The organism is Micromonospora musae, assembly GCF_003626545.1.
Taxonomy (GTDB): Bacteria; Actinomycetota; Actinomycetes; order Mycobacteriales; family Micromonosporaceae; genus Micromonospora; species Micromonospora musae.
The window spans coordinates 1-113,105 of sequence record NZ_RAZS01000013.1; the positions used below are offsets into that span (position 1 = coordinate 1).

Here is a 113,105-nt window from a genome sequence, read left to right on the forward strand (position 1 = left end):
GCCGGCGTATCCGTAGCTGAAAAAGGTCGGGGGGACACCGCCCCCGGTGTCCCCCCGACGTGAAGCCGGCAGCTACCCCCTAGCCGCCGACTCCGACGGGAGACGCCGCCTGCGGCGTGAGCGCGCGGCCGTCCCCCTCCCAGGTGAAGATCAGTGTCGCGGTGATCGTGGCGAAGAGCTCGAAGAGCTCCTCCGCCTCCGCGAGGTTCGGACTCGAACCGGTGACCAGCAGGACGTTCGCCGAGCCCGGCAGCGGTACGACCGTGTGCATCACGGCACAGCGCATGGTGGCGCCGTCCTGGGTGACGTTCTGGATGCCGTGCACCCGGCCGACCGTGCCGATCGTGGGAATCTGGGCGGTGCTCACCCGACGCCAGGTCCCGTCGGGTCGGGCCGGCTGCCCGACCGCGGTCAGCGCGCCGAGGATGTCACCGGTCGCCGGCGGGGTGACCACCGAGACCAGCACGGTCGCGGTGAGCGGACCGTCCTCGTAGACCTGGAACGTGCCGGCGGCGTGCACCGCTCCGGCGGCGCGGGCCTGCCGCACCGAGCGGCGTAGCTGCTCGGCGTACTGCCCGGCCTGGTCCTCGGTGAACCCGCCGTCGCGGGCCCGCGTCCACACCTCGTTCGCCATCCGGTTCTCGCTCGCCTCGTCGGCGACCGAGTAGTCCACCCAGTCGTCCGGGGTTCGCAGCTCGAAGCCGGTCGGGGTCGGGGACGTGGTTGTCGCGCCGGTCACTGTGCTGGCTCCCTCGTTCGTCAACTCGTCGCCTCGTCCGGGCTCGTGAGGGCGTTGACCGTCTGCTCGTCCGTCTCGCGGAACGCGTCGGCCACCGCCTTCGAGGCGTCGCGTACGCCTTCCAGGTCCTTCGCCACGACGTGCCGGCCGTCGCCCCACCGCTTCTCGAACTCGTGGGCGGCCTTCTCCAACTCCCGCTGCCCGAGGGTGTCGACGACGGACCCCATCGACCTGATCGGCGCGCTGTCCATCAGGTCCTTGGTGCGCTGCAACAGGTCGTGCACCCGCTCCAACTCCACACCGGGTACGTCGATCACGCTCATTCCGACGCTCCCACGCCGCGCCCGCTCATGGCGGCACCCCCGCTCCGCTTCCTGCCGTGACGAGGCAGCAGCACACCGAGCCTGACCATCCGCTCGCTCATCTCCGCCCTTCCTCCGGGAGCCGTGAACGGCTCTGCGCGGTACACGGACGGTCGGCCGGAGCGGTTCAGACCGCCTGAACCGATCTCCTGCCCGCTACGTGTGCGAGCCGGCTCCCGGCATTCGACCTGATGCCGGATGCCCAGACAGTGCGATGGGGAGGTTGGTCATGGCACGTCCAGGAACGGCCGAGTGGTCGGTGTTGGAACTCGACTCGGATCCGGTGCCGGGTGATCCGGAGTCCTTCGAGGAGATCACCCGCGCCTACCAGGAGTTGGCCCGAACCACCCAGGAGGCACACGACCTGCTCGCCTCGGGCGGCCAGATCGACGTCGGCCAGGGCAAAGCCATGGAGGCCTTCAAGGACCTGATCGGCAAGCTGCCGCCCCGCCTCGACCGCATGGCCCACTCCTACGCCTCGGCCGCCGAGGCCTACCTGCGCTACCTGCCGTCTCTGGAAGAGGCGCAGACCATGTCACTGCGCGCCCTCGAACAGGCTCGACAGGCCTCCGGCGACCAGGGTGCCGCGCAGGCCGCGCTCTCCTCGGCGCAGGCCGCGCTCACCGCCCTCACCGGGGACACCGACGCCGCCAAAGACGCCAAGGACAGGGCCGACGACGACCTCGCCGCCGCCCAGCGCCGAACCGACGACGCCCGACAAGCCCTCGACCAGGCGAAGTCCCTCCTCGGTCAGGCGACCGCCCTCCGCGACCAGGCCGCCCGCACCGCCGCCGAGACCCTGCGGCAGCTCGCCAAGGACGCACCCCAGCGATCCCTCTGGGAGAAGATCGCCGAAGCGTTCCGCGCCTTCATCGAATTCCTCCGCAGCACCGTCATCGAGTGGATCACCACCGTCCTCGACGTGCTCTCCACCATCGCGTTCTTCATCTTTCCCCCGCTCGGCGAAGCGATCGGGCTCCTCTCCGGCGCAATCGAACTCGGCGCCGCCATCCTCACCGGAAACCCCGCCGAGATCGGACTCGCCGCCGGTGGACTCGCGCTCGGACTCGTACCCGGCGGCCGGCTCGTCGGCAAGGTCATGAAATTCGCCCTCAAAGGCACCATCAAAGACGGCATCAAGACCGGCACCAAACAACTGACCAACGTCAGAACCCCACCCAACGCCGGCGCGAAGAGCCTGGACACGGGCGCGGTGAGCTACGGCCCCGGCAAGACGATCAAGGGAGCGTTCACCTCCGCCGGAAAGAACCTGGGCGATCTGGCGGCACGGTTCAAATCCCGACCCCCGGCGAACGAGAACACCATCGTCGGCAGGAACCGCTTCGGCATGAAGACGCGTTTCGACATCGGCGACGTCCGGGCCGAACCGGTGCTCAACGGTGACGGCAAGCAGATCGGCGTGAGTTTCCCGTTGAGCGCCAGCGACACCAAGAGCCGCGCCGAGTGGGCGAGCGTGGACACCAACCTCTCCACCGGCAAGTACCGGGGCCCGGATCTGGCCCCCGACGGGCGAGCGGTCTTCAAGAGCGTGCCCGGCGAGCGGCCGACCGAGGCGGTAGGTGGAAAGCTCGGTCAGCCGCGGCCGGACTTCGAGTTCGACCAGCTCCGCCGCGCGCCCTGGGCCGGGGAGGCCAACGACCCGATGTTCGTCATGGCGCACAGCAGCGCGAAGGACGTCGGCCTGCAGTTGAAGAACGGCAAGGTGGTGAACGTCTCCGGTGGGGAGTTCGCCAAGGTCCTGCACCACAACTCGGTGTTCAAGGACGCCGCCGGAGCGAACCCCGACAGCTCCATCACCATGATCGCCTGCAGTTTCGGGGCGAAGGACGGCAAGGTCGCCCCGCAGTTCAGCCAGGTGATGCAGGACCTCGGCAACGGCCGGCAGATCTACGCGGCGACCGACACCGTGTGGACCACCCGGCCGAAGGACTTCCAAGGCAAGGTCAACGTCCCCGGCGGAGACTTCGCCACCATCGCGGTCTCCAACAAGGGCGAGTTCCGCCCGCTGGTCTCGCCCGGAGCCGGCCACCCGTCACCTCCGCCGGCAGCTGCTCCCCCGGCAACCACTCCGCCGCAGCTTCCCCCCTTGGACTTCGGCGACCCGTTGCCCGACTTCAGCAGGTAGGCGTCCCGATGTACGGCCGGAGACCGGCGAACAGGAGCAGCCGGCGAACCGTTCGCCGGACCCGGGCGGCGAAAGAGCGCCACCGGAGCCCGCGCCGCCCAGGGGCACCTGGCCACCCGGGTGGCCAGATCGAGGTCGGGAGCACGGGCAAGTTCGTCGAATCGAATACCAGTAAGGGAGTGGGCAAGTGAGCGAACAGGACGACACCGGTCTTGACCGTAACTGGATGCTGCTGCTCGACAGCGACTGGTCGCCGCCCCCGGAGGCCGACGACCAGTCCGGTGCGGTACCGCCGGTGGAGTCGATCGTCGGCGGCTGGCTCGTCGACGACGACGGAACGGTCGGCGCGTTCGAGCCGAATCCGCTCTACCTGCCCAGCGGCCAGGACGCGCCGACCGGACCGGTCGACGCGGCGGCGAAGTTGGTCGTGGCAGGGCGTGCCGAACCGGGCCTGGTGCTGCTCGCGCTGCGGGACAGTCTGACCGAGGTCGCGGTCGACGACGAGGATCGCGTCATCGTGGCACCGGCCCCCGACGGGGCACCGTGCGTGCTGGTCGTCACGGGTGCGGCGGACCGGCTTCGGGTGCGAGCAGCGGGCTGGCGGCAGGTCAGTAGCGCCGAGCTGGTGGAGCTGCTACCCGAGGGCGTCGACGTGCTGCTCAATCCGGGCGGTCCCGCCTCGATGCGGCTCTTCGCCGACGTGCTGCGTGAGGCCGTCACCGAAACCGAGTGACTCCGGCGGATCGACCTGCGGGAACGGGGCCCAGGAGCCCGCCACCGATCCGAGCCCGCGATGAACCCGTTCGGTCCTGAGTACGTGTTCGGGTCGGCCGACGTCCACGCGTCCGGCTCACCCGCAGGAGCGGGCGGCGGAAAGCCGAGACGGTGCGATAGGGGAGGTTGGTCATGACGCGTCCAGGTGACGCCGAGTGGTCGGTGTTGCAGCTCGACTCCGACCCGGTGCCGGGTGATCCGGAGTCCTTTGAGGAGATCACCCGGGCCTACCAGGAGTTGGCCCGATCGACTCAGGAGGCGCACGACCTGCTCGCTTCCGGCAGCCAGATCGACGTCGGCCAGGGCAAGGCGATGGAGGCCTTCCGTGACCTGATCGGCAAGCTGCCCGGGCGGCTGGACGGGATGGCGCACTCGTACGCGGCGGCGGCCGACGCGTACCTGCGCTACCTGCCGTCGCTCGAAGAGGCGCAGAAGATGTCGGTGCAGGCCCTGGAGCAGGCCCGGCAGGCCTCCGGGGACCAGGGTGCCGCGCAGGCGGCGGTCTCGGCGGCGCAGGCCGCGATCACCGCGCTGGGTGGCGACCCGGAGGCCGCCCAGGCCGCGAAGGACAAGGCCACCGACGACGCCACCGCCGCCCAGAACCGCGCCGACGAGGCCCGGCAGGCGCTCGACCAGGCGAAGGCGCTGATCGGTCAGGCGACCGCGCTGCGCGAACAGGCCGCCCGTACGGCAGCCGGGACGCTTCGACAGTTGGCGAAGGACGCGCCACAGCGGTCGCTCTGGGACAAGATCGTCGAGGCGTTCGAGGCGTTCATCGAATTCCTGCGCAGCACGGTGATCCAGTGGATCACCACCGTCCTGGACGTGATCTCGGTGATCGCGTCGTTCATCTTCCCGCCGCTCGGCGAGGCGATCGGCCTGCTCTCCGGCGCGATCGACCTCGCGTCGGCCGTGCTCGGCGGAGACCCCGCCGAGATCGGATTGGCCGCCGGCGGGCTGGCCCTCGGCCTGATCCCGGGCGGCCGGGCCGGCGCGCTGGTCATGAAGTTCGCCGCCAAGGGCGGCAAGGCCCTCGGCCTGGCCGGCGACGGCGTCAAGGGAGCCACCCGCGGCCTGAACGGTGGCGGCGGAAAGACGATCGGGGGTGCGCTGCCCGGCAAGGGCGCGGGCGCCAACCGGCCCCCCGTCCCGAAGGACACCTCCCTGTCGATCGACGTACGCAAGTGCGTCACCGACCCGATCGACGTCGCCACCGGCGAGATGGTGCTCTCCCAGATCGACCTGGAGCTGCCCGCGCCCTTCCTGGTGCCGCTGGAGCGGACCCACCTCTCGTCGTACCGGGCGGGCGGTTGGTTCGGACCGAGCTGGGCCTCCACCCTCGACCAGCGGCTCGAATTCGACGCGCAGGGCGTCTGCTACTTCGCCCCCGACGGCACGATCCTGGTCTACCCGCCGGGAACCCCGGGCGAGCCGGTCCTCCCCGTCGAGGGGCCGCGATGGCCACTCACGGTGCACGCGGACGGCACCGCCGTGGTGACCGACCCGGTAGCCGGCCGGTCCAGCCTCTTCCTGCTCTCCGGCGCGGTCAGCCGGCTCGCGGCGGTCGTCGACGGTGACGGCAACCGGCTGGAGGTGGCGCGGGACGCGCGGCAGGCGCCGGTCGCGTTGCGGCACGCGGACGGGCAGTGGATCGCCGTCAGCACCTCGGGCAACCGGGTCACCGCCCTGCACCGGACGGATCCGGGCGGGCGGCCCACCGAGCTGATCGCCCGCTACCGCTACGACGAGCAGGGCCGGCTCGTGGAGGTCGACAACACCTCCGGCCGACCGATGCGCTTCGGGTACGACGAGGCCGGCCGGATCACCGGCTGGCACGACCGCAACGGGGTCGAGTACCGGTACACGTACGACGCGAGCGGCCGCTGCGTACGTACCGAGGGCGCGGACGGATTCCTGAACGGCACCCTCGCCTACGACCCCACCGAGCGGACCACGACGTACACCGACTCGCTCGGCAACGTCACCGTCTACCGGCTGGACGACCTGCGGCACGTGGCGAGCGAGACCGACCCGCTGGGCAACACCACCCGGTACGAGTGGGGCCGCTACAACCAGCTGCTGGCCCGGATCGACCCGCTGGGCCGGACCACCCGTTACGAGTACGACGCCGACGGCCGGCTGAGCACGCTGATCCGTCCGGACGGCACCGAGGCGCAGGTCACCAGCGGCGGCGACGCCGCGGCCAGCACCGTCGCGGTGCAGGTCGGCGAGCGGCTGCTCACCCGCAGCTACGACACCGCACCGGACCCCGACGGCGGGCAGGTCGGGGTGGCCGAGCCGTTCGACTACGACCGGCTGCGCGCGGACGACCCGGTCCGGGACGCGGCGCTCGCCGGGCGCCGGGCCCACCGGCTCGACGCACGCGGCCGGCTCGAACGGGTGCGCTACGACGACGAGGGCAACCCGATCGAGCGGACCGACGCCGCGGGCCACGTGACCCGCACCGAGTACGGACCGTTCGACCTGGTGCTCGCCACCGTCGACGCCACCGGCGCCCGGACCGGCTACGAGTACGACGCCGAGCTGCGGCTGACCCGGGTCACCGATCCCCGTGGCCTGCAGTGGAGCTACACCTACGACCCGGCGGGCCGGCTGGTCGAGGAGGTCGACTTCAACGGCCGGGTACGGCGGTACGACTACGACGCGGCCGGTCAGCTGGTCCGGTCGACGAACGGGCTGGGTGAGGTCACCGAGTACGAGCACGACCTGCTCGGCAACGTGGTCGAGCGGCGAACCGGGTCCGGCACCACCCGGTACCGCTACGACGCGGTCGGCCGGCTGGTGGCGGCCGAGAACGCCGACGCCGAGGTGGTGATCGAGCGCGACGAGGCCGGGCGGGTGGTGGCGCACACCACGAACGGCCGGACCCTCTCCTTCCGCTACGACGACCGGACCGGCGCCCGGCACCGCCGCACCCCCCACGGGTCGGAGAGCGTCTGGGCGTACGACCCGTTCGGAAATCTCGACTCGTTGGTCACCGCGGGGCACACGCTCGGCTTCCGGCACGACTGGCAGGGCCGGGAGCTGCGGCGCAGCCTCGACGGTCAGGTGGTGCTCGAGCAGACCTTCGGCGCCGACCGGCAGCTCGCCGCACAGGTGCTGCCCGGCCTGCGGCAGCGCCGGTTCGACTACCGGGCCGACGGCCTGCTCGCCGGCATCGACGAGGACGTGACGGGCCGGGTCGACTTCACCCTGGACGAGGCGGGCCGGGTGCTCGCCGTCCGGGGCGCGGGCCGGGTCGAGGACTACCGGTACGACGCGACCGGCAATCTGACGTCGGCCCGGGTGTCCGGCCTGCCGTACGCCGGGGAGCTGCGCTACGACGGCAACCTGGTCACCGAGGCGGGCGGGGTCCGCTACCGGTACGACGCGCAGGGCCGGATGGTCAGCCGGACGTTGACCGACCCGGCCGGTGGGGACCGTACGTGGCACTTCGAGTGGGACGCCCACGATCGGCTGGTCGGGGTGCGGACGCCGGAGGGCGACCGCTGGCGTTACCGCTACGACCCGCTGGGTCGCCGGATCGGCAAGCAGCGGTTCGTCGGCGACGACCCGGCCCCGGTCGAGAAGGTGGACTTCGTCTGGGACGGATCGCTCCTGGTCGAGCAGGCGCAGACCGACGAGCGCGGCCGGACCCGGGTGACCAGCTGGGAGTACCACCCGCAGGAGCAGCGCCCGGTGGCGCAGACCGTCCGGGACGAGCGGGACGAGCTCGGCGAGCGCTTCTACGCGATCGTCACCGACCTGGTCGGCACACCCACCGACCTCGTCGACGCCGACGGCGCGCTGGTGTGGCGCAACGACGCAAGCCTGTGGGGTGCGGCACCCGGCGCCGACGCCTCGGGCATGATCCCGCTGCGCTTCCCCGGGCAGTACCTGGACCCGGAGACCGGTCTGCACTACAACGTCTACCGCTACTACGACCCGATCAGCGGCCGGTACGTCAGCCAGGATCCGCTCGGCCTCGCGCCGGCACCGGATCCGGCCGGCTACGTGCCGAATCCGTACGCGGCGGCCGATCCGCTCGGCCTGGCCTGCACCGCCGGCTCGTCGAGCAGTACCCCGGGCTCTCCGGGCGGGGGCACCGACGCTCGGAGCCTGCCCGACACCGCTGGTTCGTCGGGCGGGAACCGCCCGACTCGGCCGGACGACCTGGGGGCCGACGACGCCGACCTCGGCGACATCGGTCTGCAGAAGCCGAACGGCGTCGTCGTGCAGGACCATCTCGGTTTCTTCCGGGCACCGAACCCGCCCAAGCCGAAGTTCGTGTACCACGGCTCCAGCCTCGGTCCGGACGTCATCTTCAAGGACGGGTTGAAGTCCAACGCCGTGCTCGACGGCACGTCACCGCATTACAACCTCGCGAAGCACCAGCACAACCCCGGGGGTAGCGGCTTCATCTCCACCACCGGCAATCCGGACGTGGCGCTGAGCTTCATCCGGCACCAGACGGATCCCAAGATCGGGATCATCGGCAAGACCGGCTCGGACGGGGAGTTGTACCGCAAGCGCGAGGGGTGGCTCTACACCATCGACCCGCGGGATCCGATGCTGCACGCGCCGACGCAGAACCCGAACCTCCAGTTGATGAAGTTCCAGGACGAGTGGTCGGCCTACGACCGCATCCCGTCGGATCGGATCGTCTCGGCCATCCGCATCGACGGCCACTACAACACTCCGGGCGCGCAGGTGCCGGATCCTCTCGACCCGACCAAGACGGTGCCCGGCCTCAAGATCAAGGTCCCGCAGGATCCGAACCTCGCCAAGTACCTGCATGAAGAGGTGCCCAACCCGAAGTACCGGCCAGGAACATGACGCGGACGAAGGTCGACGACAGCGCCGTCCCGAACGAGCCCGAACCGGCCGGGCGAGCCCCGGGCGGCGGGTATCAGCAGAGCGAGCAGGACCAGGGCGAGGAGATGACAGCAATGGTGACGACAGTGCCACCGCCGACGGTGACCGACGAGCTGCGCCGGCGGGCGAAGCAGACCCCGGAGAGCTGGATCTACGCGATCGATCCGGCCTTCGAGGGGGCCGAGGACGTGCCCGGCTGGGCGGTCGTCGGCGCGTTCCGGGTGGACGAGCGGGGCGAGATCGGCGACGAGTTCCGGCGGAACCCGAACTACCGGCCCACCCCGGTCGCGCTCGGGTTCCCCGTTCCGGCGAACGAGCTGGAGAACGCGTTGCAGTTGGCGGTCACCGGCCTGGGCGGGGACGAGGAGGTCCGCAACGCGCTGCGCGAGGCGACGGTTCTCGTACCCCACGTGCCGGAGGTCGGCGTCGCCGACCTGGACGCCGGCCTCGACCGGCCGGTGGTGCACGCGTTCACCTCGGACCAGTACCTGCCCGACCCGGCGCAGTGGCAGTACTGGGAGCGGTGGCCGGCCCGGGAGCTCGCCGCGTCCATGGGTGACCGATACCTGGTGCTCAACCCGGGCAGCGCGCTGGAGCTGCGGCTTCCCGCGTCCGACCTCGCCTGACCGCCCGCGGCCCGGCCCGCCCGGCCCGCGTTCCCTCGGATCCCGCTCGGTGTCACCACGCCGTCACACCGAGCGGGCCGGGGAGGCGGACCGATCCACGCCCGGCACTGAACCTGTTCGGGCCCCGCTTACGTGTACGCGTCGGTAGCCACCGTCTCCGAGTCGCGGGCGACCCGTACATGTCACGACAAAGGTGTGAGTGAGGTAGTTCATGCGCAGGCTGCTCCGCGCCGCGTTACGCCGGTCGTCCCGGCCGGCGAAGGGCCGGTTGCTCGCCACCGGCGCCGCACTGGTGTTCCTGCTGCTGCCGCTGACCCCGGGCACGGCGAGCGCCGTGGAGCCCTCGGTGCCGTACTGGGTGGTGCCGGGGCAACCGGGCACGGAGAGCGACCTGACCCTGCCGGGGGTCGCCGACCGGGTGCTCGGCGACAGCCGGCGCTGGCCGGAGATCTTCGAGCTCAACCGGGGGCGGACGCAGCCGGACGGTCTCGTGCTGACCGAACCGGCGCAGTCGATCCGCGCCGGCTGGGTCTTCGTCCTCCCCGAGGGCGCGACCTCCGGCGAGATCCGGATCGGCGCACCGCCGACGGCCACGCCGCCGGCGGGTCAGCAGCCCGCCGGCCAGCAGCCGGAGGCGCCACCCGCCGACCGGCCCCAGCCGGCCGCGGTGCAGCCGGCGCCACCCGTCGACGGCGAGGAGACCCTGATCCTGGGCCTCCGGCCGATCACCGCGGCGCTGCTCGGCGTGGGCACGCTCCTGGTGCTGGCCGTCGTCGTACTGGTGCCGATCCTGCTGGGACAGCGCCGCCGCCCGGCGGAGTCCGCACACCCGGCGCCGGCGTCGGGCTCCCGGGCGGTCCTGGACCGCGCGTTGCGGCAGCTCGCCACGCAGGCCGGCCAGGCGCAGGTGTACGCGGCACTGATCGGCCCGGACCGGGTCTCGCTGCGACTCGCCCCCGCGCTGCCGGAGGCCCCACCACCGTGGCAGGCGCGGCAGCAGGGTGCGATCTGGGAGGCGCCCAGCTGGCAGCTCGACCAGAACCTCGACGACAGCGGTGAACTGCCGCTGCTCGCCACCGTCGGCACGGTCGGGGGCGAGCTGGCCGTGGTCAACCTGGGCCGCGCCCCGGGCATCGTCGCGCTCACCGGGGATCCCGCGGCCGCGATGCGCGTGGCGGTTTCCTTCCTCGACGAGATCGCCCGGCATCCGGCGGCGGCGTCCGTGGTGATCAGCGTGGTCGGCACGCTGCCCGCCGCGTCGACGGCTCCGGAACGGGTCCGGGTCATTGCCGACGCGGAGTACCTGCTGACGCCGTCCGGCGACGGTGGCGAGGTGCTGCGCGACCACCTGGTGGTGGTGACCGCCCCGATCCCACCGGCCGAGTTGGAGCGCCTCGGCGCGCTGGCGGCGGTCTCGGAGGGTACGGCCGCCGTGCTCGTCGTCGGTGACGCCCCGAACGCGGCCTGGCGGTTCGCGGCCGACGCCGACGGGTCCCTCGACGTCGGAGTGCTCGGGCTTCACCTGGACCGTCCGACGCCGCGCGGCCGGCTCGTCCCCGGCCGCCGCGGTTGACCGGCCCGCTCCTGTCCGAACCCGTCGATCGATTGGTGTGGCGATGAAAGCTCGCATCCCCCGTACGCTGCTCGGCTCGGTGACGCTCTCCGTGGCGCTGCTCGCGACCGGGTGCACCACCACGGTGACCGACCCGGTCGCCCTGCCCCAGCCGGACTCCGGCAACAGCACGTCCCGGCCGGACTCCGGCAGCAGCGAGTCCCAGCCGGACTCCGGTGCCGCGCAGCAGCCGGCCGGAGCCGGTCCGCAGGACGATCTGGGCAAACGCAGCCGCGACGGCGGCTACTGGCCGGCGTCGGTACAGCTCGGCGAGAACCCGGAGCTCGGTCCGGTGATCCTCGACGGACAGGGCTTCACCCTCTACCGGTTCGACAAGGACGACTCCTCGCCGTCCCGGTCGAACTGCACCGAGGGCTGCCTCCTGCAGTGGCTTCCCGTACTGGTCAGCGAGAAGATCAAGTTCGAGAACCTCGATCCCGCCGGACTCGGCGCGACGGCCCGCCCGGACGGCACCCAGCAGGTGACCGTGGGCGGCTGGCCGGTCTACCGCTACGCGGAGGACAAGGTGCCGGGCCGGGTCTCCGGGCAGGGCGTCGACGGGCTCTGGTTCGTGGTGGGCCCGGACGGCAACAAGGCCGCCGCGCCGGCCGGGCAATAGTTGACGGCGCAACGACGTGAGCAGAAATACACATTCGCCCGCGATCTCCAGTAAACGGGAACGCAGCAGGCATCCTGGTGGCCTGTGGGCACCGGTGGGGACCGGCGTCGTGAGGCCAATAAAGGGTGGTACGTATGGCGGGGTTGAGGCCCGTTCGTCAGCAGGCAGTAGCAGACGAGGCCTTGGTCCGATCCCTCTACGAGGAGCACGGCCGCGCGATGCTCGCTTATGCGACGCAGCTGACCCGCGACCGCGCCGCCGCGGAGGACGTCGTCCAGGAAGCCCTCGTGCGGGCCTGGCGTCACCCGGACAGTCTGGTCAACGGCAAGGGTTCGGTTCGGGGGTGGCTGCTTACCGTGGTACGCAACATCGTCACTGACACGGTACGTGCCCGGAAGGCGCGACCGGCCGAGGTTCCGGAGAGTCCGACAGACGTCGCTGTCGAGCGCGACCACGCCGATCAGGTGGTCAATTCGATGGTCGTGATGGACGCTCTCAACCATCTCTCTCGCGAGCACCGCGAGGTGCTTGAACAGGTATACCTACTCGGGAGTACAGTCGCGGAAGCCGCGAAGGCGCTGGGTATCCCGCCGGGCACGGTCAAGTCACGCTCCTACTACGCACTCCGGGCGCTCCGCGACATCGCGGGACGCCCAGCCGGGGTGGAACGGTCTGCCTCATGAAATCCGACAGCTCGATGCCGACCAGTGACCACGTGGACATTGGCGGCTATCTGATGGGCGCGCTCGACGAGGAGCAGGTCCGGCAGGTAGAGGAACACCTGGCGGGCTGCGCGGAGTGCCGGACAGAGGTCGAGTCGCTGCAGGAATGGACGATGGCGCTCCAAGCGGTGCCGGACGCGATGCTGCTCGACGGCCCGCCGGAGGGCGGGGACCTGCTGCTGCAGCGCACCCTGCGGCAGGTGCGGAGCGAGTCGTCCGGCCGGCGTCAGCGCCGGGGCGTGATCTTCAGCGCCGCCGCGGCGGTGGTCATCGCCGCCGCCGTCTCGGGCGGCGTCGTCCTCGGCCGCACGACCGCCGACGCTCCGCAGATCGAGGCCCAGCCCGGGCCGTCCGCCTCGGTGACCGCCGCCGGTCCGGGAGTCCGGAACGTCAGCGCGTCCGACCCGCAGACCGGCGCCCGGCTGACCGTGGCCATGACCCCGGCACCCGGTTGGGTGCGGATCAACGCCGCGATCACCGGGATCCCCCGGGGAGAGCGCTGCCGCCTCCTGGTGGTCGGCAAGGACGGCAGCACCGTGCTGGCCGGCAGTTGGCTGGTGTCCGAGAAGGGCCAGGCCGACGGCACCACGCTCGACGGCAGCGCCCTGATCGACCCGGAACAGGTCGACAGCATCCGGGTGGAGACGGTCGAGGGCAAACCCTACGTCGGCGTGAAGCTGTGACCCGAAGGGCCCGCCCCGGCCGATGACTCGGCCGGGGCGGGCCCTCGTGGTTCTGCTGACGACCGCGGAAGCCGCCCTACCGGTACTTCTCCAGACAGGGCACGATCGCCCCGGCGGTGAAGCCGTCGCGGAACGCCTCGACCCGGGCGAAGCCGGACGGGATGCCGGCGCCGTTGGCGTCCGCGGCGATCAGGCTCCGGGGGGCGAGCATCTCGGCCACCGCCTCGTCCAGGTCGCCCGGGGACAGCTGCAGGACCGCGCCCCGGCCCACCACGATCGTCGCCGCCCAGACCCCGGTCATGCAGGCCGTACGCTGCGCCGTGGCCAGCCCGGTGAGCGGATAGCCCTCCGCCTGCTGCCTCGCCAGCGCGTACCGGGAGGCGACCTCGGCGAAGGCGGCGAAGTCCCCCAGACCACCCTCACCCTGCTCCGGGGCGGTACCGAGGCGACCCAGCTCGCCCAGGTCCAGCCCGACGGTGTTGGTGGCCGGGCAGTACGAGGCGGGCGTCGTCGCGGTCGCACCGGGGCACGGCCCCCCGGAGCGGCTGATCGCCGGCCACTGGGCACCCGGTCGACCGAAGGCGGCCCGCAGCGTCTCCTGCAGGGCGAGCAGCGAGTCCTGGTCGTCCACCGGCAGGTTCCCGGCCGTCTCGCCGGCGGGCGACGCCTGGCCGCTGGCCGGCTGGGTGATCCGCCGCCGCACCTCCGCCTCGTCGATGCGGGCGCACCGCTCGGGGCCGTCGCCGAAGCCGAACTGGAACGCCGAGACCCGGTCGAACGCGTTGCCGTGCGCCCCCTCGGCGTCGAATCCCGTTTCGACGCCGTCGCGGATGAAGAAGAGCGTGGCGAGGATCTGGTTGAGGCCGGGCCCGGTGGAGAGCCGGAAGTGTGGGGAGTTGCCCTCCGCCACCCACCGGAAGAAGTTCCCCGCGTAGCAGTCGGCCTGCTGCTCCTTGACGATGGAGCTGGTCCGCCCGCCGGCCGAGCCGAGCCGGAACTGCACGGCGTGCCCCAGCTCGTGTGCGAGGACGGCCACCACCGCCATCGGCCCGAACGAGTCGTCGAGGGTGGGAAGCAACTGCCCCCGGTCCCAGGCGACCGAGTCGTCGAGCGAGCAGTAGAACGCGTTCACCGCACCGGCCGTGCTGCTGTTGCAGACGGTGACGGCCGGGCCCGTCGAGTCGTACGAGATGAGCCGACTGACGGGGTCGAAGCCGCGGTCGAAGGCGGCGGGCAGCTGCTCCCCCCAGTACTTCTGCAGGTCGTCGACGGCGTTGCGGGCGAGCCGATCCAGCTCGCCGCCGTCGCTCCCCTCGGCGGTCAGGCGGGTGTCGGGCACCCCGGGCCGGGGCCCGCTCTCACCTGTGGTGATCTCCAGACCGGCGACCTTGGTGGCGCTCCACCGCTCGGCCGCGCCGGTACCGTCCACGGTCCGGGTGCAGCCGGCGAGCAGGGCCGCCATCCCGAGGGTCACCCCGCCGAGTGCGAGCGCCCGCCTTCTACTCACCGCCCGTACGTTGCGATGCGTCATCTTCCAGCACCTTCTTGATGTCGCGGCGCCGCCGTGGCACCGCTGTCGGGGGAGGCCGGCCGGGAGCGCGTCGGGAGGCCACCGGCGCGGCGCGGGTACGAAAACGGGTGTGCCGGCCCGGCGAAGAGCCGGACCGGCACACCCGCTGTGTGTGGTCGGACGATCAGCTGAAGCGGATCGAGGCGACGGCGTCGTCGAACTTGAGGGCCGCCAGGTTGGTGACGTCACCGTTGATGATCTGGGACTTGCCGGTGCAGTCCGGGCCGGTCCAGATCTTCAGCGAGCCGTTGGTCGCGATGGAGGAGGCCACGCGGGGACGGGGCACGTTCTGGCAGCCGGGGCCGGCGACACCCTGGGAGGCGCCGCTGTCGCTGAAGTTGGCGTCGTCGAAGAGGACGGCGCTGGTGGCGGGCGGAGCGGTCGCCCCACCGTTGTCCGGAGTGTTCTGACCACCGTCGTTACCACCGTTGTCGACGCCGGCCTTGCCGCCGGTCGGGGTCACGCCGAACCAGGTGCCACCGACGCCCTGGCCGAGGGTGTCACCGCGCTTGGTGTCCTTGGCGAACCGGTAGACCGGCCAGCCGTTGATGGTGACCTGCCGGGTGCCGTCGGAGCGCCGGACCGTGCCGACGGCCGACTTCTTGATCCCGGCGATGAAGATCTTGCCGCCCGGCGCGACGGTCACCGGCGGCCAGGTCTGCGCGCACTCGCCCTCGCAGTTCGAGGCGGGCGGGTTGTTGCTGTCCTTGTCGAACCGGTAGAGCGTCAGCCCGGAGCCGTTCACCACCACCGGGTCGAGGTCGCCGGCCTTGCTCGCGGTGAGCTGGACCCACTTCTGCGCGTTCCGCAGGGTCTCGCCGCCCGCGACGCCGCCGTTCGGCACGGCCCAGTCGCCCATGCCCGGCGCGGAGTTGTTGGACTTCGCGGTGCCCGGGAGCAGCGAGAGGTCACCGGCGCCCGCGCCGTCGGCCGGCGGAGCGGCTTGGCTGCTGACCGGAGCCGAGGCCTGGGCCGGCGCCGGCGCCTCCGGGGTCGAGCTGCACGCGGTCAGCGCCGCCAGGCCGGCCGCCAGCACGGCGACGAGGGGCACCAGGTGCTTGCGCATCATGTGGAATCTCCAGGTTCTAGCCGGCTCCAGCGCGTTCCGGAGGCCGTTCGGCATCCACACGGAGCCCACCGGGAAACGGTTCAGCCCACTTCTGATCACCCGTCGTCACGCATGACAAGATCAGACATGCCCGTGACCAACCCCTGGCTGGCCGGCCCGTCGCCCACCCGACGGCTCGACCGGCACCGCCTCGAGGAGCGCATCCTCAACCTGCTGTCGGCGCAGAACATGTGCGTCCTCGCCACCTCCGGGCCGGACGGCCCGCTGGCGACGCCGGTGCGCTACTTCCACCTCGACTTCGCGCTGATGTTCACCGCCGCCGCCGCGTCCCCGAAGATGCGGAACATCGCCGCGGACCCACGAATCTCGGTCGGCGTCTTCGCGCCGCTCGTCGGCCAGGCGAGCAGCCGGGGAGCCCAGCTCTTCGGCCGCGCCCGGGTGCTGGCGGCCGGCGACCCCGAGCGGGAGCGGTACTGGCCGGCCGTGCGCTGGCAGTCCGATCACGTCGAACGCTCCCGGGCCCTCGACGAACCGCCGACGGACCCACTCGTGGTGGTCGACGCGGAGCGCATCGTCTACACGGAACACTGGCTGCGCCGGGACGGGTACGCACCACGGCAGTTCTGGCGGCGCGAGCCGAGCTGACGACTGTCGGTTCGGCCGCGGTGGTCCCGGCATGGGAGTGGCCGGGGACCGTCCGGGTACGACAGCGGGATGACGGATCGACCTCGACTGGTCCTGACCAGCACGGTGCTGGACTCTCCCGATGCCCAGGAGCTCGCCGCGTTCTACGAGCGTCTGCTCGGTTGGTCGCGGGACGAGGACGAGCCCGACTGGGTGACCCTGCGCGCGCCCGGGGGTGGGGCCGGGCTGGCCTTCCAGAGTGAGCCGGCGTACGTCCGGCCGGTCTGGCCGGCCGATCCCGGCCGGCCGCAGATGATGGCGCACCTCGACATCAGGGTCGAGGACCTCGAGGCTGCCTCGGCCCACGCGCTCGCCGCAGGTGCCACCCGGGCGGACTTCCAACCGCAGGAGCATGTTCGGGTGCACTTCGACCCCGCCGGTCACCCCTTCTGCCTGTACCTCTGAAACCCGGCGTCCGGCCGGTCTAAGCGCGGACCGACTGGGCGCGTGCGCCGGCGGCGCTCGAACGCGCCCAGTCGCCGTCGTCCGGAGGGTCAGGCCTTACGCAGGGACGCGATCACCGCCGCGGAGTGGGCGCGCATGGCGGGAACGCCGGCCTGGGCGGGTGCGGGCAGCGCGGAGAGGATGAGCGCGACCTCTTCCGGCGTGCCGACCTCGTCGAAGAAGCCGACGAGCAGGCTGGCGCCGACCGGCGGGGTGGTGGTGATCACCCTGAGCGCGAAGGCCTCCCACGTCTCGGGCGACACGTGCTCCTGCAGGGCGGGGAAGAGCAGGGGCTCCTCGTGCGAGAGGTGCGTGTGGACGAGGTCCCGCAGGGCGGCCGCGGCGGTGGCCAGCTCCCGCCGGTCGCCCTCGGTCGGCACCGGCATTTCCTCCAGCGCGTCCAGGGCGGCGTCGAGGGCGTCGTGCTCGTCGCTGAGGGCCTTGAGGGGCTCGGAGGCGCCGGGCGAGACGGCCTCGATCATCGGCCAGAGGTCGTGGTCCTCGCTCTCGTGGTGGTGGCGCAGCGTCGCCACCAGGAAGTCGCGGAGTTCGGTGAGGTGGGCGACGTCGGCTTCCCGGCGCGCTGCGGCCTCGGCCAGCAGGGTCGTCGCCTGGCGGTGCATGTCGTGGGTGAGCCGGGTCTCGATGACGGAGCGGGGCTCCTGTGCCGTGGTCATGCGAGCCAGAGTAGTTCGCTATAGGGCAATATGCTGAATAAAGCGTCCTCGGTGTGGCCTGAACTACACGGGGCGGCATCATCACACGCCGGGCCACCCAGGAATAGCGCCCGTGACGAATCCGGTTCGTTCGACACACCCGAGAGTTCACCGCATCGGCACACGTACCCCAGTCGGTTCCGGTTCATCATTCGAGCAAATTACCTGGTCAGCCGCCATCGGTCGGCGGAGACGCGATTAGCACGAAGACTCGGACGAGCCTCATCGGTGAGCGTCGGCGTATTACGCCCGTCACGTTGCTCAATTGTGCGGAAGTCGTTAGCTTTTTTCTGCTGCTCGGATGCCGCCCGTCCGAAGGGGACGGACGCACCACTCGGCGCCAGCCCGATCTGACGCAATCCTGATCGCTCTCCGCAACGGCTTTCATCCGAATCGGAAGGTGAAGTGTGGTGGCTACGAAGTGCCACCCGAGCATTCAGCGAATGGAGTTCTCCGCATGACTCGATCTGTCAGGCGACGCGCGCACGGACCTGGTTCCCTGCTGGGGGCCGCGCTGGTCGCGCTGCTCGGCGCGTCCGTCGCCGCACCGGCGGCACAGGCCGCTTCAGAATCCGCCTCCGGCAAGCCGGCCCCGAACTGCGCTCCTGGAGCCAGAGCTGTGGGGTTCAGCGACGCCCTGGACAAGGTCACCGTCAAGGGTGTGCAGGTCGGCGGTCTGTCCGCCATCACCTACGACGAGCGCAGTCACGGTTACGTCTCAGTGGTCGACCGCAGCGGCACGCTCCCTGCCCAGCTGTGGTTCTTCCGGGATCCCGGCCACCCACGCGTCACCGGGTCAACCCTGCTGACCAAGGCGGACGGCACCCCGTACGACGGCACGAACTTCGACGCCGAAGGGCTCGCCGTCCTGCCTGACGGCCGGTTCCTCGTCAGCTCCGAGTCCGAGCCCTCGATCCGGATCTTCGGACGTGACGGGGTTGAGCGCGGCGAGCTGCCGGTGCCGGCACGTTTCCGGGTCTCCCCCGCAGGGGAGGCCACCGACAACGGCACCCTCGAGGGGCTCGGCATCTCCCCCGACGGTCAGTACGTCTACGCCGCCATGGAGGACACCCTCAGCGGTGACGTCTCGCCGACGGGCGAGGCGGTCTGGCGGCGGATCCTCGTCTACCGGGCCGATCGGCACCACGACTACCGGCTGGTCCGACAGATCGGGTACAAGGTCGACCAGGGACTTCGGATCGCGGAGATCGCCCCGTACGGCGACGGCCGGTTCGTGGTGCTCGAAGCCGCCTTCACCGCCAACGTCGGCAACACGGTCCGGCTGTACGCGGTGACCGGCGCGGACCGGGCCGGCGACGTCACCTCGATCCGGAATCTCTCCGCCGCCCCCGGCCGGGACGTGATCGGCAAGCGGCTGGTCGCGGACCTGGTCAACTGCCCGACGCTGGGTGCCACCAGCCCCGAGCCGCAGATCAACCCGCTGCTCGACAACTACGAGGCACTGACGGTCGATCGTGGGCGTGGCGACGGGAAGGCCGAGATCCACCTGATCAGCGACGACAACTTCAACCCGATCCAGGTGACCCGGGTGCTGACCCTGCAGGCGCGGCTGCCCTGACCCTCGCTGCCGCCGGTGATTGACTAAGGGATCAGGGGAGTCGGGGGTCCGGCCGACCTGGATGCCCCGACTTCAAGGACGTTGAGTCGATCACCGGCGGCCGCGGCGACGCACCCCGGGATCACTGCAACGGGAAGTCGTGACCCGCGCCTCGCTCGTCCTCCTGCCGTGGCCCGAAGTAGCGCCGATCGGCCGCACTGATCGGCACGTCGTTGATGCTGGCCTCGCGACGGCGCATCAGCCCGTTCTCGTCGAACTCCCACAGCTCGTTGCCGTAGCTGCGCCACCACCGATCCTCGCGGTCGCGACACTCGTACTGGAAACGGACGGCGATCCGGTTCTCCCGAAAAGACCACAGGCCTTTCCGCAGCACGTAGTCGAGTTCGCGCTCCCACTTGGCGGTGAGGAACTCGACGATCGCCCGACGACCGGTGATGAACTGGTCGCGGTTACGCCAGACGGAGTCCTCCGTATAGGCGAGGCTCACCCGCTGCGGGTCGCGACTGTTCCACGCGTCCTCGGCGGCCTGCACCTTGGCCAGCGCGCTGTCGAGGTCGAACGGCGGAAACGGTGGGCGCGCCTCGCTCATGGTCCTGTCCCCTTCCGCGGTCCCCAGGACGGGCTGCGGCATTCCCGGCGGGAGCAGGGCCGAAACGTGGCCCCCTCCCGCCGGCTGGGCCGGGCCCGCAGCGGGTTCAGCGGGTCTGATCGGTCGGTCGGATCAGGATCTCGTTGACGGCGACGTGCTCGGGCTGGGTGAGCGCGTACAGGACGGCGCTCGCGATGTCCTCGGGCTGGAGGGTCCGCATCGACTCGGCCATGCTCTTCGCCATGGCCTGGATGGCCGGATCGCTGATGTGGCTGGCCAGCTCGGTGTCGACGAATCCGGGTTCGATGACGATCACCCGTACGCCCTCCGCGGTGACCTCCTGCCGCAGCGCCTCGGAGAAGGCGGTGATGCCGAACTTCGTGGCCCCGTAGACGGCGCTCGCGGCGGAGGCCGTACGCCCCGAGGTCGAGGAGATCTGCACCACGGCGCCCTTGGCGGCGAGCAGGTGCGGCAGGGCGGCGTGCACCGCGTACATCGAACCGAGCAGGTTGGTCTCGACCATCCGCGTCCACTCGGTGAGGTCCGCGCCCAGGATCGGGCCGCTGAGCATGACGCCCGCGTTGTTCACCAGCACGTCGAGGGAGCCGAATCGGTCGACGGTCGCCGTGACGGCGTTCTGCACGGACTGGCGATCGGTGACGTCCAGGTCGAGGGCGAGAATCTCGCCGGGGGCGTCCTGGGTGAGGGACTTCAGCCGGTCGGCCCGGCGGGCTCCGACCGCGACCCGGGCGCCCGCCTTCGACAGGGCGAGCGCCGTGCCCTGACCGATGCCCGAGGACGCGCCGGTGACGAGGACGACCTTTCCGTCCAGTGCGTTGCTCATTGTCCTACCTCCGGGGTGGGTTCGGAATGACTGCTCCGCCGGCCGAAGGGCCGGGCGGTGACCGGCGGAACAGAAAATGACCACCTGGTCATGTTGACCGTAGCAGAGAAAATGACCGACCGGTCATGTTGGTGGTAGGGTCGACCCCGGGAGGGGGTACGCGTGACCGAGACGACAGCCACTCCGGGCCAGCGGGCGGACATGGTGCGCAACCGGCGCCTGCTGCTCGACGCGGCGACCGCGGCGTTCGCCGAGTGCGGGGTCGACGTGTCGATGGGGGAGATCGCCCAGCGCGCCGGGCTCGCCAAGGGCACGGTGTTCCGGCACTTCGCCTCGAAGGAAGACCTGCTCGCGGCGATCATGCTTCAGCTGCTCGACCGACTCACCAGCACGGCGGACCGCCTGGTCGACGCCGACGACGCGGCCGCCGCGCTGCACGAGTTCATGACCGCCGGCGTCGAGGTGCTCGCCGCCGACCGTGCGTTCTGCGAGGTGATCGGGCGCCCGTCGCTGCAACTCGCCCAGGTGCGGTCCGCGATCGAGCGCCTCGGCCAGACCGCCGAGACGCTCACCGCCCGGGCCCGCGAACAGGGCACGATCCGCGACGACGTCACCGGCATGGACATCGTGTTGCTGCTCGGCGGCATCCATCAGACGGCGGCGCCCCTGCTGGACGCGCAGCCGCAGGTTTGGCGCCGCTACCTCGAACTGACCTTCGACGGGCTCCGCGCCACGAACGCCCGGAGCCTGCCGCACCCGCCGTCGCGCCGGCTCCCCACCGCCGAGTCCGACTGACCTCACCGGGCCCGCGCCGCTCGTCGTGCGCGAGCGACTCGGCCGCCCGTCGGGGGCGGCGGAGAAACGCCCGACGGCCCCGAAACGAGGACCGCCTCCGGAGGCCGCGCTGGGGTCCGGGGGCGGTCGACGGTACGACCCGATCAGATAATGATCTTGTACATGTTGAGGTCGCCGATCGCGACGACGTGCTGCCGAACGGCTGATTCAACGCCAGGTCTGCCACACCCCGGGCTGGGGACTCCGCTCACTTGACGACCGCTCGAATTTAGTCATAGTTTTGGACGGTCAAGAATTTGGACTAACTCCGGTGAGGGAGACCCGACATGCGCGCAGCCTGGTACGAGAAGCAGGGTCCGGCGGCCGAGGTGCTGCGGCTCGGGGAGATGCCCGACCCGCAGCCCGGCCCCGGCGAGGTCCGGGTACGCATCACCGCATCCGGCATCCACGTCGGCGACATCGGCAAGCGCCGCGGCTACTGGGGCTCGACGATGTCGTACCCCCGGGTGATCCCGCACGGCGACGGCAGTGGCGTCATCGACGTGGTAGGCGAAGGCGTCGACCCGGCCCGGATCGGTGAGCGCGTCTGGGTCTACCTCGCACAGTCGTACCGCCCGTTCGGCACGGCCGCCGAGTACACGGTCGTGCCGGCCGCCCATGCCGTCCCGCTGCCGTCGGCGGTCCCCGACGAGCAGGCGGCCGGCCTCGGCATCCCTGGCATCACCGCGCATCGCGCGATCTTCGCTGACGGCCCGGTGACCGGGCAGCGCGTACTGGTGACGGGTGCGCTGGGCGCTGTCGGACGGGCCGCGGTGGCGGTGGCCCGGCGGGGCGGGGCCACGGTCGTCGCGACGGTGCGGCACCCCGAGCAGATCCCGGCGGCCCTCGCGGCCGGCGCCCACCACGTCGTCGACGTGTCGAGCGGTGACGCGGCCGAACGGATCCTGGCGGCGACCGGCGGGGAACCCGTCGACCGGGTGGCCGAGCTGGCCTTTGACGCCAACCTCGAACTCAACGAGAAGATCCTCGCCTACAACGGCGTGATAGCCACGTACGCGACGGGCGACAGCTCGCCGCGCATCCCGTACTGGCCATACGCCTTCAAGAACATCACGGTGCGCTTCCTCAGCAACGACGACTTCCCCGAGGAGGCGAACGAGGCGGCCGCCCGGGCCCTGACCGAGGCCCTGGTCGCCGGCGACCTGGTCTATCCGATCGCCGCGGAGCTGCCACTGTCGGAGATCGTCCGGGCCCACGAACTGGTCGAGGAGCCGACCACCGTCGGCCGCGTCGTCCTCAAGCTCTGACGACGGGCCGGGCGGCCCGGCCGGTCAGACGGCGGTTCCCTCCTCGGCGCTGATCAACGCGCCGATCGCGTCGAAGAACGCCGCGATTCCGGGGAGGTTGGCCCCCTTGGCCCGGGACGCGGCGAAGTCCTCGGGGGTCTCCCAGAGCACGATGTCCAGCCACTCGTCGTTCGGAAGGCGCACCAGGCGCGCCTCGATGAAGCCCGAGCGGTCCGCCTGGAAGTCGGCGAGCATCTGCGGCCGGGCCTGCAACAGGTCGTTCTCGCGGGCCGGGTCGACCCGGAAGCGAGTGAGTTCCACGGTGGGCATGAGTTCCTCCGGTTGGTTCGGTAGCACGATCGTATAGTCCAATTTATGGACTATCCATTCCCCGGCCTGTAACGGGGATTACACGAGACGGAGCAGCCGCGCTGTGGATCTCGGCATGCTCGCCACCCGACTCCTGTTCGGGCTGCAGTCCGAGCTGTTCCGGCGCAGCGCCGAGGAGGGCTTCGACGACCTCCGCCCCCGGCACGGAGCGGTGTTGGCCCACCTGGACGAGGACGGCCTGCGGCAGACCGACCTCACCCGGCTGGCCGGCCGGCCGGCCGGAACAAGCAGACCATCGGTGAGCCCAGGGGCTCGTGAAGGTGGTCACAGATATTGACTGTCCAGTCTTTGGACTGTCAAGATTTTGGACGTTACCGAAACACCTCCACCGCCGTCCCGCTGCCTCGAAGCTGAGACGGGCTGGATTCGCGGAGCCCCGGCGGCACCCGCGAAGCATCGTCCCGCCCGCTACGTGAGCGGCACCGACCAACGGAGCGACCATGACCTGGACAGCCGGTTTCCGTACCGCCGTGATCAACCCGCACGACCAGCTCCAGCTCAGCGAACCCCGTGGCTTCGCCGACCAGACCGTACGACAGGTGCTGCACCTGGCCGGCGGTGGAGAAGCCTTCCGCGTACGCCTGACGAACCGCTACGGCCGGGCCCCGTTGACCATCGCGGCGGCTACGTACTCGGTCGGCCGACGGCAGGGCGCTCTCACCTTCGACGGCATCGGGCAGTGCGTCATTCCGGCGGGCGAGGAGATCGTCTCCGACCCGGTCGAGCTTCAGGTCGCCGCCGGCACGGACCTGGTCGTCGACCTGTACCTCCCGGAGCGGACCGGTTTGGCCACCTACTCCCACCGGCCGGCGGAGGTCGCGCGAGTCGTCGACGGAAACCATGTCGGGTCGCCCACGTTCGCTCGGGCCGCGCAGGTGGAGGCCCGGTTCTACCTCTCCGGGGTCGACGTGCTCGCCGGGGCGGGGACCGCGATCGCGGTGGCCTTCGGCGACTCCTGGTTCGAGGGCGTCGGCACCACGACCAGCGCGAACCGCCGCTCCGTCGACTACCTCAACCGGCGACTCGATCGAGGGTGGGTCGTCAACCAGGGCATCGCCGGAAATCGCCTGCTGCGCGACGGGGTCGGCGAACACGCGCTGACCCGCTTCGACCGCGACGTCCTCCCGGTACCCGGAGTCACCCACGTCCTGCTGCACTTCGGTATCAACGATCTCGTTCTCCCCACCATGCTGGGCGAGCCGCTCCCCACCGCCGCCGCCCTCGTCGAGGGCTTCACCAACCTGGCCGACCGCGCCCACGCCGCCGGCCTGAAGGTCATCGGAGGAACCATCGGCGCCTTCGGAGGCGCTCCGATCAGCACGCCGGAGGGCCTCGCCGTCCGGCGCCAGGTGAACGACTGGATCCGTACGACCGACGCCTTCGACGGTGTCTTCGACGTGGCCCGGGCCGTGGCGAACCCGCAGGCCCCCGACCACATCCACCCCGCGCTGGACAGCGGCGACGGCATGCACCTCAACGACCGGGGCGCCAAGGCCATGGCCGACGCCGTCGACCTGGCCGACCTCACGCTCCAGCCGTAAAGACCATGAGCAGTGCCGGAACCATCCGACCGACCACAAGAGACAGCGCCACCGGGGCCCCAATCTGCCATATCGGCAGGTCGGGGTTCCTTGTGATCTTAGAAGTCCAGAGGCATTCGAACCCGTAACCTGCTGATCCGCAGCGGCGAGCGAGGCGGTCTTGTACGACTGTCGACGCGGCGTTGAAGCGCCTGGGCGAGCGGATGAGCGGCACCGAGGCGGATTAGGACGTTGCTGTACTTCGCTGCTGTACGAGACGGAAAAGGGGCCGTCTCGGTTTCCCGAAACGGCCCCTGACCTGCTGTGCGCCCGAAGGGACTCGAACCCCTAACCTTCTGATCCGTAGTCAGATGCTCTATCCATTGAGCTACGGGCGCTGGTGCTCAGCCAGCCTACACGACCGACTTTCGCGCGGAGACTCCGGGATTCGAACCCGGGAGGGGCTTTAAGACCCCAACCGCATTAGCAGTGCGGCGCCATAGACCAGACTAGGCGAAGTCTCCTCGGTGACCCGCAAGTCACCGCGCCCGAGGATACAGGGCCGCACCCATCGGGGGCAAAGCGACCTCCTCGGCGACTCCGTCCGGTCTCCGCCTCGCTGTACTTCCACGCTGTGCGGCGGCGTGTTCACGGCTACGCTCCATCGATATGCACGAGCAGCCCCCGAGCGAGCCGACCCGCCGCGAGCCTGCTGACGGGGCCCGGCGGCGTTTCCCCGAGGCGACCTTCACTCCGCCCGACGACCCGCCCGCCGCTTCTGACCCGGCGCCGCCCTCGGCGAAGCCGACAAGATCCCGCCGCGCGAAGGCGGCACCGGCCGTGCTGTTCCAGCCGCCCGAGCCCGACGACCCGGCGCCTCCCCCGGTGCCCCGGCGCGCGACCGCCGGGAAGTCCAGACCACCCGCGACCATTGCCGCACCGGCGACCGAGGCGGACCGGTCGGCGGGGACCGGGGCAGCAGCAGCGCGGCCGGAGGCGGTATCCGCTCGGGAGACGCCTGCGGAGACCGGAGAGCCGGCAGCGGACACTCCGAAGGCCGTTGAGCCGGCAGCGGGAATCGCGAAGCGGGCAGCCGGCACCAAGAAGGCCGCCGGAACCGCGAAGCGGGCGATAGGCAACACAAAGGCCGCGGACACCGCGAAGGCCGTTGGGCCAGCAGCGGACACCCCGAAGCAGGCGACGGCCCCGAAGGAGACGACACCCGCGAGGAAGGCGACCGCGGCGAAGAAGGAGACGGTCGGGAAGCGCGCCCCGGCGAAGACGGCCGCCAAGAAGGTGCCCGCCCCGCGTGGGAACACGCCGGAGGAGGCCGTCCCGCCACGACCCGCGCTGGTGGCGACCGCCGAAGCGCGACCCCAGCGGCAGGCGGCCGTACCGGCGCCGACGACCGAGCTGTCAGCTCTCCGGAGGACGACCGCCCGGGTGCTCGATCATCCCGGTTTCGCCCCGGAGCTGCTGGCGCTGGCCGCGGTGGAGGCGCTCGGCCCGAATGCGCGGGAGTGGGCGGAGCGGTTGCGGTCGGCGTACCCCGAGGCGTCGCCGGAGGCGCTGGCCCGGCTCGCCACCCGGCGCTTCGTCCGGCTGGCGGGCGCGGGCGGGGCCGCTTCGGCGCTCGCCGGCGCCCTCGCCCCGTTGGCCGAGCTCACCTCGGTGCTCTGGACCCAGGCCAACCTGGTGCTGCACCTCGCCGCGGCGTACGACCGCGATCCGGTCCATCCGGATCGGGCCGTCGAGCTGCTGGTACTGACCCAGGTGCACCCGGACGCGGAGAGCGCGCGTACCGCACTGGACGCGGCGCGGGCGTTGGACGGGCCGGGGGAGGCGCCGTGGCCCCGCGCTCTGGAGGCGGCGTGGCGGCTGGCGATGCCGCTCGCCGCTCAGGCCGCCGGTTGGCTGGTGCTTCGACTGGCGTCCCGGCTGCTTCCGGGCGCGGCGGTGCTCGCGGCGGCGGCCGGGGACGCGGCGGCTGCCGAGCGCCTCGCCGCCCGCGCCGTCACGGCCTACCGATCGGGGCAGATCTTGGCACGATAGCGCCCCCGGAGGGGCCACTCGGTTCCAAGATCCACAAGTCCAGGGTCAGAGCCAGTCGAACCACGAGTCGGGCAGCAGCGCGTACCCCACGAAGGCGACCACGTCGAGCAGGGTGTGCGCGACGATCAGCGGCATCACCCGGCGGGTACGCAGGTAGAAGAGGCTGAACACGACACCCATCACGACGTTGCCGAGGAACGCGCCGAAGCCCTGGTAGAGGTGGTAGCTGCCGCGCAGCACGGCGCTCGCCGCGATGACCGCGCCGATCCGCCACTGGAGTTGGCGCAGGCGGGTGACCAGGTAGCCGACCACGATCACCTCCTCCAGCACGGCGTTCTGCGCGGCGGCGAGGATGAGCACCGGCACGGCCCACCAGGCCTCGGGCAGCGCCGCCGGCACGAGGGTCGCGTTGATGCCGAGCTGCGCCGCCACCCAGAACAGCGCTAAGCCCGGCAGCCCGATCAGCGCGGCCAGACCGGCGCCGCGCGCCAGGTCGGCACCGGGCCGCCGGGCGTCCAGGCCGAGCGTCCGCGCCGGGTCACCGGGATCCCGGCTCAGCAGGTGTACGGCGAGCAGCACCGGCAGCAGCGCGAAGACGATGCCGAGCAGCTGGTACGTCAGGTCCAGGTACGGCCGGGAGGACGCCGAGGTGTTCAGCGCGGCGGTCTGCTTGGCGAGGCCGCCCTCCGCGGTCAGTTTCGCGATGATCGAGACGACCGCGTAGACGGCGGACTGGCCGAGGGAGAGGCCGAGGACCAGCAGCGTCTCGGTCCCCAGCATCCGGCGGGAGACCGGGCGGGTGAGCTCAAGAGTCACCGCACCACTCTGCCCGACGGAAGCGGCTACCGACCGCCCGAGGACCCCTTGTGAGCTGATCGCACATTCTGTGCGACCGGTCAACACGCTCCGTGGACATTCTGTGCTCGCCCCATTCGCCGTCAGGAGAGGGAGCGACCGGCATGGAGAACTTCGCGCGACTGCTGAAGGAGAGCTGGACCCTGGTCGAGGAGCACCGGGAGCGGCTCAGCGAGCACTTCTACGCGCGGCTGTTCCTGCTCGACCCGGAGCTGCGGCAGCTCTTCCCGGTGCAGATGACCGGGCAGGGTGACCGGCTGCTGGAAGCGATCATCACGGCGATCCACACCGTCGGCGATCCGGAGAGCTTCGACGAGTTCCTCCGCGCGCTCGGCCGCGACCACCGCAAGTACCACGTGGCGGCGGAGAACTACGCGACGATGGGGGTCGCCCTCATGGACGCGCTCCGCAGCACCGCCGGCGACGGCTGGAACCTGGAGTACGACCAGGCGTGGCGGGACGCGTACGCGGCGATCTCGGAGAAGATGCTGGCCGGCGCGGCGGCCGACGAGAACCCGCCGTTCTGGCACGCGGAGGTGCTGACCCACGAGCGGCACGGGGCGGACACGGCGGTGCTGACCGTACGCGCGCTCCAGCACCCGATGGCCTGGAAGGCCGGCCAGTACGTGAGCCTGGAGGTTCCGCGTTACCACCCGAGGGTGTGGCGGACGTACTCGGTGGCGAACGCCCCGAACGAGGAGAACGTGCTGGAGTTCCACGTCCGCTCCTCCGGCGCCGGCTGGGTCTCCGGGGCGCTGGTTCGCCGGGTGAAGCCGGGGGACCTGCTCCGACTCGCCGCTCCGATGGGCTCGATGACCCTGGATCGGACCTCCGAGCGGGACCTCCTCTGTGTGGCCGGTGGGGTCGGGCTCGCTCCGATCAAGGCGCTGGTTGAGGAGCTGGTCACCTACAACCGCACCCGCTGGGTGCACGTCTTCTACGGCGCCCGGCAGGAGGCGGATCTCTACGGTCTGGCCGGGCTCCGCGAGCTGGTCGCCGCGCACCCGTGGCTGTCGGTCACTCCGGCGTGCAGCGAGGACCCGGACTTCGACGGTGAGCTGGGCGAGATCGCGGATGTGCTCGGCCGGTACGGCCCGTGGACGGGGCACGACTGCTACGTCTCCGGGTCGGCGCCCATGGTCCGGTCGACGCTGCGAGTGCTCGCGGCGGACGACGTACCGCCGCCGCACATCCGGTACGACACGTTCGGCGAGCTCTGAGACTTTCCTCCCCCCATCCGGGGTGCGTGCCCCTGCCCCCTGGGGCACGCACCCCGGCCCCCGCCCCCGCCCCGGCTCGCCACCGGGCGCGGAAGTCAGTACCGCCAGGGACGGCCGGTCTCGCGGTACTCCTCCACCGGGACCAGCGGCACGCCCGGCGTCATCCGGTCGACGTAGAGCCGCCCCTCCAGGTGGTCGATCTCGTGTGCGACGAGCCGAGCCATCCCGTACTCGAACGAGGTGATGATCCGGCTGCCGTCCCACTGGTCGTGCTCCACGTCGATCCGCAGCGGCCTCGGCACGAGACCGCGGTGGTCGAAGAAGGAGAGGCAGCCCTCGTACTGCTCGTCCGTGTCGGGCGACACCTCGACCACCCGGGGGTTGAGCAGTACCACCGGTTCGGCGTTCCGGTCCGGGGGCCGGACCACGGCCACCGCCCGGGCGACGCCGAGCTGCGGAGCGGCGATCCCGACCCCCTTGCTGAACGGATGCAGTTCGTCGAGGCGGACGAGGGTGGCGCTGAGCCGGTCGACGATGCCCCGGGCGGCGGGCTCCTCGGCGGGCAGGTCGAGCGGGCGGGCCGGTTGCCGCAGCTGGTCGTCGCCGCGCTGCACCACCCCCAGGGCACGCATCCGGTCGCTCGGGCGGATCCGGCCGTCCAGCGGGCTGTCGTGCTCCGGCTCCGGCCGGGCCCGGAACCGCCACTGCATCCGGTAGCGGGCGTTCAGCGGCGGGTCCTCGGTCTCCCACTCGAAGATCGCGCGGTGGCCCTCGTCGTGCCGCTGCACGGGGGTTCGCAGCGGGCCCTCCTCCGCCGAGAGCGAGGTCTCCGCGCCCCAGACCTGCGGGTCGAGGGCCGCCGGAAGATCGAGGCGTACGGCGAGGTGCCGGGTGGGTAGCCGGACCGCCCGCTGGAACCAGGGTCCCCACTTCTCCGCCCCGACGCGGTAGGCGTACTCGATGGTGGCGCGGTCGCCCGGGTAGAGCGGGAAGCGGCGTTCGCCGTTGTCGAAGAGGAGCCAGACCTCCTTGAACGCGTCCCGGTCGTGCTTGGCCCGCCAGTGCATCGGCTCGCGCTCGCCGCCGTCGTCCCGGTACGCGCGCAGTTGAAGCTCCGCGAAGGTGAGCGGATGTTCCCGGTGGTGCCGATTGGAGCGCCCGGGGTCGTTCGGGTAGCGGTCGACTGCCACCCGCACGAGGTAGCGGGTGACGGGCTCGGTGCCGGCGTTGTAGAGCTCCCGCCGGATCACGCACCGGTAGCCCTCGTCGCTGTGGCTGAGGGTGGCGGATTCACGCTCGACGATCAGGCCGGTGCCGGGGGGAAGCCACTGACCGGGCAGGGGCAGGTCCCGGTGCGCGTGTCCGTTACGGGCCTGCCGCGCGTCGTCGTACTCACGGAAGCGCTGCCAGATCGCGCCGCCGGCCTCCAGGACGGCCTCGGCCCGCCGGGCGAAGTCCTCGGTCGGGCGGTGTCGCCGCCCCTCGACGTGGCTGACGTACGAGGGGTCGAAGCCCATCAGCACGGCCAGCTGTTTCTTGGACAGCCCCCGTCCGGTTCGGTGCCGCGCGAGTTCGGCGGCGAAGGAGTCGACAGCACGATCGAGGGGTGAGGTGGTCATCGGCTTCCTCGTGGCCGGGAGTATCAGTTTCACGTTCCGTGGCCGAACAAACACGAAACTGCCACCTTGCCGACAATGCGCTTGACAATGCACCGACAACCGTCGATGCTTCGGCGCCGACCGGCGGGCACCGTGCGTTTTTCCGGTACCGGCGGGGGTAGTAACGGCGGGCACGAACGCCGCGACCTGCGCGTACAGGGATTCGCCGAGGTGACCAAGACCTCTGGATCCGCCGGAATCCGACCTTCCCGGGAGCGGCGAGCTGTGGTTAGGCTAGCCTTAGCTCAACTGATGACCACGGGGGACGGGGATGATCGAGTGACAGCGGTGATGCCGAGCCGCGATCTCGCAGCCGCCCCGCTGGCTCCGGTCACGGCGGCGCTGCGCGCCATGTTCGGCACCGGCGAGATCCCCGGCCTCGCGCCCGGCCTCACGGTCGCCGACGAGCTCGGCTGGATTCCCGCCACCACTCTCATCGACGGTTCCCGGCTGCCGGATTTCCTGCACTCGGCCGCCCAGCGCTGGAACGGCACCCCGCACGCCTGCGCCGCGCTGGCCTGGAAGTCCTACAGCTACTGGTGCAGTCTGCCGGCAGCGCTCGGCTGGGCCTCGGCCCGGCGGGTGCCGCTGCTGGACCCGTCCACCGTCCTGGTCCACTTCGACGATCCCAGCGCGCTGCTCACCTTCGGCCTGCGCCACTCGACCACCGTGGCGGTGCTCCCCGGCGACCCGCTCGCGCTGACCGGCGGCCCCCGGGTGCGGGTGGTGGCCGACGAGACCGAGCTGCTCGACGTGCTCCGCGCCTCGCTGCTCGACGCCCACCTGCTGCCGATGATCAGGGCGATCCAGGCGGAAGTGCGGATCGGCACCCGTACGCTCCTCGGCTCGGTGGCCTCCGGCATCTCGGCCGGGATCCTGCGCGCTGCGGACGGGCTGCCCGGCCCGTCGGCGGAGACGATCTCGACCCTGCTCGACGCCCTCGGCGTGCAGGACCTGGTCGAGCTGGTCCCCGGGCCCGGCGGCGAGCCGACCGTGCAGCGCCGCACCTGTTGCCTCGCCTTCACCCTGCCCCAGCCGAAGGTCTGCCGGGGCTGCTGCGTCCGCGACGCCTGACCGCGCTCAGTCGGTCAGCGGGCGGACGTCCCAGAGCCAGACGCCCCTGGTGAAGACTGGCTGGATCCCGGTCAGTTCGGTCATTCCCCGGCGGAGCGCGTCGGCGTTGCGGTGCCGCCCGAGGATCACCACGCCGGCCCGCCAGTACCGCAAGTCGTCCACCGCGTTCACCCGGCTCTGCGGGGTTATGGGCGGCACTGCCCCGGTTTGCCGGATCACCGTAAAGAAGCTGCTGGTGGGGCGCGGCGGCGCGGTGAAGAGGGCCGCGCCGCGCTCCTGCGCGTGCGGCCGGTCGTCCGGCCCGAGGAAGTAGCCCCGCGCCAGGGGCATCTCCAGTCGGGTGACGGCCGACCAGCGCAGCGGCTCGGCGTAGTTGGTGTCCGGCAGCGGCAGCGTGACCACGCTGCGGCCGCCCGCCACGTACGGGCGCCAGGCGCCGGAGGTGACGAAGGTGGGGACCGGGTCGCGGTGGGTCGCCGGCAGCGGGGTCGGCAGCAGCGGCAGCAGCGCCATGGCGAGCACCGTCACCGTCCAGAAGCGGATCCGGGGTCGCGCCCGCGAATGTCGTACGGCCAGCTGCCGGGCGCGCTCGGCACCGAGCGCGAGCAGCAGCCCGATGATCGGGGTGAGCGCCAACGCCCACCGGGTCGGCACCACCGAGTGCAGGATCGGCAGGTCCTCGAGGAGGGCCCAGAGGCTCGGCACACCGGTCTCCCGGCCGTCGAAGATCACCTCGCGGCCGAGGGAGAGCACCGCGAAGAGCAGTCCGAGCACGGTCAGGGCGAGCGCCAGCACGTTGCGCCGTAGCCACCAGACCAGGGCGATCACCAGCACCACGAGCGCCCAGCCGAAGAAGCTGTTCTCCTCGGTCGGGTTCTTCGCCAGCCCCTCGGCTGTGCGCGGGCTGCCGGCGAGCGACTCGCGGGAGTAGGCGACGAATGACGCGAGGTCGCTCGAGTAGCCGCGGATCAGCCGGGACAGCCCCTGGTACGACCCCGGCCCGAAGAACTGCACGTAGAGCGGGTACGCGAGCGCGACCGCGGCGAATCCGGCGGCGACACCGAGGCCGGCGAGGAAGGGGCGGGCGCGGTGTCGTAGGTCCCGCCGGCGGAGGGCGAACAGCGCCACCACCACGCCCAGCCCGATCGCGGTCATCAGCAGGATCTCGAGGTTGAGGAACGCCTGCCAGACGATCACCAGTGCGAGCAGTACCCCGTTGCGCAGCCAGCGACCCGGCTCGGCGAGGCGCAGGGTGCGCCAGATGATCAGGGGGACCACGAACTGCGACACGATGTTCGGGTGCGAGTTCGCGTGGGAGATCATCGCCGGCGCGAACGCGCAGAAGGCGGCACCGAGCCAGGCCGGGCCACGCGACCCGATCAGTACCCGGGAGAAGAGGAAATACCAGGCTATTCCGGTCGCGATCATTCCGAGGGTGAGGAAGAGCAGAAACGAGGCGCGGGGCCCGAAGAGCAGGGTGACCGGCGTCAGCGGCAACGAAACGGATAATACGGACGTGTTGGCCATCAAATTGACGCCGTCCGGCACATTCATCCGATCCGAGTGGAACGGATATGCGAATTGCGTGATGACCCGCGCACCGTGCGCCATCATCCACTCGAACTGCGCCTGATCCGACCGGTTGTCCCGAATGCCATTTCGCGGGTCGAGCCAGAGCCGCGCGGTCACCCAGAAGCCCAACGCCACGAAGCTCAGCGCGGCGAGAAGGTCGATCCGACGCCCCCGCCCCGAGCGCTCCCCCCGGTCGACGCCCGCTGACGCACCGGCCACGGTGTCGCCTTCGGGCTCGCCCCGATCAGGAGTAGTCATAACAATTCGGAGCGTAGTCAGCGTAAGACGTGCACGTGGCACGTTTCGGGGTACTGCCGTACTATGTGCCGGGTTCGCCGACCGCCGATCACGCGCCACCCCCGACCGCAATTCGGCCATCAGGTTCCCCCGATTCTTCTGCCGTCCGCGCGGATGATTCACTCTGTCGGTCCGGGCGCGGGTCGAGTTCATACCGTGAGGAATCGACGCATGGCAGAAATCACTGGTGATCAGCGCGTCCAGTCCGAGGTGCTGGAGGGTCTCGCGACCGCGGTCAATCACCGCCGCTGGTTCGTCGAGCTGGCCGTGCCGTACCTCGGCGACGATCCGATCGAGATCGGCAGCGGGCTGGGCGACTACGCGCTGGAGTGGGCCGAGCACGCGCCCCGGTTCACCGCCACCGAGGCGGACCCGGACCGCCTGGTCCGGCTGAAGGAGCGCCTCTCCGACCAGCCGAACATCGACGTTCGGGAGATGCTGCTGCCGCACTCGGAGCGGGGCACCTACAGCGCGGCGGTCTCGTACAACGTGCTCGAGCACATCGAGGACCACGTGCTCGCGCTGAGCAGCATGCGTGAGCTGGTCCGGCCCGGCGGCGCGGTCATCATCATCGTGCCGGCCTTCCAGTTCGCCATGAGCCCCGCGGACATCGCCACGGGCCACGTCCGCCGGTACACGAAGAAGACGCTCGCGGCGGCGATGACCGAGGCCGGGCTGACCGTCGAGAAGATGCACTACGCGAACGCGCTCGGCCTGCTCGGCTACTTCATGGCCACCAAGGTCTTCCGGCTGATGCCGAAGGAGGGCCCGATGGTCAAGATCTACGACACGCTCGTGCTCCCGGCGACGAAGGCCGCCGAGCAGCTGGCCCGTCCGCCGTTCGGGCAGTCCGTCTTCGCCGTGGCGCGCGTACCGGCCTGACTCCGCCCGCTCGGCGCTCCCTCCCCGTGCTCCCGGGTCCGCGGTCCCGCGTCGCGGGGCCACGACGGGAGCACGGGGAGGGCCGGCTCAGCTCACTTGCTCTGGTACGTCGGGCGGATCACCGCTCGGGCCAGGGTGTGGAAGGCCAGGTTGAAGCCGACGTACGCGGGGGTGGCGTCCGGGGTCAGGTCCAGGCGGTCCACGTCCAGGGCGTGCACCGCGAAGACGTACCGGTGCGGCCGGTCGCCACTCGGCGGGGCGGCGCCGCCGTAGCCCTGCTCGCCGTAGTCGTTGCGGACCGAGAAGGCCCCGCCGAGATCGGCACCCGTGCCGCCACCCGCGCCCCGCGGCAGCTGGGTGACCCCGGCCGGCACGTTGACCAGCACCCAGTGCCAGAAACCGCTGCCCGTCGGGGCGTCGGGGTCGTAGCAGGTCACCGTGAAGCTCTTGGTCTCGGCCGGGAAGTCCGACCAGGTGAGCTGCGGGGAGAGGTTTTCACCGCCCATGCTCGGGTGCGTGTGCCGTACGTCCATCGGCTCGCCGTTCTGCACGTCGTCGCTGGTCAGCGTGAACGACGGCACGGTCGGCAGCAGTTCGTACGGGTCCGGGGCGATCGGTCGTTCCAAGGTCATCGAGACGCGTCCTTCCGGTGTGCGCGCGAACGTCCTGTGATCTTCTTACCCTGCCCCGTCGCGGCAATCGAGCGGAAGCGGCAGGTGCGGATGCGACGTTCGGCTCACTACCGTTGGTTGTAGGCAAACCTCCCAGGAGAAAACTCTTGACCAGCATGTGGCGTGACTTCTTCGCAGCGGTCGTGACCGCCCTCCGGCACCGGCCGGACGAGCGGGCGATCGCCGAGGAGCGCCGCCGCGCCGTCCAGCGACTGGCCGAGGAGAAAATCCGTGAGCAGCGTCGCGAGACCGAGGCGCAGGAGTGACCCCGCGCGTCCGCGAACCCCGCATTCCACGCCGCTGACCTCGGTAAAGTCTGGTTTCGCGGTCGCCTCCTCGTGCGCGGCGACCCGGACCGGGTGGTCGAGCGCGCGGCCGGCGAATGCGATGGACACCGAAGATGACTCGGGCAGGTGGGTCGGAAGATCCTGGCGCGGCACAGCGGCACCCCGGCCCGCACCTGCCCGCCCAGCCCTCGGGTAGCCAGCCGACCCTCGGCCTGGCCGGGCTGACCTTCGTCGTACCGTTCTTCTTCCTGCTCGCCAACGCGCTCGGCGCCGTGGAGGCGACGCTGCTGGTGCTCGGGCCCCTGACGACCTTCGCGCTGCCGATGATCGCGACGGTCGCGTTCTGGTGGCAGGACTGGCCGGGCAGCCGGCTCCGGCCGGGCTGGTCCGGGATCACCGACACCGTCCTCATCGCCGTCGGCGCGGTGCTGGCGACCATCCTCGGGCAGGCCGTGACCAGCCGGGTCGACCTGCGCGGCATCTTCTACCCCGACCCCGGCCCGGGACATCCGCCGACCTTCCCGGTGACGCTCGCGCTGGGCGCGGCAGCGTTCACGATCATCCTGCACCTGACACTGGTCTGCGAGGGCTGGCCGATCCGCAGGCTCGGCTGGTTCCGGGGCGGCGTCGTCGCGCTGGTCGTGTCGCTGGTGATCGCGGTGGTCGCGTACCTGCTCCTGGTGAACCTGGACGACGTACCTGCCGCGGTGCGGCACGCCCAGCGGCTGCGAAATCCGGGCGGGCCGGTGCCGGTCGCGGCGTACAGCGCGGTGCTGCTCGTCCTCGGCGTCTGGCAGGTGCTGCTCTTCGTGGCCCTGCGCGGCTGGCCCTTCACCCGGATGCGGCGACCGGGGCTGCGGCTCGCAGCCCGTAACGCAGCGGTCGTGATCGGTACCGCGGTCAGCTTCGCCCTGCTCTGGTGGGCGACCGGTGGCGACGTGGACCTGATCAACGCCATCGCCGGCACGGTGATCGCCGGGGCGCTGCTGGTCTCCATGCTCTTCGACGGCTGGCCGGCGGCGCGACCGGGCACCGGCGTCCGGCAGCTCACCGTCCTGCCGGTGGTGGCTCTCGTCGCCGCGGCGCTGTACCTGGCGCTGTCGGCGTACGCCCGGGGGATCGACTGGACCCGGACCACCGCCGACGGGTGGGTGGCGCTCGCCGCGCTGAACTACCTCGCCCTCGGGGTGGTCGTGCACGTCGCCGTCTGGCGGCGCTGGCCGGTCGTGGTCACCACCGCCCGGTAGCGCGCTCCGACCCCTCGTGGGGCTTGTGGGGCGAAGCAACGACAAATACTGTCCCGATGTATCGGCTTGATATATCGGGACGACACCCTCGTCGCCCGGTCGACGCTGGAGGTGCGATGAGGTCGATCGACTACGACACCGAGCAGTACCAGGACTACGCGCGTGGCCGGGCGCTGACCGCCCAGCAGACGCAGGTATGGATCGACGCCTTCGCGGCGGTGCTCCCCGAGCGGCGTCCCCTGGCGGGGCTGGACGTCGGCTCCGGGACCGGAAGGTTCACCCCCGCGCTGGCGGAAGCGTTCGGGCCGGTCACCGGCATCGAACCGGCGACCCGCATGCGCGAGATCGCACAGGCGCACTCCGCGCACCCCGACGTGCGTTATCTGGCCGGCGCCGCCGAGGAGCTGCCCGTGCCGTCCGGCAGCGCCGACTACGCGCTCATGTTCCTGTCCTGGCACCACGTGAAGGACAAGCCGCAGGCAGCCCGGGAGCTGACCCGGGTGCTCAAACCCGGCGGGCGGCTGCTGCTGCGCGGCAACTTCCGCGACCACCACCCCCGGCCCTGGTGGCTGGAGCACTTCCCCCGCGGTTACGAGGTGGACGCCGCGCTCTTCCAGCCGCTGCACGAGGTCATCGCGATGTTCACGTCGATCGGCTGGCGCGTCACCGGCTTCGGCACGGTCACCGAGCCCTCCGTGGGCAGCTACGGCGACATGCTCGCGCGGCTGCGTCTGCGTACCCTCTCGTTCTTCGGGCAGCTCGGCCCCGACGACCTGGCAGCCGGCTTCCGCCGGCTGGAGCAGGTCGTCGCCGCGGACCCCGACACGCCGGCGCCCGTCTTCGCCGAGCCGCTGCTCACACTCGAACGGCGCTGAGCGCCCCCGCCTCCTGACCGGCGTTCGCGCTGGTCAGGAGGCGTTCGTACTGCTCACAGGGCGGAGTGTGGGATTCGAACCCACGAAGCCCCCCGCTGCTCGGCACGAGGAGGGCTATTACGGCGAGACCTAGCCGAGCGCGGCGGGCAAGCCAGCGCGTGGCGACATGTTGTGACTGCGATTGCACGCAGGGTGCGCGCTAGGACGACACATTGGTCGTAGTCTCGCCTCGTGCTGCTCACGTACGTCGACGAATCCTTCACCGCGCGGGTCTACTGGATTGGTGCGCTGATGGTGCCCGACGCTGCGGCTATCCCGCTTAGCGAGGCCCTCGACGCCGTGGTGGCCGACGCCGTGAAGACGTTCGGCGTGCCGGTCGACGTTGAGTTGCACGGCTACGACATCTTCCACGGTCGCAAGGGATGGACGGGTGTTCCGCCCCGCGCGCGAATCGCGGTCTACAAGGCCGCGATGGCGGCGATCGGCGCGCAGGAGGATGTCGCGATCATCCTGCGCGGGGTGAAACGGGAGCAGCTGGTCAAGCGGTACGCCTATCCGAGGCCGGCGCACGAGGTGGTGCTGTCGCACGTGCTGGAGCGCGTCGACGGGTACGCCGCCTCCCGGGAGGAGTACGCGCTAGTGATCGCCGATTAGGTGCACGACCAGGCCGGCCATCGGGCTGACCTCGACCGTTACCGGGTGTCGGGCACCGGCGGGTACCGGTCGCGGAAGCTGACCCGGATCGTCGACACGCTTCACTTCGCGCCGTCTCACGCGAGCCGGCTGGTTCAGGCCGTCGACCTGGTGACGTTCCTGTTCCAACGGCTCGACATCCCGGGCACCGACCCGCGGGCCGCCGTGATCAACGAGCAGCTGTGGGCGCTCGTCGAGCCTCGGCGCTACCACTCGCACTGTTGGAATCCGATGGCCAACCAACGCTGACCCTGGATGCACGAGAGGCCCGCGTGAGCGGGCCTCAAGGCGGGCGCGGGAGCCCGAAGGCATCCTGCGGTGTTCAGGCTAGCAGGATTTCGTGGGTGACACCCGAACTCCCGCAAGTCATGCGCGCCCCTGACCGGCGCTGCGCTGCCGCTGGTCAGAGGGCGGTTTCGCTGCTCGGGTTGGCGGAGGGTGTGGGATTCGAACCCACGAAGAGGTTGCCCCCTTACCGGTTTTCAAGACCAGCGCCATCGGCCACTAGGCGAACCCTCCTGAGCCGCGAACCAGAGGCGCGCGGCCGTGCCTAGTCTGCCATGACGACCGTCCGGAACGACTGAGGGCCGCAGCGCCGCCGGCGTACCGGAAATGCTGCCGTCCACCCTGCGGCGGCTGCCTTCCGATCCCGGCGCGCAAACGGTGCGAGGGCCGAGACTTCCGGCCGGCGCGTGGAGGGCGGGACGGATCGGGTAAGACTGGGCCATGCACGCGATCACCATTTCGGAACCTGGCGGCCCCGAAGCACTGGTCTGGGCCGAGGTGCCCGATCCCGAGCCCGGCCCCCGCGAGGTGGTGGTCGACGTACGGGCCAGCGCGGTGAACCGGGCCGACCTGCTGCAACGGCAGGGGCACTATCCTCCGCCGCCGGGCGCGCCCGCGTACCCCGGGTTGGAGTGCTCCGGCGTGATCAGCGCCATCGGGTCCGACGTGACCGACTGGGAGGTCGGCCAGGAGGTCTGCGCGCTGCTGGCCGGCGGCGGGTACGCCGAGCGGGTGGCCGTGCCCTCCGGTCAGCTGCTGCCGGTGCCGGTCGGCGTCGATCTCGTCGACGCCGCCGCGCTGCCCGAGGTGGCCTGCACGGTCTGGTCGAACATGGTGCAGCTCGCGGAGCTGCGCTCCGGCGAGACGCTGCTCGTGCACGGCGGCGGCAGCGGGATCGGCACCTTCGCGATCCAGCTCGGCGCGGCCCTCGACGCCACCGTGCTGGTGACCGCGCGGGCCGCGAAGCACGACCGGCTGCGGGAGTTGGGCGCCGCGCACGCCATCGACTACCCCGAGCAGGACTTCGTCGAGGAGGTTCGGCACTTCACCGACGGTCGGGGTGCCGACGTCATCCTCGACATCATGGGCGCCGGCTACCTGGCGCGGAACGTCGCGGCGCTCGCCACCGGCGGTCGGCTCGCGGTGATCGGTCTCCAGGGCGGGCGCAAGGCCGAGCTGGACCTCGGCGCGCTGATGACCAAGCGGGCCACGATCACGGCGACGACCCTGCGGTCGCGGCCGGTGGCGGAGAAGGCGACGATCGCCTGGGGCGTACGGGACGAGGTGTGGCCACTGGTCGAGGCGGGCCGGATCCGACCGATCGTCGAGCGCCGCCTGCCGATGACGGCCGCCGCCGAGGCGCACCGGCTGGTCGAGGGCGATCACTTCGGCAAGATCGTGCTCACGACGCCCTGACGTCGACCTCCGGCTCTCCTTCGGTGCGCGGCAGCACCAGTCGGGCACCCGGCCCCTCACCGCCCAGGCTGTCGCCCGGGTTGTAGAGGGCGCAGCGCTGCAACGACAGGCAACCGCAGCCGATGCAGCTGTCCAGGTCGTCGCGGAGCTTGGTCATCAGCCGGATCCGCTCGTTGAGCCGCTCGCGCCAGACGCTGGAGAGCCGCGCCCAGTCCGAGGCCGTCGGGGTACGCGAGGCGGGCAGCGAGTCGAGCGCCGCGCGGATCTCGTCGAGCGAGATGCCGACCTGCTGGGAGATCCGGATGAACGCCACCCGCCGCAGCTCGGAGCGGGCGTAGCGGCGTTGGTTGCCGCCGGTCCGCTGGGCGTGGATCAGGCCGAGCCGTTCGTAGAAGCGCAGCGCGGACGGTGCCACGCCGCTGCGGGCGGAGAGCTGACCGATGGTCAGGGACTCGTGCATGTCGTCGCCTTGAGTTGAAGTTCACTTCAACTCAAAGCTACCGGCACGACGACGAGCACCGCCACCATGCCCTGTATGGAGGTGGTGGTCGACGAAGCTTCTCAGGTCAGCGGGACGCCGCGGAGGAGCGGCGGCGGGTGCGCTCGCGGCCGAGGATCCAGATGGCCTCGACGCCGTCCTTCCAGGTGATCTTCTTGCCCTCTTCCCGCCCACGAGCCCGGTAGCTGATCGGCACCTCGTACGGGCGGATGCGGCGGCGCAGCAGCTTGCCGGTCACCTCGGCCTCCATCCCGAAGCCACGGGAGCGGACGTCGAGCGAGCGGTAGAGCGACACCGGCATCAGCTTGAAGCAGGTCTCCAGGTCGCCGATGTAGGAGTTGAAGAGCAGGTTGGCCGCCATGGTGACGCCCTTGTTGCCCATCACGTACCAGAAGCTGTAGGCGCTGTGGCTGCCGAAGGTGCGGTTGCCGTAGACCACCGTGGCCCGGCCGTCGAGCACCGGGTCGAGCAGCTTGGGGATGTCCTGCGGGTCGTACTCCAGATCGGCGTCGAGGATGACCATGTATTCACCCTCGGCGTTGTCGACGGCCGTCTTGATGGCCGCGCCCTTGCCGGCGTTGCGCTGGTGGGTGATGACCCGGACCCGCTGGTCGTCGGCGCGGTCGAGCACCTCCGCGGTGCCGTCACGGCTGCCGTCGTCGACCACGACCAGCTCGATCTCGCACGGGTAGTCGACCGCGAGCGCCTGCTTGAGGGCATCCGCGATGCGATCTTCCTCGTTGTATACGGGCATGAGGATCGAGAGCTTCACGGAAATCTCCACGGTGGGGACGGCCTGTCGGGCCTAGCGTAGCCTGGCTGGTCAGCGCAGTGGTGGCCCGTACCGTAGGGCGTCCGGCGTGGCGTGGCCGTCCGGATGGTGTTTACTTCCGCCATGTCGGCAGCTGGCTCCCTGCTCACGGTGGCGCCCGTCGCCGCGCTGCTCCTGCTCGTCCACGCCCTCAGACCGCGCGAAGCCGTGACCGCGCCCCTACGGCTCGCTGTCGTGCGGGCGGCGCTGGTGACCGGAAGCTTCGCGGTGCTCACAGTCGAGGGGCTCGGTGCGCTGCACGCGTTGACACCCACCGCGTTCGCCGTCACCTGGCTGCTCTTCCTCGCCGTCACCGCGCTGGCCGCCGGCTGGCGGCACCGGCGGGACGCCGCGCGCAGCGGCGACGCGCACGCCGCCACCCCGGCTCAGGCGCTGGTCGGCGCATCCACCGCGCCCACCGCTCTCGACGTCACCTCCCCGGGCGCTCCGCCACCGGCGGCCGACGACCCCGAACCCGGCCCGGAACGGGAGGGCCGGTGGACGCGGCTCACCCGGCCCTGGCGTACGGCGAGCCGGGGCGAACGGATTCTCGCCGCCACTGTGGGCGGGCTGCTCCTGGTCGAGCTGGTCGTCGCGCTCCTCGCCGAACCGAACAACTTCGACTCGCAGACGTACCACCTGCCGAAGGTCGAGCACTGGGTGCTCCAGGGTGGCCTCGAGTTCTGGCCGACCGCGATCCACCGGCAGGTGACCATTCCGCCCGGCGCGGAGTACCTGCTGCTGCATCTGCGCCTGCTCACCGACGGCGACCGGCTCTACAACCTGGTGCAGTGGGGGGCCGGGGTGCTCTGCCTGCTGGTGGCCGCCCGGATCACCGCGCAGCTGGGCGGCGGGCGGCGCGCCCAACTCCTCACCGCCTTCGTGTTGGCCACCACGCCGATGGTGGTGCTGCAGGCGACCAGCACCCAGACCGACCTGGTGGTCGCCGCCTGGGTCGCCTGCGCGGCGACCCTCGCGCTGGACGGGCTGCAGCGGCGTACCGGGCTCGGCACGCTGCTCGGGCTCGGGGCCGCCACCGGCCTGACCGCGGTGACGAAGACGAGCGGCCTGATCGGGGTGGGCCCGCTGCTGGTGCTCTGGGGGCTGGCCCAGCTCCGGCTGGCCCGGCGTCCGCAGACCCCGCAGTCCACGCCCACCGGTGCGGCGGGCACCGCCGCCGCCCGTCGGGTCCCGGCCGTTCGGACCGTCGGCGCCTCGCTGCTGATCCTGCTGGTCGCGGCCACAGTGGTCGGGCCGTTCCTGGCCCGGGTCACTGTGGAGTTCGGGCACCCGCTCGGGCCGCCCCGGCTGCGCGAGTCGATCCCGATGGAGCGACACGATCCCGCCTCGATCCTGGTCAACGTGCTGCGGATCGGGCATACCGCGTTCGACACGCCGCTCGCGCCGCTGCGCCACGCCGCCGCCACCGCGATCGTCGAGGGGGCCGAGGCGATCGGCGTCGACCCGCAGGACCGGGAGATCACGTTCGGCCGGGAGATCTTCCCTGAGCCGGCCTGGTACCCGGACGAGGACCGGGTGGCGTTCCCGCTCGCCGGATCGCTGGCGCTGCTCGGCGCGGTCTTCGCGCTGGCCCGCCCGGGGCGGATCAGCCCGACCCGCGCCGGGTCGCTGCGGGCGTACGCGGCGGTGCTGGTGACCACCGTGCTGCTGCACACCGCGATGATCAAGTGGCAGCCGTGGGGTAACCGGCTGCTGCTCTACGCCCTGGTGATGGCCGCGCCCCTGGCCGGTGTCTGGCTGGACGCCGTGTTCCGCCGGCGCGCCGCCGCGGCGGGTGCCCGGCCCCGCAGGTCGATCGCCGTCCTCACCGCGGTGGCCGTGCTGGCCACCTCCGCGCTGGCCGGCGTGCTGGCCGTGTCGTACGGCTTCCCGCGTCGGCTGGTGGGCACGGGTTCGGTCTTCACCACGGCGGAGTGGGACACCCGGTTCCTGCGCCGGCCCGAGTGGACCGACGAGTTCCGCTGGGCGGCCGAGGCGGTACGCGCCAGCGGGGCCCGCCGGATCGGCCTGGTCGAGCAGAACGACAACTGGGAGTACCCCTGGTGGCTGTTGCTGCGCGACGCGGACGGCCGGCCGCCCGAACTGGTGGCGCTCCAGTCGGTGCTGCCCGAGCGGCCACCGGCGGAGCCGTCCTCGGTGGACGCCATCGTCTGCACCGGCCCCGAGGCGGCGTGCACCCGCCTCGTGCCGGCCGGTTGGCGGGTCGAGTACCGCGACTACGTCGGGTACGCGCTGCCGCCCGGTCGCTGACCCACCGTCGTCGACCGGCGCCCCTCCCGGGGCCGCCGGTCGCGGTGGGGGCGCCCGGCGGGTCCGGTCACGGCTTTCTCCGGCCGGGCGATGCCGGTCGCGGCGTGGGTGCCGGGCGGGTCCGGTCACGACTTTCTCCGGCCGGGCGATGCCGGTCGCGGCGTCCACGCTGGGCGGTCCGGTTCGCCCGAAGGGTGCGGTTCGGCACTCCGCGCAAGGATCACGAGACGCATTCACATAGCCATCCCCGCACGTTACTTTCTGGTAACTCAATCGACGCCCAGCGATTGAGCCGAAAGGAGTGCGTCGATGCCTGTCACCTCCGCCAGGCGCGAACGGACCAAGCGGCGGCGTTTCCTCGCCGCCGCCGTCGCCGCCGCTCTCGCCCTGCCGATGCTCCCCGGAGCGGCGGCCCCCGCCGCCGCGGCCGACCGACCGACCATCCAGCCGCTCCCGGCCGCCCTCGAAGCCGTCCGTGCCGCCGAGGCGACAGCCCTCTACGGCGCCCCGGCGATCCGCCCGATCGAGCAGCGGCGTACGTCGCTGGTCACAATGGGGGACAGCGAGATCTCCGGCGAGGGCGTGGGCAACTACGTCCCCGGCACCCACGAACCCGGCAACTGGTGCGACCGCTCGTACGACCAGGCGCTCTTCCGCACCGGCATCCCGGCCGACGAGCGGTACAACATCGCCTGCTCCGGCGCGACCCCGTGGAACCTCGTGGCCGGCGGGCCGACGCAGCACAACGAGTTGAACCAGGGCGACCACCTGGCGATCAAGGCGCGCAACACGCACGTACGCCTGATCTGGGTGGTGGTGGGCGCCAACGGTGACGGCACCATCCAGTTCGGGCCGGTCGCCACCGACTGCGCCATCCGCCGGGTCTTCTTCCAGGGCCCGTGCTACCCCACCTACACCGACCAGTGGACGGTCCGTACGGACGGCAGCCGCCAGGCGGTCGAGGAGGCGCTCACCGACATCCGGAACACCATGACCGGGGCCGGCTACCTGGCCACCGACTACGAGCTGGTGCTCATGTCGTACCCGAGCCCGGCCAGCCCCGACGTCGAGGACAATCCGGACTTCCCCGGCTGGTACGCGGGCGGCTGCCTGCTCTACCTGGCGGACGCGGCGTTCGCCCGGAACAAGGCGGTGCCGCTCTTCGAGTCGGCGCTGCGGGCGGCGGCCGCGAACACCGGCACCCGCTACCTGGATGCGAGCCGCCTCTTCCACGGCCACGAGGTCTGCACCGACAGCACCTCGGTCCGCGGCCTCTACATCGAGCTGGGCATCTGGGACGAGAACGCGGCCCGCCAGTCGTTCCACCCGAACTACCGCGGGCACGGCATGTTCGCCCAGTGCATCACCCAGTTCTGGAACTCCGGCCAGGCACAGGCCACCTGCGTCGACCCGGCCAGCACCGGCGCCGGCGTGCTGTACAGCGGGCTGTTCGAGTTCAAGCAGCTCCGCAACGTGGCCACCGGCACCTGCGTGGACAGCAAGGGGTACGACTCCCGCAACGGCACGCGGCAGCAGTCGTACGCCTGCCACGGTGGACGTAACCAGGGCCTCTGGTACGACCCGACGCGGCAGTCGCTGCACTCGGAGCTCTCCCACGACCGGTGCCTCGACGTCGCGAACGGGTCGCTGACCGCCGGCACGGCGGTGAACCTCCACGACTGTCACGCCGGCGCGAACCAGAAGTTCGTCTTCGCCGGCAACCAGCTCAGGCCGGCCGGCAACGGCAACCTCTGCGTGGCCTTCGACAATCCGCTGCTGGGTACGCCCCGGCTACGGCTCGCCACCTGCTCGACGAGCAACCGGCAGCGCTGGACCTTCGAGTCGCGAAACTTCGCGAACCCGGTGGGCTACGGCCACGACGACTTCATCGGCTCACGCGTCTACTGACCGGTGACGGTCAGGGCCCCCGGTCATGGCACGACCGGGGGCCCGGCCGTCACCTCCCGCGCGGCACGACTACCAGGCGCGCGACCCCGGCGTCGCCGTCCTTCGCGCCAGCCACCCCCACCGCCGTACCGACGCGTACGTCAGCGGGCTGGATCGTGGTGCGCCGTTCGAGCACCCGCAGGTCCGGGCCGAACCGCCAGGTCATCGTGAAGCCGTCGGTGGACTTCACCGTCATCGAGTCGCCGTCGATCGCGGTCACCTCACCACGCTGCACGGTCACCGTCTGCTTGGCGCCGTCCTTGGTCTGCACCACGGCCTCGCCGTGCAGCGTGTTCCGGCGCAGCAGGACCCGGGCCTTGCGACGCTCGCGCCGCTCCTCGGCCCGCTCACGTCGTGGCTTCTCACCCTTCTCACCCTTCTCGCCGGGAGCGGACGAGGCGGACGTCGACGGGGCCGGCGCCGCGACGCCCAGCACGTCCAGCTCGTCCGGGTCGAAGCCCATCGCGGTCAGCGCCTGCCCCTCGACGCCCATGGCGGCGGCCACCTCGACGGCCACCTCCCGGGCCGGCTGACTCGCCACCTGGGCGGCGCCGCATCCGCTGACCCCGAGCGCGACCGCGGCGAGCAGCGCCGTCCCGGCCACGAAACCCCAACGTGCCATGACTCTCCCTCTCGTACGTCGGTGGGCTAGGGCGCGTGTCAAAGTCCTCGGTCGAGCCGAGGCGGAGTCCAGGCGGCGGTCCGGCAAGGCGGGGATTCGTTCGGATACCGGTGTTGTATCCGGACGAAGCGCCGACGCCGACGGTCGTCGTCTGGGCCCGCCGCAGGCCGGCCAGGGACTTCGACACACGCCCCAAGCCTTCCCGGTCTCCGCCAGCGCGACGTCAGACCGATGTTCGGATCAGGTAAGCGAGGCAGGCAGCCGGACGGTGAAGGCCGCCCCACCCTCGGGCGCGTGCGTCGCCGTGATCTCACCGCCGAGGCGGCGGACCAGCCCGGCGGCGAGCGCCAGGCCGAGGCCGCTGCCCACCTTCCGCACCCCCCGGTACCGCTCGTGCAGCGCACCCCGGTCGAACGCCACCGCCAGGTCGTCGTCGGTGAAGCCAGGGCCGCCGTCCCGAACCTCGACCAGACCACCGGCCGGCTGCTGCGGGCCGACGGGACGGACGGCGATCACCACCGGGGCTCCCGGTGGTACGACGCGCAACGCGTTCTCCAGCAGCCCGTCGACCACCTGCCGGATCCGGCCCGGATCGGTGTACGCGGGGACGGGGCCGTCCGGCCGCTCCACCCGGAGCACCACCCCGACGGCCGCGCACCGGGCGGCCCAGGTCCGCTCCGCCTCGTCGGCGAGCCCCACCAGGTCGACCGGGACCGGCTCCAGCGGGAAGTCGGCCGCCTCCAGCCGGGCCAGCGCCAAGAGGTCGCTCACCAACCGGTCCAGATGTCGGGCCTCGGTGAGCACCGTACGACCGGCCGCCGGCACCTCGTCGGGTTCGATCACACCGTCGGCCAGCGCTTCGGCGTACCCGCGGATCGCGGTCAGCGGGGTGCGCAGCTCGTGCGAGACGGAGAGGAGGAACTCCCGTTGCCGCCCCTCGCTGGTGGCCAGCGCGGCGGCGAGCCCGTTCAACGCGTCCGCCAGGTCGGCCACCTCGCCGGGTGGCTCGACCGGCACCCGGACCGCCCGGTCCCCGGCGCGCAGCCGGGCGGCGGCGCTCGCCGCGTTACGGATCGGCCGGGCCAGCCGGCGGGCGAGCAGCAGCCCGGCGACGACACCGGCGGCCAGCCCGGCCAGCAGCGGGGCCCAGAGGCCACGCAGCACGCCGCTCCAGAGCCCGGTGGTACGCGTCCGGGACAGCACCACCCCGTTGCCGCCCGGCAGGGCCCGCCCCTCGATCAGCGCCGGCCGGCCGCCGACCCGGCGGGTCGTGGAGACGTTGCGCCCCTCGGCGATCCGCTGCACCAGGCGCGGTGGCAGGCCGGCCCGGTCCACCGCGCCGCCCCTGATCAGGTACGCGTCGATGCCCTGGGCCCGCAGCTGGCGGATGAGCCGCTCCTCGTCGGCGGTGCGACCCCGATCGAGCCGGGTACGCAACACCTCGGCGGCGAGCCGGGCCTGGGCGGCCAGGGCTTCCTGGTCGCGCCGTTCGGCGCCGCGCACCGCGAGCGGCGCCGCCACGAGCGCGGTGACCAGCACGGAGACCATCGCCACCGCGCAGGTGACCAGCACCGCCCGGGCGGTGAGGGTCCGCCCGAAACCGGTCCGGGACGGCGCGGCGGGCGGCTCCGGCCCGAGGATCGGCAACGCCACCGTCGGCGGGTCGACGTGGGCCGGAGGGTGCGGATCGGCCGGGTCCGGGTCAGGCATCGGCGGAGTACCCCACGCCCCGGTGGGTCCGGATCACGCCGGCTCCGCCGAGCTTCGCGCGGACCTGCGCCACGTGCACGTCGACGGTGCGGGTGCCGGAGTGTGCCGCGTACCCCCAGACCGCGGCGAGCAGCTCCTCCCGCGTGAAGACCCGGCCGGGGCGGGCCATCAGGTGCGCGAGCAGGTCGAACTCGGTCGAGGTGAGGTGCACCGGGACGCCGTCGGCGAGCACCGTGCGGCGCGTCGGGTCGAGGCTCACCGCGCCGACGATCCGGGGCCGGTCGTCTCCGCCCGGCGGGCCGGCCGCGCGGCGCAGCAGCGCCCGGACCCGGGCGACGAGTTCCCGGGGGCTGAACGGCTTGGTGACGTAGTCGTCCGCGCCCAGCTCGAGGCCGACGACCCGGTCCACCTCGTCGTCGCGGGCGGTGAGGAAGATGACGGGCGTCCAGTCGCCGGCCTCGCGCAGCTGCCGGCACACCTCGGTTCCGGCCAGCCCGGGCAGCGCGATGTCGAGGACGCACACCACCGGACGCAGCCGGCGGGCGGCGGCGAGACCGGCCGTCCCGTCCCGCTCCACGTGTACACCGAACCCGTCGCGGGTCAGGTAGAGCCGGACCAGGTCGGCGATCGCGGGCTCGTCCTCCACCACGAGGACGAGCCCGCGGTGGGGTACGTCGACGCTCACCGGCCCATGATTGCCCACCGTTCGGGGGCGGTACCGGCAGGGCGTGTTCGGATCAGGTAAGAGAAGTGCCGCCGGCTCGGACGGTCAGCGGACGGCCGCAGGGCGGAGGCTGGCCGGCATCGTGTTGGCCGACGGTTCGCCGATGGTGGCGACGATTCGCTCCTGCGCCGGCCGGAGGCGGGTGCGGAAGGCGTGGTTGAGCAGTGTGTCGAGCTGCCACAGCTGCTTCGGCTGGCTGGGGCGGACCAGGAAGTGCTCACGGACTCCGTCGATCGCGGTCGCGGCCAGCTCGATCGAGTGCGTACGCGGGTCGGGGCTCCACGTGACGTTGCTGAGTTCGCGCAGCTCGGTGTTGAGGTGCAGGCGGAGCCGGTGCAGCACTCGGGTCTGCTGGGTGACCACGAGTCGCCGGTGCGTGAGCAGGAGCAGGTACTCGCCGCCGGCCGGCCGTTCGGGACGGCTGCACCGGGTCACCAGGATGGTGGCGTCGCCCGAGCCGACACAGCGGCGGAAGACGGGCATGTGCCGGGTGACGGTCTGCATCGCCAGGCCCGCCTCGGCGGCGGCCGGAAGGAACGTTCGGGAGAAGACGTCCATGCCCTGCCCAACGACAAGCGTCCGGGAGTGACGTGGGTCACGTCGAAGTTGTGCAAGTTCCACGGCCGCCGTCGCACCGGGTGTCCGACTTCCGGTGCCGCCCGGCTCCGCAGCCGGGCCCGCCCGTCCCGGTCGAGGTCAGAGCAGCTCGACGATGGTGGCGTTGGCCATCCCGCCGCCCTCGCACATCGTCTGCAACCCGTACCGGATCCCGTTGTCCCGCATGTGCTGGAGCATGCTGGTCATGATCCGGGCGCCGGAGGCGCCGAGCGGATGCCCGAGGGCGATGGCCCCACCGCGCGGGTTGAGCCGCTCCGGCTCCGCCTCGGTCTCGGCCAGCCACGCCAGCGGAACCGGGGCGAACGCCTCGTTCACCTCGTACACCCCGATCTCCTCGATGCCGAGCCCCGCGCGGCGCAACGCCTTCGCGGTGGCCGGGATGGGCGCGGTGAGCATGGTGACCGGGTCGTCGGCGGCAGCCACCGCGGTGTGGATCCGGGCCAGCGGGCGAAGCCCGTGCCGGCTGGCCCACTCGCTCGTGGTGACCGCGAGCGCGGCCGCGCCGTCGGAGATCTGGGAGGCGGACCCGGCGGTGACCACGCCGTCGGCCCGGAACGGGGTGGCCAGCTCGGCCAGCTTCTCCAGCGAGGTGTCGCGGCGGATGCCCTCGTCGGCGGCGAACTTGCCGCCGTCGGCGAGCGCGACCGGGGCGAGTTCGGGGTCGAACGCGCCCGCGTCCTGCGCGGCGGCCGCCTTCTCGTGGCTGGCGAGCGCGAACTCGTCGAGCTGGGTACGGGAGAAGCGCCACCGCTGCGCCATCAGCTCGGCGCCGACGCCCTGGTTGAACGGGAGCGGGGCGTCCTCGGCGAAGCCCTCGACGCCGCGGTAGCGATCACGGATCGCGTCGCTGAACGGCATCCCACCGGCCACGCTGGAGCCCATCGGCACCCGGGTCATCGACTCGACGCCGCCGGCGACCACCAGGTCGGCCTGCCCGGAGAGCACGGTGGCCGCGGCGAAGTGCAGGGCCTGCTGGCTGGAGCCGCACTGGCGGTCCAGAGTGGTACCGGGGACGGTCTCGGGCCAGCCGGCGGCGAGGACGCCGTTGCGGGCGATGTTCCAGGACTGCTCACCGACCTGCGACACGCAGCCCCAGAAGACGTCGTCGACGAGCGCCGGGTCGACGCCGGCGCGCTCGGCCAGGGCCCGCAGCACGTGGGCCGACAGGTCGACCGGGTGCACGCCGGCCAGGCTGCCCTTGCGCCGCCCGACTGGGGTACGTACCGCGCCGACGATGACCGCGTCACTCATGACTACTCCCCGGTAACTTGGCTGCCCCGATCCTACGTCCTCCACCGCCCCCACGTCCCGGGCCGGGTCGTCGGGTCCCGGCGCTCCGGCGGGGCGTACGGCCGGGCGCGCCGATCTCCGCGAGCGGGACGACGGGCGGTGCCACCGGCCGGGGCCCGCTGGCATGCTGGACGGGTGGAGGAGACATTCCCGGTACGACAGTGGCGGGTGCCGGCGAGCCTGCCCGCCGCGAAGGTGGCCGGCGCCGTCCTGTTGATCTCGCTCGGCCTGCTCTTCGCCGACGGCGACCCGGTACGCCTCGCACTGGCCGGGCTGGTCTCCGCCGCGCTGCTGGGGTGGGCGGCGCGCGACCTCGTGGCGCCGGTGCGGCTGGCGGTGGACGCCGCGGGGCTCACCGTGGTGCACGGGTTCGCGAGCCGTCGGGAGCTGCCGTGGGCGACGATCGAGGCGATCAGCGTGGACCGGCGACCCCGGCTGGGCCTGGCCACCGAGATCCTGGAGATCGACGCCGGGCAGGCGCTGCACCTCTTCGGCCGGTACGACCTCGGCGACTCTCCCGGCGACGTGGCCCGGGTGCTGCACACGGCCCGTACGGCCGCCGGCGCGTGACCCGACCGGACGCGCGGTCGCGGGACCGCGCAGGCCGGGCAGCGCCGAGCCGCCGGTCAGCCGGCCAGGAGTTGGGCGCTACGGATCAGGACCAGGCCGATCAGCGCCAGCACGATGATCGCGCCGCCGACGACCTGCACCAGCGTCCGACGCCCACGCGGGGCGTACGCCAGCACCAGCCCCATCAGCGCGCCGATGACCAGGCCGCCGAGGTGCCCGGCCTTGGAGATGCCCGGCACGGCGAACGTGAAGACCAGGTTGACCACGAGCACCGGCAGGATCGCCGAGGTGTCCCGGCCGAGCCGACGCATGATCACGAAGATCGCCGCGAACAACCCGAAGATCGCCGTCGACGCGCCGGCGGTGGCCGAGTTCTGGGCGCTGAACAGGTAGGCGGCGACGTTTCCGCCGAACCCGGCGATCAGGTAGAGCCCCAGGAAGCGCAGCGGGCCGAGGTTGGCCTCCAGCGAGCGGCCCAGCACCCAGAGCGCCCACATGTTCAGCAGCAGGTGGAGCAGGCCGTAGTGCAGGAACATCGCGGTGATCAGCCGGTACCACTCGCCGTCGGCGATGCCGCCGACGCTGCCGTCGGGGAAGACCGCCAGCCCCAGCACCGCGCCCCAGTCGGTGAGCGGCGTGTTGCCGCCGAGCAGCCCGGCGAAGCCGGAGCCGCCCACCGCCGCGTCGCCGCCCCGGTCGGAGGCGATGGAGAGCAGCATCAGCAGCACGTTGACCGCGATCAACGCCTTGGTGACGTAGCCGTGCCGGCCGGCGGCACCGCCACCGAAGGCGGTACGCGCCGGCCGGACGCTACGACGCCCCTCACTGGTGCACTCCGGGCACTGGTGCCCGACCGACGCCTCGCGCATGCAGTCCGGGCAGATCGGCCGATCGCAGCGGGTGCAGCGGACATACGTCTCCCGGCCGGGGTGCCGGTAGCAGACCGGGGTGGTCGGCGGCGACTCGCTCACCGCTGCCACCCTCCGGAGCGCTCAGTCATGCGAGCAAAGGTACCTCGCGCGCGCCTCAGGCGGCGGAGCGCTCGATCTCGACCCGCTCGATGACGACGTCCTGGAGCGGACGGTCGCTCGGGCCGGTCGGGGTGTTGGCGATCGAGTCGACGACCTTCGCCGACTGCTCGTCCGCCACCTGACCGAAGATGGTGTGCCGGTTGTTCAGGTGCGGCGTCGCGCCGACGGTGATGAAGAACTGCGAGCCGTTGGTGCCCGGCCCGGCGTTCGCCATGGCGAGCAGGTAGGGCCGGTCGAAGCGCAGCTCCGGGTGGAACTCGTCGGCGAACTTGTAGCCCGGGCCACCACGCCCGGTGCCGGTCGGGTCACCCATCTGGATCATGAAGCCGGAGATGACCCGGTGCGAGATGGTGCCGTCGTAGTACGGCCCCTTGCCGGGCTGACCGGTGCGGGGGTCGACGTACTCGCGCGTCCCCTCCGCCAGCTCGATGAAGTTGTTGACGGTCTTCGGCGCGTGGTTCGGGAAGAGCTCCAGCCGGATCGGGCCGGCGTTGGTGTGCAAGGTGGCGTAGATGGCCTCGGCCACGGGTACTCCTCACTCGTTGGTCAGTTCCATGCGGATCCTCCCATGTGCCCGATCTGGCATCGCGGAGGCATCCGAAGGTGGAGGATGACGAAGGAACAACTCCCAGGAGGTGGGACCGTGTTTGGAAGGGGACGGCGTAAGTCCCAGGGGCAGCTGGCAAAGGCCGAGTTGAATCAGGGCATCGGTCACCTGCTGCAGGCAGCCACGTATGCCGCGAGGGGCGCGGGCGCGACGGTCGGTCCGCGTGTCCAGGCCGCTCGGGACCACGTAGGACCGACGGCGACGATGCTGCGCGATCGCGCCGCGACCGGCTGGGACACGACCCTCACCTCGCTCGCCCCGCTCGCTGCGGCCGCCCGCGACGGTGCCGCGCAGGCGGGTTCGATGACCAGGAAGGCGAAGTCGAGGAACATGCGGATCAGCGGGAAGAAGCAACAGCCGCGCCGTCGCCGCCGGATGATGACCGGCCTGCTGGCCGCGGGCGCGATCGCCGGCGTGGCCGGGATGATGGCCGTACGGCGTCGGCGGGAGCAGCAGGAGTGGGCCGAGTACGACCCCACCCGCACCCTGGAGCCGATGCACGACGAGATGGACACGATCGAGGTCCGGACCCGGTCGACGCCGGCCGGCGCGAAGATGGCCGAGGCGTCCACGCCCCGGACGTCCGGTGGCTCGACGGGCGCCGGCAGCTCGGCCGTGGCGGGCGGCGACAGCGCCACCACCATCCCGGCGAGCGGCGGGTCGAAGATCCAGCCGACCGACAAGGTCCCCTCGGTCGCCGAGGGCGCCACGGACGCGTCCGGCCGCCCGGCCGACGACGTGAGCAAGGCGACGAGCAAGGCCCGCACCAACGGGCGCCGCTGACCGACCGCTCATATCTCGCGGACAGCGCCGGCACGGCGGGAACCGACCCGCGTTCGCCGGCGCTTCCGCATGTCCACCGCCGGGCCCGAGCCGTGCGGCCGGCGGCAGCGGGCGGTGGCTCCGGTCATCGCGGCCGAGGCGACCGCCGCCGGTCATCGCGGCCGAGGCGACGCCGCCGGTCAGCCGGCCGAGGCGACGCCGCCGCGGGAGGCCGGTGGGCGTCAGAGCCAGCCGTTACGGCGGAACCAGCGGTAGAGCAGCCACGAGCAGCCGAGCATCAGCGCCCAGATGACCGGGTAGCCGTACTTCCAGTCCAGCTCCGGCATGTACTTGAAGTTCATGCCGTAGATGCCGGCGATGGCCGTCCAGACCGCGGCGATCGCCGCCCACGCCGCGATCTTGCGCATGTCGTTGTTCTGGTCGACGGTGACCTGGGCGAGCCGCGCCTGGAGGATCGAGTTCAACAGGTCGTCGTACGAGTTCACCTGCTCGACGGTGCGGCTGAGGTGGTCCTGCACGTCCCGGAAGTAGCGCCGGATCTCCTTCGGCACCTCCCGGTTGACCTGCGAGGTCAGGTTCAGCAGCGGGCGTTGCAGCGGCACCACGGCCCGCTTGAACTCCACCAACTCCCGCTTCATCTGGTAGATCCGCTGGATCCGCCCGCTGCCGCTGCGGTCGAAGACCTGGGCCTCCAGGGTGTCCAGGTCGTCCTCGATCTTGTCGGCGACCTCCAGGTACAGGTCGACCACCCGGTCCGTGATCGAGTACGCGACCGCCCACGGGCCGTGCAGCAGCAGCTCCTGCTTGCTCTCCAGGTCGGCCCGGATCGGCGAGAGCCGGCCGGCGTCCCCGTGACGGACGCTGATCAGGAAGTTCGGCCCGATGAAGAGCATCACCTGCCCGGTCTCCACGACCTCGGAGTGCTCGGTCAGCTCCGCGTGCTCGCAGTAGCGGGCGGTACGCAGCACCAGGAAGCTGACGTCGCCGAACCGCTCCAGCTTCGGGCGCTGCGCGGCCTTGACCGCGTCCTCCACGGCGAGTTCGTGCAGCCCGTAGGTGGCCGCGATGGCGCTCATCTGCTCCAGCCCCGGCTGGTGCAGCCCGAGCCAGACGAAGCCGTCCTCGTTCCGGGCGGCGGCCAGGGCATCGGCGTAGTTCCACTCCCCGGGCTGTCGTTTCCCGTCGACGTAGAGCGCGCAGTCGACGACCGCGTCGTGCCCCGCCTCGACCGGCTCCGGGGGGCGCTGCGCGCCGTCGGTGCTGAGGATCCGGGTCATCGCCCGTACCGGCGCCGCCCAGGATCGAGGCATCGGCAGCCGGCCGCCGTGCTGCGGGGTCGTCCGGCCCCGCTGGTCACGACCTGTCATCGCACACCCCCTCACCACGGTGAGCCGCGCTCGTCGCGCCGGCTCCGCACCCGCACGGCCCAGAGACGGTCGGGAAACCCCGGGGCTGGCGAGGCGGAGCCGCAGCCGCCGCAGGGTTTCCCGACCGTCTCGCGAGCCGGATTGCAGGGTACGCCGAACCGGGCCGTCACGCCCTGTGACGAAGGAGTCGGGGCGGCGCCGGGCGGGCCGGGTCGCATCGAGGGGTGAGGGGGACGACACGGCCCACCCGGCGCCCTGTGGGGGCGAGGGTTCTGCTGGCCGCGTCACTCGTCACGGGTGCGACCTGGTCGATGCGAGCCCCCGGTGCCGGCTCGGCCGGGTCAGGAGGCGGGCCGACGGCCGCCACGCGACGTGAGTGACGCTCGCAGCATTGTGGGCCGCCGGCCGCCCGGGCGGGAGCCCCGGAGCGGCCGATCGAAGCCTTCTGTCAGGAATCCGACAGAATTCACCCACGGACCGTCTTCACGGCCTCCGCCAGCCGGCGTACGCCCTCATCGATCTTGTCGACGGTGACCGCCGAGTACGCCAGCCGCAGCGCGTGCCGGCCGCCGTCGAGAACGAAGTCACTGCCCTTGACCACCGCCACGCCACGCTCCGCGGCGGCCGGGGCGACGCGCTCGACCAGGACGTCCTCGGGCAGCTCCACCCAGAGGAAGTAGCCGCCGTCCGGCTCCACGAACCGGGCCTCGGGCAGGTGGCGACGCAGCGACTCGGCGAGCACCCGGGCCCGCTCGCCCAGCGCGGCCCGGACCGTCTCGATGGAGCGGTCGATCTCGCCGGAGACGCAGAACTGGTAGACGATCGCCTCGGAGACCATGCCGGGCGAGATGTAGAGGCTGGTCGCCTTCTTCGCGATGTCCGCGATCAGGTCCGTCGGTCCGACCAGGTAGCCGACCCGGACGCCGGGGCAGACCGTCTTGGTGAAGCTCGACGCGTGCACCACCACGTCGCGGGTGTCCAGCGAGAGCATCGACGGCAGCGCCTCGCCCCGGAACCGGATGTCCGCGTACGGGTCGTCCTCGAAGATCGTGAAGCCGTACTCGGCCGCCAGGTCGAGCAGCTCGTGCCGCTTCTCCAGGGAGAGCGTCACGCCGGCCGGGTTCTGGTAGTTCGGGATGATGTGCGCCAGCCGGGGACGCACCCCGGACTCCAGCAGCTTGCGCAGCTCGGCGGTGTCCACGCCGTCCGGCTGGATGGTGACGCCGTGCAGCTCGCCGCCCATCTGCTTCAGGTTGAGCAGCGTCCGGTCGTAGGTGGGCCGCTCGACCACCACCGCGTCGCCCGGGCGGACCAGGTGGTCGAAGAGGAACGCGTCGGCCTGCAACGAGCCGTTGGTGATCAGCACCTGCTCCGGCGTCACCCCGTGCTTCTCGGCGATCCACCGGCGCAGGGGCGGGTACCCGACGGAGGTCCCGTACGCCGTGACCCCGGCGGGGTCGGCGTCGAACGCGCGGACGGCGGCGGCCTTGAGCCCCTCGACATCGACGATGTCCAGCGAGGGAGCTCCGCGGGCAAAGGAGATCAGCTGCTCGGCGGTCATGGCTGTTGAGCGTACGGGCGGCCACCGCGGCCGCGCCGACGGCACGGCGATGTCCGTATCCTGAGCCACCGGGTCGGGTGACCTGGGCCGGACCGGCGGCGGAACAAGTCGGGCCGGAAGGGCGAGCGGGTCGTGCTGCACCAGACCGACCCGTTGTGCCCGCCCCGAGCTGATCTGCCCGGTTCGTCTCAGCCCGTCGACACCATCCGACCGGCGGCCCAGACTCGCATGATGTCCCGTACCGAGATCACCCCGGCCACCTCGCGGCCGTCGAGCACCACCAGGTGCCGGAACCCGCCCCGGGCCATCGCCACCGCCGCCTCCTCCAGCGTCCACTCCGGTACGGCGTAGACCACCTCCCAGGTGAGGTGGGCGGCGGCGCGCTCCACGTCACAGTCGAGACCGGCGCCGATGGCGTTGAGCACGTCCCGTTCGGTCATGATCCCGATGCCCTCGGAGTCCGGGTCGATCACCACCGCCGAGCCGACCCCACGAGCCGACATCATCCGGGCCGCCTGCCGCAGCGTGTGCTCCGGACCGACCACGAGGACCTCGCTCGTCATCGCTTCCCGTACCTGCATCACACATCACTCCTTTTCGGGACGGTGACCTCCGGTATGGACATAGTGGTTCGTCGATGTCGCCGGAACAAGACCTCGGCGTCGCCGAGACGTCGGTCGGCTCGCTACTGTCGGGGCGTGTCCACCGAGCCCCTGCGCTGCGCCGGCGCCCTGATCGTCGACGACGACGGCCGGCTGTTCTTCCAGCGCCGATCCCCGCACCGGCGCCTCTTTCCCAACTGCTGGGACGTGGTCGGCGGCCACCTGGAGTCCGGCGAGGACGTCGAGGCGGCGCTGCGCCGGGAGGTGACCGAGGAGACCGGCTGGACCGTCGCGCGGCTGATCCGGCCGGTCGGCGAGTACCGCTACGTCGGCGACGACGGGCTGGAACGAATCGAGAACGACTGGCTGGTCCAGGTCGAGGGGGACCTCGACCGGCCCCGGCTGGAGGCGGGCAAGCACACCGAGTACCGGTGGCTCACCGAGGAGGACCTCCCCCTGCTGGACGAGCACCGGGACGTCAACGACGGCCTGATCCGCCGGATCGCGGAGGAAGCCTTCGCCGCCCTGCGTGCCATGGGTCGGTGAGCCACGCCGTCGAGCTGGCGCCGCACCGGTACGCCGGGCTGGTCGCACCCGCGGTCGACCGGACCTTTCTCGCCGGGATGGCCGCCGGCCAGGAACGCGGCACCGAGCTGAGCCGTCGGTACGGCGGACCGGCCGCGACCGGCTTCCTGGTGGAGCTCCGCACCCGGCTGGCCGAGCCCGGCGGCGTGGTCGACGACCCCGGGTTCACCGCGGTGACCCGCTACCGGGACGCGGCCGAGTGCCGGCGGGCGCTGGACAAACAGGTCGCGTACGGGATGCTGCACCGCCGACCGGACGGCGGGCTGGCCGCCACCGAACGCGGGCTGGCGTTCCTCGCCGAACTCTGGCGGCTGCACGCCGACGTCACCGGCGAACTGTGGACCGGGCACGAGGAGCGGGTGGTCCGCCTGGTCGAGGCGCTCGGCCGGCTCCTGACGTACGCGCTGGTGCTCGCGGCCGAGGAGCCGGACCCGGCGGGCGCCGCATTCGCCGCGGTCGCCCCGCCCTACGAGCCGGACGGCACCCCGCCCGGCGTCCTGCTGCTCAACCGGCTCGGCACGCTGCGCCACCACCGCTCCGACGCGCACGCCGCCGCCTGGGCCGTCGCCGGGCACACCGCGCTCAGCGTGACCGCCCTGCCGGCGGGGCCCGAGCGGCTGGCGATCGAGCAGGAGACCGACCGCCGGGCCGCCGGCCCGTACGAGGCGCTGACGGCGCAGGAGCGGTTGAGCGTCCTCGCCGATCTGGCCGCGCTCCCCGGCTGAACAGCCGATCCGTCCGCGCTCCCCGGGTGAACAGCGGGCGAAGCCCGGTTGACGGGAGACGGTCTCGGACACGGCGCTATCCTCCAGCGGTGACCGGAGTCGTACGAGGGAGGTTGCCGGCATGATCGGGATGGTGCTCGCCGCCGGGGCGGGGCGCCGGCTGCGCCCCTACACCGACACACTGCCCAAGGCGCTCGTGCCGGTCGACGGGGAGATCACCATCCTCGACATCGCGCTGCGCAACCTCGCCGAGGTGGGGCTCACCGACATCGTGATCGTGGTCGGCTACGCGGCCGACGCGGTCCGGGAGCGGCAGGCCGACCTCGAGAAGCGGTACGGCGTCAACCTCACCCTCGTGCACAACGACAAGGCCGAGGAGTGGAACAACGCCTACTCGCTCTGGCTGGCCCGCGAGTACTTCCGGCAGGGTGTGCTGCTGGTCAACGGCGACACCGTGCACCCGGTGAGCGTCGAGAAGACGCTGCTGGCCGAGCGCGGGGCGGGGATCCTGCTCGCCGTGGACACCCTCAAGGCGCTCGCCGACGAGGAGATGAAGACCACCTTCGACGCCGCCGGCCAGCTCACCCGGATCACCAAGCTGATGGACCCGGGCGAGGCGTACGGGGAGTACATCGGCGCGACCCTCATCGAGCCGCAGGTCGCCGACGCCCTCGCCGACGCGCTGGAGGCGACCTGGCGGCGTGATCCGAACCTCTACTACGAGGACGGCTACCAGGAGTTCGCCGACCGGGGCGGCGAGGTTCGGGCGGCGCCGATCGGGGACGTCTCCTGGGTCGAGGTCGACAACCACGCCGACCTGTCCCGCGCCCGGGAGATCGCGTGCCTCTACTAGCCCGGTCCGTACTGACTCCACTGCACATCGACGTACGGCACGGGGCGGTGGCCGACCTGGCCACGATCCTGGCCGACGGACGGATCTCCGCCGGCGGTGACGTGGCGGTGGTGGTCGGCCCCGGCCAGGGCGAGCGGATCGCCGAGCTGATCCGGCCCACGCTCGGGTCGGCCGACGTGTTCACGGTGACGGGCGGCACCCTGCAGGCGGCCGACGACCTGGAGGGCAAGCTCCGCACCCGGTCGTACGACGCGGTGGTCGGCATCGGCGGCGGCAAGACCATCGACGTGGCCAAGTACGCGGCCACCCGGCGGGGCCTACCGATGGTCTCGGTCGCCACCAGCCTCGCCAACGACGGGATCGCCTCCCCGGTGGCGAGCCTCGTCACCGACGGGCTCAAGGGCTCCTACGGCGTGCACATCCCGATCGCGGTCGTCGTCGACCTGGACTTCGTGGAGAGCGGTCCGGAGCGGCACAACCGGGCCGGGATCGGCGACGTGGTGAGCAACATCAGCGCACTCGCCGACTGGGAGCTGGCGCGGGTGGTACGCGGCGAGCCGTTCGACGGGCTGGCCGCCTCGCTCTCCCGGGCCGGCGCCGAAGCGGTGATCAACCACCCGGGCGACATGGGCGACGACGCCTTCGTCACCGTCCTCGCCGAAGCGCTGATCTCCAGCGGGCTGGCGATGGCGATCGAGGGCACCAGCCGGCCGTGCAGTGGCGGCTGCCACGAGATCATGCACGCGGTGGACGCGCTCTTTCCCGACACCGCCTCGCACGGCGAGCTGGCCGGGCTCGGCGCGCTCTTCTGCACCTGGCTGCGGGGGGACGCGCACCGCTTCGCCCAGATGGTCTCCTGCCTGGCCCGGCACAACCTCCCGGTCACCCCCGCCGAGGTGGGGTTGACCGACGACCAGTTCGTCGACGCGGTGATCTTCGCGCCGCGGACCCGGCCGGACCGGTACACCATCCTCGAACATCTGGCGCTGTCGCCTTCCGACGTCCGAGCCCGGCTGGCAGACTACGCCGGTGCAATCCACGACCACCTTGACTGAGCCGTTTCGTCCCACCGTCGCCGATTTCCACCGGACAAATCGGGGCGGGGGCCTCTTCAGTGAATCGATCAGTCAGTGGCTGGGCGCCACCTTCGCGCTCGCGGCGTACCGGCTGGGCCTGCGCCCGACCGCGCTGACCGTCGCGAATCTGGTGCTCGGGCTGGCCACCTCGGTCACCGTGGTCGCGCTCGCCGGCCGGGTGGCGGCCGGCGAGGTGCCGGCCTGGGTGGTGGGGCTGCTGGCGCTGGTCGGCTGGCAGGTGGCGTACGCCCTGGACTGCGCGGACGGCCAGCTCGCGCGGGTCACCGGCACGGGCAGCCCGGCGGGTGCCCGGGTCGACGTGCTCTGTGACGTGGCGGCCCAGATCGCCCTGGTCGCGGCGCTCTCCGCGACCGCCGTGGCGCAGTACCCGTCGACCCCGACCTGGCTGGTCGCGGCGTTCGCCGGCACCTGGATGGTCAACCTGGTCACCTCGGTGATGCAGGCCGGTCCGAACGCGGCGAGCATGGTCACCTCGACCTCGCTGCCGGTACGCCTCGCGAAGCTCGTCCGCGACTACGGCGCGGTGATCTTCGTGGCCGCGCTGGTGCTGCTCCTCGCCCCCGCCGTGACGCTCTGGGTGATGGTGGCGTTCACCCTGGTCAACGGGGGTTTCCTGCTGGCCAGCATCGCCTTCTCCGCCCGCGCCTCCCTCCGCTGACCCACCCACCCCACCCCACCCCGCGCCCCGTCGCGCCGCCCCGCGCCCCGTCGCGCCGCCCGCCCCACCCCGCGAGCTCTTTCACGGAAAGAGTGCCCTCGGGCTCCCGGACAGCCACTCTCTCCGTGAAAGAGCGGCCTCGATGCGGGGTGGGGTGGCGTGGTGGCGTGGGAGGTCGGTGGGGGGGTCAGTGGGTGGGGGTGACGCTGGTGTAGACGTCGATGAGCTGGCCGGTGACCACATCGGGGTGGAAGGTGCGCTCGTAGCGCGAGCGGGCCGCCGACGCGAGCGAGGCGGCACCCGTCCGGGCCAGCGGCAGGGCCGCGGCCAGCGCGGCCGCCTCGGGCGGCACCGCCCAGCCGGCCTCGCCGGTGACGATGCCCGCCGGCACGGCGGACGTCCCGGAGACCGGGCCCGCGAGCGGCACCGAGGTGGCCGAACCGGTCGCGGCCGAGGCCTCCTGCGCCGAGCCGGTTCCGGCCGGTACGCGCGCGGTGTCCGCCCCGACCAGGTACGGGATGCCGCCCAGCGCGGTGCCGAGCACCGGCCGGCCACTCGCCAGCGCCTCGATGATCACGGTGGGCAGCACGTCGTGCCAGGTGGAGGTGGCGAGCACCACCGCGCTCGCCTCCAGCGCGGCGCGCACCCCGGCCCGGTCCAGCGTGCCGAGGTAGGTGACGTCCGACCGTTCGGCGGCCGCCGCCTCGACCAGCGTGCGCAGCTCGCCGTCCCCGGCGATGCGCAGCGGACCGAGCGCGCCGTCCGGGTGCCGGCGCCAGGCGTCGAGCAGCAGGTCCAGCCCCTTCTCCGGGGAGAGCCGGCCGAGGAAGAGGAAACCGTCGCCGAGCGGGGCGGGTTGCCCCGGGTCCGGGATCCCGTTCGGCTTGATCACGATCCGGTCCGCCGGGATGCCGTAGTCGCGCAGGTGCGCGGCGACCGCCGAGGTCAACGCGACGTACCGGTCGACCGACCGCCAGGTCGGCCGGTGCACCGCCAGCGTGGTGGCCATCAGGGCGCTCTGCGCGCGGGAGTTCCGGTAGCAGCGGTGCACGATCGCCGGTACGCCCAGCGCCCGGCCCCGGCAGTCCTGGCAGATCATCCCGTCCCGGAAGTAGAGCCCGGAGGAGCAGACCTGCCGGTAGTTGTGCACCGTCTGCACCACCGGCACCCCGTGCTTGTGAGCGGTGCGGACCACCCAGGGCGAGAGCAGCGGGTACGGGTTGTGCAGGTGCAGGACGTCCGGCCGGTGCTCGGTGAGCAACCGGCTCAGCTCCCGCTGCGCCTGCGGCGCGTAGATCGGTGAGACCGGCAGCAGCGCCTTGGCCGTACGCGGCATGGTGGGGATCTCATCGGAGCTGCGGATGAACGGCAGCACCTCGACGCCGGCCGCGGTGAGCTGGGCGATCTCCGCATCGACGATCGTGTTCTCGCCGGACGGCTGAGCCTGGCGGTACCGGTTGTGCGCCACCACGATCTTCACTGAGCTCGCCCTCTGTTCCCGGTTGCCGGACTCGCGAGCTCATTCCTCGCGCTCACGGGGCCCCCATTGTTCCCGACTGCGGGACTCGCAAGCTCATTCCTCGCGCTCACGGAAAAGAAGGCTACCGTTGTCTGATGCCCGAGCTACCGGAGGTGGAAGCGCTCGCGGGTTACCTGCGCCAGCGCGCCGTGGGGCGGCGGGTCGACCGGCTGGAGGTCGCCGCGATCAGCGCCCTCAAGACGTACGATCCGGCGCCGAGCGCCGTGACCGGCCGTGCCGTGGTCGACGCGCGCCGGCACGGCAAGTTCCTGGACGTGGTCTTCGAGGGCGACCTGCACCTGGTGATCCACCTGGCCCGGGCCGGGTGGCTGCAATACCGGGAGGCCTTCCCCAGCGCCGCCCCGCTGCGCCCCGGCAAGGGTCCGATCGCCCTGCGGGTACGCCTCGACGACGGCTCCGGCTTCGACCTGACCGAGGCCGGCACCCAGAAGAAGCTGGCCGCGTACCTGGTGACCGACCCGGCGACGGTGCCGGGGGTGGCGAAGCTCGGCCCGGACGCGCTCACCGCCGACCTGCCCGTCTTCACCGAGCGGCTGCGCAGCCGGCGGGGCCGGGTCAAGTTGGTGCTGACCGATCAGGCGGTGCTCGCCGGGGTGGGCAACGCGTACTCCGACGAGATCCTGCACGCGGCGAAGCTCTCCCCGTACGCGCTCACCGACCGGCTGACCGACGACCAGTTCGCCGCCCTGCACGCCGCCACCCGGCAGGTGCTCGGCGACGCGGTCGCCCGGTCGCTGGGGCAGCGGGCGGCGGAGTTGAAGGGCGAGAAGCGCTCCGGGTTGAAGGTGCACGCGCGCACCGGGCTGCCCTGCCCGGTCTGTGGCGACACCGTTCGGGAGGTCTCCTTCTCCGACTCGAGCCTCCAGTACTGCCCCACCTGTCAGACCGGCGGCAAGCCGCTCGCTGACCGTCGGCTGTCCCGGCTCGTACGGTGAGTAACGACACGCGGGAGCTACCGAGGGGAATCGTCCGGAGAACGCGGAAGGTCCTGCTCGGCAGTTCTACCAACCGCATCATCCATCGGTATAGTGGCCCGGTCCCCGGCTTCTGATATGGCGTGGAGCCGGCCAGATCCCGCCGGCACCAGCGGGGCGCGATGTCCTTCGGGTCCGGCGCCCGGTCCGGTCCGGCGTGGGAGACTGGGACGGTGGGCGACCCGGGTCCTCACGATGAGTGAGCGGCCCGCGTCATGCGGGAGGACATGGGTGAGGTGACGACAAGCCTCCAGCGCCCGGTAACCAACACAGGCCGGAGCAAACTCGTGCGGCACGTCGACAGCTTCGAGATCCAGCCGCCGACACCGCCGACACACAACGGCGTTCCCCGGTCGGCGTGGGCCCGGGCACGTCGGCGGGTCTCCCGTTGGCACCGTCCCTACATCGCCATTCTCCTGCTGCTCGACTTCGCGGCCGCCGCGTTCGCCAGCTTCACCGCGATCCACACCTTCGACCAGGCCGCCGCGGGTTTCTACAACGCCCAGGAGGACCCGACGTGGTTCTTCACGGTGGCGTTCGTACTGCTGCCGCTGGGCTGGGTGATCATCCTCTGGGGCAACCGCGCGTACGACCGGCGCTATCTCGGTCTGGGCCCGGACGAGTTCAAGCGGGTGATCCGGGCCGGGGTGGCGGTCGCCGCCACCGTCTCCTTCCTCGCCTTCGCCACCAAGACCGACCTGTCCCGCTACACCGTCGGCACCGCCCTGCTCGGCGCGCTGCTGCTGATCCTGCTCGGCCGCAGCCTCACCCGGTTCGTGCTGCACGTGGTGCGGCGCAACATCGGCCAGGGCGGTCACCGGATGATCCTGGTCGGCACCCTGCCGGAGTGCCTCGAGGTGTACCGCGCGGTCACCCGGAACCCGGCGGCGGGTCTGGTGCCGGTCGCCATCCACCTCACGGACGGCTACGCGGCCGCCCGCGGTCTGGAGACCCCCGTTCCGGTCTACGCGGGCCGCGACGTGCTCGCCCTGGTCCGGGAGGTCGGCGGGGACACCATCGCCGTCTGCGGGTCGGCCAGCGCGGAGCCGGGCGAGCTGCGCCGCCTCGCCTGGCAGCTGGAGGGCTCCGGCGTCGACCTGGTGGTCGCCCCGCAGCTCACCGACATCGCCGGCCCCCGGGTGCACATCCGCCCGATCGAGGGGCTGCCGCTGCTGCACGTCGAGGAGCCGACCCTGTCGGGTCCGGCGCTGCTGGCCAAGAACCTGATGGACCGGGTCGCCGCCGGGCTGGGGCTGCTGGTGCTGATCCCGGTCTTCGTGGCCATCTCGATCGCGATCAAGATCTCCGACGCCGGGCCGGTCTTCTTCCGGCAGCCGCGGGTGGGTCACGAGGGGCGCACGTTCCGGGTGTGGAAGTTCCGCACCATGTACGTCGACGCGGAGGATCGGCTGGCCAGCCTGGTCGACCAGAACGAGACCGACGGCATGCTCTTCAAGATGAAGCAGGATCCCCGGGTCTTCCCAGTGGGCCGCTTCCTTCGTGGCACGTCGCTGGACGAACTGCCGCAGCTGATCAACGTGCTCTGGGGGGAGATGTCGCTGGTCGGGCCGCGTCCGCTCCCGGCCGACGACGGCGACTTCCTGGGCGACGTCCGCCGGCGCCTGCTGGTGCGCCCCGGCATGACCGGCCTCTGGCAGGTCTCCGGGCGCTCCGACCTCTCCTGGGACGAGGCGGTCCGGCTGGACCTCTACTACGTCGACAACTGGTCGCTCGCATACGACCTGAGCATCCTCTGGCGCACCGTCGGCGTGGTGCTCGCCCGCAAGGGCGCGTACTGACCCCTTGGCTGCGGGGCCCGGAGCCGACAGGATCTGGGCGTGGGTGGCAACCTCTCGGCAGTTCTCGCCGTCGTCTTTCTGGTCAGCGCGCTCGCCGCTGCTCTCTTCGCGGTCGGCCGACTGCGGGCGCGCCGGGGCATCGCCACCGCCACCCAGCGGGCCACCTACGAGGTGCTGCACACCGCCGGGCTGGCCGCTGAGCCGCTGCGCGCGGGGTTGAGCGCGGCGGGCGCCGCGAAGTCCGTACGTCATCTGCGGGCCCTGGTGGGCGCGCCCGGGCTGGCCCTCACCGACCGGGAGAAGCTGCTCGCGCTGGACGGGCGGGGCGGGCACCACGGCGAGCAGCTGCTCGTCGCGGCGCGGCGGGCGGTGACGTCGGCACGGTCGACGGTGCTGGGCGAGGCCGAGCTGCAGTGCGACCGGGTGGACTGCCCGGTACGGGGCGTGGTGGTCGCCCCGCTCACCGTCGCGGACGGGGAGGCCGTGGGCGCCCTGCTGGCGATCTCCGACGGGCCGCCGGCGCCCGGCCTGGTGCAGGCGACCCTGGAGACCGCGCACTGGGCCGGCAACCAGCTCGCCCTCGCCGAGCTGGACTCCTCGCGGGAACGGCTGGCCCGGGCCGAGATCCGTGCGCTGCGGGCCCAGATCAGCCCGCACTTCATCTACAACGCGTTGACCGCTATCGGCTCGTTCGTGCGGACCGACCCGGAGCGGGCGCGCGAGCTGATTCTGGAGTTCGCCGAGTTCACCCGGTACTCGTTCCGGGCGCACGGCGAGTTCACCACGCTGGCCGAGGAGCTGCGCTCGATCGACCGCTACCTGACCATCGAACGCGCCCGGTTCGGCGACCGGCTCCAGGTGCGGTTGCAGATCGCCCCCGAGGTGCTGCCGGTGACCCTGCCGTTCCTCTGCCTGCAGCCGTTGGTCGAGAACGCGGTCCGGCACGGGTTGTCCCGCAAGCCCGGCACGGGCATGGTGAGCATCGAGGCCCGGGACGCCGGCGCCGAGTGCCACATCACGGTGGAGGACGACGGGGTGGGGATGGATCCGGCCACACTGACCACCGGCATCGCCGAGCTGGCCCTGAGCGTCGGCGACCCGGGGGAGGATTCCGGCCAGCACGTCGGCTTCTCCAATGTGGACGAGCGGCTCCGCTCGGTCTTCGGGGACGGCTTCGGGCTGGTCGTCGAGACCGGGCTGGGCTCGGGCACGAGGGTGAGCATGCGGATTCCGAAGTTCCATCCCGGGGTACGGGCGGGCTCGTGAGCGAGCAGGCCGGCCGGGTCGCCCCGGGGAACGCGTCCGGATTTCTCCGGGTGCTGGCGGTGGACGACGAGCCGCCCGCCCTGGACGAGCTGGCGTACCACCTACGGGCCGACCCGCGGGTGGCTCGGCTGCACACCGCCGCGGACGCGACGGACGCGCTGCGGCTGCTCCGCGACGCAGATGTGGACGTGGTCTTCCTGGACATCCGGATGCCCGGGCTGGACGGGATGGAGCTGGCCCGGGTGCTGCGCCGGTTCGCCCGGCCGCCGGCGATCGTCTTCGTCACCGCGTACGACGACGGCGCGGTCGACGCGTTCGACCTGGGCGCCACGGACTACGTGCGCAAGCCGGTACGCGCCGAGCGGCTGGCCGAGTCGCTGCGCCGGGTGATCGGTTCCCGGGTGGTGCCGTCGCACCCGGCGGCGCTGGCCCGCGCCGAGGAGGATCCGACGATCCCGATCGAGCTGGCCGGCACCACCCGGATGCTGCCGAGGTCGGCGGTGCGCTGGGTGGAGGCGCAGGGGGACTACGCCCGGCTGCACACTGCGGACGGTTCGCACCTGGTCCGCGTCTCGCTGGCCACCCTCGCGGAGCGCTGGGCGGACGCCGGCTTCGTCCGCATCCACCGGTCGTACCTGGTGCAGTTGAAGCTGATCGCCGAGCTGCGGCTGGTGAACTCCGGCTACGTGGTGGTCATCGACGGCACGGAGCTGCCGGTCAGCCGCCGGCACACCCGGGAGCTGAAGGACAAGCTGGTCCGGGCGGCGAAGCAGGACTGGAGCCGCTGACCCCACCGCCGGCCCTACCGCTGCCCTTGACGCCGGCCGAGCAGGCACGCGCCGCCGAGATCTTCTTCGGAAACCGGGAATGGCCGCCGCTCGTCGTACGCTGTACGGTGGGCTGTACGACTTCGAGGAGGCCGCAGTGACCGACGCCCCGTACGACGCCGCCGCCGAGTTCGACCGTCAGGTGGAGCGCCTGGTGCGGCTCGGCTATCCCGAGCTGGCCGCAACAGCCGAGGAGACCTTCCGGGACCTGGTCGCCCCGCTGCGCGCGGCCGCCGTCAGCGGCGCAGCCGGGCTGCCGGCCCCGACCGCGGCGCGAGTGCCGTTCCTGCTGGTCATCACCCGCGAGCTGATTCCGGTGGAGGCGCGCCTGCCGCTCACCACGCTGGCCGGCAAGCGCAAGCCCGGCTTCCTCGACCAGCACTACGCCGACGGCGACCTGGCCCGGTTCGACCCGATCAAGGAGCTGGAGGTGCCGGCCGGGCCGGCGTACCTGCTCTTCGACGTCGACCGCGGCGAGGAGACGCTGAACCTGCCCCCCTCGTCCGCGCTGGAGGTCATCACCGGTCAGGACCGGCTGCCGCTCACCATCGACGAGGGGCTCGCCTTCGTCACCCTGCACCCCGCCGCGCTGGCGAAAAACAAGTGCTTCTCCCTGGTCGGATCGCGCTGCGGGGACAAGCGGGTCCCGGCGCTCTGGATCAGCCAGGGCGCGCCGAAGCTCGGGTGGTGCTGGTACGGCAACCCGCACACCTGGTTGGGCTCCGCCTCCGCCCGCCCGGAGCGCGTCGGCCTGCCCTGACCGCCGGGCTCGACGAGAACAGCCGGCACGACGCGTTCTTCACCGGGTTATCCACAGGAGTGGCCCGTAATCCACAGGTTGTGCACAACCCCTTCCTGAGCTCCACGCCGGCGCCCGCACGCCGGCCCGCTGCTGGTCACGGCCGCGGACGACCACCGCGCCCTTGACAAACCGATCGATCGGACAAGACTGCCGGGGATGTCCGCCACCGACGATCACGCGCCGAGGTCCGGGGTCGAGGAGCGAGCAGGGGCACCGGACCAGGTGCGCCGGCCGGTTCCCCAGCCGCGGACCCGGATCGTGCTGGCCGAGGTGTCCCGCCGCGAGGACCGGCACGAACGGACCCGCGCCGAACTCGCCGAGCAGACCCGGGTCGGGGAGGCGCTCGTCCGAGGGCTCGTGCGGGCCCAGCTCGCGCTGGCGCTGCGGCTCTCCCTGGTCGTGCTGATCGGGCTCGGCGGCCTGCCCTGGCTCTTCGCCATCGCGCCCGCGGTCGGCCGGGTCACCGTGCTCGGCGTGAAGCTGCCCTGGCTGCTGCTCGGGGTCGCGAGCTTCCCGTTCCTGATCGGGGTGGGCTGGGCGTACGTGCGGCTCGCCGAACGCAACGAGCAGGACTTCACCGACCTGGTCCAGCGGCCGGAGCGCTGAGGTGGAGAACGGCCTCGTCATCCCGGCGATCGTCGCCGTCACCCTGCTCACCGTCGGCATCGGCTTCTGGGGGCTGCGGCTGGCCCGCACCACCTCCGACTTCCTCGTCGCCTCCCGGGCGGTCAGTCCGACGTGGAACGCGGCCGCGATCGGCGGCGAGTACCTCTCGGCCGCGTCTTTCCTGGGCGTCGCCGGGCTGATCCTCAAGTACGGCGTGGACGTGCTCTGGTACCCGGTCGGCTTCGCCGCCGGCTACCTGGCCCTGCTGCTCTTCGTGGCCGCCCCGCTGCGCCGCTCCGGAGCGTTCACCCTGCCCGACTTCTGCGAGCTGCGGCTGGGCTCCCGCCGACTGCGCATCCTCGCCACCGCCTTCGTGATCTTCATCGGCTGGCTCTACCTGGTGCCGCAGCTCCAGGGCGCGGGCCTCACCCTCGCCACGGTCACCGGCTCCGCGTATCCGGTGGGGGCCGTGCTGGTGGCCGTCGTGGTCACCGCGAACGTGGCGCTGGGCGGCATGCGGGCGATCACCTTCGTCCAGGCGTTCCAGTACTGGCTGAAGCTGACCGCGCTCGCGGTACCCGCGATCTTCCTGGCCCTGCAGTGGCAGGCCGACGCCCGGCCGGCCGTCACCCCGCCGGACGGTCCGACGTTCCGGACCGCGATCAGCGTCGTGGTCGAGCATCCCGCGACCCTCACGTTCCCCGACGGCGAGGTCCGGGGGGTACGCGCCGGCGAGACGGTCGTCTTCCAGGCCGGCGACCCGGTGCCGGAGGTCGCCGGCGTGACCATCGACGCCGCCGACTGGCTGCTGCCGAGCACGGCCGGGGCCGACGACCGGGGCTTGTTCGCCACGTACTCCCTGATCCTCGCCACCTTCCTCGGCACCATGGGGCTGCCGCACGTGCTGGTGCGCTTCTACACGAATCCGGACGGCGCCGCGGCCCGCCGGACGACCCTGGTCGTGCTGGCGCTGGTGGGCGTCTTCTACCTGCTCCCCACCATCTACGGGGTGCTCGGCCGCATCTACACCCCACAGCTGCTCGTCACCGGGCAGACCGACGCGGTGGTGGTGCTGCTGCCGGAGGCGGCCCTCGGCCACGGAACGACCGGCCGGCTGCTCGCGGCGCTCGTCGCGGCCGGCGCGTTCGCCGCCTTCCTCTCCACCTCCTCCGGCCTGCTCACCAGCGTGGCCGGGGTGATCTCGACGGACGTGCTCGGTCGCGGCTCGGTACGCGGCTTCCGACTGGCCACGGTGATCGCCGGCGTGGTGCCCGCGATCCTCGCCCTGAACGTCTCCGGGCTGGACGTCTCGCAGGTGGTGGGGCTCGCCTTCGCCGTCGCCGCGTCCAGCTTCTGCCCGCTGCTGGTGCTCGGCATCTGGTGGCGTGGGCTGACCGACCTCGGCGCCGCCGCCGGGGTGCTCGTCGGCGGCGGCGCCGCGATCGCCGCCGTACTGGTGACAGTGGTCGGTCCGCCGCTGCACGGCTGGCCGGCGACGCTCGTGGCGCAGCCGGCCGCGTGGACGGTACCGCTGGCGTTCGCCGTGACGGTGCTGGTGTCGGCGGCCTCCCGACGTCGGGTCCCCGCCGACGTCGGCGCCACGATGCTCCGGCTGCACGCCCCGGACACCCTGCGGCTGTGACGGTCAGCAGGCGTCGGTACCCGCGCAGAGCCGGTCGGCCACCGGTCGGACGAGCTGGGTGGCCTCCTGTGGCGTGGTGTCCTTGTCCACCCTGAGCTGTGCCACCAGGTCACCCTGCCGGACGAGGATCCACCGTGCCGGCCGCCCCTCCATCACGGAGCCCACCAGCATCGACTCGTCGCCGCCGAACCCCGCGGCCAGGACGGTCAGCGAGTCACCGGACCGGTGGGGGTCACACTCCTCGACCTGCTCGCGCATCGCGTCCAGGTGGGCCGCCGCGGCCTCGCCCGAGTAGCGGGTGACCCGCTGGACCAGCGAGTCCGTGGGCGAGTCGAAGACCCGGAACCGCTCGGCGACCTGGCCCCTAGCCAGTGACGCCGGCTGGTTGCGGCAGTTGGCGAAGACGGACTCCAGGGTCCAGTCCCCGTCCGGTTCGCCGTTCGTCATCGTGAAGCCCTTGGGCAGGTCGGCGAGTTGCATCATGGCTGCGGGCGGGATGCTCGTGTCGCGGCTCGGCGCGTTCGGTCCATCGTCGTTCGCCGGGCTCGACGGCGTCCCACCGGTGGGGCTGCCGCTGTCGTCCGGAGTCGGGTCGGCGCTGTGGCTGGGGCTCGTCGAGGGCGTCGGCGTCCGGTTCGGCGTCGGCGTCGGCGAGCCGGTGGCGGGCACCACCGGCGGCGCGGCATCCGGGTCGGCGCCCAGGGCGACAGCGCCGGCCGCGACCGCCACGACGGTCACCACGCCCGCCAGGCTCGCAGCGACACGGGTACGCCGGCTCCGCTGCCTCCCGCGACGGCGCACCTGCTCCACCGGCGCCCAGGCGAGGTTCTCGGTGTTCCGGTACAGATCGTCGAAGAGCTGGTCAGGCATGAGCGGCCTCCTCCGGCAGAGCGGTGTCGAGCATGGTTGCCAGGGCCTTGCGACCTCGGGCGAGACGGGCCTTCACGGTTCCGCTGGGCGCACCGGTCTGGGTGGCGATCTCGGCGACGGAGAGGTCGGCGAGGTGGTGCAGCACGACGGCCACCCGCTGCTCCTCGGGCAGGCGACGCAGCGCCATCACCAGAGCGACATTGTTCTCGTCGGGCGGCCCGGCGGACGGCTGGACGCCGTGCCTCCGGTAGGCGGTCAGCCCGTTACGGATCTTCCGCCACCGGTTGAGCAGCAGTCGCTGACCGACGGTACGGACCCACGCCTCGGCGTCCTCGTACTCGCTGATCCGGCGCCAGCGTTGCCAGGCGCGGACGTACGCCTCCTGCGCGGCGTCCTGCGCCTCGCCGAGGTCGCCGCTGAGCGCGTACAGCACGGTGACCACCCGATGTCTGGTGGTCCGGTAGAACTCCTCGAACCCCTCGTCCGTCTCCATGACCCTCCCGTCAGGTTCCTGCGTCCATCACCCGTGAGCGAGTGGACCGGTTGCAGGTGACCCGAATCCGTCCGGGGAATGACGGGCGGAGGTCCGGGTCGCCGGGCGGCGGCGTGCCGTAGGAGGACCGGTACGTCGCGGGTATGACGGGAGGTCATCCCCCGGCGGGACTACCGGATCGCGGCCAAGGGATAGGTTCTGGTGCATGACCGATGAGCAGACGGCGCTGTGCCTTCGCGGCCTGGCCAAGCGGTTCGACGGCAAGGTGGCGGTGGCCGGCGTCGACCTGGACGTACCGGCCGGCTCCTTCTACGGCCTGCTCGGGCCGAACGGGGCCGGCAAGACCACCACGCTCTCGATGGCCGTCGGCCTGCTCCGGCCGGACGCGGGCCAGGCCCGGGTGCTCGGGCAGGACGTCTGGGCCGACCCGGTCCGCGCCAAGCAGCTGCTCGGCGTGATGCCCGACGGCGTACGCCTCTTCGACCGGCTCAGCGGCGCCGAGCTGCTGGCCTATCACGGTCTGCTGCGCGGAATGGACCCGGCGGTGGTCGACCAGCGGGCCGCGGAGCTGCTCGACGTGCTGGCGCTCACCGAGGCGGGCCGCACCCTGGTCGTCGACTACTCGGCCGGGATGAAGAAGAAGATCGGCCTGGCCTGCGCGCTGCTGCACGGGCCCCGTCTGCTCGTCCTGGACGAGCCGTTCGAGGCGGTCGACCCGGTCTCGGCGGCGCTGATCCGGGACATCCTGACCCGCTACGTCGGCAGCGGCGGGACGGTGGTCTTCTCCAGTCACGTCATGGAGGTCGTGGAGCGGCTCTGCTCACACGTGGCGATCCTCGCCGAGGGTGCGATCAAGCGGGTCGGCGCGATCGACGAGGTACGCGGGAAGCGCTCGCTCGAGGAGGTCTTCGTCGAGGTCGTCGGCGGCCGGACGGCGACCGGTGAGGAGCTGGCGTGGCTGTCGAACTGACCGCGCCGACCGGGCCGGTCCGCCGGGTTTCCGCCCGGCACTTCGTCCGGCTCAAGCTGCGGGTGATGGGCAACAACTTCCGTGGCCAGGGCTGGCGGGTCGCGCTCTTCCTGGGCGGCGCGCTGCTCGGGCTCTGGTTCGCCGGCAGCGGCTTCTTCCTGTTCGCGAGTCCCGGCCTGGCCGACACCGACCGGTACGCGACGATGGTCGCCGCCTTCGGTGGCGGCCTGGTGGTGCTCGGCTGGGTGCTGCTGCCCCTGATCTTCTTCGGCGTGGACGAGACGCTCGACCCGGCCCGCTTCGCGCTGCTGCCGCTGCCGCGCCGGACGCTGGTCACCGGCCTGCTCACGGCCGCCCTGGTCAGCGTGCCGGCGATTGCGGTGCTGCTGGCCCTCCTCGGGCTGGTCTTCACGGCCGGTGTGCTCGGCGGCTGGTCGGCCGCGCTCGTGGCGCTGGTCGGGGTGCTCCTCGGGGTGCTGCTCTGCGTGGCGGCCGCGCGGGCGGTCACCAGCGCCTTCGCCTCCATGCTCCGCTCGCGGCGGGTCCGTGACCTGGCCGCCGTGCTGCTCGCGGTCGCGGCCGCGCTGCTCGGCCCGCTGCAGCTGATCGGTGTCTCGGCGCTGCAGGATACGGAGTGGGAGCGCCTCGACGGGGTCTCGGAGGTGATCGGCTGGACTCCGCTCGGGGCGCCCTGGACGGCCGGTATCGACCTGGCCGAGGGGCGCGGCTGGGCCGCGCCGGTCAAGCTGCTGATCAGCGCGCTCACGGTGCTGGCGCTGCTCGCCTGGTGGTCCCGTTCGCTGGAGTCGGCGATGGTGGGTACGGCGAGCGGTGGGGGCACCCGGGCCAAGGGCGGCCCGGCCGGTGGTGCGGTGAGTCAGCTCTTCCCGCGCGCCGTCGGCTGGGCGCGGCGTGACCAGTTCGGCGCGCTCGTCGCCCGGGAGGCCCGCTACTGGTGGCGGGACGCTCGCCGGCGGGCCAACCTGATCACCATCGCGGTGGTCGGCATCTTCGTCCCGGTGCTGGTCAACCTCGGCGGCTCGGGCTTCGGCACGAACAGCGGGCAGGGCTTCGGCCAGGGCGCCGCGGAGCCGTCTCCGGTGCTGGTCAGCCTCTCGATGCTCTTCGTGGGTGTGGTCGCCGCGGTCACCCTCGCGAACCAGTTCGGCTTCGACGGCAGCGCGTACGCCGCGAACGTGGTGGCCGGGGTACGCGGTCAGCAGGAGCTGCGGGCCCGGATGACCGCGTTCTCGATCTACGTGGTGCCGATGCTCGGGGTGGTCTCGATCGTGATCGCCGTGGTGCTCGGCCGCCCGGGGTGGATCGGGCTGACCGCCGGCAGCCTCGTCGCCAGCTACGGCGCGGGGCTCGCGGTGAACTGCTTCGTCTCGATCCTCGGGGCGTACGCCCTGCCGGAGACGAGCAACCCGTTCGCCATGAACAGCGGCGGCGGAGTGGTCAAGAGCTTCCTCACCCTGCTCGCCATGCTGGTGACGGCGGTGGCGGCCGTGCCGATGGTGGTGGCCGCCGCGCTGCTCGGCGACGTCTGGCACTGGCTCGCGCTGCCGGTCGGCGTGGCGTACGGGCTGGGGGCCGCGCTGCTCGGCGCGTACCTGGCCGGGGACGTGCTGGACCGGCGGCAACCCGAACTGTTGGCCACCGTCACTCCGCGCCGCTGACGGCGACCGCCGACGGTGCCGCCGTGATCCGCACGGCGGCACCCGATCCGGCGGTGTGCCCGGGAATCCCGGCTCCGGTTCACAGCCGGTGGCTACGGTGCGGTGAGCCGTGACGAGGAGCCCCCATGAGCGAGCGCAGCGAGCGAATCATCCGGCACAGTGCACCGGTGCCTCATGACGGCACGCAGCGCAGCGGAGTGCCGGCATGAGCGAGCAGACCCGCTACCGGACCGTGGTGGTCGACGGGCTCTCCGTCTTCTATCGGGAGGCCGGCCCAGCTGACGCGCCCGTCCTGCTGCTCCTGCACGGCTTCCCGTCCTCGTCCCGGATGTTCGAGCCGCTGTTGGGTCGGCTCGCCGACCGGTTCCGGCTGATCGCGCCGGACTATCCGGGGTTCGGGCACAGCGACGCTCCCGAGCCGGGCGGCTTCGCGTACACCTTCGACCGGATCGCCGAGGTGATGGCCCGGTTCGTGGCCACGATCGGGGTCGAGCGCCATCTGCTGTACGTCCAGGACTACGGCGGTCCGGTGGGCTTCCGGATGGCGCTGGCGGAACCGGGTCGGCTCACCGGCCTCGTGGTGCAGAACGCGGTCGCCCACGAGGTGGGGCTGGGGCCGCTCTGGGACGTCCGCCGGGAGTACTGGCGGGACCGGGCCGGCCATGAGGCGGCCGTACGGGAGAATTTCCTCTCCCTCGCTGCGGCGCGTACCCGGCACGTGGGCGACGACCCGGATCCGCAGCGGTACGACCCTGACCTCTGGACCGACGAGCACGCCTTCCTCAGCCGCCCGGGTCAGGCCGCGATCCAGCTCGACCTCTTCTACGACTACCGGACGAACGTGGCGTCGTACCCCCGGTGGCAGGAGTGGCTGCGCCGTGAGCGGCCACGGCTGCTCGTCCTCTGGGGCCGCTACGACACCTCGTTCCAGGTGGCCGGGGCGGAGGCGTACCGCTCCGACGTGCCGGACGCCGAGGTGTACGTCCTGGACGGCGGCCACTTCCTGCTGGACACCCGGGCCGACGAGGTGGCCTCGCTGGTGCGGGGCTTCGCGTCCACCGGCCGCTGAACCCGGCCCGCGGGCACAATGTTTCACGTGAATCATGAGCCTGGCGCCGAGATCCACCACACCGATCCGTTCGCCGTACCGGCCGGCCAACGCTCGCCCGTACGCCGGCTGCGCGGCCGCCTGGCCTCACCGGTCACGCTCTGGACCGCGCCCGGGCCGGTCGGGCTGACGGTGTCGTCCACTCTGGTCGCCGAGGGCGAGCCGGATCGGCTGCTCGGACTGATCGACGCGGAGTCGGATCTGTGGGCGGCGGTCGAGTCGGCCGGCCGGTTCGCGGTGGCACCGCTGGGCCCGGCCCACCGGCAGCTCGCGGACCGTTTCGCCGGCCTCTTCCCGGCCCCGGGCGGCCCCTTCGCCACCGGCGACTGGACCGAGACGCCGTACGGGCCGGTGCCGGCCGATGCCGGCGGATGGGCCGGGTGCCGGCTCGACGCCGCTCGCGAGTACGGCTGGTCACTGCTGGTCGAGGCGACCATCGAGGCGGTGGAGATGGTCGAGGAGGCGCAGCCGCTGCTGCACTACCGGGGCCGCTACCGGGAGCTGACGTGACGAGCATCGACCGCTCAACGGGGTGACCTGCGTCACTCGGCGCAGCCATCCCGCCGTTCGGCGCAGCCGCCGACCGAGGACGATCTCGGCCTTCCGCGCCGGGGAGCGCGCTTTCTAACGTGCGCGAAAATCCCCGACGCCTGTGAAGGTGGTGATCCACAAATGTCCACGGACACACCCGCGCCGGCCGCGTCCACGCCGGACCGGTACCTCGCCGTGCAGCGGTCGGACGAGTTCGCCGGGCTGCGGCGCGCCCTGCGCGGCTTCGTCTTCCCGATGACCGTCGCGTTCTTCCTGTGGTACGCGCTCTACGTCATCCTCTCCGCGTACGCACGGGACTTCATGGGCACGAAGCTCTTCGGCAACATCAACGTCGCCCTGATCTTCGGGCTGCTCCAGTTCGTGTCCACGTTCCTGATCGCCTGGCTCTACTCCCGGCACGCCGACCGGAAGATCGATCCGGTCGCCGACCGGATCCGCGACGAGATCGGGGAGGTGACCCATGGATCAGATCCTCGCGGCTGAGGCGGGCAGCACCACCGCTCGCAACCTGACCATCACGCTCTTCCTGATCTTCGTGGCGGTGACCCTGGCGATCACCATCTGGGCCAGCCGGCAGACGAAGACCGCCACCGACTTCTACGCCGGCGGCCGGTCCTTCTCCGGCTTCCAGAACGGCATGGCGATCGGTGGCGACTACATGTCGGCCGCCTCGTTCCTCGGCATCGCCGGCCTCATCGCCCTCTACGGGTACGACGGCTTCCTCTACTCGATCGGGTTCCTGGTCGCCTGGCTGGTGGCGCTGCTGCTCGTCGCGGAACTGCTGCGCAACTCCGGCCGGTACACGATGGCCGACGTGCTGGCCTTCCGGATGCGCCAGCGTCCGGTGCGTACCGCCGCCGCGGTCTCCACCATCACCGTGTCGATCTTCTACCTGCTGGCCCAGATGGTGGGCGCGGGCGCGCTGGTCGCGCTCCTGCTCGGCATCAAGCCGGGCACCACGTTCCTCGGCATGGACGCGGACGCCGCCAAGATCGCCACCATCATCCTGGTCGGCGCCCTGATGATCATCTACGTCACGGTCGGCGGCATGAAGGGCACCACCTACGTGCAGATCGTCAAGGCGTTCCTGCTCATGGGCGGCGCCGTGATCATGACGCTGCTGGTGCTCGCCAAGTACAAGTTCAACCTCTCCTCGCTGCTCGGCGACGCTGCGGCGTCCTCCGGAAAGGGCGCCGCCTTCCTCGAACCCGGCCTGCGCTACGGGGTCGAGGTCGCCGGCAACTCGACGCAGACCTTCTACAACAAGATGGATCTGCTCTCGCTCGGCATCGCGCTGGTGCTCGGCACCGCCGGTCTTCCGCACATCCTGATCCGCTTCTACACCGTTCCGACGGCGAAGGCGGCCCGCAAGAGCGTGCTCTGGGCGATCGGCATCATCGGCACCTTCTACCTGCTCACCCTTGCCCTCGGCTTCGGCGCGGCGGCCCTCGTCGGTGGCGAGGCGATCACCGCCCAGGACCGGGCCGGCAACACGGCGGCGCCACAGCTCGCCCAGGTGCTCGGGGTGGACTTCCTCGGCGGCGACCTGGGCGGGGCGACGCTGCTCGCGATCATCGCCGCGGTCGCGTTCGCCACCATCCTCGCCGTGGTGGCCGGGTTGACCCTGGCCTCCTCGTCGAGCCTCGCGCACGACTTCTACGCCAACGTGCTGAAGAAGGGGGAGGCGTCGGAGCGGCAGGAGGTCCGGGTCGCCCGGATCTCCGCGCTGGTGATCGGCGCGGTGTCGATCGCCCTGTCGATCTTCGCGCAGAACCTGAACGTGGCGTTCCTCGTGGCGCTCGCGTTCGCGGTGGCCGCCTCCGGCAACCTGCCGGCCATCCTCTACAGCCTCTTCTGGAAGCGGTTCAACACCTCGGGCGCGGTCTGGGCCATCTACGGTGGCCTGCTCGCCGCAGTGGTGCTGGTCTTCTTCTCGCCGGTGGTCTCCGGAGCGCCGACCGCGATGTTCCCGGACCACGACTGGCAGTGGTTCCCGCTCTCCAACCCGGGCCTGATCTCCATCCCGTTCGGCTTCCTCTGCGGGTGGATCGGCACGCTCATCTCCAAGGAGCGTGACGACGAGAAGTACGCGGAGCTGGAGGTGCGTGCCCTCACCGGGGCCGGCGCCCACTGACCGCGACGAACAGGAAAGGGCCTCCTCCCGAGGGGGCCCTTTCCCATGCCCGCACCGCGCCCGCGAGCGACGGTCGGGGCCGCCAGGCGGGACGCGAGCCGGGTCGACCCGCGTGGCCGGAGGCTGACGAACAGGCGACGCTAAGTAAGCTGGCGGGCATGAAGGTCGCTCCCCGCTTCGGCACCGGTCACCGCATCCTCGTCACCGGCGGCGCCGGCTTCGTGCCGTCACACCTGGTGGACGCCCTGATCGCGCGGGGTTGCACGGTGGTCGCGCTGGACAACTTCGTCACCGGGTCGAAGGAGAACGTCGCGCACCTGCTGGACACGCCGACGTTCACCCTGGTCGAGGCGGACATCTCCGACGGGCTGCCGGCCCACCCGGCCCTGGCCCAGCGGTTCGACGCGATCCTGCACATGGCGTCCCCGGCCAGCCCGACCGACTTCGAGAAGCTGCCCGTGGAGATCCTCCGGGTCGGTTCGGTGGCGACCCTGCACCTGCTGGACCGCGCGCTCGACGACGGCGCCCGGTTCCTGATGGCCTCCACCTCCGAGGCGTACGGGGACCCGAAGGAGCACCCGCAGCGCGAGACGTACTGGGGCAACGTCAACCCGATCGGGCTCCGCAGCGTCTACGACGAGGCGAAGCGCTTCTCCGAGGCGGCGACGATGGCGTACCACCGCAGCCGCGGGCTCGACACGGCGATCGTGCGGATCTTCAACACGTACGGCCCACGGATGCGGCCGGACGACGGCCGGGCCATCCCCACCTTCATCTCCCAGGCCCTGCGCGGCGAGCCGATCACCGTGCACGGGACCGGCGACCAGACCCGGTCGATCTGCTACGTCGAGGACCTGGTCCGGGGCATCCTGCTGCTGCTCGACTCGACCGAGACCGGCCCGATCAACTGCGGGACCGAGCACGAGATGAGCATGCGGCAGCTCGCCGAGACCATCATCGGGCTCTGCGGCAGCAAGTCCGAGGTGACCTACATCACCCGCAGCGCGGACGACCCGGAGATGCGCCGGCCCGACCTGACCCTCGCCCGGAAGCTGCTCGGCTACGAGCCGACGGTGACGCCCGAGGACGGCCTCCGACGCACGATTGAGCACTTCCGCAGCCGTCTGGGCTGACTCCGGTCGGCACGCCCGAGGCGAACCTGGGCGTCGCCTGAGGGCGGCGGTGGCCGAACGTACGTACGCTGACTTACATGTCAGCCACCTCGTCCGCCGGCGTCCCGCACCCCTACCTGCACCGCAGCTCCGGGCGTGCGCCGGCGCCCGGCTCCGGGCGCGCGTCGGTGCCCGGCAACGCTCGCGGGGCCGCCGCGCGCGTCCGGGCCTCCGACGGGTATCCGTCGTACGACGAGGTGCCGCAGGGCGGCGGGCCGGGCGGGCCCACCGGGCCGGGCGGACCGGGCCACCCCGGCGGCGGTCGACCCGGCCGGCGCGGGCCGCGGCCGCGGTGGGGGCGCATCGCGCTCGTGGTCGGCGTGGCCGTGGTGGTGCTCGCGCTGCTCGGCGGCGTCGGCGCCTGGCTCTACGTGCGCAATCTCGACAAGGACCTCGCCCGGACCGACGCGTTCTCGGGGATCACCGAGGGGCGGCCGAGCAAGCAGGTGGAGGGGGCGCTCAACATCCTGCTGGTCGGCAGTGACTCCCGGGACCCGGACGCCCCGGTGGACCAGGCAGGCAAGTGGCGGGCCGACACGATCATCGTGATGCACATCCCCGCCAACCACCAGGAGGCCTACCTGGTCTCCATCCCCCGCGACCTGTACGTACCGATTCCGGAGAGCGCCAGCGCCAGCTGTGACTCCGGCCGGCGGGCGAAGATCAACGCAGCCTTCGCCTTCGGCGGTCTGCCGCTCGCGGTACGCACCGTCGAATGCTTCACCGACGTCCGGCTGGACCACGTCATGGCGATCGACTTCGCCGGCTTCAAGCAGGTCACCGACGCGCTCGGTGGGGTGGACCTGAACGTCGAGCGCACCGTCACCTCGATCCACAAGCCGTACCGGACGTTCACCAAGGGCATGAACCACATGGACGGCGCCGAGGCGCTGGACTGGATCCGGCAGCGCAAGCAGTTCCCGGACGGTGACTTCGCCCGGATGCGTCACCAGCAGGAGTTCCTCCGCGCCCTGATGGACAAGGCGGCGAGCAGCGGCACGCTGAGCAGCCCACGGAAGCTCAACGCCTTCCTCCAGTCGGTGACCGACGCCGTCACCGTCGACCAGGGCTTCTCGTTGGTCGACATGGGATTGCAGTTCCGCAGCCTGCGAGGTGAGAACCTGACCTTCGTGACCAACCCGAACTCCGGTAGCGAGACGATCAACGGAGAGTCGGTGGTGGTCTCCGACCGGGAGAAGGCCCTCGCGATGTACCGGGCCATGTCGGCCGACACGATGGCCGACTGGGTGAAGGCCAACCAGCAGAAGAAGAGCGACGGCGGCTGACCAGCCGCTCGCGCGGCGGCCGGCGGCCCGGTGTCGGCGGGAAAGTTCGCAGTTCCTGAATACCAGCCACTGACCGGTCCCAATCTAACTGGCTGATCGGTCAGTATCCCTGGTGTCCCGCTGGGGTCGCGGAATTTGCGGCTGGACGAACTCGCCATGACCGCAAAGTGTCCGTACAGTGTTCTCGCCCCCTGATAACGCGAGCTGGAGCACGCATGCCGGTTCAGACCAGCCGTCGCCCTCCGTCGCTGGATCGCTCTCGTCCGCCTGCCGGCGGTTCCGCGGCCATCCCCTCCCAGGCCCGCGGTCGCCCGGGCGACCCGATCGCGCCCAAGAAGAAGCGCACCCGGCGCAAGGATCCGCTCTGGGCCCGCCTCACCGTCGTGTTCGGCGCGGTGCTGATGCTGACCAGCGGCGTTGCGATCGTCGGCAGCAAGGCCCTGATCAACCAGGCGACCGGCGAGATCGCTCAGCGCAACCTGCTCGGCGACGCCGGCAAGACCGACGCCGAGGGCGGCGCGAGCCTGGACGGTCCGATCGACATGCTGCTGCTCGGCGTGGACGCGCGGGAGCGCTGGGCGGCCGACGACGTCCGGTCGGACTCGATCATCATCCTGCACATCCCCGCCACGCACGACCAGGCCTACCTGATCTCGATCCCGCGGGACACCGAGGCGCACATCCCGGAGAACAAGAAGGCCGGCTGGAACGGCGGCACCGACAAGATCAACGCGGCCTTCCAGATCGGCGCCCGCAACGGCGGCGGCTGGGAGGGTGGCGCCCAGATGATGGCGAAGACCATCAAGGAGCTCACCGGGGTGAGCTTCGACGGTGGCGCGATCATCAACTTCGGCGGCTTCAAGAACGTGATCGACACGCTCGGCACGGTCCGGATCTGCGTCAAGCAGGAGGTCGAGTCGATCCACATGTCGTACGTGGACGGCAAGCCGATGTGGAACGCGGACGCCAAGAAGACCGGTAAGCAGATGAAGCCGGTGGTGCACAAGAAGGGCTGCCGGGAGATGGAGGGCTGGGCGGCGCTGGACTACGCCCGGCAGCGCAAGACCCTCACGAACGGCGACTACGACCGGCAGGCCAACCAGCAGCAGCTGATCAAGGCGATGGCCCGCAAGGCGACCGACAAGGGCATGCTGACCAACCCGCTCAAGCTCCAGCAGCTGATCAAGGCCGCCGGCAAGGCGTTCGTGCTCGACACCGGCGGCGCCAAGATCGAGAATTTCGTCTTCACCATGCGCGGCGTGACGGGGAACGAGCTGATCATGCTCAAGACGAACGCCGGCACCTTCAACGGCAACGACAGCGGCCGCGAGGAGCTGAGCGACGACTCGCTGGAGATGTTCAAGGCGGTCAAGGAGGACCGGCTCGCCCAGTACGTCTTCTACCACCCGGAAGTCATCTCGAACCGGAAGTGATCCGGGCGGGATCCGCGAAACGGACCGATCGGACGTGGCCCCACCCGTAGCCTGATCGTGAGGAGAACTCACGAATCGGCGACGGGGAGGGGCCACGTCCAGGTCGGGCGGGGACGGCGAGGAGCGGACCGAGGCGCACACGGCCATCCGGCCGCACCGCGCCCGCTGGCCTCGCATCCTGCTGGGGGTCGGCCTGACCCTCGTGGTGCTGGCCGGGGTCACCGTCTTCGGGCTCCAGGCGCTCACCGACCGGTACGACCGCACGGTGATCAAGGAGCAGCTGCTCGACGCCGGGTCCCGCAACGATCGTCCCGACCTGGACGGGCCGCTCAACTACCTGCTGATCGGCACCGATCGCCGACCGGGGGACAACACCACCGAACAACGCGCCGACACCATACTCATCGTGCACGTGCCGACCGGACTGCGGGAGGCGTACCTGGTCTCCATCCCCAGGGACCTGCTCGTCGCGATCCCCGCCGGGAGCGGCTACGCCGGAGGCGAGGACAAGATCAACGCGGCGTACGAGCACGGTCGAGGTGGCGAGCCCGGCGCCCAACTGCTCTCGGCCACGCTGACCCGGCTCACCGGGATCCGCTTCGACGGCGCAGCCCTCGTCGACTTCTCCGGCATCCGGAAGGTGGTCGACCTGCTGGGCGGAGTCCGGATGTGCGTGGAACGCGAGGTTCGCTCGATCCATACGGACCGGGTGTTCAGCCCCGGCTGCCGGCAGATGAACGGCGCCGAGGCGCTGGACTACGTCCGGCAGCGCTACGACCTGCCGGGCGGCGACTACGACCGGCAGCGCCACCAGCAGCAGCTGCTCCGGGCGATGCTGGACCGGGCGGGCGAGACGCGGCTGCGCACCAACCCGATCAAGCTCGACCAGGTGATCCGGGCCGTCGGCAGCTCACTGACGGTGGACACCAACGGAGTCGCCCTGGAGGACCTGCTCCTCGCCCTGCGCGGGCTGCCCGCGAACGCGCTGCGCGGAGTGCAGGTGCCGTCGCACTCGCAGACCATCGACGAGGTCTCGTACGTGGTGCTGGAGAACGGCGGGAACGGCCTCTTCGACGCCGTCCGGGGCACCCGGATGCCGAACTGGACCCAGGCCAATCCGCGCTGGGTCGTACGGCTGTGACGATGCCGATGGCCCGGACCGCAGCGATCGACCCCGCGAGGTTCTAGGCTTGGTAGCCGTGTTCGGACCCCAGGTACCCACCGTGACCGTGCCCCAGATCGCCGACGACACCTACCTGCTCGACGTCCGCGAGGACGACGAGTGGGCCGCCGGCCACGCGCCCGGCGCCCACCACCTGCCGATGACGGAGCTGCCGGCCCGGATCTCCGAGGTGCCGACCGATCGGGACGTGGCCGTCATCTGCCGCTCCGGCGGCCGCTCCGCCCAGGTCGTCGCCTACCTCTCCCGCAACGGCTGGGACCAGGTGCGCAACGTGGCCGGCGGCATGGGCGAGTGGGCCGCCGCCGGGCGGCCGGTGGTCGGCGAGGACGGACAGCCGGGCCGGGTGCTCTAGAGGATGTTCGAGAAGACCATGCCCTACTGCGCCGGTCCGGCTCGCGATGGGCGAGCCTTCTCAAACACCCTCTAGGCGGCCGGGATGGGCGAACAACCCCTGGTCTTCGCGCACCGCGGTGCCTCGCACGACCTGCCCGAGCACACCCTCGCGGCGTACCTGCGCGCGCTGGCGGAGGGCGCCGACGGGCTGGAGTGCGACGTACGGCTGACCCGCGACGGGCACCTGGTCTGCGTGCACGACCGGCGGCTGGACCGCACCAGCAACGGCCACGGCCTGGTGAGCGCCCGCACCCTCGCCCAGTTGGAGGAGCTCGACTTCGGTTCCTGGCATCCGGGCTGCGTACCGGGCGAGGGGGACGAGCCGCCGGACGAGTCGCACACCCGGCTGCTCACTCTGGAGCGGCTGCTCGACGCGGTGCTGGCCGCCGGCCGGCCGGTCCGGCTGCTGGTCGAGACGAAACACCCGTCCCGCTACGGCCGCGACGTCGAACGGCGACTGGTCGCGCTACTGCGCCGCTACGGGCTGACCGAGCCGACGCCGGACGACCCGGTCCAGGTCACCGTGATGTCGTTCGCGCCGCTGGCCGTACGCCGGATCCGGGACCTCGCCCCCGCCCTGCCCACCGTGCTCCTGCTCGAGGTGCTGCCGCGCTGGCTGCGGCTCGGCCGCCTGCCGTTCGGCACCCGCATCGCCGGACCGGGCATCGCGCTGGTGCGGGAACGCCCCCAACTGCTGCGGGCGCTGCACGACGCCGGCAACCAGGTGTACGTCTGGACCGTCAACCAGCCGGAGGACCTGGACCTCGTCCTCACCGCCGGGGTGGACGGCATCATCACCGACCGGCCCGCCCAGACCCTGGCCCGTCTCGGACGCTGACCCCGCCCGGGCGAGGTGTTCGGACGGTTCGGCCGGGGGTACGCGGGGGTGCCCAAATCCGGGCCGGCGGGGCAGACTCGGGACATGCCGGAGCGCATCGATTTCGCCGCTCTCATCGCGGGGCACACCGTGGTGATCGAAATGATCAACTCCGGTGACGCCGGACTGCCCGTCCTCACCCAACTCCTCCGGGTGGCCCAGCCGGCGCTCGGCGCGGCCGGCATGGCGTTCGTCGAGTTCGGCCCGACCGGCGGGCGGGTGATCTCCGCGACCGGCGCCACCGAGTGGACCGTGGGCCGCCCGCTGCCCGCCGACGACCCGGTCACCGTCTGCCTGCTCTCCGGTCCCCGGGTGCAGCAGCTGCGGGCCGACCGGCTCGCCGGTGCGTTCCCCGGCGAGCTCGCCGACCGGGGCCTGCGCCGAATGGTCGTCTCCCGGGCGGAGATCGGCGGACACACGGTTGGCAGCCTGCACGCCGTCTACGCCGACGACGCCACCGAGCCGGACGACCAGCACCACGGCGTGATCGCGTACCTCGCCTCCTGCATCGCGCACATGTACGGCGACCAGACCGGGCTGCCGGTGCACGGCGACGGCCCGGTCGTGGCGGCGCTCGCCGACGGGCTCGCCGTGGTCGACCGCGACGGCCGGGTACGGCTCTGGAACCCGGCGGCGGCGCAGGTGACCGGCCAGGCCGCCGCCCAGGCGCTCAGCCGACCGCTCCCGTTCCCGATCCCCCCGTCCGGCCAGGTGCTCGACCACCGCCTGCCGGACGGTCGCTGGCTGCGGATCACCTCGGGCGACGTGCCCGGTCCCGGCGCCCTGCGGGTGGTCACGTTCCGCGACATCACCGACCAGCAGCGCCGCGACCACGAGCGCGACCTCTTCGTGGCGGTGACCAGCCATGAGCTGCGGACCCCGGTCACCGTGATCAAGGGGTACGCGGACACCCTGACCGACCACTGGGAGTCGCTGACCGACGCCGACCGACGGCAGGCCGCCCGGGTGATCGGTCAGCGGGCGAACGAGCTGGCCCGCCTGGTCGACCGGCTGCTCTCCTCCGCCGCCGAGGCGGGACCCGGCGACGAGCCCCCCGCCCCCTTCGACCTCGGCGACGCGCTGCGGGCCGCGGCCGGCGATCTCCCCGCGGAGCTGCGTTCCCGGCTCGCCCTCGATCTGCCGGTCGACCTGCCCAAGGCGCTCGGTCACCGGCCGAGCCTCGCCACCGTGTTGACCGAGCTGGCCACGAACGCCGGCAAGTACTCCGCGCCGGGCAGCCGCATCGAGATCAGCGCCAGGCCGGACGGTCAAATGGTCGCGTTCCGGGTCAGCGACCGGGGCATCGGCATCCGGCCGGAGCATGTCGAGCGGGCCTTCGACCGGTTCTGGCAGGGCGAGTCCGGGGACCGCCGCGGCTATCCGGGGGCGGGGCTCGGTCTCTATCTCGTCCGCCGGATCGTTGAACAGCAGAATGGATGGGTATCCCTCAGACCGAGGGCCGGTGGCGGTACGGTCGCAGAGGTGCGACTGCTGCGCGGATGACCGGCGACGGCACGGGGCACGAAGGGGCGACGGTGGCGACGGGAAAGGGCGAACGGGCCTGGTGCGTGGTGGTCCCCCACCACGCCAGCGGCGCGCGGCTGGCCCGGCACCGGCTCGCCGACGAGCTGACCGGCCTGGTGCAACCCACCCTCCTGGCGGATCTGGTCGCGGTACTCGCCGAACTGGTGGGCAACGCCGTCCGGCACGCCCGTCCGCTGCCCGGCGGGGTGGTGCGGGTCGCCTGGCGGCTGCGCGGCCCGGTCGACGCCCCGCACGTCCAGCTACGGGTCACCGACGGCGGTGCCGCCGAGGGCCCGCGGATGCGGGCGGCGAGCCCGGACGCCGCCGACGGGCGCGGGCTGCACATCGTCGCGGGCCTCTCCAGCCGGTGGGGAGTCGAGCAGGACGGGCTCGGGCAGAGCGTGTGGGCCGAGTTCGAGCCGGCGGTGGCCGATCTCGTCGTCGCCGGCTGAGCCCTCGTTCCGTCCCGGTGGTCCGCGGCCCCCGATCGAGCCGCGACCGGCCGCCCGCCGGCCCCCGCCCGGGGCGGGTCCTCCCCCCGGCGGTCCCGTCGGGCCTCTAGGCTGTCTCGCCGTGAGCAAGCGTCGAAAGAGCCAGCGGGCCGCCGAGACCACCCCGAAGCGCGAGAAGGTGCGCGACATCTTCGTACCGCGCCCCTTCGAGGGGCTCGTCGACGAGCCCGAGTGGATCGCGCTGCGCGAGCTGGTACCGGCCGCGTCCGCGCCGCTGCGGCTCGCCCCCGCCCTGGTCGAGGAGTTCGGTGAGCGTCAGGTGACCCTGGCCACGGTGCTGCCGCTGGCCGCGCCCGCCATGACGAAGCCCGACGGGCGGGTGCTCGTCGGGCTGCAGCGGCACGACCAGTCCGGCGACGTCTCGCGCGACCTCGCCGAGGCGCTGCTCTGCGCCCTGCGGGCGGAGCCGGGCGAGCCGGTGTCGGTGCCGCCGCTGCCCGGGCCCGGCGCCCGGCTGCAGGACCTCCTGGTCGACGGGCCGCTGGAGATCAGCATGCACGACGGGTTCGAGTTCTGGCTCGACCCGGGTGCGACCGAGGACGCGAACGTGCAGGCGTCCCTGGAGCGGGCCAACGCCGCGATCTACCCGACGGTGCGACTGAACGCCGCGAAGGCGGCGTATTGGTGTCAGGTGCCGGAGAAGGCGCACGTGCGCTGGGTGCTGCCGGAGGACGAGGACACCGCTTTGAACGCGTTGGCCCGGCTCGGCGCGGCCGGCACGCTGCCGCTCGGCGACGACACGCGGTTCGCCGGCATGTTCCGGGCACACGGCCGGCTGGTGCCGGTCTGGGACCTGCCCGAGCGGACCCCCGCCGCCGAGTGGGAGGAGCCGGTGGCACAGTTCGCCAAGCGGTACGCCGAAGCGCTCGCCGACACCGCCCCGCTGGACGCCGCCGGCCGCCGCGCCCGGCAGGGGCTGCTCGGCCGGCAGCTCACCCTGCGCTGACCCGCCGGTCCCCCGCACCGCCTCGTTCACGGAAAGAGTGGTCATTCCCGAAGGAATGACCACTCTTTCCGTGTTTTTGTGCGGGAGAGCGAGGCACGGCGGTCAGCGTCGCAGCGGGTCGCGGACGATCGGACAGGACATGCAGCGCGGTCCGCCCCGGCCGGAGCCCAACTCCGAGCCGGCGATCGGGATCACCTCGATGCCGGCCCGTTCCAGCTGCGCGTTGGTCTCCACATTGCGCTCGTAGCCGACGCAGAGCCGCGGCGCGAGGGCGAGGGTGTTGTTGCCGTCGTCCCACTGCTCGCGCTCGGCGGTGACCGGATCCAGCCCGGTGTCGATGACCCGGAGCTGGTCGATGTCCATGGCGTCCGCGGCGGCCCGCAGGAACGGCGCCGGGCCGTCCACCCGCGGGTCCTCGCCGTCGGCGCCGGCGATCACGGTGTACGCGGAGAGCGCGTCGGCGACGTTCGGGTACATCAGCACGGCGTCGACGTCGACCATCGTGCAGACGGTGTCCAGGTGCATGGTGGCGCGCTCCTGCGCGACCGGCACCACCAGGATGGTGTGCGCCAGCCCGGCGGCGAAGACCTGCCGGCCGAGCCGCTCCGCGCCGGCGGGCGTGGTCCGCTCGCCCACCCCGACGGCGAGCACACCGGGGGCGAGCAGCAGGACGTCGCCGCCCTCCAGGTGCTCCAGCCCGGGCCGGTAGACGAACTCCGTACCCGCGAAGCGGGGGTGGTGGCGGTAGATGGCGTTCGTCAGGGTGCTCTCCCGGCGGCGGGCCGGCATCGCGAGGCTGGTCACCCCGACCCGGTCCCTGATCCAGAGCGAGGAGTCCCGGGTGAAGAGCAGGTTGGGCAGCGGCTCGATGACGAAGTCGTGCCGGTCCATCAGCGTGTAGACGAGCCCGCCCGGCCGCTCCGGGCTGATCCGCAGCTCCTCGTGGGCGAGGCCGGCGATGAGCACGTCGGCGAGGGCCGCCGGGTCCAGGTACGCCAGGTGGTCGGCGACGCGGGCACGCAGACTGTCGCCCAGCCGGGGCGAGTCGAGCACCTGATCGGTGAGTTCGGCGCGCGCGTCGGCCACCGCGAGCGTCTCGGCGAGCAGGGTCGCGAGGTAGAGCACCTCCACCCCGCGCTCGCGCAGCGCGGCCGCGAAGGCGTCGTGTTCCTCCTGGGCGCGCCCCACCCAGGGGATCGCGTCGAACAGCAACGAGTCGTTGTTGCGGGGGGTGAGGCGGGCGAGTTCCGGGCCGGGACGGTGCAGGAGCACGGTGCCCAGCCGACCGACCTCGCTGTCCACGTAGTGGGTCACCCTTGGCAGCGTAGGGCAGGGTTTGGCGGCATCCGGGAAAAGAACTGAGGGTGAATATGGCATTCATCCACAGTCACTCCGGCGCTCCACCTTGCCGAGCCCCCGGAGGGTCAACGTAGGGTAGTGGGGACATAACTTCGAGGGACCTTTTGCCGGAGGTCGCGATGACTGTCTTTCCCGCTCGCCGGGCCGCACCCACCACCCGGGCGCTGCCTGGCACGGTGCCGCATCCCCGAGTGGAGCCACCCGGGCTACTCGAACCGGTCCGCCCCACACCGTTCGAGTGGGCCCGCCGTCGGCGGGCGGAGCGTGGTGCCCGACGCCTGGAGGCGGCGGGAGCCCGCGCCGTCGGTCAACTCGACCATCTCGGGCCGGCGTGGCACGTCATCGACTGGCCCCGCACCGACGCCGCCGACGACCTGCTCGACCGGGGGCACGACGAGCGCGCCGGGTTCCTCGCCATCGGGCCGAGCGGTCTCTTCGCGGTCACCGTGGCCGACCACGGCCGAGCCCGGGTGCTGGTCGCCGGCGACGTGGTCCAGATCAACGGCAAGCGGCCGCCGTACGTGGCCGAGGCCCGCCGGGACGCCAGGCGGGCGGGCAAGGCGCTCTCCGACGCGGTGGGCCTGCAGATCCCGGTGACACCGGTGCTGACCTTCGTCGGCTCGGGCGTCATCAGCGTCTACGGCCTGCCCAAGGACTGCCTCATGGCCACCCATCGCGAGCTGGATCGGCTGCTCGTGGCCGGTGGCAACCGGATCAGCCCGGCCACCGCCGAGAAGCTCTCCCGCGTGGCGCAGCACCCGGCCACCTGGCTGAACGGCACGTACCGCCCGGTGGCCGACTACCGGTGGTACGAGGACGGCCGAATGGCCGCTGACAAGCCGGCGAACCGTCGGTAACGTCTTCGGCGACGTCTCGTGGGCCGGTAGTCACCGGCGCCGCGGGTCCGCGCCGCGGCCATCGATCACCAGCTCTGCTCGCGCAGCGGCGGTCGGTGGCCGGGGCGCGGTCGCCGACCGGCTAGCGTGGACAGTCCGTCGGTGTACATAGGAGGCTCGGTGGCCCACGTCGAACTCTCGCTCTCCGAAGTGTTCGTGCCGGCGGGACGGGCCTCGACAGAGCCGGAGCTCGACAATTTCGAGCGATGGTCCTCGACGGTCACCAACGCCGACGAGCCGTGCCTGCTGATCGACGCCGACACCAACGTGATGGCGATCTCCACCGCGACGTGCGAACTCCTCAGCCTCGGCGAGCCGGAGGCCGTGATCGGGCTGCCGATGCTCGACGGCGGGCTGCGTCTGCTCGACTTCACGGCGAACCGCGGCGAGCTCACCCAACAGGAGATCGACAAGATTCCTCCGCTGCTGGCGCTCTCCTCCGGTCGGCTGGCGCGGGGCCTGCTCCGGGTGCAGGCGACCACTCCGAAGGCCCCGGTCTGTACGGTGGACGCCATCTCCACTCCGGTCTTCACCGACGGCGCGGTGGCCGGCTCGCTGACCTTCTTCTCGCCGGTCTGAGCTGCGACAACGTCTGGCTTTCGCCGCACGCGGCAAAGCCGGGTCCACCACCGGTCGAGGCCGTAAGGTGCCCTCATGCTCGATATCGCTCTGCTGCCGGGGGAGTACGCCGTGTGCCGGATGGCCGCCGGCTCCGCCCTGCCGCCCGCGCTGTCGGGTGGGCTCGGCGCCACGGACGTGGTGACGGTGAGCTGGACCGCTGATGGGATCTCGGTGATCTGCCCGATGGATCGCGCGCCCGCCCAGGCCGTGCTGGAGACCGCGTGGCGCTGCCTGCGGGTCGGCGCGCCGGAGGACGTGGCCGTCGGCGGCACGCTCGCCGCCCTGGTCGATCCGCTCGCCGGCGCCCGGGTGAGCGCGGTCGCCTTCTCCACCTTCGACACCGACTACCTGCTGGTCCCGGCGGTACGCCTCGGCGAGGCGACCGCCGCGCTGGAGCGGGCCGGGCACCGCCTGCTCGGTTGACTTCACCAACGCCGCCGATGCTCCTACGATGGGCTCGGCCACCCCGGCCGTAACGTCCCCGCAGCCCCCAGGATCGGCCCGTGCCGCCCACCCCGCCCCGTCACACCGCGCCTCCAACCGTCGACCCGACGCCTCCGGGCAGCAGTCCGGGCCTCCCGGTCCTCCGCCCGGTCCGGGCCGGCACGCGCGCGACCGTACCCACCGGACGGCCGGCCCGGCTCGGCGTGGCCGCCCATCTCAGCGCTCCCGCGACGGTACCGGGCCGGCGAGCCCGCGCCGTGGTGGCCGTGCTGACCGCCCTGGCGGTGGCCGGCTGCGGCGTGCCGCCCGAGCTGCACCAGTCGGAGTCGCCCAGCTCGCCGGGCGCACCGTCGGCGCCGACGTCGGTCCCCACCGCACCGGCACCGCCGGCCACCGGCCTGCCGTCGACCACGCCGGGCCTGTCGTCCCCGTCGGCCGATGCCGGGCTGGTGGCGACGCCGTGCCGCGGCGGGCCGACCGGCGAGCGGGTCATCAACGTGCTGCGGGGCGGCGCCGCAGTGCTCCCCGACGGCGTCCGGGTCAAGGTCGACACCGGGCCGCTCTGCGCCGCCGACTGGCAGTACACGGTGCTCGAAGTGACCGGGCACGAGGAGCTCCAGGTCGTCACCCGGGGCCGGCCGGCCGCACCGCAGCTGGTGACCGCCGGCACGGACGTGTGCAACGCCGAGGTGCGGGTGGTCGCCCCGCCCGGCATCCGGACCTTGGCCTGCGACAACGGCACGGTGGGCATACCGGGTGCGTAGGCTGGTCGGCATGCCAGGAACTCCGCCGACCCGTTTCGTCTACCTCGGCCCCGAGGGCACCTTCGCCGAGCAGGCGTTGCGTACCATCCCGGCCGCCGAACGCGGCAGCCGTACGCCCGCCCGCAGCGTGGGAGAGGCGCTGGAGAACGTACGGGCCGGGGAGGCCGACTCGGCGCTGGTGCCGTTGGAGAACTCGATCGGTGGGGCGGTCGGGGTGACCCTCGACGAACTGGCCGAGGGGGAGCCCTTGGTGATCACCCGCGAGGTGATCCTGCCCGTGGAGTTCGTGCTCGGCGCGCGTCCCGGCACCGAACCGGACGCGATCGGCACGGTCGCCGCCCACCCACAGGCCTCCACCCAGTGCCGGAACTGGCTGCGCGCCAACCTGCCCGACGCTGTGGTGGTCGACGTGCTCTCCAACGGAGCCGCGGCCGCGGGCGCCGCCACCGGCGAGTACGACGCCGCGATCTGCGCCCCGATCGGCGCCACCCGCCACCGGCTGGCCGTACTGGCCGACAAGATCGCCGACCACCCTGACGCGGTGACCCGCTTCGCGCTCGTGTCCCGCCCCGGCCCACCCCCGCCGCCGACCGGGGACGACGTCACGTCGCTGGCGGTCTACATCGCACACGACCGGGTGGGCGCGCTGCTGTCGGTGCTGATGGAGCTGGCCGTACGCGGGGTCAACCTGACCCGCATCGAGTCCCGGCCGACCGGGGAGGCGCTCGGCCGCTACGTCTTCTTCCTCGACTGCACGGGGCACGTGGCGGACGTTCGGCTGGGCGAGGCGTTGCAGGGCCTGCGCCGGGTCTGCGCCGCCGTGCACTTCCTCGGCTCGTACCCCCGACACCGCTGGCTGGAGACGGGCGGTGAGCGCCCGGTGCCGCCGCCGCCCGGTCTCTCCGACGCCGACTACACCGACGCGAGCGCCTGGCTGGCCCGGTTGCGCACCGGCGAGCTGAGCTGAGCCGACACGGTGGCGCGCCGGTGAGCTGAGCTCGACCGGCGCGCCCCGGGTGCCGTCAGCTCAGCAGACCGCCGAGCAGACCGCCCTGCTGCTCCTGCGCGCCGCTGCCCATCACGGGCGGCTCCTCCGAGGGCTGCACCACGACGAAGCCCTGGCCGGCGAAGCTCATCGTGAACGCCTCACCCGTACGCCGGCCGAGCAGCGTGCCGAGGCCGAGCTGCTCGGCCCGGTGGTAGCCGGTCTGGAGGCTGGCCGACCAGCAGACCGCGGCCTGCGGGTCGACGTAGGTGGGCTGGTCGACGTTGAGGACCACCGGGGTGCCCCGGGTCGTGATCGCGATCCGGCCGTGGCCGCTGAAGACGCAGTTGAAGAGGCCGGAGGCGGCCATCCCGGTGCCGCCGACCATGCGGATGTCGTACTGGAGGGTGGAGTCGAAGGCCAGCACGCTCGATCCGTTGATGGAGAGCGCATCGCCGGGCTCCAGGTCGATGATGTGCACGTCCTTGGCCAGCTCGGCCAGGAAGACGTCACCCTGGCCGGTGACCTTCATGAGCGGCACGCCCTCGCCGGTGAGCTTCTGCTTGAGGAACTTGCCGAGCCCGCCGGAGCCGAGCGCCTGGAACTGCACGTTCCCCTGGTAGGCGACCATCGACCCGACCCGGGCCATCGCCTCCCCGTTGAGCTCGATCTTCAACAACTTGGAGTTCTGCAGCCGCATGCCGGGCTGCGCGGACTCCTGCTCCAGGTTCTCGGCGGAGAAGAGCGAGCTGCGCATGTAGTGCCTCCTGAGATCGCAACGCCTGCCACGACGGTAGGGGACCGTCGCAACGACGGGCCGGCGGACCGGTCGGCCTGTGATCGGCGGCTCGATCGCCTGTCGCGGAGCCGAACGGCCGGGTCAGGCCCAGCCCAGCGCGTGCAGTCGCTCGTCGTCGATGCCGAAGTGGTGGGCGATCTCGTGGACCACGGTGACCGCGACCTCGTCGACGACGTCCTCCTCGTCCTCGCAGATCCGCAGGATCGGGTGGCGGTAGATGAAGATGCGGTCGGGCAGGACCCCGGCGTAGTCCCAGCCCCGATCGGTGAGCGCGTGCCCCTCGTAGAGGCCGAGCAGGTCGTCCTCGCCCGGCGGCGGGTGGTCCTCGACCAGGATCACGACATTGCTCATGAGGCCGAGCAGCTCCTCGGGCACCTCGTCGAGCGCGTCGCCGACCAGCTCCTCGAAGCGCTCGCGGCTCATCTCCACCGGCACCCCGCCATTCTGCCCGACGCCGTGTCGCGCCCGGTCGGTCGAGATCGACGCACGTTCACGGAGAGGGTGGCCGCCCGTGGGCCGGCCGAGGGCTCTCTCCGTGAACGCGCGCTCAACGAGCTGTCAGGAGGAGAGGCGGGCGGTGAGGGTGATCTCGGCGCCCGGGGAGAGCAGGCGGGAGATCGGGCAGTTCGCCTTGGCGGCCTCGGCGAGCTTCTGGAACTCCGCCTCGTCGATGCCGGGCACCTCGCCGACGGTCTCCAGCTCGATCCGGGTCACGGTCATGCCGGCATCGGTCTTGTCCAGGTGCACCTTGGCGGTGGTCTCGACCGAGGTGGCCGTCGAGCCGGCGTCGGCGAGCGCCTTGGAGAAGGCCATCGAGAAGCAGCCGGCGTGCGCGGCGCCGATCAGCTCCTCGGGGTTGGTGCCCTCCCCCTCCTCGAAGCGCGACTTGAACGAGTAGTTCCCCTGGAAGCCGCCCTTGCCGGTGCGGATCGTGCCGGACCCCTCGGTGAGGTTGCCCTGCCAACGTGCGGAAGCGGTACGGATAGGCATGGTCCGACGCTATCGGAAAGCCGATCCGCCTGCGACGGGCTCCGCCGACGGCCAGCGTGCGATCCCCGTCACCGGTCGTCCCCTGTGCCATTATTCGACCAGTCGCGCGACCGCGGGAAGGATGGCGGATGTCCCGAGAGCTTCCCATCCAACGACAGGACGACCGGGACGGCATGGCCGTCATCGAGTGGGGCACGGCCGAGCCCGAGGCGCCGGAGCGGCCCCGACGCTCGCTCGCCGGCTTGGGGCGGGATCGCCGACTTCCGCCGCTGGTCGCCGGGCTGGGTGCGGTGGCCGCCGTCGGCTCGCTGGTCGGCGAGTGGGTCGTCATGACCCTGCCGGAGGGCGGGCGCGACGGTCCACTCGAGGTTCCCGCCGGAGTGGCCGACGTCAACGGTTTCGGGGTCGGCTACCTGGTCGGCCTGCTCGTGCTGGTCGGCACGGTGGCGCTGGCGCTGCGCGGCACCCCGGCCGTCCGGCCGAACGCCCGAGTGCTGGGACTCGCCCTCGCCGGGGCGCTGCTGGTCCTGGTGGCCGCCGCCGCGTTCGAGCTGGACGAGTCGACCCGGCGTCTCTTCTACAGCCCGGACGCGGGCCTACGGATCGAGTACGGCCGGGGCCTCAGCATGGCCTTCGTCGCCTGCGTACTGCTCGGCGTGGCGCTGCACCTCTCCCCGAACGCCGCAGCGCTGGACGACGACGCCGCACCCCCGCCGGTGTTCGGGCGACGCCGCCGGCCCGATCGGGACGAACCGGACGAGGCTCCGCCGCCGACCGATCTGACAGTGCAGCCGACAGTTCCGTTCGCCCGCCCGGAATCGCCGAGCTGAGGCCGGGTCGGAGCGGCCGTCAGCGCGTGGCCCAGCGCAGCTCGCCGTCGACCAGCACACCGGTGGCGTGCATGCCGAGCCGCTCGGCGACCCGCGCCGAGGCGCGATGGTCGGGGTGGACGTGGGCGATCAGCCTCCGCACCGCCTGCCGGTCGAGCCAGCCCGCCATGCCCAGGGCGGCCTCGACGGCGTACCCGCGGCCCTGCTCGGGCACGGCGACGACCCAGGCCAGCTCGGCGATCCGGTCGTCGCCGTCCAGCCGGACGGTCGCCTGCACGGTGCCCACGGCACGACCGCTGCGGCGATGCCGGACGATCCAGTTCAGCCAGCCCAGCACCCCGTCCGGCGAGTGCCCGACCACCTGCCGCGCGTACCGGGTGCGCAGCCGCGCCAGGTCGACCGGTTCACCGCCGATGAACTCGTGCAGCCGCTCGTCGTGCAGGAGGGGGGCCATCTCCTCGGCGTGCTCGACCCGCAGCGGTTCCAGCACGAGCCGGTCCGTCTCGATCGGTTCGGCCGCCGGCCAGTCGGGTGCCACCACCGGCCAACCGTACGGCGGTACGGGTTCCGGCGGGGAGCGGGCGCCACCGGGGGTGTGCCGGGGATTGGCATCCGATTCGCCTGGAAGCCATGGTTGCGCCCCGTTCCGCGAGGTACGGTTGCTGCCCGCCGTCACTCCGGGTCGACGATCGACCACTGAAACGGCTGGTTGCGGCGGCGGCGGGCGAAGGAGGAACGATGACCCGCCCGGGACTGCCCAAGCTGATCGCGACCGATCTCGACGGCACACTCGTCCGCAGCGACGACACCGTCTCCGCGTACACCCACGGGGTGCTCGACCGGGTGCGCGCCGCCGGGATCCCGGTGGTCGGGGCCACCGGCCGCGGTCCGCGGCTGACCGAACTGACCCGCAACGACATCCGCGCCGCCGATTTCCTGGTGATGGCCGGCGGCGGTCGCGTGGTCGACCAGAGCGACCCGGCCGGCCCGGTGGTGCTGCGTGACGAGCGGCTCCCCGCCGAGGTGCTCGCCCGGCTCCTGGCCGACCTGGAGGCCGAGGTCGGCCCGCTGACCGTGATGGTCGAGGCGTCCGACGAGCACGACGCCCCGCTCTGGGGCGACTACCACCCGAGCTGGCCGTATCAGGACCGGTTCGAGGCGCGTACCCGCGCGGAGTGCCTCGCCACCGACGTGATCAAGGCGTTCGCCCGGACCGCCGACCACCACGTGGACGAGCTGCTCGACGTCGCCCGCCGGATCGTCCCCGCGGAGGTGGCCACGCTCACTCAGGCCGGGCTCGGTTTCGTGGAGATCTGCCCGCCCGGGGTGGACAAGGCGACCGGGCTCGCCGTGGTGGCGCAGACCCTCGGCGTCGACCCGGGCGACGTACTGGTCTTCGGCGACCAGCCGAACGACCTGCCGATGTTCGAGTGGGCCGGCTGGTCCCGGGTGGCCGTCTCCAACGCCCACCCGGCGGTGCGCTCCGCCGCCGACGAGGTCACCCTGCGCAACGACGACGACGGGGTCGCGGTCTACCTGGACCGACTACTGTCCCGGTGATGGAAGAGACCCCTCGGCTCGTCGCCACCGACATCGACGGCACCCTGCTCCGGGAGGACCGGACGGTGAGCCCGCGTACCCGTTCCGTACTGGCCCGGATCGCCGCGTCGGGCACGCCCGTGGTGCTGGTCACCGGCCGGCCGGTCCGCTGGCTCAAGCTGGTGTACGAACAGCTGGCGGAGCCGCTGCCGGCGATCTGCGCGAACGGCGCGGTGGTGTACGACCCGGCCGGCGACGAGGTGCTGCGGGCCGACCCCCTGGCACCGGAGCTGCTGGCCGAGGTGGCCCGGCGGCTGCGGGCCGAGGTGCCCGGGGTGACCTTCGCCGTGGAGGTCACCGACAGCCGGCAGATGCGGCACGAGACGCACTACCCGTTGCGCTGGGACGCCGACCACGACGCGATCCGCGCCGTGGAGTCTCCGGAGGAGCTGCTGGCGGCACCGGCGGTGAAGCTGCTCGCCAGAGCCGGCGAGCAGGACCCGGACGCGTTCGTCGAGCTGGTGGCCGCGGCCCTGCAGGGGCTGGCCGAGGCCACCCACTCGTCGTACTCGGGGCTGGTGGAGATCTCCGCTGCCGGCGTGACCAAGGCGGCGGGCCTGGCCTGGTACTGCGCCCGGCTCGGCATCGACGCCCGGGACGTGGTGGCCTTCGGCGACATGCCGAACGACGTACCGATGCTCACCTGGGCCGGTCGGGCGGTCGCGGTCGCCAACGGGCACCCCGCCGTGCTGCGGATCGCGCACGAGGTGACCGCCCCGAACACCGAGGATGGCGTCGCGGCGTACCTGGAGAAGGTCTTCGACCTGGGCTGACGGGTCGGGCCGTGACTTCGCGTCACGGCCCGACCCGTTCCGTCCCGCCGGCGCGCGCCGGGCGCGGCCCGTCGGCTCAGAGGTACTGGCCGGTGCTGTGTCCCTCGCCGCCCTGCCCCATGCCCGGCATGCCCGGCGCCACCGCACCGGGACCGCTCGGCAGCGCGCGGCCGGACCGCATCTGCTCCAGCTGCACCCGGGCCGCCATCTGCTGCGCGACCAGCGCCGCCTGGATGCCGTGGAAGAGACCCTCCAGCCAGCCGACCAGCTGCGCGTGCGCGACACGGAGTTCGCTCTCGCTCGGCGCGCCCTCCTCGGTGAAGGGGAGCGAGAGCCGCTCCAGCTCCTCGCGCAGCTCAGGGGCGAGCCCCTCCTTGAGCTCGACGATCGAACGTTCGTGGACCTCGCGCAGCCGGTGCCGGCTGGCGTCGTCGAGCGGGGCGGCCTTGACCTCCTCCAGCAGCTGCTTGATCATGCTGCCGATCCGCATCACCTTGGCGGGCTGCTCGACCAGGCGGGTCGGATCCTCCCCCTGCCCCTCGTCGGTCTGCACGGTGCCGACCGGCCGGCCGTCGGGGCCGACCACCACCACGGTGCCGGGGTGGGGGGCGTCCTCGTGGCCCGGCTCGTCGTTCTGTCCAGCGGCGCTCGCTTCGGTCATGGGGTCCATCTTGGCCCAGCGCACAAGGTCCACGCTCGCCGGGACCGACTCCTCGGACGCGGATCACCCGCAGGGCGCGCTACCGTCGCGCCATGCCCGCCGACCCGCGCGCCGTCCTGACCCGACCCGCTCCGGATCCCGACCACACCGTGGCGTACGGGGAGCACCCGGACCAGATCGCGGACCTCCGGGAGCCGGCGGGCGGCGGGCCCGCGCGACGGTTGGTCGTGGTGGTGCACGGCGGCTTCTGGCGGGCCGAGTACGACCGGCGGCACACCGGGCCACTGGCCGCCGCCCTGGCCGCGTCGGGCCGTCCGGTGGCGCAGCTCGAGTACCGGCGCACGGGTCAGCCGGGCGGCGGCTGGCCGAACACCCTCACCGACGTGCTGGTCGGCGTGGCGGAGCTGCGCCGGCTGGCCGCCGCGGCGATGCCGGGCCGGGTGAGCACCGCCCCGCCGGTGATCGTCGGCCACTCGGCCGGGGGGCACCTGGCCCTCTACGTCGCCGCCACGGCACCGGAGACGGTGGGTGGGGTGCTGGCGCTGGCCCCGGTGGCGGACCTCGTCGAGGCGCACCGGCTGGACCTCGACGGCGGCGCGGTGGCCGAGCTGCTCGGTGGCGGGCCCGACGAGGTGCCCGACCGGTACGCGGCGACCGATCCACGATCATTGGTGCCTATCAGGTCACGCACAGTAGTTGTCCATGGTGAGATGGATCAACAAGTGCCGGTGCGCATGAGTCGCGACTTCGTGGCGGCCGCCCGGCTGGCGGGCTCCGGAATCGCCTACTTTGAGCTGAGTGAGTGCGAGCATTTCGGGCTTATCGACCCCGAGTCCGCAGCCTGGCCAACGGTGGCCGCCGCACTGCGATCACTCGAAGAAGATCAGCGGCCGATTGACGCAGCGTCGCCGACCAGGTAGAACGCCGGAGGGGCGACGCGCCCTCCAACCCTGCTGGAAGGATTCGGTGCCGCAGATGAACCGCCGACGGGCGCTCCAACTCCTGGCCGCGCTCGGCACCACCGGGCTAGTCGCGGCGTGCGGCAACGACCCCGACGGAGGCGAATCGGGTAGCACCGGGGAGCCGATCAAGATCGGTCTCATCGCCCCCAAGGCCGGCGGCCTCAAGGCGATCGGCGACGAGATCGTCAACGGTTTCCAGCTCTTCCTCGACCTGAACGAGCAGCGGCTCGGCGGGCACCCCGTCACGCTGATCACCGCCGACGAGGGGGACGACGCCAGGTCCGGCAAGGCCGCCGTCGACGAGCTGCTGCACCAGGGCGTGCTCGCGCTGACCGGCGTGGTCAACTCCGCCGTGATGCTGGGCATCCGGGACACCGTCGAGAAGGCCCGGGTGCCGCTCATCGGCTCGAACGCCTCGCCGAGCACGCTGCAGAGCGTGGTCTACATCTGGCGGACCTCGTACGTGCTGGACGAGGCGGGACGGGCGCTCGGCGGCTACCTGAAGAGCCGACTGCGGCCCGGCTCCCGGCTGGCGATCATCATGCCGGACAGCGTCAGCGGGGAGGACGTCGAGCGCGGTTTCCGGGAGGAGTTCGGCTCCACCGACCCGCGCATCGCCGGCCGGGCCATCTGGACCACCGCCGCCGCCAACCCCAGCAAGAACGCGTACACCCAGGACATCGGCAAGGCGCTCGACGAGAACCCCGACGCGATCCTCTGCTTCTTCACCGGTGAGGCCGGGGTCGAGTTCATCAAGCAGCTGCGCCAGGCGGGCTACAAGGGCCCCGTCTACGCCCCGGGCTTCCTCACCGAGGGAACCGCCCTGGAGAACATGAAGAACGACGCGCTGAACATCCAGACCGCGCTGAACTACTCGGCCGACCTCAGCAACACGGCCAACCGGGTCTTCGCCTCCGAGTACCGCAAGAAGCTCCACGTCTCGCCGACCACCTACGCCATGGCCTCGTACGACGCCGCCCAGGTGCTGCACCAGGCCATCCAGCTGGCCGGTGCCAACCCGAGCTCGCAGGAAGTCAACCTGGCGCTCGGCAAGCTCGGGCAGATCGACAGTCCGCGTGGGATCTGGCAGTTCAACCAGCCGCGTACGCCGCAGCAGAAGTGGTATCTGCGTCAGGTGCAGCGCGACGGTCAGGTGCTGTCGAACGTCCTGATCAGCGAGCTGGCCACGCTCGGTTGAGCCGCCGCGCCGACTCGTACGCCGAGGGGCCGGTCTCCGTGCGGAGACCGGCCCCTCGCTCGTGCGCGGGCACGCGGCCCGAGGCGATCGGCGCACCCGTGGGCGGGGGCACCGGCGCCGTTCAGTGCCGCAGCTCGGCGATGCAGCACTTCACGCTGCCGCCGCCCTTCTTCAGCTCGGCCAGCTCTACCGGCACCGGGTGGTAGCCGGCGGCCTTCAGCTTCTCGGCGAGCCCGGTGGCCTCGCTGTTCAGCACCACGTTCAGGCCGTCACTGACCAGGTTGAGCCCGAAGGCCATCACATCGGCGTCGTCGGCGATCACCGCGTCGGGAAAGAGCTGGGCCAGCACCTTCTGGCTGGCCGCCGAGAAGGCGCCCGGGAAGTAGACGACGTTGCCGTCGTCGATGGCGGCGAGCGCCACGTCCAGGTGGTAGAAGCGCGGATCGACCAGGCGCAGTGAGATCACGGGGCGGCCGAGCGCCTCCTGCGCCTCGGCGTGCGCCGGAAGTTCGGTGCGGAACCCGTGCCCGGCGAGGACGAGCCCGCCGTGCGCGTCCGGGACGTACGCGAAGTCGCCCTCGCCCTCGTTGGTCTCGCTCGGTGCGATGAACCGCCAGCCCTGCGACTCGTAGAAGGCCCGGTGGGCCGCGGCCTCGGCGGCCCGCTGCTCGTGCTTGAACTGCGCGCCGTAGACGACGCCGTCCACCACGAAGGCGCCGTTGGCCGCGTAGACCATGTCCGGCAGGCCCCGCTCGGGCGTCAGCAGGTGCACCTCGTGGCCGAGCTGCACCAGAGTCTCGCGCAGCCGGTCCCACTGCTTCACGGCCAGCTCGGGGTCGACCGGAGCGGTCACGTCCATCCACGGGTTGATGGCGTACTCGACCGCGAAGTGCTCCGGAGAGCACATGAGGTATGTCCGCTTTCGCGGCACTCGCTGGTGGTTCACGGTCACCAAGAGTAGGTATCGTAGAAGTTTGGTAACAGCCACAAATATTGCTTCCCAGGGGCGGAACGTTGCAGATAGACGCCGTAGACCAGCGGATCATTGCGTTGCTCGTCGCCGACGCCCGAGCCTCGTACGCCGACATCGGAACCCGGGTGTCACTCTCCGCCCCCGCCGTGAAGCGACGGGTCGATCGGCTCCGGGCCACCGGGGTGATCCGGGGATTCACGGCCGTCGTCGACCCGGCCGCCGTGGGCTGGACCACCGAGGCGTTCGTGGAGCTCTTCTGCGCCGGACGGACGACCCCGGCGCAGATCGGCGCGGCGGCCCGCCGGCACCCCGAGGTGGTGGGCGCGTACACCGTCTCGGGCGAGGCCGACGCGCTGGTGCACCTGCGCGCCGCAGACATCGCCCACCTGGAGGCCGCCCTGGAGCGGCTGCGCGCCGAGTCGTTCGTGACCTCGACCCGCAGCACCATCGTGCTGTCCCGGCTGGTCGAGTCCCCCGGCGTCGGGCCGTCCACCGGCTGACCCGGGCTCCGCGGCCGCCGCCCTCGTCACCGGGCGGCGGGGCGGGCGACGACGACATGATTCGCCGGTGCGGGTGGGAACCGGCACGAACGACGGCCCGTCGAACGGCCATGACACGGGGAACCCACCTCGCCGCCGCCGGTGCCCTGGCCGCGCTCGCCCTGCTCGCCGGCAGCGGCCCGCCCGCCGCCGCGCCCACCGCCCCCGACGCACCAGCCGCGCCCGCGCCCCCCGAAACCCGGCTGGTGGGGTACGAGTCGTGCGGCGAGGCCCTTGCCGGGCTGCGCGCCGCCGCCGGCGCCGCCGTCGGGCCGTGGGGCCTGAACGACCGGGACGTCGCCTGGGTCGCGAAGGCAGGCACCGGAGAGGCTCGGCTCGACGTGGCAGCGGCGCCCGCGCCCGAGCACTCCACCACCAACGTCCACGAGGTCGGGGCGGACGAGCCGGACCTGGTCAAGACCGACGGCCGGCGGATCGTGACGATCAGCCAGGGCGTACTCCGGGTGACCGATCCGGCGACCCGGCGAACCACCGGCCGGCTCGACCTCGCCGACGACAACCTGGTGGACCAGCACCGGGAGCGCAGCCTGCTGCTGCACCGCGACCGGGCGCTGGTGCTGAGCGGGCCCGGCGGGATGCGGTTCCGCACGGCCGATGAACAGGCCACGGGCGAGGGCACCCGGCTGACCCTCGTGGACCTCACCACGACCCCCGCCGTACTCGGCACCTACTCGATCGACGGCGCCCTGATCGACGCGCGGCAGAGCGGCGCCACGGCCCGGGTCGCGGTCCGCTCCGACCCCCGACTCGACTTCCGTCTCGACCCGCGCGCCGGCGACGCCGAGCGGATCGCCGCGAACCGCTCGGTGATCGCGTCGGCCCCCATCGACGCGTGGCTGCCGGCGTACGAGTGGAGCGCCGGCCAGGAGCGACACCACGGGCGGGTCGGCTGCGAGCGGCTGAGCCGACCGGCCGACGCCACCGGCACCTCGCTGGTGACGGTGCTCAGCTTCGACCTCGCCGCCGAGCGGATCGGCGACGGTGACCCGGTCAGCGTCGCTGCCGACGCCGCGACGCTCTACGGCACCGCGAACAGCCTCTGGCTCGCCGGTGAGCGCCGCCCCGTCGACCGACCCCGGCCGAACTTCTGGGGTGGGCGACCGGCGGAGGTGAGCACGGTGATCCACCAGTTCGACATCGCGAACCCGGGCCCGCCCCGATACCTGGCCAGCGGCAGCGTCCCCGGCTGGCTCGTCAACCAGTACGCGCTCTCCGAGTGGCAGGGCGATCTGCGGGTCGCCACCACCGTCGACGGCGCCCGCGGCCGCTCGACCTCCGAGTCCGCCGTGTACGTGCTGCGCCGGCAGGGCGGCACGCTGCAGCAGGTCGGCGCCGTCAGCGGCCTGGGCCCCGGCGAGCGGATCCACTCGGTGCGCTTCCTCGGCGGCATCGGCTACGTGGTGACGTTCCGGCAGACCGACCCGCTCTACGCGCTGGACCTGACCGACCCGACGAAGCCTCGGGTCACCGGCGAACTGAAGATCACCGGATACTCCGCGTACCTGCATCCGCTGCCGGACGGTCGGCTGCTCGGCGTCGGGCAGGAGGCCGACCGGCGGGGTCGTACGCAGGGGCTGCAGGTCTCGCTCTTCGACGTCCGGGATCCGGCCCGACCGCTACGGCTCGACCGGTACCACGTGCCCCGCGCCTGGTCGGCCGTGGAGTTCGACCCGCACGCCTTCCTGTACCACCCGGAGACCGGCCTGGTCGCGCTGCCGGTCGACCGGGGCGTACGGCTGCTACGGGTGACCGCCACCGGCATCGGCGAGCTCGGGCAGGTGACCCACCCGGGCGTCGGCGAGGGAACCCTCAACCGGGCGGTGCTGGTCGACGGCACGCTCTGGACCGTCTCCGCCGCCGGCCTGCGGGCCAGCGACCCCACCAACGGACGGAGCCTCGCCTGGCTCCCGGCGACCTGATTCTCCCTCCCCAGCGGGTGGGGCCCGGCAAGCCGGGGCTTCCGGGCCCCACCCGCCTCGACCTTAGGGTCGGCACGGCCGGGGCCGGGACGCCGGTCAGAGGTACATGCCGGTGCGGTGCTCGCCGTCGCCGGCGCGGGTCGCCTTGTCACCGTCGCCGAAGAACCGCTTCCCGCCGAACTCGCCGTGCAGCCGGTCGTCCAGCTCGTCGGCGAGCCCGGTCATCACCTGCACGGCCAGCATGAGATGGGTGGGCTGGAAGTTGCGGCCGAAGACGGGGATGGAGGCCCACACCGTGTCGTCGGCGCAGTAGAGGCGGCCGATCGGCATCCGGTTGGTCAGTTCGGAGAGCTTGACGTAGAGCCGCTCGGTCGGCTCGACCTGGGTGAGCACCGGGGAGAAGACGTCGACCAGCGGCGGGTTGTCCCGGACCCGGACGAAGACCATCGCCGAACCGGCCCGGATGTTGATGTCGCCGTCCGAGTCCACCTGCAACCGTTCGGAGTCGGACTTCAGCATGGTGGAGACGACGGTGCGGACGCGCTCCTCCAACGCCAGCACGTCGTTCTGCTCGCTCTGGGCCGCGACGGCCTCGACCAACGCCTCGTCCAGCTCCTCCTCGGAGACCCGGCCGGGACCGAACTCGCTGCGCGCGGTGCCCAGCGGCACGTCGGGCAGCGGCTCCCCCTCCGCGTCGTGGATCAGGTAGACGAGGAAAGCCGGGTGCGGCGCGCCGTAGACGTCGCGCAGGGTGCGGGCGAGCAGCGCCGAGATCCGGCCCGACTGAGCCATGCTCGCGTCCAGGCCGAAGTACTCCCCGGATCGGTCGAGAACGCCGGGCGGGGCCCAGCCGAGCGCGACCATGTCCGCCACGGCCGCCCGGTCCAGCCGGTAGCCGTCCGGCAGGCCGGCGTTCCCGACGGCCCGCGCGGAGAGCCGCCCCTCCTCGGCCACGTCGATCCCGATGGAGTAGACCGCGTCACCGGTGCCGGACGCGGTCGGGTCCAGAGTCAGCTCGACGTGGGTGCCCGACGGGAGCGTGGGCAGCCGCTCGGCGAGCGCCCGAGCGAACTCCTGCCACGCCTGGGTCACCTTGGCCCGCAGGTCCGCGGTGCTCGGCTCGTCGAGCAGGATCGACTCCGGATGCTCCGGCTGGGTCGTGGCACCGGCCGCCTGGGCCGTGGTGACCTCCGTCCGCCGGGCCGAGGCGGCGCCGGCTGGTTCACCGGGCGGCGCCGAGGGGTGGTCTGCCGTCATGATCGCCTCCGTCCGTCACGGCCACCCTACCCACGCGGTCCGGAGGACGAATCAGCGCCGACAGCGATCGGACATACCGCCCGAGACTGGTCAGGCAGACGTCTCGGTACCCAGTTCGACAGGCCAGGACGCGGCGAGGGCGCTGAGCCGTTCGGCCGTCTCCGTCGGGTCGGCGCCGCGTCCCACGGCCAGCCCGAGGAGGAACGCGGAGACCGGCGCACCGGGCCGGAGCACCTGATGGGCGACGTCCTTCGCCAGGTTCAGCACGGCCGGCACCGGCACCTGCGCCGGGTCCAGGCCCAGCTCGGCGCAGGCCGCCGTGACCCAGTCGTCCATCACCGTCATCGCACCCACTCCTCCGCCCGGCGTACGTCCTGGTCAGTGTCGCAGTCGAACCACGGCGGCGGGCCGGCACCGACCCAGGCCACCTCACGCACGGTCAGCCCGCCGAGCAGAGCGCGTACGGGGGCACCGGCCAACCCACCCGCACGACCGCTCGCGAGCCCGGCCAGTGCGCCCCGAAGCGCGGGAACCCGCCACACCCCGCAGAGCGTCTGCCGCCGCCCTTCCTCGTCGACGTAACAGGCACCGTCGGCACCGGTCGAGGTCAGCTCGTGCAGCAGGACGGCGACCGCCTCCCGGGTGAGCAGCGGCAGGTCCGCCGCGAGCAGGGCGACGAGGGCGGTGTCGGGGTCGAGCAGAGCGAGACCGGCCGCCGTGGCGGCCACCGGCCCGGCCCCGGCCGGCTCCTCCCGGGTGACCCGTACGCCGGGCGGAGCCGGGTCGGCCGGCCCGACCAGGACGCGCGGGGCGGCGTCGGCGACGGCGGCCAGCACCCGATCCCGCATGGACCGGCCGCGGACCCGCCGGGCGGGCTTGTCCACACCGCCCATCCGTCGGGCCGCGCCCCCGGCGAGCACCACCGCCGCGTACGTCTCCATCGGGTCCGTCCCGACCTGAGCGGCACGGCCGTCCGAGCTCGCGTGCCCCGGAACGGCGGCGGGAGATCGGAACGGGCCCATCCGGTCACGGTAGCCGTGCGGACGCCCCGGCGTCGGGTGCAGGATGTCGGGGTGGGACGGGCGACAGAGCGACGTGGCGTGATCCGGATCGACCTCGACGCGGTGCAGGGCCGCACCTCGGTCCGGCGGCCGGACAACCTCTCGGTGGAGGAACCGCTCGAGATCCGGGTGGGCCCCGCCGGCCCCGGCCGACGCCGGCCGCTCGCGGTGACCATGCGTACCCCCGGCGACGACCTCGACCTGGCGATCGGCTTCCTGCTGACCGAGGGTCTGATCCGCTCGGCCGACGACGTGCACACCGCCCAGCTCTGCGCCGGGGCGGAGACCCCCAACACGTACAACGTGGTGGACGTGGTGCTCGCGCCCGGCGTGCCGGAGCCGGCGACCGACCCGGCCCGGAACTTCTACACCACCAGCTCGTGCGGCGTCTGCGGCAAGGCCAGCATCGACGCGGTCCGGACCCGATCGCTCTTCCCCGTCCACGACGACCCGGTGACGGTGCCGGCCGCGCTCCTCGCCGAGCTGCCGGAGCGGCTGCGCGCGGCGCAGCGCGGCTTCGAGCGCACCGGCGGTCTGCACGCGGCCGGCCTCTTCACGTCGGACGGGGAGCTGGTGGTGCTCCGCGAGGACGTGGGCCGGCACAACGCCGTGGACAAGGTGATCGGCTGGGCGGTACGCGAGCGACGGCTCCCGCTCGCCGGGCACCTGTTGATGGTCTCCGGGCGGGCGAGCTTCGAGCTGACGCAGAAGGCCTGGATGGCGGGTCTGCCGTTGCTCGCGGCGGTCTCCGCGCCGAGCAGCCTCGCCGTCGACCTCGCCGAGGAGGCCGGGATGACGCTGGTCGGCTTCCTCCGGGGCCGGACGATGAACGTCTACGCGCGCCCCGAACGGGTGGTCGTGAGCTAGGGCGTGTGCGGCCGGCCGACCGAGCGGCGGGCGGGCAGCCGCCGGACCCTCGCCGCCCGGTCGCCTCGCGGGGCCCGCGGCCTTCCGTCAGCCGAACAGCTCCAGCCGGGCGACGGCGTCGCGGGCCAGCAGGAAGCCGGCGATGCCGAGGACCCAGCCGAGCATGCTGCCCGACTTCTCGGTGATCCAGGTGTTGAGCCGGTTGAGCAGCGGCTCGACCCGCGCCGGGAACGCCACCCGGACGCCGAGCAGCAGCACCGCGGGCACCACCATGATCAGGCAGTAGCCGGCCAGCACGGCGACCACCGCGGGACCGCCCACGTCGGCCGATGCCAGCAGGCTCACCGCACCCAGGTACGGCAGCATGGTCGCCACCTCGGCCAGCGCGGCGAGCAGCGCCAACCCGACCAGCCACCGGGGGGAGGAGTCGCCGGAGGTGGCCCGGTCCCGCCAGCGCAGCACCCCGCCGGAGCGGCGTCGCCGCTTGCCGTCGTAGCGGAAGCTGATCGCGAACAGCCCGACCCCGAGCGCGAGCTGCGCCCAGAGCACCGGCCGCTGATCGAGCGCGCCGCCCAGCGCCTCGGCGAGCCGGGTGCCACCCCAGACCAGCAGCAGCCCGACCAGCAGGTAGAAGCCGGCGATCGTCCCGAGGTACGTGAGGATGCGCGCGACGTTGACCCGGCCCGGGGCGAGCAGCAACCAGACCGGAATGAAGAGCGTGCCGATGCTGGTGCTGTCGATCAGCGCCAGCCCGGCGAGCGCCAGCAGCAGGCCGACGCTCATCGGGGTGTCGAGGGGAGTTTGAGCACGTATCGATTCTCGGGCGGGCCCACCCCTGTCGAGTCGGCCCGGGGAACGAAGACGGCGTACATCGTTCGGGGGACGGCGTCGCGCTCCGCGGAGACTCGGGCGGAGCGGATCTGCGCCTCGGCCGCGGCTTCCTCCGGCGGCGCCAGCGGGGCGCGTTCCGCCTCACCGGGCCGGGCGTCGCCTTCTCCGCCGGCTGCCGACCACCCCCGGCGGCCCGACCACCGGCCAGCCGTCCAGCTCCGAGGGGGGTACGCCGCGACGGAGCAGGTCGTCGAGGAGCAGCGCGAGCGAGTAGTCGGGGTGCTCGGCCAGCGCCCGTTCCAGGGCGACCGCCGCCAGGGCCCCCTGGCCCGCGCGCCAGGCGGCGAAGGCCAGCAGACTCGCCGGGGCGGCGATCAGTTCCGGTTCGGCCCGGCGCAGCACATCGGTCCAGAGCCGGATGTCCCGGTCCCGCCCGTCGGTGCGTTCCCAGGCGTGGTCGCGTACCGGCACCCGGGTCAGCAGCAGGCTGAGCCAGGCCACCTCGTCGTCGCCGAGGCGCTCACCCCGACGCTGCCGGCGCAGCGCCTCCCGAACGGCGGCCACCCCGGCCGCCCGCACCGGGCCCCCGCCGAGCGGGTCGTCGGCGGGGGCCTCCCCGAGCAGGCGCGCCAGCCGCTGCTCCGCCTCGGCGGTGGCCCGCCGCATCGCCTCGCGCGCCGCCCCGTCCACCGGCGCCACCTGCGCCACCAACGCGTCGCGGTCGGGGAGGGCCACCTGGCCGGCGTAGACCGCCGAGGCGGTGATCTCACTGGCGCCCGGGTCGTACCGCCGGCCCTCGGGTGGGCAGCAGCCCGCCTCGTCGCAGAGGTAGGACCACCACCGGCCGTCGGTCACGCGCAGCGCGTCGAGCAGGACCAGCCCGGCCTCGGCGAGCGCGTCGCGGGCCGCGTCGACGGCGGGAGTGACCCGGTGGGCCGGCCCGTAGCCGACCACGGTGGCGGCGTCGGCGCGTTGCCGCCCGACGACGTGGGCGAGGTGCCGCAGCGGAGCGCCCGGATCCTCGGCCGGGTCGGGCAGGTCAGCCCGGGCGGCGAAGACGACCCGTCGGCCGCGCATCGCCACCACGACCACGCTCTCGGCGGGGTGGAAGCCGAGCAGGTACGGCACGGCGGCGATCAGGTCGGCGGGCGAGCGTACGGCGAGGCGGGGAAGTTCGGTCGAGGCCATGTCGGCAGCCTGCGACCGGGCGGGTACGCTCCGCAGCCCCCTGTGGACGACACGCCCGTCGTCCACAGTCACGCAGCGTGTTTTCCCAGCTCAGTCCCGATCACGACCACTCATCCGGGTGCGCCTGCCGCACGCGGGTACGAGGGCGCGCGGAGCCGGGCGGGCGGCTCTGCGCAGCGGCAGCGGACCGGCCGGTGGCGGGCGGAAGGTCGGTTGGACAAGTTACGGTGCGGTAATGGACCTCGCGTATCTGCGGGCGCACCCGGCCCAGCTGCCGACCTTCCTCACCCACCAGCGGATCCGCGAGACCCCGGTCTCCGGCGGTGACATCTGCGCCGCGTCCCGGCTGACGCTCGACGACGGTCACTCGATCTTCACCAAGACCTGGCCGGAGCGGACCGACCGCCCCGCCCCGGACGGCTTCTTCACCGCTGAGGCAGCCGGGCTGCAGTGGCTGCGGGACGCGGCCGCGGTCCCGGTGCCGGAGGTGATCGTGGCGCTGCCGGAGCTGCTCGCGCTCGAGTGGGTAGAGCCCGGTGAGCCGACCCCGGAGGCGGCCGAACGCCTCGGCCGGGACCTGGCCGCCCTGCACCGGGCCGGCGCGCAGAGCTTCGGAGCGCCCTGGAACGGCTTCATCGGGGCGCTGCCGCAGGACAACACCCCCGACCACGGCCCCTGGTCGCAGTGGTTCGCGAACCGGCGGCTCACCCCGTACCTGCGCCGCTCGGTGGAGAACGGCGCGCTGACCGCCGCCGAGATCTCCGTGGTGGAGAAGGTCGTCGAGCGGATCGGCGAGTTCGGCGGCGACGAGCCGCCGGCGCGGATCCACGGTGACCTGTGGCCGGGCAACGTGCTCTGGGCCGCCGACGAGCGGGCCTGGCTGGTGGACCCGGCCGCGCACGGCGGGCACCGGGAGACCGACCTCGCCCAGCTGGCGCTCTTCGGCGGGGCACCCTACCTGGACCGCATCCTCGACGCCTACCAGCAGGCCTGGCCGCTGGCCGACGGATGGCGGGAACGCGTGCCGCTGCACCAGCTGCACCTGCTGCTCGTGCACAGCGCCCTCTTCGGCGCCACCTACCGCGATGCGGTCAACCGCACCGCCCGTTCCGCCCTCACCGGGCTCAACCACGCTACGGTCGACCGGTGAAGGCCGCCCACCCGCGCGACGGCGTCCTCGTCGACCGGTACGACCGAGTCGCCCGGGACCTGCGCGTTTCGTTGACCGACAAGTGCAACCTGCGCTGTACCTACTGCATGCCGGCCGAGGGGCTGCCCTGGCTGGCCGGGCCGGAGCTGCTCACCGACGACGAGATCGTGCGGCTGGTCGGCGTGGCCGTGCGGCGGCTGGGCGTGACCGAGGTGCGGTTCACCGGCGGCGAGCCGCTGATCCGCCCCGGGCTGGTCGGCATCGTGGCCGCGGTGGCCGCGCTCGACCCGCGTCCGAGGATCTCGCTGACCACCAACGGCATCGGCCTGGACCGGCTCGCCCCGGCGCTGCGCGCCGCCGGTCTCGACCGGGTGAACGTGTCGCTGGACACCCTGGACCCCGACCGGTTCACCGAGCTGACCCGCCGTCCGCGTCTCGACGCCGTACTGGCCGGCATGGCCGGGGCGGCGGCCGCCGGCCTCAGCCCCGTAAAGATCAACAGTGTGCTGATGCGCGGGGTCAACGACGACGAGGCGCCCGCGCTGCTCCGCTTCGCCCTCGCCCACGGCTACGAGCTGCGGTTCATCGAGCAGATGCCGCTGGACGCGCAGCACGGCTGGGACCGGGCCGCCATGGTCACCGCCGACGAGATCCTCGCGTCGCTGCGGCGCGAGTTCGACCTGCGTACCGATCCCGCCGAGCGGGGGTCGGCGCCGGCCGAGACCTGGCTGGTCGACGGCGGCCCGGCTCGGGTCGGAGTGATCGCCAGCGTCACCCGCCCGTTCTGCGGCGACTGCGACCGCACCCGGCTCACCGCCGACGGACAGGTCCGCGCCTGCCTCTTCGCCACCGAGGAGTCCGACCTGCGTGGCGCGCTGCGTGCCGGGGCGGACGACGAGGACCTGGCCGACCGCTGGCGCCGGGCGATGTGGGGCAAGCGGGCCGGTCACGGCATCGACGACCCGACCTTCCTGCAACCTGCCCGGCCCATGTCGGCGATCGGAGGGTGACCGTGACTGACCGGATGTCGCCGACCACCACCGCGACGCTCACCGTCCGCTACTTCGCCGGGGCACGGGCCGCCGCCGGCCGGAGCGAGGAGCTCGTCCCGGCCGGGGAGTCGCTCGACGGCATCGCCGCTGAGCTGGCCTTACGTCACGGCGAGCGGCTCGCGGCCGTACTGCGGGTGGCGAGTTTCCTCGTCGACGGACTGGTCTGTCATGATCGACGCACACCGCTGCCGGCCGGGGCGACGATCGACGTCCTGCCCCCTTTCGCGGGCGGCTGAGGGAGGACGTGTGCTGTCGGCTCTGGGGTTCGTGGGCACCCTCGCCCTGATCACCGGCCTGCTCCATCTCTACCTGTGGAAGCGCCTGGTCCGGGACACCACCCGGCCGGGGCGCTGGCGACGCATCGGCGGCATCGTCGCCGTGGTGCTCGCCGTGCTCGTGCCGGCCACGATGGCGGGTACCCGGGCCGAGCTCTACTGGCTGGCCTGGCCCGGCTACCTCTGGCTCGCGCTGATGTTCTACCTGCTGGTGCTGCTGCTGGCGCTCGAGGTGCCGATGCTGGCGGCCCGGCTGGCGCTGCGCCGCCGGGTGGTCACCGCCGAGCCCACGACCGCCGCTCCCGAGCCGGTGCTGGTGGGCGGCGCCGGGCCCGCCGACCCGCCGGCCGCCGCGGCGGTCGACCAGCCCGACCACGACCCGTCGCGCCGGTTGCTGCTGTCCCGTGGGGCCGCCATCTTCGCCGGGCTCACGGCCGCCGGGATCACCGGGTACGGCGTCCGCACCGCCCTCGGCCCGCCCGAGCTGGACCGGGTACGCATCCCGCTGGCGAAGCTCCCCCGCAGCATGGACGGCCTGCGCATCGCCACGGTCTCCGACATCCACCTGGGACCGCTGCTCGGCCGGGCACACACCGAACGCATCGTGGCCACGATCAACCGGATCGACGCGGACCTCGTGGCGGTCGTCGGTGACCTCGTCGACGGCACGGTCGCCGAACTCGGCGAGGCGGCGGCGCCGCTGCGTGATCTGCGTTCCCGCTACGGCAGCTACTTCGTGACCGGCAACCACGAGTACTACTCCGGGGTGGAGGAGTGGGTGCAGGAGCTGGACCGGCTCGGGCTGCGGGTGCTGCAGAACCGGCGGGTGGAGGTCCCCGCCCAGGGCGGCGTACTGGATCTGGCCGGCGTCAATGACGTCTCCGGCAGCGGTACCGGCCTCGCCGCCGGTCCCGACTACATGGCGGCGCTCGGGGACCGGGACCCGTCCCGCCCGGTGGTGCTCCTCGCACACCAGCCGGTCGCGGCGGTGGAGGCGGCGAAGTACGGCGTGGACCTGCAACTGTCCGGGCACACCCACGGTGGACAGATCGTGCCGTTCAACCTGGCGGTCGGGCTGGAGCAGCCGATCGTCTCCGGCCTGGGCGAGGTAGACGGCACGAAGGTGTACGTCACCAACGGCGCCGGCTTCTGGGGCCCGCCGGTCCGCGTCGGCGCGCCACCCCAGATCACCCTGGTGGAGCTGCGCACCCCCTGACCCCGCGCCCCTCCCCGCTCCCGCCTGTTGATCATGAAGTTGTTGCTCCGACACGCCGATGCAGCCGGCAACAATTTCATGATCAACTCGTTGAGGGGCGGGGTGGGGTGGGTCCCGGCTGAATTGCGCTTGTCACGTGTGTGCGTGGCGGCGGGCGGGCTCCGGGCCTGACGTGACAGGATGCGGCGTGCCTCCGTTCAGCGCCGTACCCTCCGGTGGCCGCCCGCCGTTCGTCGCGGACCTGCACATCCACTCGAAGTACTCCCGCGCCTGCAGCCGCGACCTCACCCTGCCGAACCTCGGCTGGTGGGCCCGGCGCAAGGGCATCGGACTGCTCGGCACCGGCGACTTCACCCACCCCGCCTGGTACGACCACCTGCGTGAGACCCTGCACCCGGCCGAGCCCGGTCTCTACCGGCTCAGCCCGGAGGCGGAGCAGGACATCGCCCGGCGGCTGCCACCCCGGCTGGCCGGTGCGGCCGAGAGCGACCCGGTCCGCTTCATGCTCAGCGTGGAGATCTCCACGATCTACAAGCGGGACGACCGCACCCGCAAGGTGCACCACCTGATCTACCTGCCGGACCTGGACTCGGTGGCCCGGTTCAACACCGCGCTCGGCCGGATCGGC

111 protein-coding genes, 3 tRNA genes and 2 pseudogenes (1 of these 116 running past the window's edge) are annotated in these 113,105 nt (G+C 72.2%); 74 read left to right on the forward strand and 42 right to left on the reverse strand.

The genetic code is table 11. The annotated features are described in order from the left end of the window. Positions 1–79 precede the first annotated feature (79 nt). On the reverse strand, positions 80–739 hold the full coding sequence (locus D7147_RS27590) for a hypothetical protein (RefSeq protein WP_120682831.1): 660 nt from the start codon (positions 737–739) through the stop codon (positions 80–82). A 20-nt stretch (positions 740–759) separates the two neighbouring features. Beyond that, on the reverse strand, positions 760–1,062 hold the full coding sequence (locus D7147_RS27595) for a hypothetical protein (RefSeq protein ID WP_120682832.1): 303 nt from the start codon (positions 1,060–1,062) through the stop codon (positions 760–762). 268 nt (positions 1,063–1,330) lie between these two features. On the opposite strand from D7147_RS27595, the gene D7147_RS33595 reads away from it, so the two are divergent. The 8 genes from D7147_RS33595 (at position 1,331) to D7147_RS27635 (ending at position 13,158) form a co-directional block, all read left to right on the forward strand. After that, a complete protein-coding gene (locus D7147_RS33595) occupies positions 1,331–3,247 on the forward strand; it encodes a putative T7SS-secreted protein (RefSeq protein ID WP_147434705.1) in 1,917 nt (638 codons plus the stop codon). A 187-nt stretch (positions 3,248–3,434) separates the two neighbouring features. Next, positions 3,435–3,980 carry a type VII secretion system-associated protein gene (locus D7147_RS27605; RefSeq protein ID WP_120682834.1) on the forward strand — a complete coding sequence of 182 codons (546 nt, stop codon included), beginning with the start codon at positions 3,435–3,437 and terminating at the stop codon, positions 3,978–3,980. A gap of 173 nt (positions 3,981–4,153) precedes the next feature. Then, positions 4,154–8,857 carry a DUF6531 domain-containing protein gene (locus D7147_RS27610; protein ID WP_120682835.1) on the forward strand — a complete coding sequence of 1,568 codons (4,704 nt, stop codon included), beginning with the start codon at positions 4,154–4,156 and terminating at the stop codon, positions 8,855–8,857. Beyond that, positions 8,854–9,522 carry a type VII secretion system-associated protein gene (locus D7147_RS27615; RefSeq protein WP_120682836.1) on the forward strand — a complete coding sequence of 223 codons (669 nt, stop codon included), beginning with the start codon at positions 8,854–8,856 and terminating at the stop codon, positions 9,520–9,522. Before D7147_RS27610 ends, D7147_RS27615 begins: the two co-directional genes overlap by 4 nt. Positions 9,523–9,733: 211 nt before the next feature. Continuing rightward, on the forward strand, positions 9,734–11,095 hold the full coding sequence (locus D7147_RS27620) for a hypothetical protein (RefSeq protein WP_120682838.1): 1,362 nt from the start codon (positions 9,734–9,736) through the stop codon (positions 11,093–11,095). A gap of 43 nt (positions 11,096–11,138) precedes the next feature. After that, the gene (locus D7147_RS27625; RefSeq protein WP_147437459.1) at positions 11,139–11,753 is read left to right on the forward strand and encodes a COG4315 family predicted lipoprotein; all 615 of its coding nucleotides are present in this window, start codon (positions 11,139–11,141) and stop codon (positions 11,751–11,753) included. Between the two features lie 134 nt (positions 11,754–11,887). Continuing rightward, positions 11,888–12,436, forward strand: a complete 549-nt coding sequence (locus tag D7147_RS27630) for a sigma-70 family RNA polymerase sigma factor (RefSeq protein ID WP_120682842.1) — start codon at positions 11,888–11,890, stop codon at positions 12,434–12,436. After that, complete coding sequence (locus D7147_RS27635) at positions 12,433–13,158, forward strand: anti-sigma factor (protein ID WP_120682844.1); 726 nt, start codon at positions 12,433–12,435, stop codon at positions 13,156–13,158. Before D7147_RS27630 ends, D7147_RS27635 begins: the two co-directional genes overlap by 4 nt. Positions 13,159–13,234: 76 nt before the next feature. Here the strand turns inward: D7147_RS27635 and D7147_RS27640 are convergent, their stop codons facing one another. Both D7147_RS27640 and D7147_RS27645 read right to left on the reverse strand, forming a co-directional pair. Then, positions 13,235–14,689, reverse strand: coding sequence for a neutral zinc metallopeptidase (locus D7147_RS27640; protein ID WP_199716732.1), 1,455 nt, complete (start codon positions 14,687–14,689; stop codon positions 13,235–13,237). A gap of 163 nt (positions 14,690–14,852) precedes the next feature. Continuing rightward, positions 14,853–15,797, reverse strand: coding sequence for a hypothetical protein (locus tag D7147_RS27645; protein WP_120682846.1), 945 nt, complete (start codon positions 15,795–15,797; stop codon positions 14,853–14,855). A gap of 126 nt (positions 15,798–15,923) precedes the next feature. On the opposite strand from D7147_RS27645, the gene D7147_RS27650 reads away from it, so the two are divergent. Both D7147_RS27650 and D7147_RS27655 read left to right on the forward strand, forming a co-directional pair. Beyond that, positions 15,924–16,442 (forward strand): pyridoxamine 5'-phosphate oxidase family protein, encoded by a 519-nt coding sequence (locus D7147_RS27650; protein ID WP_120682848.1) that lies wholly within the window; start codon positions 15,924–15,926, stop codon positions 16,440–16,442. A 69-nt stretch (positions 16,443–16,511) separates the two neighbouring features. Beyond that, entirely contained in the window at positions 16,512–16,886 is a 375-nt protein-coding gene (locus D7147_RS27655; protein ID WP_120682850.1) for a VOC family protein, read from the forward strand. Between the two features lie 89 nt (positions 16,887–16,975). Here the strand turns inward: D7147_RS27655 and D7147_RS27660 are convergent, their stop codons facing one another. Next, entirely contained in the window at positions 16,976–17,602 is a 627-nt protein-coding gene (locus D7147_RS27660; protein WP_120682852.1) for a hemerythrin domain-containing protein, read from the reverse strand. Positions 17,603–18,098: 496 nt separating this feature from the next. Here D7147_RS27660 and D7147_RS27665 point away from each other — a divergent pair, with 496 nt between their 5' ends. Next, positions 18,099–19,220: an esterase-like activity of phytase family protein gene (locus D7147_RS27665; RefSeq protein ID WP_120682854.1), complete on the forward strand. Its 1,122-nt coding sequence runs from the start codon at positions 18,099–18,101 to the stop codon at positions 19,218–19,220. A gap of 121 nt (positions 19,221–19,341) precedes the next feature. On the opposite strand, the gene D7147_RS27670 is transcribed toward D7147_RS27665, so the two are convergent. After that, on the reverse strand, positions 19,342–19,809 hold the full coding sequence (locus D7147_RS27670; protein WP_120682856.1) for a nuclear transport factor 2 family protein: 468 nt from the start codon (positions 19,807–19,809) through the stop codon (positions 19,342–19,344). Positions 19,810–19,915: 106 nt separating this feature from the next. After that, complete coding sequence (locus tag D7147_RS27675) at positions 19,916–20,653, reverse strand: SDR family NAD(P)-dependent oxidoreductase (RefSeq protein WP_120682858.1); 738 nt, start codon at positions 20,651–20,653, stop codon at positions 19,916–19,918. A 162-nt stretch (positions 20,654–20,815) separates the two neighbouring features. Here D7147_RS27675 and D7147_RS27680 point away from each other — a divergent pair, with 162 nt between their 5' ends. Beyond that, positions 20,816–21,448 (forward strand): TetR/AcrR family transcriptional regulator, encoded by a 633-nt coding sequence (locus tag D7147_RS27680; protein WP_199734289.1) that lies wholly within the window; start codon positions 20,816–20,818, stop codon positions 21,446–21,448. A gap of 326 nt (positions 21,449–21,774) precedes the next feature. Next, the gene (locus tag D7147_RS27685; protein WP_120682862.1) at positions 21,775–22,755 is read left to right on the forward strand and encodes an NADPH:quinone reductase; all 981 of its coding nucleotides are present in this window, start codon (positions 21,775–21,777) and stop codon (positions 22,753–22,755) included. A 24-nt stretch (positions 22,756–22,779) separates the two neighbouring features. On the opposite strand, the gene D7147_RS27690 is transcribed toward D7147_RS27685, so the two are convergent. Then, a complete protein-coding gene (locus D7147_RS27690) occupies positions 22,780–23,064 on the reverse strand; it encodes an antibiotic biosynthesis monooxygenase (RefSeq protein ID WP_120683152.1) in 285 nt (94 codons plus the stop codon). A gap of 103 nt (positions 23,065–23,167) precedes the next feature. Here D7147_RS27690 and D7147_RS27695 point away from each other — a divergent pair, with 103 nt between their 5' ends. Next, entirely contained in the window at positions 23,168–23,401 is a 234-nt protein-coding gene (locus tag D7147_RS27695) for a hypothetical protein (RefSeq protein WP_120682864.1), read from the forward strand. Positions 23,402–23,564: 163 nt separating this feature from the next. Beyond that, complete coding sequence (locus D7147_RS27700; RefSeq protein ID WP_120682866.1) at positions 23,565–24,665, forward strand: SGNH/GDSL hydrolase family protein; 1,101 nt, start codon at positions 23,565–23,567, stop codon at positions 24,663–24,665. Between the two features lie 304 nt (positions 24,666–24,969). Here the strand turns inward: D7147_RS27700 and D7147_RS27705 are convergent. Then, positions 24,970–25,042, reverse strand: a tRNA-Arg gene (locus D7147_RS27705). Between the two features lie 35 nt (positions 25,043–25,077). Continuing rightward, positions 25,078–25,168, reverse strand: a tRNA-Ser gene (locus D7147_RS27710). 772 nt (positions 25,169–25,940) lie between these two features. On the opposite strand from D7147_RS27710, the gene D7147_RS27715 reads away from it, so the two are divergent. Beyond that, positions 25,941–26,696, forward strand: coding sequence for a hypothetical protein (locus D7147_RS27715; RefSeq protein WP_233563516.1), 756 nt, complete (start codon positions 25,941–25,943; stop codon positions 26,694–26,696). A gap of 45 nt (positions 26,697–26,741) precedes the next feature. Here D7147_RS27715 and D7147_RS27720 read toward each other — a convergent pair whose 3' ends face one another. Then, a complete protein-coding gene (locus D7147_RS27720) occupies positions 26,742–27,512 on the reverse strand; it encodes a CPBP family intramembrane glutamic endopeptidase (RefSeq protein ID WP_120682868.1) in 771 nt (256 codons plus the stop codon). A gap of 143 nt (positions 27,513–27,655) precedes the next feature. Here D7147_RS27720 and D7147_RS27725 point away from each other — a divergent pair, with 143 nt between their 5' ends. Further along, positions 27,656–28,771: a globin domain-containing protein gene (locus D7147_RS27725; protein WP_120682870.1), complete on the forward strand. Its 1,116-nt coding sequence runs from the start codon at positions 27,656–27,658 to the stop codon at positions 28,769–28,771. Between the two features lie 95 nt (positions 28,772–28,866). On the opposite strand, the gene D7147_RS27730 is transcribed toward D7147_RS27725, so the two are convergent. Next, the gene (locus D7147_RS27730) at positions 28,867–30,390 is read right to left on the reverse strand and encodes a peptide deformylase (RefSeq protein ID WP_120682872.1); all 1,524 of its coding nucleotides are present in this window, start codon (positions 30,388–30,390) and stop codon (positions 28,867–28,869) included. A gap of 330 nt (positions 30,391–30,720) precedes the next feature. On the opposite strand from D7147_RS27730, the gene D7147_RS27735 reads away from it, so the two are divergent. Beyond that, positions 30,721–31,503 (forward strand): hypothetical protein, encoded by a 783-nt coding sequence (locus tag D7147_RS27735; RefSeq protein ID WP_120683156.1) that lies wholly within the window; start codon positions 30,721–30,723, stop codon positions 31,501–31,503. 6 nt (positions 31,504–31,509) lie between these two features. Here D7147_RS27735 and D7147_RS27740 read toward each other — a convergent pair whose 3' ends face one another. Further along, complete coding sequence (locus tag D7147_RS27740) at positions 31,510–33,333, reverse strand: hypothetical protein (protein ID WP_233563518.1); 1,824 nt, start codon at positions 33,331–33,333, stop codon at positions 31,510–31,512. A 210-nt stretch (positions 33,334–33,543) separates the two neighbouring features. On the opposite strand from D7147_RS27740, the gene D7147_RS27745 reads away from it, so the two are divergent. After that, positions 33,544–34,254 (forward strand): class I SAM-dependent methyltransferase, encoded by a 711-nt coding sequence (locus D7147_RS27745; RefSeq protein ID WP_120682874.1) that lies wholly within the window; start codon positions 33,544–33,546, stop codon positions 34,252–34,254. Positions 34,255–34,346: 92 nt separating this feature from the next. Here the strand turns inward: D7147_RS27745 and D7147_RS27750 are convergent, their stop codons facing one another. Next, on the reverse strand, positions 34,347–34,886 hold the full coding sequence (locus tag D7147_RS27750; RefSeq protein WP_120682876.1) for a YbhB/YbcL family Raf kinase inhibitor-like protein: 540 nt from the start codon (positions 34,884–34,886) through the stop codon (positions 34,347–34,349). Positions 34,887–35,032: 146 nt separating this feature from the next. Between D7147_RS27750 and D7147_RS32530 the strand changes: the two genes are divergently transcribed. The 5 genes from D7147_RS32530 (at position 35,033) to D7147_RS33270 (ending at position 38,276) form a co-directional block, all read left to right on the forward strand. Continuing rightward, entirely contained in the window at positions 35,033–35,191 is a 159-nt protein-coding gene (locus D7147_RS32530; RefSeq protein ID WP_158609404.1) for a hypothetical protein, read from the forward strand. Between the two features lie 134 nt (positions 35,192–35,325). Next, positions 35,326–36,459 carry a hypothetical protein gene (locus D7147_RS27755; RefSeq protein WP_120682878.1) on the forward strand — a complete coding sequence of 378 codons (1,134 nt, stop codon included), beginning with the start codon at positions 35,326–35,328 and terminating at the stop codon, positions 36,457–36,459. Between the two features lie 116 nt (positions 36,460–36,575). Further along, positions 36,576–37,334, forward strand: a complete 759-nt coding sequence (locus D7147_RS27760; protein ID WP_120682880.1) for a class I SAM-dependent methyltransferase — start codon at positions 36,576–36,578, stop codon at positions 37,332–37,334. 231 nt (positions 37,335–37,565) lie between these two features. Further along, positions 37,566–37,988 (forward strand): hypothetical protein, encoded by a 423-nt coding sequence (locus tag D7147_RS33265; protein ID WP_233563520.1) that lies wholly within the window; start codon positions 37,566–37,568, stop codon positions 37,986–37,988. 45 nt (positions 37,989–38,033) lie between these two features. Further along, positions 38,034–38,276 carry a DUF3800 domain-containing protein gene (locus tag D7147_RS33270; protein WP_233563521.1) on the forward strand — a complete coding sequence of 81 codons (243 nt, stop codon included), beginning with the start codon at positions 38,034–38,036 and terminating at the stop codon, positions 38,274–38,276. Between the two features lie 180 nt (positions 38,277–38,456). Here the strand turns inward: D7147_RS33270 and D7147_RS27770 are convergent. Next, positions 38,457–38,546 (reverse strand) — tRNA-Ser (locus D7147_RS27770). Positions 38,547–38,753: 207 nt separating this feature from the next. On the opposite strand from D7147_RS27770, the gene D7147_RS27775 reads away from it, so the two are divergent. Beyond that, the gene (locus tag D7147_RS27775) at positions 38,754–39,728 is read left to right on the forward strand and encodes an NAD(P)H-quinone oxidoreductase (RefSeq protein ID WP_120682882.1); all 975 of its coding nucleotides are present in this window, start codon (positions 38,754–38,756) and stop codon (positions 39,726–39,728) included. Here D7147_RS27775 and soxR read toward each other — a convergent pair. Further along, a complete protein-coding gene (gene soxR, locus D7147_RS27780) occupies positions 39,715–40,188 on the reverse strand; it encodes a redox-sensitive transcriptional activator SoxR (protein WP_120682884.1) in 474 nt (157 codons plus the stop codon). The two genes, D7147_RS27775 and soxR, sit on opposite strands and share 14 nt — an antisense overlap. Before the next feature lie 106 nt (positions 40,189–40,294). Next, on the reverse strand, positions 40,295–40,999 hold the full coding sequence (locus tag D7147_RS27785; protein ID WP_120682886.1) for a glycosyltransferase family 2 protein: 705 nt from the start codon (positions 40,997–40,999) through the stop codon (positions 40,295–40,297). 123 nt (positions 41,000–41,122) lie between these two features. Here D7147_RS27785 and D7147_RS27790 point away from each other — a divergent pair, with 123 nt between their 5' ends. Together D7147_RS27790 and D7147_RS27795 are read left to right on the forward strand one after the other, a co-directional pair. Next, positions 41,123–43,309: a glycosyltransferase family 39 protein gene (locus D7147_RS27790; RefSeq protein ID WP_199734290.1), complete on the forward strand. Its 2,187-nt coding sequence runs from the start codon at positions 41,123–41,125 to the stop codon at positions 43,307–43,309. A 309-nt stretch (positions 43,310–43,618) separates the two neighbouring features. Beyond that, positions 43,619–45,217 carry a ricin-type beta-trefoil lectin domain protein gene (locus D7147_RS27795; RefSeq protein ID WP_120682888.1) on the forward strand — a complete coding sequence of 533 codons (1,599 nt, stop codon included), beginning with the start codon at positions 43,619–43,621 and terminating at the stop codon, positions 45,215–45,217. A gap of 49 nt (positions 45,218–45,266) precedes the next feature. Here the strand turns inward: D7147_RS27795 and D7147_RS27800 are convergent, their stop codons facing one another. From D7147_RS27800 to D7147_RS27820, 5 genes and pseudogenes are all read right to left on the reverse strand, one after another. After that, positions 45,267–45,878, reverse strand: coding sequence for a hypothetical protein (locus D7147_RS27800; protein ID WP_120683162.1), 612 nt, complete (start codon positions 45,876–45,878; stop codon positions 45,267–45,269). 223 nt (positions 45,879–46,101) lie between these two features. Further along, positions 46,102–47,588, reverse strand: a pseudogene (locus tag D7147_RS27805) (sensor histidine kinase). Next, entirely contained in the window at positions 47,581–48,273 is a 693-nt protein-coding gene (locus D7147_RS27810) for a response regulator transcription factor (RefSeq protein ID WP_120682892.1), read from the reverse strand. Before D7147_RS27810 ends, D7147_RS27805 begins: the two are co-directional and overlap by 8 nt. 84 nt (positions 48,274–48,357) lie before the next feature. Next, complete coding sequence (locus D7147_RS27815; RefSeq protein ID WP_120682894.1) at positions 48,358–48,870, reverse strand: hypothetical protein; 513 nt, start codon at positions 48,868–48,870, stop codon at positions 48,358–48,360. Between the two features lie 138 nt (positions 48,871–49,008). Then, on the reverse strand, positions 49,009–50,181 hold the full coding sequence (locus D7147_RS27820; protein ID WP_120682896.1) for a thiolase family protein: 1,173 nt from the start codon (positions 50,179–50,181) through the stop codon (positions 49,009–49,011). A 174-nt stretch (positions 50,182–50,355) separates the two neighbouring features. Here D7147_RS27820 and D7147_RS27825 point away from each other — a divergent pair, with 174 nt between their 5' ends. Continuing rightward, positions 50,356–50,790 (forward strand): PH domain-containing protein, encoded by a 435-nt coding sequence (locus tag D7147_RS27825; RefSeq protein ID WP_120682898.1) that lies wholly within the window; start codon positions 50,356–50,358, stop codon positions 50,788–50,790. A gap of 56 nt (positions 50,791–50,846) precedes the next feature. Here D7147_RS27825 and D7147_RS27830 read toward each other — a convergent pair whose 3' ends face one another. Together D7147_RS27830 and D7147_RS27835 are read right to left on the reverse strand one after the other, a co-directional pair. Beyond that, positions 50,847–51,761, reverse strand: a complete 915-nt coding sequence (locus tag D7147_RS27830; protein WP_120682900.1) for a rhomboid family intramembrane serine protease — start codon at positions 51,759–51,761, stop codon at positions 50,847–50,849. 55 nt (positions 51,762–51,816) lie between these two features. Beyond that, positions 51,817–52,347: a peptidylprolyl isomerase gene (locus D7147_RS27835; RefSeq protein ID WP_120682902.1), complete on the reverse strand. Its 531-nt coding sequence runs from the start codon at positions 52,345–52,347 to the stop codon at positions 51,817–51,819. 84 nt (positions 52,348–52,431) lie between these two features. On the opposite strand from D7147_RS27835, the gene D7147_RS27840 reads away from it, so the two are divergent. Next, positions 52,432–53,211, forward strand: a complete 780-nt coding sequence (locus tag D7147_RS27840; protein ID WP_120682904.1) for a hypothetical protein — start codon at positions 52,432–52,434, stop codon at positions 53,209–53,211. A 221-nt stretch (positions 53,212–53,432) separates the two neighbouring features. Here the strand turns inward: D7147_RS27840 and corA are convergent, their stop codons facing one another. The 3 genes from corA to D7147_RS27860 all read right to left on the reverse strand — a co-directional run bounded on the left by corA (position 53,433) and on the right by D7147_RS27860 (position 56,720). After that, positions 53,433–54,578, reverse strand: a complete 1,146-nt coding sequence (corA, locus tag D7147_RS27850) for a magnesium/cobalt transporter CorA (RefSeq protein WP_120682908.1) — start codon at positions 54,576–54,578, stop codon at positions 53,433–53,435. Between the two features lie 466 nt (positions 54,579–55,044). Next, a complete protein-coding gene (locus tag D7147_RS27855; RefSeq protein ID WP_120682910.1) occupies positions 55,045–56,139 on the reverse strand; it encodes an aminotransferase-like domain-containing protein in 1,095 nt (364 codons plus the stop codon). A gap of 188 nt (positions 56,140–56,327) precedes the next feature. Further along, positions 56,328–56,720, reverse strand: coding sequence for a CBS domain-containing protein (locus D7147_RS27860; protein WP_120683164.1), 393 nt, complete (start codon positions 56,718–56,720; stop codon positions 56,328–56,330). A gap of 117 nt (positions 56,721–56,837) precedes the next feature. Between D7147_RS27860 and D7147_RS27865 the strand changes: the two genes are divergently transcribed. The 5 genes from D7147_RS27865 to D7147_RS27885 all read left to right on the forward strand — a co-directional run bounded on the left by D7147_RS27865 (position 56,838) and on the right by D7147_RS27885 (position 60,659). After that, a complete protein-coding gene (locus D7147_RS27865) occupies positions 56,838–57,287 on the forward strand; it encodes an NUDIX domain-containing protein (RefSeq protein WP_233563524.1) in 450 nt (149 codons plus the stop codon). After that, positions 57,284–58,051, forward strand: coding sequence for a hypothetical protein (locus tag D7147_RS27870; RefSeq protein WP_120682914.1), 768 nt, complete (start codon positions 57,284–57,286; stop codon positions 58,049–58,051). The genes D7147_RS27865 and D7147_RS27870 overlap by 4 nt, the downstream gene beginning before the upstream one ends. Positions 58,052–58,172: 121 nt before the next feature. Next, complete coding sequence (locus D7147_RS27875) at positions 58,173–58,904, forward strand: phosphocholine cytidylyltransferase family protein (protein ID WP_120682916.1); 732 nt, start codon at positions 58,173–58,175, stop codon at positions 58,902–58,904. Continuing rightward, positions 58,892–59,959, forward strand: a complete 1,068-nt coding sequence (locus D7147_RS27880) for an iron-containing alcohol dehydrogenase family protein (protein WP_120682918.1) — start codon at positions 58,892–58,894, stop codon at positions 59,957–59,959. The genes D7147_RS27875 and D7147_RS27880 overlap by 13 nt, the downstream gene beginning before the upstream one ends. Next, entirely contained in the window at positions 59,934–60,659 is a 726-nt protein-coding gene (locus tag D7147_RS27885) for a CDP-alcohol phosphatidyltransferase family protein (RefSeq protein ID WP_120683166.1), read from the forward strand. The genes D7147_RS27880 and D7147_RS27885 overlap by 26 nt, the downstream gene beginning before the upstream one ends. A 187-nt stretch (positions 60,660–60,846) precedes the next feature. On the opposite strand, the gene D7147_RS27890 is transcribed toward D7147_RS27885, so the two are convergent. Next, positions 60,847–62,139 carry a glycosyltransferase family 4 protein gene (locus tag D7147_RS27890; RefSeq protein ID WP_120682920.1) on the reverse strand — a complete coding sequence of 431 codons (1,293 nt, stop codon included), beginning with the start codon at positions 62,137–62,139 and terminating at the stop codon, positions 60,847–60,849. A gap of 134 nt (positions 62,140–62,273) precedes the next feature. Here D7147_RS27890 and D7147_RS27895 point away from each other — a divergent pair, with 134 nt between their 5' ends. The 7 genes from D7147_RS27895 (at position 62,274) to D7147_RS27925 (ending at position 70,115) form a co-directional block, all read left to right on the forward strand. Then, positions 62,274–63,134 (forward strand): Fpg/Nei family DNA glycosylase, encoded by an 861-nt coding sequence (locus D7147_RS27895; protein ID WP_120682922.1) that lies wholly within the window; start codon positions 62,274–62,276, stop codon positions 63,132–63,134. A gap of 266 nt (positions 63,135–63,400) precedes the next feature. Further along, positions 63,401–64,972 carry a sugar transferase gene (locus tag D7147_RS27900; protein ID WP_120683168.1) on the forward strand — a complete coding sequence of 524 codons (1,572 nt, stop codon included), beginning with the start codon at positions 63,401–63,403 and terminating at the stop codon, positions 64,970–64,972. Between the two features lie 39 nt (positions 64,973–65,011). Further along, the gene (locus tag D7147_RS27905) at positions 65,012–66,238 is read left to right on the forward strand and encodes a sensor histidine kinase (RefSeq protein WP_120682924.1); all 1,227 of its coding nucleotides are present in this window, start codon (positions 65,012–65,014) and stop codon (positions 66,236–66,238) included. After that, the gene (locus D7147_RS27910; protein WP_120682926.1) at positions 66,235–67,026 is read left to right on the forward strand and encodes a LytR/AlgR family response regulator transcription factor; all 792 of its coding nucleotides are present in this window, start codon (positions 66,235–66,237) and stop codon (positions 67,024–67,026) included. The genes D7147_RS27905 and D7147_RS27910 overlap by 4 nt, the downstream gene beginning before the upstream one ends. A gap of 79 nt (positions 67,027–67,105) precedes the next feature. Next, the gene (locus tag D7147_RS27915) at positions 67,106–67,825 is read left to right on the forward strand and encodes a DUF5701 family protein (RefSeq protein WP_120682928.1); all 720 of its coding nucleotides are present in this window, start codon (positions 67,106–67,108) and stop codon (positions 67,823–67,825) included. A gap of 198 nt (positions 67,826–68,023) precedes the next feature. Continuing rightward, positions 68,024–68,473, forward strand: a complete 450-nt coding sequence (locus D7147_RS27920; RefSeq protein ID WP_233563526.1) for a DUF485 domain-containing protein — start codon at positions 68,024–68,026, stop codon at positions 68,471–68,473. A 1-nt stretch (position 68,474) separates the two neighbouring features. Next, positions 68,475–70,115 (forward strand): sodium/solute symporter, encoded by a 1,641-nt coding sequence (locus D7147_RS27925; RefSeq protein WP_120682930.1) that lies wholly within the window; start codon positions 68,475–68,477, stop codon positions 70,113–70,115. 3 nt (positions 70,116–70,118) lie between these two features. Here D7147_RS27925 and D7147_RS27930 read toward each other — a convergent pair whose 3' ends face one another. Both D7147_RS27930 and D7147_RS27935 read right to left on the reverse strand, forming a co-directional pair. Next, positions 70,119–70,985, reverse strand: a complete 867-nt coding sequence (locus D7147_RS27930) for a hypothetical protein (RefSeq protein WP_120682932.1) — start codon at positions 70,983–70,985, stop codon at positions 70,119–70,121. Further along, positions 70,978–71,478, reverse strand: coding sequence for a SigE family RNA polymerase sigma factor (locus D7147_RS27935; protein WP_120682934.1), 501 nt, complete (start codon positions 71,476–71,478; stop codon positions 70,978–70,980). The genes D7147_RS27930 and D7147_RS27935 overlap by 8 nt, the downstream gene beginning before the upstream one ends. A gap of 205 nt (positions 71,479–71,683) precedes the next feature. Between D7147_RS27935 and D7147_RS27940 the strand changes: the two genes are divergently transcribed. The 15 genes and pseudogenes from D7147_RS27940 (at position 71,684) to D7147_RS28010 (ending at position 87,247) form a co-directional block, all read left to right on the forward strand. Further along, complete coding sequence (locus tag D7147_RS27940) at positions 71,684–72,448, forward strand: ABC transporter ATP-binding protein (protein ID WP_120682936.1); 765 nt, start codon at positions 71,684–71,686, stop codon at positions 72,446–72,448. Beyond that, positions 72,433–74,127: an ABC transporter permease gene (locus tag D7147_RS27945; RefSeq protein ID WP_120682938.1), complete on the forward strand. Its 1,695-nt coding sequence runs from the start codon at positions 72,433–72,435 to the stop codon at positions 74,125–74,127. Before D7147_RS27940 ends, D7147_RS27945 begins: the two co-directional genes overlap by 16 nt. 205 nt (positions 74,128–74,332) lie before the next feature. Further along, entirely contained in the window at positions 74,333–75,196 is an 864-nt protein-coding gene (locus D7147_RS27950) for an alpha/beta fold hydrolase (protein ID WP_120682940.1), read from the forward strand. 12 nt (positions 75,197–75,208) lie between these two features. Further along, positions 75,209–75,745, forward strand: a pseudogene (locus tag D7147_RS27955) (flavin reductase family protein); the annotation flags it as partial. Between the two features lie 162 nt (positions 75,746–75,907). Beyond that, positions 75,908–76,270, forward strand: coding sequence for a DUF485 domain-containing protein (locus D7147_RS27960; RefSeq protein ID WP_120682942.1), 363 nt, complete (start codon positions 75,908–75,910; stop codon positions 76,268–76,270). Beyond that, complete coding sequence (locus D7147_RS27965) at positions 76,248–77,921, forward strand: solute symporter family protein (RefSeq protein ID WP_120682945.1); 1,674 nt, start codon at positions 76,248–76,250, stop codon at positions 77,919–77,921. Before D7147_RS27960 ends, D7147_RS27965 begins: the two co-directional genes overlap by 23 nt. Before the next feature lie 158 nt (positions 77,922–78,079). Continuing rightward, complete coding sequence (locus tag D7147_RS27970; protein ID WP_120682947.1) at positions 78,080–79,054, forward strand: NAD-dependent epimerase/dehydratase family protein; 975 nt, start codon at positions 78,080–78,082, stop codon at positions 79,052–79,054. Positions 79,055–79,131: 77 nt separating this feature from the next. Then, positions 79,132–80,379: an LCP family protein gene (locus D7147_RS27975; protein WP_120682949.1), complete on the forward strand. Its 1,248-nt coding sequence runs from the start codon at positions 79,132–79,134 to the stop codon at positions 80,377–80,379. 215 nt (positions 80,380–80,594) lie between these two features. Beyond that, on the forward strand, positions 80,595–81,812 hold the full coding sequence (locus D7147_RS27980) for an LCP family protein (RefSeq protein ID WP_120682951.1): 1,218 nt from the start codon (positions 80,595–80,597) through the stop codon (positions 81,810–81,812). A 202-nt stretch (positions 81,813–82,014) separates the two neighbouring features. Further along, a complete protein-coding gene (locus D7147_RS27985; protein WP_120682953.1) occupies positions 82,015–82,953 on the forward strand; it encodes an LCP family protein in 939 nt (312 codons plus the stop codon). A 58-nt stretch (positions 82,954–83,011) separates the two neighbouring features. Continuing rightward, a complete protein-coding gene (locus D7147_RS27990) occupies positions 83,012–83,347 on the forward strand; it encodes a rhodanese-like domain-containing protein (protein WP_120682955.1) in 336 nt (111 codons plus the stop codon). Positions 83,348–83,431: 84 nt separating this feature from the next. Continuing rightward, positions 83,432–84,226 carry a glycerophosphodiester phosphodiesterase gene (locus D7147_RS27995; protein WP_120682957.1) on the forward strand — a complete coding sequence of 265 codons (795 nt, stop codon included), beginning with the start codon at positions 83,432–83,434 and terminating at the stop codon, positions 84,224–84,226. Between the two features lie 84 nt (positions 84,227–84,310). Next, positions 84,311–85,768, forward strand: coding sequence for a PAS domain-containing sensor histidine kinase (locus D7147_RS28000; RefSeq protein ID WP_120683172.1), 1,458 nt, complete (start codon positions 84,311–84,313; stop codon positions 85,766–85,768). Continuing rightward, a complete protein-coding gene (locus D7147_RS28005; RefSeq protein ID WP_120682959.1) occupies positions 85,765–86,241 on the forward strand; it encodes an ATP-binding protein in 477 nt (158 codons plus the stop codon). Before D7147_RS28000 ends, D7147_RS28005 begins: the two co-directional genes overlap by 4 nt. Before the next feature lie 121 nt (positions 86,242–86,362). Next, positions 86,363–87,247 (forward strand): DUF5926 family protein, encoded by an 885-nt coding sequence (locus D7147_RS28010; RefSeq protein ID WP_120682961.1) that lies wholly within the window; start codon positions 86,363–86,365, stop codon positions 87,245–87,247. A gap of 102 nt (positions 87,248–87,349) precedes the next feature. Here the strand turns inward: D7147_RS28010 and D7147_RS28015 are convergent, their stop codons facing one another. Then, positions 87,350–88,561: an arginine deiminase gene (locus D7147_RS28015; RefSeq protein ID WP_120682963.1), complete on the reverse strand. Its 1,212-nt coding sequence runs from the start codon at positions 88,559–88,561 to the stop codon at positions 87,350–87,352. A gap of 164 nt (positions 88,562–88,725) precedes the next feature. On the opposite strand from D7147_RS28015, the gene D7147_RS28020 reads away from it, so the two are divergent. The 5 genes from D7147_RS28020 (at position 88,726) to pheA (ending at position 92,298) form a co-directional block, all read left to right on the forward strand. Continuing rightward, positions 88,726–89,463, forward strand: coding sequence for a hypothetical protein (locus tag D7147_RS28020; RefSeq protein WP_120683174.1), 738 nt, complete (start codon positions 88,726–88,728; stop codon positions 89,461–89,463). 159 nt (positions 89,464–89,622) lie between these two features. Then, entirely contained in the window at positions 89,623–90,081 is a 459-nt protein-coding gene (locus D7147_RS28025) for a PAS domain-containing protein (RefSeq protein WP_120682965.1), read from the forward strand. 75 nt (positions 90,082–90,156) lie between these two features. Then, positions 90,157–90,546 (forward strand): ACT domain-containing protein, encoded by a 390-nt coding sequence (locus D7147_RS28030; RefSeq protein ID WP_120682967.1) that lies wholly within the window; start codon positions 90,157–90,159, stop codon positions 90,544–90,546. A 278-nt stretch (positions 90,547–90,824) separates the two neighbouring features. After that, positions 90,825–91,331, forward strand: coding sequence for a hypothetical protein (locus tag D7147_RS28035; protein ID WP_199734291.1), 507 nt, complete (start codon positions 90,825–90,827; stop codon positions 91,329–91,331). 10 nt (positions 91,332–91,341) lie between these two features. Continuing rightward, positions 91,342–92,298, forward strand: coding sequence for a prephenate dehydratase (pheA, locus tag D7147_RS28040; protein WP_120682969.1), 957 nt, complete (start codon positions 91,342–91,344; stop codon positions 92,296–92,298). A 55-nt stretch (positions 92,299–92,353) separates the two neighbouring features. Here pheA and D7147_RS28045 read toward each other — a convergent pair whose 3' ends face one another. From D7147_RS28045 to D7147_RS28055, 3 genes are all read right to left on the reverse strand, one after another. Further along, the gene (locus D7147_RS28045) at positions 92,354–93,073 is read right to left on the reverse strand and encodes an AIM24 family protein (protein WP_120682971.1); all 720 of its coding nucleotides are present in this window, start codon (positions 93,071–93,073) and stop codon (positions 92,354–92,356) included. 123 nt (positions 93,074–93,196) lie between these two features. Then, positions 93,197–93,544: a metallopeptidase family protein gene (locus D7147_RS28050; RefSeq protein ID WP_199716735.1), complete on the reverse strand. Its 348-nt coding sequence runs from the start codon at positions 93,542–93,544 to the stop codon at positions 93,197–93,199. A gap of 129 nt (positions 93,545–93,673) precedes the next feature. Then, positions 93,674–94,105 (reverse strand): OsmC family protein, encoded by a 432-nt coding sequence (locus D7147_RS28055; RefSeq protein ID WP_120682973.1) that lies wholly within the window; start codon positions 94,103–94,105, stop codon positions 93,674–93,676. 128 nt (positions 94,106–94,233) lie between these two features. Here D7147_RS28055 and D7147_RS28060 point away from each other — a divergent pair, with 128 nt between their 5' ends. Beyond that, positions 94,234–94,935: a hypothetical protein gene (locus tag D7147_RS28060; RefSeq protein ID WP_120682975.1), complete on the forward strand. Its 702-nt coding sequence runs from the start codon at positions 94,234–94,236 to the stop codon at positions 94,933–94,935. 19 nt (positions 94,936–94,954) lie between these two features. Here the strand turns inward: D7147_RS28060 and D7147_RS28065 are convergent, their stop codons facing one another. Next, entirely contained in the window at positions 94,955–95,476 is a 522-nt protein-coding gene (locus tag D7147_RS28065; protein WP_233563528.1) for a GNAT family N-acetyltransferase, read from the reverse strand. A gap of 197 nt (positions 95,477–95,673) precedes the next feature. On the opposite strand from D7147_RS28065, the gene D7147_RS28070 reads away from it, so the two are divergent. Together D7147_RS28070 and D7147_RS28075 are read left to right on the forward strand one after the other, a co-directional pair. Next, the gene (locus D7147_RS28070; RefSeq protein ID WP_120682977.1) at positions 95,674–96,495 is read left to right on the forward strand and encodes an HAD family hydrolase; all 822 of its coding nucleotides are present in this window, start codon (positions 95,674–95,676) and stop codon (positions 96,493–96,495) included. Further along, positions 96,495–97,307, forward strand: a complete 813-nt coding sequence (locus tag D7147_RS28075; protein ID WP_120682979.1) for an HAD family hydrolase — start codon at positions 96,495–96,497, stop codon at positions 97,305–97,307. The genes D7147_RS28070 and D7147_RS28075 overlap by 1 nt, the downstream gene beginning before the upstream one ends. Before the next feature lie 76 nt (positions 97,308–97,383). Here the strand turns inward: D7147_RS28075 and D7147_RS28080 are convergent, their stop codons facing one another. Beyond that, on the reverse strand, positions 97,384–97,977 hold the full coding sequence (locus D7147_RS28080) for a bacterial proteasome activator family protein (protein WP_120683182.1): 594 nt from the start codon (positions 97,975–97,977) through the stop codon (positions 97,384–97,386). A gap of 83 nt (positions 97,978–98,060) precedes the next feature. On the opposite strand from D7147_RS28080, the gene D7147_RS28085 reads away from it, so the two are divergent. Together D7147_RS28085 and D7147_RS28090 are read left to right on the forward strand one after the other, a co-directional pair. After that, positions 98,061–98,888, forward strand: a complete 828-nt coding sequence (locus D7147_RS28085; protein ID WP_120682981.1) for an alpha/beta hydrolase family protein — start codon at positions 98,061–98,063, stop codon at positions 98,886–98,888. 46 nt (positions 98,889–98,934) lie between these two features. Then, positions 98,935–100,128, forward strand: coding sequence for an ABC transporter substrate-binding protein (locus tag D7147_RS28090; protein WP_120682982.1), 1,194 nt, complete (start codon positions 98,935–98,937; stop codon positions 100,126–100,128). A gap of 121 nt (positions 100,129–100,249) precedes the next feature. On the opposite strand, the gene ddaH is transcribed toward D7147_RS28090, so the two are convergent. Further along, positions 100,250–101,083: a dimethylargininase gene (gene ddaH / locus D7147_RS28095; RefSeq protein WP_407663394.1), complete on the reverse strand. Its 834-nt coding sequence runs from the start codon at positions 101,081–101,083 to the stop codon at positions 100,250–100,252. Positions 101,084–101,142: 59 nt separating this feature from the next. On the opposite strand from ddaH, the gene D7147_RS28100 reads away from it, so the two are divergent. After that, positions 101,143–101,601: an Lrp/AsnC family transcriptional regulator gene (locus tag D7147_RS28100; RefSeq protein WP_120682986.1), complete on the forward strand. Its 459-nt coding sequence runs from the start codon at positions 101,143–101,145 to the stop codon at positions 101,599–101,601. A 110-nt stretch (positions 101,602–101,711) separates the two neighbouring features. Beyond that, entirely contained in the window at positions 101,712–103,580 is a 1,869-nt protein-coding gene (locus D7147_RS28105; protein WP_120682988.1) for a beta-propeller domain-containing protein, read from the forward strand. 96 nt (positions 103,581–103,676) lie between these two features. Here D7147_RS28105 and D7147_RS28110 read toward each other — a convergent pair whose 3' ends face one another. The 3 genes from D7147_RS28110 to mobA all read right to left on the reverse strand — a co-directional run bounded on the left by D7147_RS28110 (position 103,677) and on the right by mobA (position 105,778). Next, positions 103,677–104,837, reverse strand: coding sequence for a T3SS (YopN, CesT) and YbjN peptide-binding chaperone 1 (locus D7147_RS28110; RefSeq protein WP_120682990.1), 1,161 nt, complete (start codon positions 104,835–104,837; stop codon positions 103,677–103,679). Positions 104,838–104,927: 90 nt separating this feature from the next. Continuing rightward, on the reverse strand, positions 104,928–105,182 hold the full coding sequence (locus D7147_RS28115; protein ID WP_120682992.1) for a DUF6457 domain-containing protein: 255 nt from the start codon (positions 105,180–105,182) through the stop codon (positions 104,928–104,930). Continuing rightward, entirely contained in the window at positions 105,179–105,778 is a 600-nt protein-coding gene (gene mobA / locus D7147_RS28120; protein WP_120682994.1) for a molybdenum cofactor guanylyltransferase, read from the reverse strand. Before mobA ends, D7147_RS28115 begins: the two co-directional genes overlap by 4 nt. 132 nt (positions 105,779–105,910) lie before the next feature. Between mobA and fdhD the strand changes: the two genes are divergently transcribed. Beyond that, positions 105,911–106,765: a formate dehydrogenase accessory sulfurtransferase FdhD gene (gene fdhD, locus D7147_RS28125; protein ID WP_120682996.1), complete on the forward strand. Its 855-nt coding sequence runs from the start codon at positions 105,911–105,913 to the stop codon at positions 106,763–106,765. 87 nt (positions 106,766–106,852) lie between these two features. On the opposite strand, the gene D7147_RS28130 is transcribed toward fdhD, so the two are convergent. After that, positions 106,853–107,548 carry a GAP family protein gene (locus D7147_RS28130; protein ID WP_120682998.1) on the reverse strand — a complete coding sequence of 232 codons (696 nt, stop codon included), beginning with the start codon at positions 107,546–107,548 and terminating at the stop codon, positions 106,853–106,855. A 189-nt stretch (positions 107,549–107,737) separates the two neighbouring features. Further along, a complete protein-coding gene (locus D7147_RS28135; protein WP_120683000.1) occupies positions 107,738–108,784 on the reverse strand; it encodes a DUF4192 domain-containing protein in 1,047 nt (348 codons plus the stop codon). A gap of 235 nt (positions 108,785–109,019) precedes the next feature. Between D7147_RS28135 and D7147_RS28140 the strand changes: the two genes are divergently transcribed. From D7147_RS28140 to D7147_RS28160, 5 genes are all read left to right on the forward strand, one after another. Next, positions 109,020–109,934 (forward strand): fructosamine kinase family protein, encoded by a 915-nt coding sequence (locus D7147_RS28140; RefSeq protein ID WP_120683002.1) that lies wholly within the window; start codon positions 109,020–109,022, stop codon positions 109,932–109,934. Then, on the forward strand, positions 109,931–110,944 hold the full coding sequence (gene moaA, locus D7147_RS28145; RefSeq protein WP_120683004.1) for a GTP 3',8-cyclase MoaA: 1,014 nt from the start codon (positions 109,931–109,933) through the stop codon (positions 110,942–110,944). The genes D7147_RS28140 and moaA overlap by 4 nt, the downstream gene beginning before the upstream one ends. 14 nt (positions 110,945–110,958) lie before the next feature. Continuing rightward, entirely contained in the window at positions 110,959–111,222 is a 264-nt protein-coding gene (locus D7147_RS28150) for a MoaD/ThiS family protein (RefSeq protein ID WP_120683184.1), read from the forward strand. Positions 111,223–111,232: 10 nt separating this feature from the next. Beyond that, complete coding sequence (locus tag D7147_RS28155) at positions 111,233–112,477, forward strand: metallophosphoesterase (protein WP_120683007.1); 1,245 nt, start codon at positions 111,233–111,235, stop codon at positions 112,475–112,477. A 187-nt stretch (positions 112,478–112,664) separates the two neighbouring features. Further along, on the forward strand, positions 112,665–113,105 hold the beginning of the coding sequence (locus tag D7147_RS28160; RefSeq protein ID WP_120683009.1) for a UvrD-helicase domain-containing protein. The gene runs 2,754 nt beyond the window's last position; 441 of the gene's 3,195 nt are visible here — the first part of the coding sequence; it begins with the start codon at positions 112,665–112,667; its stop codon lies beyond the right edge, outside the window.

Bases quoted from the DNA above. Each gene is read 5' to 3' on its own strand.
- D7147_RS27940 (WP_120682936.1), top strand. From the start codon at position 71,684: ATGACCGATGAGCAGACGGCGCTGTGCCTTCGCGGCCTGGCCAAGCGG.
- D7147_RS27820 (WP_120682896.1), bottom strand. From the start codon at position 50,181: ATGAGTGACGCGGTCATCGTCGGCGCGGTACGTACCCCAGTCGGGCGG.
- D7147_RS27675 (WP_120682858.1), bottom strand. From the start codon at position 20,653: ATGAGCAACGCACTGGACGGAAAGGTCGTCCTCGTCACCGGCGCGTCC.
- D7147_RS28075 (WP_120682979.1), top strand. From the start codon at position 96,495: ATGGAAGAGACCCCTCGGCTCGTCGCCACCGACATCGACGGCACCCTG.
- D7147_RS28060 (WP_120682975.1), top strand. From the start codon at position 94,234: ATGTCCCGAGAGCTTCCCATCCAACGACAGGACGACCGGGACGGCATG.
- D7147_RS27900 (WP_120683168.1), top strand. From the start codon at position 63,401: ATGGGTGAGGTGACGACAAGCCTCCAGCGCCCGGTAACCAACACAGGC.
- corA (WP_120682908.1), bottom strand. From the start codon at position 54,578: ATGACAGGTCGTGACCAGCGGGGCCGGACGACCCCGCAGCACGGCGGC.
- D7147_RS27965 (WP_120682945.1), top strand. From the start codon at position 76,248: ATGGATCAGATCCTCGCGGCTGAGGCGGGCAGCACCACCGCTCGCAAC.
- D7147_RS27980 (WP_120682951.1), top strand. From the start codon at position 80,595: ATGCCGGTTCAGACCAGCCGTCGCCCTCCGTCGCTGGATCGCTCTCGT.
- D7147_RS27795 (WP_120682888.1), top strand. From the start codon at position 43,619: ATGCCTGTCACCTCCGCCAGGCGCGAACGGACCAAGCGGCGGCGTTTC.
- D7147_RS28085 (WP_120682981.1), top strand. From the start codon at position 98,061: ATGCCCGCCGACCCGCGCGCCGTCCTGACCCGACCCGCTCCGGATCCC.
- D7147_RS28005 (WP_120682959.1), top strand. From the start codon at position 85,765: ATGACCGGCGACGGCACGGGGCACGAAGGGGCGACGGTGGCGACGGGA.
- D7147_RS27840 (WP_120682904.1), top strand. From the start codon at position 52,432: ATGACGAAGGAACAACTCCCAGGAGGTGGGACCGTGTTTGGAAGGGGA.
- D7147_RS27595 (WP_120682832.1), bottom strand. From the start codon at position 1,062: ATGAGCGTGATCGACGTACCCGGTGTGGAGTTGGAGCGGGTGCACGAC.
- D7147_RS28045 (WP_120682971.1), bottom strand. From the start codon at position 93,073: ATGCGCAGCTCGCTCTTCTCCGCCGAGAACCTGGAGCAGGAGTCCGCG.
- D7147_RS28020 (WP_120683174.1), top strand. From the start codon at position 88,726: ATGACTGTCTTTCCCGCTCGCCGGGCCGCACCCACCACCCGGGCGCTG.
- D7147_RS28055 (WP_120682973.1), bottom strand. From the start codon at position 94,105: ATGCCTATCCGTACCGCTTCCGCACGTTGGCAGGGCAACCTCACCGAG.
- D7147_RS33595 (WP_147434705.1), top strand. From the start codon at position 1,331: ATGGCACGTCCAGGAACGGCCGAGTGGTCGGTGTTGGAACTCGACTCG.
- D7147_RS27610 (WP_120682835.1), top strand. From the start codon at position 4,154: ATGACGCGTCCAGGTGACGCCGAGTGGTCGGTGTTGCAGCTCGACTCC.
- D7147_RS27745 (WP_120682874.1), top strand. From the start codon at position 33,544: ATGGCAGAAATCACTGGTGATCAGCGCGTCCAGTCCGAGGTGCTGGAG.
- D7147_RS27855 (WP_120682910.1), bottom strand. From the start codon at position 56,139: ATGACCGCCGAGCAGCTGATCTCCTTTGCCCGCGGAGCTCCCTCGCTG.
- D7147_RS27775 (WP_120682882.1), top strand. From the start codon at position 38,754: ATGCACGCGATCACCATTTCGGAACCTGGCGGCCCCGAAGCACTGGTC.
- D7147_RS27755 (WP_120682878.1), top strand. From the start codon at position 35,326: ATGACTCGGGCAGGTGGGTCGGAAGATCCTGGCGCGGCACAGCGGCAC.
- D7147_RS27645 (WP_120682846.1), bottom strand. From the start codon at position 15,797: ATGATGCGCAAGCACCTGGTGCCCCTCGTCGCCGTGCTGGCGGCCGGC.
- D7147_RS27750 (WP_120682876.1), bottom strand. From the start codon at position 34,886: ATGACCTTGGAACGACCGATCGCCCCGGACCCGTACGAACTGCTGCCG.
- pheA (WP_120682969.1), top strand. From the start codon at position 91,342: ATGCCAGGAACTCCGCCGACCCGTTTCGTCTACCTCGGCCCCGAGGGC.
- D7147_RS28140 (WP_120683002.1), top strand. From the start codon at position 109,020: ATGGACCTCGCGTATCTGCGGGCGCACCCGGCCCAGCTGCCGACCTTC.
- D7147_RS27915 (WP_120682928.1), top strand. From the start codon at position 67,106: ATGGCCGCCGCTCGTCGTACGCTGTACGGTGGGCTGTACGACTTCGAG.
- D7147_RS27640 (WP_199716732.1), bottom strand. From the start codon at position 14,689: ATGACGCATCGCAACGTACGGGCGGTGAGTAGAAGGCGGGCGCTCGCA.
- D7147_RS28150 (WP_120683184.1), top strand. From the start codon at position 110,959: ATGTCGCCGACCACCACCGCGACGCTCACCGTCCGCTACTTCGCCGGG.
- D7147_RS27740 (WP_233563518.1), bottom strand. From the start codon at position 33,333: ATGACTACTCCTGATCGGGGCGAGCCCGAAGGCGACACCGTGGCCGGT.
- D7147_RS27895 (WP_120682922.1), top strand. From the start codon at position 62,274: ATGCCCGAGCTACCGGAGGTGGAAGCGCTCGCGGGTTACCTGCGCCAG.
- D7147_RS28080 (WP_120683182.1), bottom strand. From the start codon at position 97,977: ATGGACCCCATGACCGAAGCGAGCGCCGCTGGACAGAACGACGAGCCG.
- D7147_RS28110 (WP_120682990.1), bottom strand. From the start codon at position 104,837: ATGACGGCAGACCACCCCTCGGCGCCGCCCGGTGAACCAGCCGGCGCC.
- D7147_RS27690 (WP_120683152.1), bottom strand. From the start codon at position 23,064: ATGCCCACCGTGGAACTCACTCGCTTCCGGGTCGACCCGGCCCGCGAG.
- D7147_RS27625 (WP_147437459.1), top strand. From the start codon at position 11,139: ATGAAAGCTCGCATCCCCCGTACGCTGCTCGGCTCGGTGACGCTCTCC.
- D7147_RS27970 (WP_120682947.1), top strand. From the start codon at position 78,080: ATGAAGGTCGCTCCCCGCTTCGGCACCGGTCACCGCATCCTCGTCACC.
- D7147_RS27760 (WP_120682880.1), top strand. From the start codon at position 36,576: ATGAGGTCGATCGACTACGACACCGAGCAGTACCAGGACTACGCGCGT.
- D7147_RS27650 (WP_120682848.1), top strand. From the start codon at position 15,924: ATGCCCGTGACCAACCCCTGGCTGGCCGGCCCGTCGCCCACCCGACGG.
- D7147_RS28130 (WP_120682998.1), bottom strand. From the start codon at position 107,548: ATGAGCGTCGGCCTGCTGCTGGCGCTCGCCGGGCTGGCGCTGATCGAC.
- D7147_RS27950 (WP_120682940.1), top strand. From the start codon at position 74,333: ATGAGCGAGCAGACCCGCTACCGGACCGTGGTGGTCGACGGGCTCTCC.
- D7147_RS27975 (WP_120682949.1), top strand. From the start codon at position 79,132: ATGTCAGCCACCTCGTCCGCCGGCGTCCCGCACCCCTACCTGCACCGC.
- D7147_RS27735 (WP_120683156.1), top strand. From the start codon at position 30,721: ATGCCGAGCCGCGATCTCGCAGCCGCCCCGCTGGCTCCGGTCACGGCG.
- D7147_RS28105 (WP_120682988.1), top strand. From the start codon at position 101,712: ATGACACGGGGAACCCACCTCGCCGCCGCCGGTGCCCTGGCCGCGCTC.
- mobA (WP_120682994.1), bottom strand. From the start codon at position 105,778: ATGGAGACGTACGCGGCGGTGGTGCTCGCCGGGGGCGCGGCCCGACGG.
- D7147_RS27725 (WP_120682870.1), top strand. From the start codon at position 27,656: ATGGAGAACTTCGCGCGACTGCTGAAGGAGAGCTGGACCCTGGTCGAG.
- D7147_RS27665 (WP_120682854.1), top strand. From the start codon at position 18,099: ATGACTCGATCTGTCAGGCGACGCGCGCACGGACCTGGTTCCCTGCTG.
- D7147_RS28070 (WP_120682977.1), top strand. From the start codon at position 95,674: ATGACCCGCCCGGGACTGCCCAAGCTGATCGCGACCGATCTCGACGGC.
- D7147_RS27860 (WP_120683164.1), bottom strand. From the start codon at position 56,720: ATGCAGGTACGGGAAGCGATGACGAGCGAGGTCCTCGTGGTCGGTCCG.
- D7147_RS28000 (WP_120683172.1), top strand. From the start codon at position 84,311: ATGCCGGAGCGCATCGATTTCGCCGCTCTCATCGCGGGGCACACCGTG.
- D7147_RS27615 (WP_120682836.1), top strand. From the start codon at position 8,854: ATGACGCGGACGAAGGTCGACGACAGCGCCGTCCCGAACGAGCCCGAA.
- D7147_RS27815 (WP_120682894.1), bottom strand. From the start codon at position 48,870: ATGGACGTCTTCTCCCGAACGTTCCTTCCGGCCGCCGCCGAGGCGGGC.
- D7147_RS27700 (WP_120682866.1), top strand. From the start codon at position 23,565: ATGACCTGGACAGCCGGTTTCCGTACCGCCGTGATCAACCCGCACGAC.
- soxR (WP_120682884.1), bottom strand. From the start codon at position 40,188: ATGCACGAGTCCCTGACCATCGGTCAGCTCTCCGCCCGCAGCGGCGTG.
- D7147_RS27790 (WP_199734290.1), top strand. From the start codon at position 41,123: ATGTCGGCAGCTGGCTCCCTGCTCACGGTGGCGCCCGTCGCCGCGCTG.
- D7147_RS27960 (WP_120682942.1), top strand. From the start codon at position 75,908: ATGTCCACGGACACACCCGCGCCGGCCGCGTCCACGCCGGACCGGTAC.
- D7147_RS27730 (WP_120682872.1), bottom strand. From the start codon at position 30,390: ATGACCACCTCACCCCTCGATCGTGCTGTCGACTCCTTCGCCGCCGAA.
- D7147_RS27630 (WP_120682842.1), top strand. From the start codon at position 11,888: ATGGCGGGGTTGAGGCCCGTTCGTCAGCAGGCAGTAGCAGACGAGGCC.
- D7147_RS27655 (WP_120682850.1), top strand. From the start codon at position 16,512: ATGACGGATCGACCTCGACTGGTCCTGACCAGCACGGTGCTGGACTCT.
- D7147_RS27620 (WP_120682838.1), top strand. From the start codon at position 9,734: ATGCGCAGGCTGCTCCGCGCCGCGTTACGCCGGTCGTCCCGGCCGGCG.
- D7147_RS27660 (WP_120682852.1), bottom strand. From the start codon at position 17,602: ATGACCACGGCACAGGAGCCCCGCTCCGTCATCGAGACCCGGCTCACC.
- D7147_RS27670 (WP_120682856.1), bottom strand. From the start codon at position 19,809: ATGAGCGAGGCGCGCCCACCGTTTCCGCCGTTCGACCTCGACAGCGCG.
- D7147_RS27920 (WP_233563526.1), top strand. From the start codon at position 68,024: ATGTCCGCCACCGACGATCACGCGCCGAGGTCCGGGGTCGAGGAGCGA.
- D7147_RS27875 (WP_120682916.1), top strand. From the start codon at position 58,173: ATGATCGGGATGGTGCTCGCCGCCGGGGCGGGGCGCCGGCTGCGCCCC.
- D7147_RS27800 (WP_120683162.1), bottom strand. From the start codon at position 45,878: ATGGCACGTTGGGGTTTCGTGGCCGGGACGGCGCTGCTCGCCGCGGTC.
- D7147_RS27995 (WP_120682957.1), top strand. From the start codon at position 83,432: ATGGGCGAACAACCCCTGGTCTTCGCGCACCGCGGTGCCTCGCACGAC.
- D7147_RS27935 (WP_120682934.1), bottom strand. From the start codon at position 71,478: ATGGAGACGGACGAGGGGTTCGAGGAGTTCTACCGGACCACCAGACAT.
- D7147_RS28115 (WP_120682992.1), bottom strand. From the start codon at position 105,182: ATGACGGTGATGGACGACTGGGTCACGGCGGCCTGCGCCGAGCTGGGC.
- D7147_RS27635 (WP_120682844.1), top strand. From the start codon at position 12,433: ATGAAATCCGACAGCTCGATGCCGACCAGTGACCACGTGGACATTGGC.
- D7147_RS28030 (WP_120682967.1), top strand. From the start codon at position 90,157: ATGCTCGATATCGCTCTGCTGCCGGGGGAGTACGCCGTGTGCCGGATG.
- D7147_RS27930 (WP_120682932.1), bottom strand. From the start codon at position 70,985: ATGCCTGACCAGCTCTTCGACGATCTGTACCGGAACACCGAGAACCTC.
- D7147_RS27685 (WP_120682862.1), top strand. From the start codon at position 21,775: ATGCGCGCAGCCTGGTACGAGAAGCAGGGTCCGGCGGCCGAGGTGCTG.
- D7147_RS28135 (WP_120683000.1), bottom strand. From the start codon at position 108,784: ATGGCCTCGACCGAACTTCCCCGCCTCGCCGTACGCTCGCCCGCCGAC.